The organism is Pseudomonas promysalinigenes (assembly GCF_014269025.2).
Classification (GTDB): Bacteria; Pseudomonadota; Gammaproteobacteria; order Pseudomonadales; family Pseudomonadaceae; genus Aquipseudomonas; species Aquipseudomonas promysalinigenes.
The window spans coordinates 2,348,122-2,463,464 of the sequence record NZ_CP077094.1 but is presented as its reverse complement, the minus strand read 5'-3'; the positions used below and the strand labels follow the sequence as shown (position 1 = coordinate 2,463,464).

Sequence of the window (115,343 nt, the reverse complement as noted above, 5' to 3'; positions counted from 1 at the left end):
GCCTGAAGGACTGCAGGGCTTTTTCAAGATCCCGTCCCGGCACCTTTCATTGAGCACAGACCCCGAGAGCCCCTGCCCTGTCACGCAGTTAGCGCAAGAGAGCAACGTGCTGGCCGCGTACAACGATGCCTGTGTCCTCATTCTGGAGGACCAGTTGGTGATTGCCGTGGGCTTGGAGCAGATACTCAACGACGCCCAGGTCACCGATGTCATCACCGCAGGCTCGGAGAGCGAAGCCATGAAGGTGCTGGCCAGCCGAACACCCGATGTAGCGATACTGGACATCAATCTGGGCACGGGGACTTCGGTCAATGTTGCAGATGAACTGGCGCGAAGAGGTGTGCCGTTCGTGTTCGCCACCGGCTATGGCGACGGCGCCAGCATTGCCCAGCACCTGCAACACGTGAAAGTGATCCGCAAGCCCTACGATGCCAATACCATTCTGGCCAGCCTGCAAGAACTGCTTGCTCCATGACCGGCAGCAGGCAAGCGCCCCAGACCGTCAGCGTATCGCAGCCAGTGTACTGGCCGCGTCGCTGACCTCGAACTTGCCAGGCGCCTCCACTGCAATATGTTTGACCACACCGTCGACCACCCACAGCGCATAGCGCAGTGAACGGCGCCCCATCCCCCGCGCCGAGAGATCCTGGCTCAGCCCTAGCGCAGCGCTGAATTCGCCGTTGCCGTCGCCGATCATCTGCACCGCATCGCCCACCTGCAGGCTGTTGCCCCAGGCATTCATGACGAATGCATCGTTGACCGACACACACAGAATCTCGTCGACGCCAGCTGCGAACAGTGCCTGTGCCTGCGCTACGTAACCTGGCACATGTCGCTCGGAGCACGTGGGGGTGAAGGCGCCGGGTAAACCAAAAATCACCACACTTTTGTTCTTGCAGCGTTCGCGTACCGAAAAGGCATCTGGGCCGATCGGGCAGGCGCCATCACCATTGCTGTATGCGTACAGCGTGGAATCGGGCAGGTGTTCGCCGAGCTGAATCATTGCGGTCTCCTGGTTGAATGAGGGGCGGGCCACATGATGCAGCATGCGTCCCCGCCGGTATATGGTAATGCTGTTCACTCAAGCCTAGGGGCTCGGCTTGAACTCTTGGGTGGGGCGTAGATCGAGCGCCGCCCGCGCGGCGCATCGCGAGCTGCGCTCGCTCCTACGTTTGTTTCGGGCCAATTGATCCTGTGTGATTTGCGCGCGTACGCCTTGGTGCACGACGCGGTATTGCGTCGTATGAACCAGGCGGTCGCGCGCGTCTGCCACAGGCGTTACTGGCCCGAAACAAACGTAGGAGCGAGCGCAGCTCGCGATGCGCCGCGCGGGCGGCGCTCGATCTCACAGGCGCTAAAAGGCTCAGCCACGCAGTTGGTACCAGGTAGTCTTCAACTGCGAATACTTGTCGAACGAGTGCAACGAAAGGTCGCGGCCGAACCCGGACTGTTTGCCACCGCCGAAGGGCACCGTCACATCCAGGGCATCCACTGTGTTGACCGATACCGTGCCAGCCTTCAGCGCCCGCGCAACCCGGTGCGCGCGGTTCAGGTCATCGCTCCATACCGAGGCCGCCAGGCCGTAGATGCTGTCATTGGCAAGGCCAATGGCCTGCTCTTCGCTATCAAACGTGCTCACCGCAAGCACAGGGCCGAAGACCTCTTCCCTGGCCAAACTCATGCGTTGGTCCACATCGGCGAAGATGGTCGGCTCGATGAAGTTGTTGGAAGCGCCGATGGTCAGGCGCTGCCCACCACACACCAGGCGCGCCCCCTGCTCGCTGGCCAAGCCGATGGCGCGGGCGATACGGCTGGCCTGCTCGGCATCGACAATAGCGCCTGCGCGGCTGGCCGGATCCAGCGGATTGCCTGGTTGCCACTGGCGGGCCTTGGCCTGGAGCAACTCGATGAACTCGTCATGGATCGCCCGCTGTACATACAACCGCGAATTGGCCGAGCACACTTCGCCTTGGTTGAAGAAAATACCAAAAGCTGCCTTTTCGGCGGCCAGGTCCAGATCTTGGCAGTCGGCGAATACCAGATTCGGGCTCTTGCCGCCGCATTCCAGCCACACTTGCTTGAGGTTGGACTGCGCCGAGTACTGCATGAAGTATTTGCCCACCTGAGTGGAGCCGGTGAATACCAGGCAATCCACGTCAGCGTGCAACCCCAGCGCGCGGCCTGCCGTTTCGCCAAGCCCCGGGACCACGTTGAGCACACCCTCCGGCAAGCCTGCCTCAAGTGCCAGCTCGCCCAGGCGCAACGCAGAAAACGGCGACTGCTCTGCCGGCTTGAGTACGACGCTATTGCCTGCAGCCAACGCTGGGGCCAGCTTCCACGCGGCCATATCGAGCGGGAAGTTCCACGGTACTACGGCAGCGACCACACCCAAGGCTTCACGGGTAATGGTGGCCAAGGCATTGGCAGCGGTGGGCGCAACCTGATCGTAGAGTTTGTCGAGCGCCTCGCCATACCAGGCAAAGACGTGGGCCGAGCCCGGCACATCGATGTTGTAGGCATCCATGACCGGCTTGCCCATGTTCAGCGAGTCCAACAGCGCCAGCTCTTCACGATGAGCCATGATCAGCTCGGCCAGGCGCAGCAGCACTTTCTTGCGCTCGGCGGGCGCCATGCGTGGCCACGGCCCCTGCTCGAACGCCTTGCGCGCCGCTTTGACGGCCATGTCGACTTCGGCCTGTTCACACCCAGCCACACGAGCCAGTACCTGCTCAGTGGCAGGGTTGATCGCATCGAAGGTGGCACCGCTGGCCGCACCGACCTGGCGCCCATCGATCAGAGCCTTGTCCCGCAGGCTCAGGCCCGCAGCGCGCTGTTGCCAGTATCCCAGATCGAACATACACACTCCTGACGACCGTCCCTGCGGTCTGATTGTTATGGGTCTGGCGAACATTCTTGGCCTGGCCGCAGGTCTGGCGAAACCAGCTTTTTGCTGCCACTTGCCCAGGAAAATACTCATCAACCCCAGGCGCCACGTAGCGCGCCGGGGGCGCAGGCTGCTCCCCCGAAAGGGTGATTTCGAGGCCTTGGCGAGTGTGGGAGCATTCCAGCCGACCCACCCCATGCACCCCCTCTGAGCCAACGTGTTCCGCCGTAGCGAGCGCGCTCGCTTACTGCAGCTTCCTGCATCCCTTTCAGGAGTCAGCCATGCATACAACAACAACTACAGCCCAGCACCAGCACCCTTGCTCCAACCCAGTTGCAAGCCGCTTCAGAAAATCCATGGGCATGACCGCGCTGGTGCTGTTCGGTCTGGCCTACATGGTCCCCCTTGCGGTCTTCACGACCTATGGGTTGGTCACCCAGATGACCAAAGGGCACCTGCCCATCGCCTACGTTCTGACCCTCGCCGCCATGCTCTTGACCGCCTACAGCTATGGCCGCATGGTCCAGGCGCACCCTTACTCCGGGTCTGTTTACACCTACACCCGCAAGGCATTCGGTAGCCACTTCGGCTTCATCGCTGGCTGGACTTTGCTGCTGGACTACATCTTCCTACCCTTGCTCAGTTACCTGTTGATCGGCATTTACATGTCTGAGTATTTCCCTGCAATTCATGCCTGGGTTTGGGTGGCAGGTTCCATAGCGCTGGTGACCTTTCTCAACCTGATCGGCATCGAGTCCATCACTCGGGTCAACTGGATCCTGGTCGTGGCGCAATTGGTGTTCATCGTGGTGTTCGTCGCGCTGTCGATCCGTCAGCTCGACGACCAGGCGGCGCCAGTTTCACTGCTGGCGCCGTTTCACCACGACGGTTTCAGCGTGCCGTTGATCATGACCGGGGCGGCGGTGCTGTGCCTGTCGTTCCTGGGCTTCGATGCCGTGTCGACCATGGCCGAGGAAACCACTGACCCGACAAGGCGTATCCCCCAGGCGATCATGGCTGTGTCGCTGATTGGCGGTTTGCTGTTTCTCGTGGTGTCGTACTTCGCCCAGATGGTGTTCCCCGACTGGGCAAGCTTCGCCGACCCGGACTCGGCCTCGGTGGACGTGATGCGCCGTGTGGGTGGGGAAATGCTGGTTACCGCGTTCACCGCAACCTACGTGGCGGGCTGTTTCGCATCGGCCATGGTGTCACAGGCCAGCGTGTCCCGAGTGTTGTTCGCCATGGGCCGCGATGGCGCGCTGCCACGGGTGTTTGGCCGATTGGTCAGCAAAAAGCGCGTGCCGGCAACGGCGATCATGCTGGTCAGTGTGCTCTCGCTGATAGCGCTGTTCATCACCCTGGATACTGTGGCCAACATGATCAGTTTTGGCGCCCTGTTCGCGTTTTCGGCAGTGAACCTTGCTGTGCTCAAGCACTACCTGATCGACCAGAAATTGCGCGGCATGCGTAATTACCTGTGGTACGGCGCCATCCCGGCACTTGGGTTTCTCAGCACGATCTGGTTGTGGACCAGCTTGTCGAGCATGTCCTTCACCATCGGGCTGTGCTGGATGGGTGTGGGCTTGCTTTGCCTGCTGGGCCTGACCAAGGCTTTCACGGTCAAGCTGCCAGACTTGCAGATGGCGGAATAACCGCTCGCGCCATCGCCAGCGACCTGAATTTCCTTGAATGTTACAATCCCTGATTAAACGTTTCAGTATGTTTCATTAAGGGACCGCAATGTCTGTTCAGGAACTACCGCCGCTGGCCGCTTCCAAGGGCGCCGTCGCCAAGATGGAGGCTGCGATGGCGCTGGGCAGCTTCGCCATCGGCACGGGCGAATTTGCCATTATGGGGCTGATGCCTGACATCGCCAGCAACCTGCATCTGACCGAGCCACAAGTCGGCCATGCCATCAGTGCTTATGCCTTGGGTGTGGTGGTCGGCGCCCCGACCTTGGCGATTCTCGGCGCCAAGCTGCTGCGCAAGCACATGCTGTTGTTGCTGATGGCGCTGTATGCCATCGGCAACCTGGCCACGGCCTTTGCTCCATCGTTCACAAGCATGGTTGCCTTTCGCTTCATCAGCGGCCTGCCCCATGGCGCTTATTTCGGCATCGCTGCGGTGGTCGCGGCAAGCATGGTGGCGAGCGACCAACGCGCTGGGGCAGTCGCCCGGGTGATGATGGGCCTGACCTTGGCAATGCTGCTGGGCAACCCGGTCGCGACCTTCCTCGGCCAGTTTTTCGGATGGCGCTCGGCGTTCGTGCTGGTTGGCGCCATCGCCTTGTGCACCATCGGCTTGGTTTGGCGCTATGTGCCGCAACCTCACGATGAGCCGCGCAGCGACCCGCGCAAAGAGCTCAAAGCGTTCACCCTGCCCCAGGTTTGGATGGCACTGGGCATCGCAGCGATCGGCTTTGCCGGCATGTTCTGTGTGTTCAGCTATCTGGCACCGACCATGCTTCAGGTCACCCAAGTGGGGCCAGAGTGGATACCCTTCGGCCTGGCAGCGTTCGGTGCAGGGGGCATCATCGGCAACATTGCCGGCGGCAAGCTGTTCGACCGCCTGCAATTCCGCGCCGTAGGCATTGTGCTGGTGTGGTCGGCTGCTGTGCTGCTGGTGTTCAGCTTCGCAGCCCAAGCCTTGTGGTCGGTGCTACTGGGCATCGGCCTGGTGGGCACCATGATCGCCCTGGCCGCACCGCTGCAGATCCGCCTGATGGATATTGCCCATGAAGCGCCAAGCCTGGCTGCCGCCTCCAACCATGCCGCCTTCAACCTGGCCAATGCCCTGGGCCCTTGGTTTGGTGGTATGGCCATCAGTGCTGGCCTAGGCTGGACCAGCACAGGCTACATCGGAGCCGCTACCGCGGTGGCCGGGCTGCTGATCTACTGTGTAGCGCGGCGCATGAAAGGCGGGCATTGAACACCACCCGGCCCCTGCCTGACCGCGGCGGGGCTTGAGCTAGCGCTGGGCCATGCTGATCAAGCGCTCCAGTGCGCTTCGGGTCGACGGTGCCAGCTCAAGCTTCTCCCCGGTAGGGTCATGCAAGGCCTTACCCATCATGTACAGCGCGGTGATGTCCTGCGCTGGCAAGTAGCCCTCCTTGCTCCAGGCCTGCAGTTGATAGGCAAAAAAGGCCATGGCCTGGGGTTTGTTGTCTACCATGTCCTCGATTCGCGCCAATAGCGTCTCCGACAGTTCCCAGCCCGAGCAGTGCGGCATTGGCTGCACCAGCGCTTGGTTCATCAGCGCGAACAATTCGCCCACGCGCGGGCACATCACGAGCAGGGCGCAGGTCCTGAGTTGCTGTTCTGGCGTGAACATCAGCGGCATTTTTTTGGCACCCCCATCCTTCTAAAGTGATAGCTCGTAGGTGTGTGAGTGTAATGATGTCGAAAAAGTGGCACTTCGCCTGGGAGAAAGCGCTTTTTCCCGATCAACGGCTCATTTTCGTGGTCCGTCATTGCCACAAAAAAGTCGAGTCGAACCCGGTCAGCATTTTTTTCACAACTTCATCACTGAATTAGAACCTATAAGCTGGCAAACTTAACTGCCCCCTTTTAGTTGTTTAGCGGTGCTACTTTGCATAACTTTTGTTTCATTCAAAGCGTGCACTTCGTTAATTGCAATGCCCCACCCAACGCCCTGACAATCGCCCACGCTCCGAGCTGAACGCCAGCCCCTGCGGGCCCTTTGCACGAGCTTGACCCTCAATATCCGCCAATAAACTTTTTCAGAGGAAGTTTATGAACGCGCCTGCCGCTATTATCGACTTCGAACAACACGAGCAACTGTTGCTGACTGGCGCCACCGGCTTTCTCGGTGGCTCCGTCACTGCCCAATTGATCGCCAATGGGCGCAGCGCAAACTTGTGTTTCCTGGTCCGCGCCGACAACCCTGGGCAAGGGCTCGAACGCCTGCGGGCCAACCTGCGACAGCATGGCGTGACAGAGCGCAACTGCCTGGCACTGCGCGACGAGCAGATAATCTGTGGCGATTTCCTCGACACCGCCTGGCTGGCCGAGGCGACACCACGGCTGATGCAGATCGACCGGGTGATCAACTGCGCAGCCGTGGCGTCGTTCTCAAAGAACCCGAACATCTGGCCGGTGAATGTCGAAGGCACCTACGCCTTCGCCGAGGTGATGAGCCGCTCATCGCGCCTCAAGCGTTTTCTGCACGTGGGCACAGCCATGAGCTGCGGTCCTGCGCGCCAATCGCCGATCAGCGAATCCTGGGAATTTCCCGCAGCCGAGCAGCAACTGGTCGATTACACCGCCTCCAAGGCTGAGATCGAACGGCGCATGCGCGTGCAGCTGCCGCAACTGCCGCTGGTGGTGGCGCGCCCATCGATCGTGGTTGGCCACCGCACCCTCGGCTGCCAGGCTTCGGCCAGCATCTTCTGGGTATTCCGCATGGGGTTCGCGTTGGAAAGCTTCACCTGCGAGCTGGACGAGCAGATCGATGTGATCCCGGTCGACTATTGCGCCGAAGCGTTGATTGGTCTCACCCTCAAGCCGCGCCTGGAGCACAACCTGTACCACATATCCGCAGGCCATCAGGCGGCCTGCACCTTTGGCGAGATCGACCGCGCGTTCGCCTTCGCCAATGGCGCGCAACCGGTGGGCGAGCGCTACCGCAAGGTCGATGTCGATGATCTGAAAACCCTCGCCCAGGACTTCGAAGCGCGCATCGGCCCGGCCAACCCGCGCCTGGTACTGCGCGCCTTGCGCCTGTACAGCGGCTTTGCCGATCTGAACTACCTGTTCGACAACAGCCGCCTGCTGGAAGAAGGCATTGCCATGCCTCCACGCTTCACCGACTACCTGGATGTCTGCGTGAAATCCTCCCGAGGGGTCAGCATTGCCACGCAGATGCAGTGGGACTTCAAATAACGCCCTGATCAGTTGCCGTTGACCCAGTTAGGCGGACGCTCGCCCGCCAGGGCACTCAGCAGGTTGTCCACCGCACATCGCGCCATGGCCTCCCGGGTTTCATGGGTTGCTGAGCCGATGTGCGGCGTGGCCACCACATTATCGAGTTGCAACAGTGGCGAATCGGCAGGCAACGGCTCCTGAACGTACACATCCAGCCCAGCACCGCGAATCCGCTTGTTCTGCAAAGCATCGATCAAGGCCGCTTCATCCACCACCCGGCCGCGAGCGATGTTCACCAGGATTGCCTCGGGCTTCATCAGCGCCAGCTGCTGCGCGCCGATCAGCCCTGCGGTGCTGGCACTGAGCGGCACCGTCAGGCACAGGTAATCGGCCTCGGCCAGCAGCGTCTCCAGGCTGCAGTAGCGCGCCCCATAGCGCGCATCCACCTCGGGCTTGGGCCGCGAACTGTGGTACAGCACGCGCATGCCGAACCCCGCCGCGCCGCGCCGCGCCAGCGCCTCACCAATTCGGCCCATGCCGACGATGCCCAAGGTCTTGCCATGCACATCGGTGCCGAAGTGCGCCGGCCCAAGGCTCGCCTGCCAACGCCCCTCCCGCACCCAGCCCGCGAGTTCCACAACACGTCGCGCAGTGGCCAGGATCAGCGCAAAACCGGTATCGGCGGTGGTTTCGGTCAGCACGTCCGGCGTGTTGGTCAGTTTCACTCCACGCCGGGTCAGGTCGGCGATGTCGTAGTTATCCACGCCAACTGACACACTGGCTATCACCTCCAGCTGGGGCGCAAGGTCCAGCAGGTCGCTGCCCAGCCGCACACTGGCGCCCAACAGCCCGTGCGCGCCTGGCAAGGCATCGCGCAACCGGGCCATGCCGTCCGGTGCATGGGCATCCACCCAAGTCACCTGCACCTGCTCTTCAAGCTTGGCCAGCAAGGCATCGGACAGGCGTTTGTATAGAACGATACGTTTTTTCATGACGGTTCCCTATTGGCTCACGGCCAGGCGCGGGCCACCGCGTTTGGCCCGGCCTGAGTTGGGTGAGGTTTTCAGCAAGACGGTCAGGGCGACAGCCGTGAGCAACGCCCCTGACATGAACAGGTAGGAGGCGCCCGGGCCGCCAGTGGCGCCATTGAGGTAGCCCACCAGCCAGGAACCCCCGAACGAACCCAATGCGCCCATGCTATTGATCAGCGCCATGGCACCACCGGCTACGTTGCTCGGCAATATCTCAGGGACTATGGCGAAAAACGGCCCGTAAGGCGCATACATGCAAGCCCCTGCAACCACCAACAGCGCATAGGACAACCAGAAGTGCTCACTTCCCAGCGCATACGAGCCATAGAACGCCACGGCAGCGATCAACAGCGGGGGCCAGACGAAACGCTTGCGCTTTTGCAGTTTGTCCGAGGCCCAGGAAACAGCCAGCATACCCAGCACCGCAGCCACATAAGGCACCGAGGCCAGCCAGCCGGCCTGGACGATATCGACATTGGCTGCCTGCTTGAGAATCGACGGCAGCCACAGCACAAAGCCATACACACCGATACTCCAGCAGAAGTATTGCAGCGACAGCACGATCACCTGTGGCGAACGGAACGCCTCGCGGTAGTTCTTCACCGGTTTGATGCCTTGCTGCTCAGCCGCCAGGGCCTGCTGCAGGCTGGCCTTTTCGGCATCGCTCAGCCAGGTCACCTGGGCAGGCCGGTCATCGACCAGGCGCCACCAGATGAAGGCCCACAGTACTGCCGGCAACCCCTCGATGATGAACATCCAGCGCCAGTCGAACTGCTTGATCAGGTAGCCAGACACCACCGACATCCACAGGATGGTCACCGGGTTGCCTAGCATCAGGAAGGTGTTGGCCCGCGAGCGTTCGGCCCGGGTGAACCAGTGGCACAGGTACACCAGCATGGCCGGCATCACCGCAGCTTCCACTACCCCAAGCAAAAAGCGGATGGCAATCAACAGGTAGACGTTGCTGATCATGCCAGTCAGTGTCGCCAGGCTACCCCAGAGGATGAGGCTGACGAAAATCAGCTTCTTGACGCTGCGCTTTTGTGCGTAGATAGCCCCCGGCACCTGAAAGAAGAAGTACCCGAGGAAGAACAGTGCCCCTAGCAGCGAGGACAGCACAGGGGTGATCTTCAGGTCGTCGGCCATGCCCGACGCTGCGGCAAAGCCGTAGTTGGCGCGGTCCAGATAGGCCAGGCTGTAGGTAACGAAAACGATCGGGATGATGTACCACCACCGGCGTGGTGCAAGGCGAGTCGATTGCATGAAACATACTCCTGAGCTTGTTGTTTTTGTCGCAACAGGGCCGGCAAGCCGGCGATCAGCGGTTCAGGCACTTCTGCGCAGTTCGTGCGCTTGCAATTGATGACGGTGTGGCAGGCCTTCCATGTCGCCGCGCGACTGTACCGCGCGGCTGCCGCACCAGTTGCCGCGCGCGACCGCCTCGGCCAGCGGCAGGCCCTCGAGCAGCCCGCTGACCACACCCACGGCGAAAGCATCCCCGGCACCGACCGTGTCCACCACTTTGGCAACCGGCACTGGGGCGACCTGCCCTGCGTCACGGGCATTGCGGTAGTAAGCACCGGCATCTCCCAACTTGATCACCACGTGTTCCACACCCTGATCGAGGTAGAAGGCAGCGATGTCGGCCGGGGTATGCTGGCCAGTGAGCAAACGCCCTTCTTCCAGCCCGGGCAGCACCCAATGGGCTTTAGCCGCCAGTGCGTTGATCTCCCGGACCATGGTGGTGCGGTCTGGCCACAGCGATGGCCGCAGGTTGGGGTCGAAGGAAATGCTGCGCCCCGCAGCGCGCATGGCATCGACCAGGGCGTGGGACAGTGCTCGGCAGCTGGCCGACAGCGCCGGTGGAATACCGGTGGCGTGCAGGTGACGGGCCTTTGTCAACTCATGGTCGAGCAGCGAAGTGGACAAGCGGCTCGCGGCAGAGTCGGCGCGGAAGTATTCCACCACCGGGTCGCTGCCGTCGTCGCAGCGGCTTTTCAGTTGGAAGCCCGTCGGGCGGCTGGGGTCTACCTCGACACGGCTACAATCCAAGCCCTCCTCGCGCAGGCTGGCCAGCACGAAACGCCCCAGCGAGTCATCGCCTACCCGGCTCAGCCAACGTACGCGAAAGCCCAGCCGGGCCAGGCCGATGGCGACGTTGCTGTCGGCGCCGGCAATGCGCTTGCCGAACGCACCGACGCTGGCGAGCTCGCCCGCCTGCTCGGCCACGAACATGGCCATGGTTTCGCCAAAGCACAACACGTCATGGTCAAGCATGGCTCACCTCCTTGCTGGCACCCAGCCCAAGCCTTGCCAGGCTGTTGACTTGGTTACGGGTCAAGGTCAACAGGTCATCGCTGACCAGTGGGTACTCGACGGCCCGCACAAGGCCAGGGCTGAACTCATCGAACAACGCCTCCCAGGCCAGCAGGTCGGCCTCAGCAGGCGGCACGGCGTGCAAGCGGCCATCAGGGCTTTGCTGCACGGCCTTGCAATGCACATAGCGCACCCACTTACCCAGTTGCCGGGCGGCCTGCAACGCGGACTCCCCCTGCCACTGCCAGTTGCCGATGTCGAAGGTCATACCAAGCGGTATTTCCCAGCTGTGGGCACGTTGGAAGAAACGCACCAGCGGCTCGATGCGCCCGCCCTGGAGCGTTTGGTCGTTTTCCACCAGCAACACCGGGTCACCCTCTGCAAACAAGGCCTGCAAGGCGCCGAGATCGCAGCGCTCACGGTAATGACCCAGTGACACCTTCAGCGCCACCGCGCCAAACGCCCTTGCCAGTGCGAGCTTGGCGGGCAGGCGTGGGTCTGGCTGGCCCTGCACCGTCCACAGTTCGAGCGGCGACGAGTAGAGGGCTTCCAGCCCAGCTCTGGTGATTGCCGCGCTGAACGAGGCAGGGTCCGGCGGGGCGTCGAACAATTCCTCGCGCAGTTCGATACGCCTGACGCCGGCGGCTGCCAACAGATCGATAAAGCTCATCTGCCCGCGTTGGCGCACCAGGTCGGCGCCGTAGCTGGAGAGGCTGATGGAAACGGGGTTCGCGTGCATTGTTTTTGTCCTTATGAAACCGGTTTCATTTTTAGCGTGCACTAAGCTGGGCAGCCAAGCTGCACCGGCTTATTGGTCTACTTGGGTGGAACCTCGGGTAATCAGTTGTGCCTTGAAATCGATGCGCCGCGGCATGTCGCTATTGCCACGCAGGCGTTCGAGCAGGCACTCGAAAGCCGCTACGCCGATGCGTTCGGTAGGCTGAGACAGAGCGGTGATGCCGCTGCCAACAAGGGGGTACCAGTCCAGGTCATCCAGAGCGATCAGGCCGACATCGCTGAACAGCTTGCAACCGGATTCATGCAGCGCGCGGGTCACTGCAAGTGTGGCCACGCCATTGAAGGTGAAAATCGCTTGCCGCCCATGGCCATTGCTGGCCAGAAATGCGCCCAGGTTGGCCGGTAAGCCGGCGTCGACCTCCAACAACTGCTGGCGCATGCCGGCGCGGTTGCTGATCGATGCCGTAAACGCTTGCACCCGCTCCAGGCGCGAACTGGTGCCATCGAGCGGTTCGGTGACGGCGAGGATGTCGCGGTAGCCGCGCGCTTGAAGGTGGTCCAGTGCCTGCTCGATGGCATCGGCATTGTCCAGCCCCACCAGGTCAGCCTTGAGCTCTGGCAGTTGGCGGTCGACCAGCACCAAGGGCATGTCACGCTGTAGATTGAGCAGTTCACCGGGGTGGCGGCCGAGGGTGTTCACGATCAGGCCTTCGACGTTGTACGACTGCAGCGCCGTCAGGTGATGGCGCTCCTGCTCGTCGTCACGGTTGGTGTTGCACACCACCAGGCTGTAGCCATGCTGACGGCAGGCGGTTTCCACACCATGCATCACGGCCACTGAGTAAGGGTTGAGAATATCGGCAACCAGCATGCCGATCAGGCGCGTCTGACCGCGCTTGAGGCCCCGCGCCATTTGGTTGGGGCGGTAACCAAGGCGCTCGATCACCTCTTCCAGGCGCTTTGCGGTCGCCTCGGCCAGCAACTGGCGGTCACCACCGATGTAGCGTGAGACCGTGGCCTTGGAAACGCCAGCCACACGTGCCACTTCACTGATGGTCACGCGCTCGCGCGGGTATGAAGGTGAATCGGTCATTGCAAGGCCCTTGTGGTTATTGTCGGCGAAGGTCAATGAAACCGGTTTCAATACAGCATAACTCTGGGCGTTCGGCAACTACCATTTGCGCTGCTGCGCCGAAAAAATGTGTAGCAACCCTGATCGCTAGCATTCGCAAAGCTTTTCCGATCGCTATGGGGAAGCTGCTTTGTGGGAACGGGTACACCCGCGAACCGCGCCTGCCACCGCGCAATGCAGTGGCGAGGTGACCCGGCTCCCACAAAGCCCAGCCCGTGCTAGCGCAGGTCTTTCACATCCTTGGCGCTGACCTGGCTGCCTTGGTTGCCCCAGCTGGTGCGAATGAAGTTCACCACCTCAGCCACTTCCTGGTCGCTCAAGCGCCAGCCGAATGCCGGCATGGTGAAGTTCGACGGCGCGGTATGGGTTGCCGGCACCGTGCCGCCCGCCAGCACCACATGAATCAACGAAGTGGCATCGGCCGTCTGCACCACCGGATTGCCTGCCAGGGCTGGGAACACCCGGGTATACCCCTGGCCGTCGGTGCGGTGGCAGGCCGCGCAGTTGTCGATGTACACCGACGCTCCCGGCTTGCTGTCATCACCGTGCCACAGCGCATCGGCCACCTGCTTGTCATAGACGTGAGGCTTGTCGTTAGGGTCGCTCGGCGGCAAGGTCTTGAGATAGCGCGCGATGGCGGTCAGGTCGGCGTCGCTCATGTACTGCATGCTGTGCTCGACCACATCGCTCATACCGCCGAACACTGCACTGCGGTCACTGCGCCCCGTTTTGAGAAACTGCACCAGCTGCGCCTCGCTCCAACTGCCCAGGCCATCCTTGTAATCGCCACGTAGGTTTTTGGCGATCCAACCCTCCAGCGGTGCACTGCCGGCCAGGAACTGCTCACCGTCCGCCGGGCTCAGGGCCTTTTCCTGCATGGTCAAAGCCCGCGGCGTGTGGCAAGCGCCACAATGGCCCAGGCCCTCAACCAGGTAGGCGCCACGGCTGACAACAGGGTCTGCAGCCGCTGGTGCCTGCCCCGCTTGCACCTCTGGGGCGAACAGCCCACGCCAGATCGCCAGCGGCCAGCGCATGCTCAATGGCCACGGGATATCGGTGGGCTTATTGGCCTGTGCCACTGGCTCCACGCCTTGCATGAAATAGGCATACAGCGCTTGCATGTCTTGGTCACTGACCCGCGCATAGGACGGGTACGGCATGGCCGGGTACAAGGTGCTGCCGTCCTTGGCGATGCCTTTACGCACGGCCTGGTCGAATTCGGCGAAGCTGTAATGGCCGATGCCGCTAGGGTCCGGCGTGATGTTGGTGGAATACACGGTGCCAATCGGCGTTTGCATCGCCAGCCCGCCAGCGAAGGGCTTGCCGCCCTTGGCGGTGTGGCAGGCCACACAGTCACCGGCACGGGCCAGGTATTGGCCTTTTTTCACCAAGGCATCGTCAGCGTGCACGGCGGCGCTGGTGCCCAGCAGCAGGGTTGCGATCAACAGGTTTTTCATGTGCATCGCTCCTCAAGCCGCTACCAGCGGGCCGGGGTTTTTCAGGTACTGCTCGCGGATCGCCTTGGCCGACCAGTAGGTCAGCGCCGCCACTAGCCCGGTGGGGTTGTAGCCCAAGCCCTGGGGGAATGCCGATGCACCGGGAACGAATACGTTGTGCACGTCCCAGCTTTGCAGATAGCGGTTCAATGCGCTGGTCTTGGGGTCGGTGCCCATGATGGCGCCGCCGTTGAGGTGGGTGGTCTGGTAGCTGGCCGTGTTGAAATGCTCCTTGACCTTCTTGCCCAGAATGGCAATGGACTTTGGGTTCATCGCCTGGGCCACCTTGCTGAGCTTATCGACCATGAACTGGTTCATCTTGATGTCGTTCTCTTGCCAGTCGAAGGTCATGCGCAGCAGCGGCTGGCCGTAGGCATCGCGATAAGTTGGGTCCAGGTCCAGGTAGTTGCCACGGTAGGACTGGTGCGCACCATGGGCATCCATCGATACCTGGTGGGTGTAGTACTGCGCCGTGGCCTTCTTCCAGGCACTGCCCCAGGCTGGCGTGCCGGGGGGGTTGGCAGTACCTGAGATCGGCCGGCTACCCGCCTGGTTGACCCACATCGGCGAGCCGCCGACGAAGCCGTGCGGGCCGTGGTCGAAGTTGTCGGCATTGAAGTCGTCGATGGCCACACCGTTGCCGCCAGCACCGATGAAGTTGTTGGTATAGGTGTTCTCGTCGAAGAACGCCTTGACCGTACCCATGTTCTGGTAGGCGAAGTTGCGCCCGACCACACCTTCGTTCTTGACTGGGTCGTAAGGCTTGCCGATGCCCGAGAGCAACATCAGCCGCACGTTGTTGAACTGGAAGGCGGCCAGGATCACGATGTCCGCCGGCTGCTCGACCTCGCGGCCCTGGGCGTCAATATAAGTCACGCCTGTGGCCTTGCGCTTGCTGTCGTCCAGGTTCACCCGCAGCACATGGGCGTTGGTCCGCAGCTCAAAATTCGGCACCTGGCGCAAGGCCGGCAGAATGTTCACGTTAGGCGAGGCTTTGGAGTACATGTAGCACACGTAACCGCTGCAGAAGCCGCAGAAATTACAGGGGCCCATCTGCGCGCCATACGGGTTGGTGTAAGGGCCGGACGTGTTGGCCGACGGCAGGTTGTAAGGCTTGTACCCCAGGCTTGCGGCGGCGCGCTCGAACAGCTTGGCCGACACCACATTCTTTTGCGCCGGCAGTGGGAATGGGTTGGAGCGGTCTGGCGCATAGGGGTTGCCGCCTTTGCCCTCGCCCACCAGCTTGCCGTTGACCGTCCACGCCTGGCCCGAGGTGCCGAACACCTTCTCGGCAAAGTCGAAATGCGGCTCGAGCTCTTCGTAGCTGACACCAAAGTCCTGGATGGTCATGTCTTCGGGGATGAAGCGCTTGCCGTAGCGTTCCTCGTAGTGGCTGCGCATGCGCAGCTCCATCGGGTCTACGCGAAAATGCACGCCCGACCAGTGCAGGCCCGCGCCGCCGACGCCCTTGCCCGGCAAGAAGGCGCCAAGCTGACGGTTGGGCAGTGCGACATCGTTGACGCTGTGGCGGATGGTCACGGTTTCTTTGGAAACATCGACGAACAGCTTCTTGCGCACGCTGTAGGTCAGCTCATCGATCACCTGCGGGTAGCTGCCATCAGGGTAGGTATCCTGCATCGGCCCACGTTCCAGGGCGACTACCTGCAACCCTGCTTCGGTGAGTTCCTTGGCCATGATCGCGCCCGTCCAGCCAAAGCCCACGATCACCACGTCGGCCTTTTTCATTGCGTTGGCCATGCCTTATGCCCTCTCACCACGGATGGAAACTGCCGGGAATGGGTACGGCTCGTTGCGCTCCACCCAATCCATGAAATCGGCGCGCGCGCCTGGGAAGCCGATCTGCGTCCAGCCAACCATGCCTTTGTTGCCACCATGAATCGGGTCGCAGAAAAAGCCCTCGCGGGTGTTCTGCACCAACAGGCTGAAGAACACCTTGGCTGGCAGCTGTTCGAAAACGATCTCACCGGCTTCTAGCTTGGTCAGCACCTTGTCGCGGGTAGCGCTGTCATGCTCGGCAAAGGTTTTGCCGCTGGCGTTCTTGCACCATGCATCGGTGGCGGCGATACCCAGGCGCCAGATTTGCTGAGGGCTCAGTTGCAGCTGATAGCCAAGCTCTGGGGCGGCATCGGCATTGAACGGGCCTTGCATGTACCACTGAGCCCCGGTGGCGTAAGGCGTGTTCATCTGCCGGTCGATGAACTCGGCGGCGCCAGCCTCGAGCGCACCAGGGCCAAGCTCATCGGCGGGAATGATGCGCGATACCGCTGCCTGCACGAACGCCCACTCCTCTGCGGTGAAGAAGCTGGGCTGGTAAGCCCCGGCCGCTGGTGTGGCCGGCACCTTGGGTTCGTGCGCAGGCTCAGCCAGCAACTGGCTGGCACCCAAGCCGGTGCTGGCCACGGTGACCACCGGGATCAGGGTCAAGGTCTTGCGCAGGAAATCCCGGCGCGGGTTGTCAGGGGCTTGCTCAGCCATTTGTAATCCTCATCAGCAATGGGTGGCCTTGGGTTGCGCCATCTGGAGTGCGGCCGAGGGCGCCCGCCCTCGAGAAAGCCGAGTAATCTAGCCGCTTTGGAAATGTTTTGAAACCGGTTTCATCGGGGTGTACCGTACCCTTCCAGTACCGTGCAGCCGAACTATGGACCGCGTGCGCTGCAGCATTACTCACACGCCGGCATCGCTAAGCGTGTATGCGGCGCCCCACCCACCACTGAGGATCAGCAGATGCAATACGTCAAACTGGGCAACACTGGCCTGGATATCTCCAAACTGTGCCTGGGCTGCATGACCTTCGGCGAACCCGATGCCGGGACCCACCCGTGGACCTTGGGCGAAGCCGACAGCCGCCCGATCATCCGCCACGCCGTCGAGCAAGGCATCAACTTCTTCGACACGGCCAACAGTTATTCGGCCGGCACCTCGGAACTGATCCTTGGCAAGCTGCTGAAGGAATTCACCCGCCGCGACGAAACGGTGATCGCCACCAAGGTGTTCTACCCCGCCAACATGTGGCAGGGCAGCGACCGCCCCAACGAGCAGGGCCTGTCGCGCAAGGCCATCATGGCTAACATCGATGCCAGCCTCACCCGCCTGGGCACTGACTACGTCGACCTGTACCAGATCCACCGCTGGGACTACCACACGCCCATCGAAGAAACCATGGAGGCCCTGCACGATGTGGTGAAAGCCGGCAAGGCCCGTTACATCGGCGCCTCCTCGATGTACGCCTGGCAGTTCGCCAAAGCGCAGCAGGTGGCAGCCTGCAATGGCTGGAGCCGCTTCGTGTCGATGCAGAACTACCTCAACCTGATCTACCGTGAAGAAGAGCGTGAAATGATCCCGATGTGCCGGGACATGGGTGTTGGCCTGATGCCCTGGAGCCCCATGGCTCGCGGCCGGCTGACCCGCCCGCATGGCCAGCAGACCGCGCGCACCCGCAGCGATATTTCCGGGCAGTCGTTCTACGAAAAAACCGAAGTGGAAGATGGCCGGGTCATCGATGTGGTCGAGCAAGTCGCAGCCGAGCGCGGTGTGCCGATGGCACAGGTGGCGCTGGCCTGGGTGCTGGGCAAAAGCGGTGTCTCGGCGCCGATCGTTGGCGCCTCGAAAGTTGCACAACTCGACGATGCGATTGCAGCGCTGGCGTTCCAACTCAGTGCTGAGGAAATCGCCAGGCTCGAAGCGCCCTATGTGCCCCACCAGGTGACGGGCTTCAAGTGAGCGGCCCACTGTCTAATAGCCGGTCATTTCCAGGTAGCCTCGGCCTGTTGAGCTGCCAGTGACGCGCACCGGCCCTTCCCAATAGGGGAAACGGGTGCCCATCCAGGCTTTGGGCTGCACCGCCTCGACCGTTACATCCAGGCCTGTGGAGGGCACCTGTATTCGCCAGCGGGTCGGCACGCGCTTACCGTTGCCCTGCTCGCTCCAGGCCAGCGGCGTGAGCGCAACCTGCGCCCCCTGCAATGCACGCACCTGCCCATCTGAGCCCACCCAGGTACCCGCGCGGTAGGGCTGGGCTTGGTCCTCACGCACCTGAAACAGCATCAGCTTGGCGCCACGTTCCAGGTGCAGCGAGAACCAATCCCAACCACTTTGCCCGGCGGCCAACGGCTGGCTGCTCCATTCCCGGTCCAGCCACGCCTGCCCCGTGACCGCTATGCGCTGCCCGCCCCGTTCGACCTCACCGCGAACACGGTAGAACGGCTGGCTGTAATAGTAGGAGGCCTGCCCTTTGCCGGATTTTTCGCTATAACCCTGGTCACCCTGAAGCACCAGCGGATGGTCGCTGGCCAGGGTCAGGTCATAGCCAAAGCCTGGGCCGCTGGCGCGCATCTGCAAGCGTTGGAGGCCGTCATCGCCCTGCAGCGACCAATCATCGATCCATGCCCGAAACGGCCCAGTTTCAGCGCCGGCCTGGCCGACCCCACCTCGGGCTAGCGTTTCGCTGAACTGGTGGCCCTGGGGGCTGGTCAAGGCTGCATGGCCCATCCACAGGTTGGGGCTGCTCCAGTCAAGGATTTCGGCGCCGGGGCGCAGGGCTGAGCGAAACAGCGTCCATTGCACGCCCCAATCCTGGCCTTGGGCATCCTGCAGGTTGGCGGTGACGTACCACCACTCTATGCGGTAGCCATTGTGGGCGGCGTGATCTTGCGGGAATACCAACGGCGTACCACGGCTCACCTGCTTGAAGGCCGCCGCCTCGTCACCCAGGCCGGCGTAGCTGTTGGCCGGCGGCGCAGGCGCATCGCACCCCGCCAGCCAAAGGCAGGCCAGCAACACCCCGGTTTCAACTCGCATCGCCGAACCTTCGCAACAAGTTGCCTGGCTGGCGCCGGGCCAGTTGCCACAATGGCCAGGCGCTGGCCAGCAGGCTGGTGAACAGCCCCAGCGCGGCCAACTGCGCCAACTGGCTGACAAACACATGCCAAGGCAGCCGCCAGCCAAACGCCTGCACGTTGACCACCGCCACCAAGCACCAGGCCAGCAGCAAACCGAGGGGAATGGCCAATAGCACGGTGAAGCCGCTGAGCATCAGCGTCTGCCCAAGGCTTAGCCAGGCCAGCCAGCGGCGCGGCACGCCTAGCGCCCACAGCGGCGCCAGCTGCCCGAGCCGTTGCTGGCCCAACGTGAGCTGCCCGATGAACAGCGCCAACCCGGCAACGCCAAGGGTAAGGCTATTAAGGGCTGCAGTCACCGCAAAGGTGCGGCTGAAGACCTGTGTCGACCAGGCTTTCAGGCGGGCTTGCTCGACGTATTGCGTGTCATCCAGGGCGTAGCGCTGGCGTAACTTACCCTCGACACTGGCAACCTGGCCTGGCTGGATCAACAGGCTAAGGCCGCTCAAGGTGGCCGTTGCAACCCGCTGGCCAAGCCAGTGGGCATTGACCAGTACATGGCCCTTCGGGTTACCGTAGTCGGCATAGATCCCGACCACGTTCACCAGCTGGGGAGGTTCGACCGGCAATTGCATCGTATCCCCAAGCTTCACATTCAGGCGCCGCGCCAATTGCTCGCTGAGCATGATTGCCTGCCCCTTGGCCAGTTGCCCCCAGGCATCGGTTGCCTGCTCCAGAAGCGGCCAATGGTCACGGTAGAAAGGATGGTCGATCACCCCCTGCACCTGCACTGGCCAGCCCTGCATACGCCATTGCGCGCGCCAGCCCGGGAGCACTGCAGCCACATCGGGGTCGTGCTGCAACTGCTGATAGAGCTGCAGCGCCTGGGTATCGTCCCGTGGGGTGACGTACAGGTCTGCAGCCAGGCGCTGGTCGAGCCAGCCCACGAACGTGCGGCGAAACCCTTCGGTCATGCCACCCACACCGACACTGGCAGCCAAGGCCAGCAACAGTGCCATCAGCGCTAGGCTCAGTGCCGGTAGCTGCTGGCGGCTATCAGCGATGAACCATTGCACCAAAGGCCGGCGCCCTACCCGCGCCAAACCGGCCAGCAACAGCGCAAGTAGCCCCGGCAGTGCCAATGCCGCAGCCAGTAGTAGGGCTGCGAGCAGGGCAAAGGCACTGGGCAGGTTATTGCCAAAGACCCCACAGGCCAAAGCCAACACGGCCAAGGCCAAGGCCGCCAGCGCCTGGCGCTTGAGCCAAGGCAATTGCGCCAATCGCCAAGCCTGGGGCTGGGCAATGGCCAGTAAGGGCAGGCGCGCGGCCCGCAGCAGGCTGTCCAGGCCCGCCAGCAGCGCGCCAAGCAGGCTGACCGCAATACCCAGCAGCCAGCCAGACAACGGTAGATGCAGCTGCCCAGAGACTTGCGCGCCATACAAGCCACGCAAGCTGGAGGCGAAGTCCGGCAGCAACAGCGCTGCCAGCCAATAACCGGCTAGCACCCCTGCCAGGCCGCCAGCCACGGCGAACAGGCCCAGTTCCAGCGCCAATGCGGCCAAGAGCACCTTCAGGCTGACCCCACAAGCGCGCAGGGTGCGGATCAGCCCCCGGCGCTGCTCCAGCGCCAGTCCAATAGCAGCATGGGCGATGAACAGGCCAACCACGAATGCCAGCAGGCCCAACGCAGTCAGGTTCAGATGGAAGCTTGCGGTGAGCCGTTGCAGGTCAGTGTCATCACCCGCAGCCTGGACTTTCAGCCGCTCAGCGACAGCCAGCGGCAATGGCCGGTCCCAGCCACTGACCAACCGCGAAAGCTGGCCTGGCGCACCCAGCAAGGCCTGGGCGACGCCGATATCGACCAGCATCACGCCGGGAGCCAACTGTGGGTCGAGCAGCAATGGCGGTAGCGCCTTCCCGTCGGCTGTGCGTTGGATACCGGCCAATTGGCCCAGGGTGTCCGGCCCTACCCGCGCTTGCCCGCCTGGGCCGATGAACGCCTGCAGGTCAAAGTTGGCAAGCTCGCCGCCGGCAACCCCCATACCCGGCAGCATGCTCAGCGGCTCTATGCCAATCAGGCGGATGGCCACCGCCGCCTCGCCCGGCAAGCTCAGGCGCCCTTCCAGCACAGGCGTCACAGGCCAGCCTTGGCGGCGCAGTTGCACATAGAGGCTCTGGTCGAAGCGCTGCCCGTCGCGCGCAACGATCTGCGGATGTGCCGGCCCTCCTAACAAAGCGCTGGCCCGGGCATAGTCACTGCGCGCTTGCGTGTTGAGGGCCTGCACCCCAGTCCACAGAGCGGTTGCCAGCCATAGCCCGGTGAACAGGCTGACGCCTTGCAAGCGGTGCCGCCACCAGTGGCTGGCCAGGGCCTGCAGGGCAACCCGTAGCGTGTTCATGCCCCTTGCACCCGGCCTTGGTGCAGCACGCAGCGCTGCTGTAGGCAGGCGGCAAGGCGTGGGCTGTGGGTCACCATCAGCAGGCTGCTGCCGGCATCGCTGACCAGTTGCAGCAGCAATGCCAGCACTTCGTCGCTGCTGGCTTCATCAAGGCTGCCGGTGGGTTCGTCGGCAAGTAACAGCGCCGGGCGGCTGGCCAGTGCTCGGCCGATCGCCACACGTTGCTGCTGGCCTCCGGAAAGCTGCTCCGGGTAACGCCCGAGCAAGCTGGTCAACCCCAACTGCTCGGCCAGATAGGCTACCCACTGCCGGTCTAGGCGTTTGGCCAGGCGCGCTTGAAAAGCCAGGTTGCTCGCCACATCCAGGCTGCTGATCAGGTTGTATTGCTGGAACACCAAACCTATTCCTTCGCGCCGCCAACGGGCCAAGGTGCTCTCGCCGTGGGCTGCCAAGGGCTCGCCGTCGATGAGGATGCGCCCGCTGTCGGCGCGGTCCAGGCCGGCGACCAGGTGCAGCAAGGTACTTTTGCCGCTGCCGGACTCACCCATCAGGGCCAGGCTTGCCCCCTTTGCCAGGGCCAGGTCAACGCCACGCAGCACCGGGAGTGGGCCCTGGGCGGTGTGGAAAGCCTTGTGCAGGTGCTCGATGACCAGCATTGGAAAGATCCCTTGGCTGTTGTGCTAGTGCTTGCCGACGGTAGAACCGGCCGGCACGCGCTAGTTCAACAAGGCATGCTGCACGTCCACGACAGTCGCCGCCAGGCTGCTCAGATGCAGGTCCAACACTTGCTCCACTGGCGCTTGGTCCAACGGCCAGTGCAGAGCAATGCTGCCTGCCAATTGCCCATGTATCCGCACCGGCAAGGCAATTGCCCGGATCAGAAACGGCAGCCGCACTGGATACTCCCAATAGCCCTCGGTACGTTGGCCAAAGCCCTTTTTGACATCCCGTTCCAGGTCATCCATCACGGCCTCGGCAGCCATTGGCTCATGGGCTGCCAGGCGCTGAACCTCTTCTTGCGCCAGCTCTGTCAGGCACGCCCTGCCCATGGCCGAGTGAAACAGGCTGGCATGCTGGCCAACGATATGGCAGTTGTTCGGATAACGCTTGCGCAAAACTTGCGGTATGGCACTTTCCATCACCTCCAGGCGCTCACCATCGAAGCACGACAAGTCGGCCACCAGCCCAGTGCGCTCGCTCAGCTCCAGCAACAAAGGCGCTGCGCTTTCCACCAACTGGCGCTTGAAACGTTGCTGGCGGTCACCGAACAAGCGGCGGGCGCACAGGCGGTAGCGCCGGTCATTCAAACCACGGTAGACCCAGCCTTGCTCCTGCAAGGTAGCGAGCATGCGTGACGCTGTAGCCTTCGGGAGGCCGGTGAGGTAATGCACCTCTTCCAACCCCAATGCCTGATGCTCACCCAGCAATTCGACGATCGCCAGCGCGCGCTCGACCGAACGCACGCCACCGGTGTCTGTCGCTATGCCCATGTCTGTGACCTCCCTGGCGCTGCGTGGATGATCATCATGCCCAGCAAGATACGGGCCGCGTCAGCCCTTCAGCCGCTCACAAGGCTTGGCGGTGGGCGCCGCTGCACCCAGCGGGTCAGTTGCTCATGGGCGTAAGCCAGTTGCAGCACAGCATGGTCTGCCTGGGCCGGGCCTATGATCTGCAGGCCCGTCGGCAGGCCTGCGGCATTGAAACCGACCGGCACGCTCATGCTTGGCAGGCCCGCCAGGGTCGGCCCGATCACCACCTCCATCCAACGGTGATAGGTGTCCATGGGCCGCCCGCCAACCACTTCAGGCCAGGCCAGGGCTGCGTCGAAAGGGAACACCTGGGCAGATGGCAGCAGCAGATAATCGTAACGCTCGAACAAGCTGAGCAAGGCCTGGTACCACGCACTGCGATCCAGCGACGCTTGATAGACCGCCGCAGCGCTAAGCTGCAGGCCACCCTGCACCTCCCATTGCGCCTCGGGCTTGAGCAGCGCCCGTTTGCCAGGGTCGGCATAGGCCGCCGCCAGACTGCCGTGCACCAGGAAGTGGCGGTGGGTGAGCCAACATTGCCACAAACGCGCCAGGTCGAATGCCGGCTGACAAGCCTCGATGTTGCAGCCCAAGGTGGCAAAATCGGCCAGGGCTGCTTCGCACAGGGCCATCACCCCGTCTTCCATGGGTAGATAGCCGTCGTAATCGCCCAGCCAGCCAATTCGCACACCGGTGAAATCCCGCTGCAGCCCTGCCGCAAAATCCCGCTCGCCATCATTGAGTGACAGCGGCGCCCGCCGATCATACCCAGCCTGTACTGTCAGCAAGCGGGCGACATCGGTCACGCTGCGCCCCATTGGCCCCTCGGTGGCCAGCTGCTGCACGAACAGCTCCGGGGCCGGGCCATACGGCACCCGGCCTAGGGACGGGCGCAAGCCGAACACGTTGTTGAACGCAGCCGGGTTGCGCAGCGAGCCCATCATGTCGCTGCCATCGGCTACTGGCAGCAAGCGCATGGCCAACGCTGCCGCAGCGCCGCCGCTGCTGCCTCCGGCCACACGGCTGGCATCGTAGGCATTGGTGGTGGTGCCAAACAGCGGGTTGTAGCTCTGCGAGCCCAGCCCGAACTCCGGCACGTTGGTTTTACCGATGATGATCGCGCCACTGGCCCGCACCCGCGCCACGCTGATGGCGTCGTGGGCCGGCAGGTGTTCGGCGAACAGCGGCGAGCCCAGGGTAGTGCGTAGCCCGGCCGTGGCGGCCAGGTCCTTGATTGCCTGGGGCATGCCATGCATCCAACCGCGGGACTGCCCGCACGCCAGCTCCAGGTCGCACGCTTCGGCTTCGGCCAGCAGGGCCTGGGGCGAGCGCAGCGAGACCAAGGCATTGACCTGGGGGTTGCAGTGCTCGATGTGGCCCAGGTAAGCCTGCATCACCTCACGGCAACTGACCTGCCGAGCATGAATGGCTTGAGACAAGGCCTCGGCATCAAGGGCAACGATTGGGTCGAGGGCAAGCGCGTTCACGGTTTCACTCCAAGGTTGTAGTTCCCCGCCTTGCCGGTGCGCGGTGCTTCTTTCAGGCAATAGGTGCCAAGCAGGGTCAGCAGGCAGGCGAACAGCACATAGAACGAGGGGGCCACGGGTGTGCCTAGAACCTGGCTAAGCCAGGTCACGATCAACGGCGCGAAGCCACCGAACACCATCACCGCCACGTTGTACGCCACCGACACACCGGTAGAGCGCACCTCTACCGGGAACTGCTCGGCCAGTGCGGTGGGTGCTGGGCCAAAAAAGCCTCCAATGACCGAACACAGCAGCAGTTGCATCACCAGCAAGCGCTGTACCGAAGGTGCGGCGGCCACCCATACATAAAGTGGGTACACCATGACGAAGAATGCCAGGGTGAAGGCCATCAGTACGGGCCGACGCCCCAGCCGATCCGAGAGCGCACCGGCCAGGGGGATGACCACGGTCATCACCCCGACGGCGAGCATCTGTACCAGCAACACCTGATCCAGCGGCAGGCCAAGGGTCTTGTGGGCAAAGGTGGGCATGTTCACCAGCACCACATAGAACGACACCGTCGCGCCACAGGCCAGGCCCATCGACACCAGGAGGCTGCGCCGGTGCTCGCTCAACACCCGCCACAGGCCCGGCGCCTGGCCCTTGGCCTGCTTGCGAGCCTGCAGAAACTCCTCCGGCTCCTGCATGTGCCGGCGAATCCACAGACCCACCGGGCCGATCAGCAAGCCGAACACGAACGGAATTCGCCAGCCCCAGCTATCCAGCGCCTGGGGCGTACACAGGTGAGTGACCAGTGCGACCATCGCCGCCCCACTGAACACCGCAAGGCACTGCCCCACCAATTGCCACGAGCCATACAGCCCCTTGCGATGGGCCGGCGCACTCTCCACCAGAAACGCCGTGGCGCTGGCATACTCGCCTCCGGTAGCAAAGCCCTGCAGCATCCGCGCGACCACGATCAACAGCGGCGCGCCCATACCAATGGCCAGGTAATTTGGGGCGAACGCGATCATGGCGATCGACACCGTCATCAAGCGAATGATCAACTGCATCGCCGCTTTGCGCCCCTGGCGGTCGGCGTAAACCCCCAGCAGCACGCCACCCACCGGACGCATGAAAAAGCCCACGCCAAAGGTGGCCAGTGCCATCAGCAGCGAAGCGTATTCGTCGTCAGAAGGGAAAAACTGGCGGGCGATGATGCTCGCCAGAAAGCCGTACACGATAAAGTCATACCACTCCAGCGCATTACCGATGACCGCCGCGACCACTTGCCGGGTACGCGAGGCGCCTGTGTTGGAAATCTGCATGGGGAACGCTCCCTTTTTTGTTCAAGTGATCGCCCAGGCGCAGCCGCGCCCAGGGCCGAGCGGCAGTCGTCAACACAGGGGCAATCAGGCCGGCTTGAGCCAGCTCTCGGTCAGCGCGGCCCAGTAGGCGGCGCCGGTCAGCAGAATGTCGTCGTTGAAGTCGTAGCCGGGGTTGTGCACCATCGGCCCTTGCATGCCGTTACCAATAAACAGGTAGGCACCGGGGCAGCGCTGCAGCATCCAGGCAAAGTCCTCGCTGCCCATCAGCTTGCGGGTGCTGCCATCGACCTTGTCAGCGCCGAGCAGCGCTACCCCCACCTGCTCGGCGAAGGCATTTTCGGCTGCATGGTTGACCAGCACCGGGTAGGCCGGGCGGTGCTCGATGCTGGCCGTGCAGCCAAAGCTTTGCGCCTGGCTGACGATGATCGCCCGCACCCGCTCAAGGGTCTGCGCCCGCACCTGCGCATCCAGCGCACGCAGGCTCAGGCGCAGCAACGCCTGCTGCGGGATCACATTGGCAGCCTCGCCTGCCTGGAACGCGCCAACGGTTACCACCGCCGCTTCCTGGGCATCGATATTGCGCGCCACCACGGTCTGCAACGCCATCACCACACTGGCTGCGGCCACCAGGGGGTCGACAGTCAGATGCGGCATGGAACCATGCCCGCCAACACCCGCGATGGTCACGCTGAGCAAGTCTTGCGAGGCCATCATCGGCCCTTCCCGCAAGCCCAAATGCCCGGCCGGCAGCCCCGGCATGTTGTGCATGCCAAACAGCGCGTCACAGGGGAAGCGCTGCAGCAAGCCATCGGCCAGCATCGCCTCGGCCCCGCCCTGGCCCTCCTCCGCAGGTTGGAAAATCAGCGTCAACGTGCCATCGAAATGCCGCGTCGCAGCCAGGTAACGCGCTGCACCGAGCAGCATGGTGGTATGCCCATCATGCCCACAAGCATGCATACAGCCTTGGTGACGGCTGCTGTAGGCCGCACCGGTAGCTTCGTGAATGGGCAGCGCATCCATATCGGCACGCAACCCCAGCTTGCGCGTACTGCTGCCATTGCGCAGCACCCCTACCACACCGGTTTTGCCGATACCGGTATGCACCTCATAACCCCACTGCTGCAGCAGCGAGGCAACCAGCGCCGACGTGCGGCTTTCTTCGAAACCCAGTTCAGGGTGGGCGTGGATGTCGTGGCGGATGGCGAGCAGGTCGCAGGCCACGTCGTTAAGCCAAGCCAGGATGTGCTGATGTCGCTGCATGGGAATCTCCTCGCGCGGGTGGGCCCCGGTTCTTGTTGTTCGCTTGAGATCACGACGGAGCTGGCAGGTCGTGTTAGGCGACAGATAAGCGCGAGTGGTGAGGGAGTACAAACTAATGTGGTTCCACGGGGTGGAACTAGTGGTACGCACATAGGGTAGTAGGCGAGGATTTGCGCTGCACTGCAGGTGTAAGGGAATGCTGGCGGTCGCGGGCATGTCGGTAGCGTTCGCCACCGTAGTCACGGCTGGCGAGCACGCGGTGGTCGGCGTTGTACTGCACTTCCAGCTCGCGGCCGAGCACGTCGGTGGCCCAGCTGGTGCGGGCGTCGAGGTCGTAGCGGAAGTGGTAGTGCTCGCCATCGCTGGTCCAGTGCTCGACCACCCGTGGTTTGCCACCCTGGGTTTCCCAACGGTAGTGGCAGCCCAGGCCCAGCGCGTTGCTGTGGGTCACCATCAGGCCTTCGGCGGAGCTGAAGCTGCGCACGGTGTCGCCGTTGCGGTTGATGACGGTGGTCAGCTGGCCGTGTTCGTCGTAGCGGTACTGGGTGAGGGTTTCGACCGCCTGGTTGTCGATCACGCGCTTGATGTCGGTCAGGCGACCCAGCGGGTTGTCGTAGTGCAGGTGCACGCGGGTGCCGCCGGTGGCGCTGATGTCGGTCAGCGTACCGTCGGGCGTGCGGGTGAAATGCAGGAGGTGGCCGAGGGCGTTTTCGATGCGTTGCAGCGGCACTTCGCTGTTGGTGTCTGGCACTTCGCCGAAATAGAAGAACAGGTTGTCGAGGGTTTGCAGGATGTAGTGGCCGCCCTCGGTGCATACAGGTACACCTGTTCGTGCGGGTTGTAGATGCGCCCGGCGGCACATGCAGTGAAAGAATATCGGCTCTACCTATACTTTGGCAGAGCCAAATAAACTATTAGTTATTAAAGATCGAATCCTTATTACCCTAGTACTCACAACAAAAACTTTAAATTAAAAACAACACATAACCGCACATCGAAAATCAGATCCAAACACTAAAAATGTTGACGCAGAGCGCCAATTCCAGGTTCTTCTGGACCTTCGTCGAGCTTATTCGCCCTCATATAACCCAACATACTTCAAACCATTATAATTCGACTTTAGAGGTTTGGAAATTTCCGTGCCACCATCAGAGTACCAGAAAATTGCATTAGCCTTAGTAATTCCAAGTCTCAAACACTCCGCCTTTAGATCCTCAATGCAACTGGAATCAACCGCAGATTCAAGCAAGATCTCCTCTAAATTCACCTCCTCCGCTTTTCTTGGTATAATCCCTATCAAATCCTCGTCATACCATCTCAAACCAATATCTTTGCAAAACCCACAAACCTTATATGCTGGATCATCCAAATCCACAGAATAGTCCAATTCAAAATACTTTAGATATTCATCCTCCGAAGAGAAATTTGTACCTACCCAAACATGAACTTTTTCATACCGATCAATATCATAAGAATCCATTTAGCATGCTCCTAGCTTCATGTGTTTGCTGTGATGTGAATCGATCACGCTAAGCGCTTGAGCTTTGCTTTGCGCATCATTCAGGTCTTTAATTAAATTATTATGGAACAGCCTTCCAGCCCTACTACCATGGTGCGGACCGTCCGGCACAGGATTACCATGTTTGTCTGTCACACCCACAAAAGTAATATCTTTGGTTGGCACTGTCATTTCTTTAAGCTCTTGAGCGGTAAAGCCAAGTTCTTTTGCCTTCGACGCTATAGAGACAGGGAACATCTCATGTTTACCTCCCGGATTTCTAAAGGCGGCTTCTACAGCTTTTTTATTATCAACAATATCTTGAACTGAGACGCTATTAAACCAGCTATCAAACCCGTTTTTCTCCCAAGGCACCCAACCCAAAGGGTCAACCCAAGTAGTCGGCGCCGGCACATAAACATATAAATTAGCACCGCCTCTGACACCTATTGGATCTTGAGTGACAAATCGCCCAATTTCTGGATCATAGAACCGAAAAGTATTGTAATTCAGGCTCGATTCGCAATCAAAATACTGACCTTGGAACCGTAGGTTTTGCTCGACTTCCCTGACCGGCAGACTATCTATCGCCCCCCAAGAACGATACGTCGCCTGCCAAACGATCTTGCCATTGCTGTCCGTCAACTCCAACGGCGTGCCAATCTGGTCAGTATGGAAGTAATAAAGCTTCTGCTCCTCCCCTTCCGCCTGATCGACCCGCGCCAACGGCGCATAGCTGCCTGGCTCATACAGGTACAGTATGCTCTGTCCCGGCGTCTCCTCACGCAGCATCCGCAACCCTTGCCAGAAGAAGCGCTTCTGTTCGACTTCGCCGTTGATCTCCGCCTGCTTGGCCACCCGCCGCCCCAGGCTGTCGTAGCGATACTCACCCCGGCCTTCCAGCTTGCCGTTATGCAGTGTCTCCGCCCGCACCAGCCGGTTCTCGCAGTCATAGCTAAAGCTCTGCAGCTTGCTGTGCCCCGAGCGCTTCTCGATCAGGTTGCCCCACGGATCGTAACGGTACTCCTGATCCCGCCACTGTCTGATCCGGTTGTCCTTGACCTTGTCGAACTGCCGCGCATTGAAGTCCAGCCGGTTGGCTGCCGCGTCGTAGCGAAACTCCTCGCTACCGGTCAGCGAGCCGGTATCGCGGCTGCGCAACTGCCCGTTAGCTTCGTATTCGTACTTGATCTCGCCACGCAGCTTGTCCAGCGTGCGCACCAGTTCACCCGCCGGGTCGTACTGATAGCGACGGTGGATCGGGTTGTAGGCATGCTCCACCAGCAGCGAGGTATTGATACCGGTGTTGTGCACCTGCGAGAGCTTGTCGGCCGGCAAGTTCGAGGCAAACTGCCAGGCCTTCCGCCCCATGGCGTCATAGCCAAAGCAGCTGGTGAGCTTGCCCTGGGTCCGGTACACCTCGCGGTGCAGGTCGTCGCGCTCCATATCGCTGATCACCTGACCGTCCAGTTTCAGCTGGTGCAGATGCCCACTGCCGTAGTACAGGTGGTTGACCTTGCGGCCATCCGGCAGGGTCAATGTGGTCAGGTTGCTGAGTGGATCGTACTCGTAGCCGAGCGTGCCGTCGGGGGTAATTTCTTTGGTCAACCGCCCCAGCAGATCGTAGGCGTACTCCAGCTTCTCTTCCGTGATCCCAAGCTGCTTGCCGATCCCGGTCGGCTGCCGCTCGATGCTCAGCAACCGGTCGCCGTCGTCGTACGCATAGTCTTGACGCGCATCGCGATTGATCTTGGCGACCAATCGGCCAATGGTGTCACGCTCAAACAGCGTATGCTGCTCCGGCCGCTCGGCATTTTCGCCATAGCCAATCTCATCCAGTCGGGTCAGATGGCCGCCGAGGTTGTAGCTGAAACGCAGGGTCAGGTTATCCACCCGCACTTCTTCGCTCAGCCGGTCCGAAGCGTCATAGGCAAAGCTGTACGTGGCGTTGTTCTCATTGACCAGCGCGATCAGGCGCACGGCCTTGTCGTACTCGTAGCGTACCCGCTGGCCCTTGGCATCCTGGCGGCTGCTCGGCAAGCCGCGAGAGGTGCGCTGCAGGCAGGTGGTCTGGCCTTTGCCATCGGTGTGCGTCAGCACCTGGCCGAGGGTGTTGTAGGTGAAGCGTTCGGCAGTGCCATCCGGGTGATGGATGCGCAGCACTTCACCGTCAGGTTTGCGTTCCAGCGAAGTGGTCTGGTTCAGCGCATCGGTCACCGCGATCAGGTGCTGGCGCTCGTCGTAGCGGTAGTAGGTGCTCTTGCCCGAGCAGTCCTCGAAGCGTTCGACCTGGGCGTAGGCGTTCCACCACAGGTACTTGGACTTGAAGTTGGCATCGATGATCGTGCGCGGCAGGCCGTCATCGCTGTTGAGATACTCGGTAGGCTAAGGCCGATGCCTCAGACCTCCATGTTAATTTTTAAAGATCAGCTCAAAAAACTAACACAATATGACTGATACCAAATAAAACCACCGCACAACTTTCACAAATCGATTTCCGTCTCATCTTTGAGACCAGACACGAAATCATCAAATGATCCAGCCAACCAGCGATACGCATTTAAATGATTTTCAGCAATTGTCAAATCAGCATCATAAGAGTCTGTCGCAAAATAACATACGCCACCCTCCACCAAGTCAAGGCAGAAGAAATTTCCGCCATCATCAGTAGCGAACGGGAGAATTGTCGCAGGAATGACGTTTCGCGCCGTCATGGCTTGGTAACACGACCAAATATACTTCGTATCTAGTGAATCCGTAGCGGCAGCTCGGGCTATAGCCTTGAATCTTTTTACTCTAATAGGCTCATAATCATCCCCACTATCCCACCAATTTTTGTCTGGCACTCCCCCATTATTTTTTAAGAAAAACTGCTTGAAAAAATCAGGCAGTTGAACGGATAGCTGACCTTCAAGAAGTTCTACATCCATTTTATTTATCTGAGGTTCAGATCTTGATAGCTTTATGAGCACGACAGTCCACTCCTTAAATTAGCATGTTACAGATGAATTTTTTGGTGCCCGACCTTTAAGCCAACCTTTATCATGAGAAATCGCAATTGCCTCTGCCTTACCATGAGTGTAGTCTAACAGCAGTGACGTAATCGTCTAGGTGGCGAGGAAATCCACCTCCGTTAGATCCAAGCGAACAACCAGGCTGCCCTGGTTGTTTGCTACCATTCATCCGAGAAAAACTATTAGAAAGGACAAGCTCACATATCACTCCGACCTTCAACAAAACAAATACCAATCACAGATTTATTCTGAAGCGACTCAGCTGCCCGATCCGACACCACAATGCGCGACATGCTTTCCAGTGCACGGAAAATCGAATGAGTTGGTTCGATATCCTGAAGAACGATTTTACTGAATCTTTTTGGTCCATCGGGCAATGATTTTATTAAGGGCTTATAAACGCACCTTTCCATATCAAAAGCGCTTTCCGACATCAAATAATTTACTGCATAATAATCATTATATAAATCCCCATTAATCGCAACACACGCAGGAATAAACTGGATTTCGCTTTCAAGCCCCATCGCAACAAAAATATCAACAAGCCTTGACGTTACGATGTCAGGTCCATCACTAAAAAGATAATCAAACTTCCTAAACGCACTCAAACCAACTTTTTTATTGAGTGAAAGTCCAACAGACAAATCAGAACCTGAAATCAACTTACATTCTTGAAAGCTCAGGTGATCTATGCTGGACCCATGATCATAGGAAAGCCAATATTTTTCAGGATAACTATCCACAGGCTCGAGCAACTTCATTAACACGCTCCCCCTCTAATTGAATTTTTATTAAGCTTTATTTGACCCTTGCGCAACCCCTGACGATTCTCACTAATAATATCATCAACAGCTGCCTTGTATTGGGCTTGCGTCCATTTTTCCTGGCGCCCGACTTTTTCCACCTCATTTAAACTTGCTTTTACATCGCGACTATACCCTGGATGGGATCCTCTATGAATAGTTCGTGTAGGATGGAACTCCTCATGCGTAGGGAGATATATTATATTATTCAACGCATGTATATTCATACCCGACGCTTTTAAAACAGGATGATTCACTAGCTGCTGTGGGATAATATGGTGTTTTTGAAACCCTTCGATGCCCGGCATCGTGTTGTACGTTGCCAGCCCCATTGGGTCGATCCAGAGAATAGGGCTAGGAGCATATAAATAGAGATTAAACCCTCCTTCCAACCCAATTGGATCTTGCGTAGAGAACCTTCCGCACTCCGGATCATAGTACCGAAACGTGTTGTAATACAGTCCGGTTTCATCATCAAAGTGCTGTCCTTGGAAGCGCAGGTTCTGCTCGATCTCACTTATCGGCATACTCTCTATTACGCCCCATGAGCGATACGTCGCCTGCCAAACGATCTCGCCATCACTGTCCGTCAGCTCCAGCGGCGTGCCAATCTGGTCAGTATGGAAGTAATAAACCTTCTGCTCCTCTCCTTCCGCCTGATCGACCCGCGCCAACGGCGCATAGCTCCCCGGCTCATACAGGTACAAAATGCTCTGACCAGGCGTTTCCTCCCGCAACATCCTCAACCCTTGCCACAGGAAGCGCTTCTGTTCAACCTGGCCGTTGATCTCTGCCTGTTTAGCCACCCGCCGTCCAAGACTGTCGTACCGGTATTGCCCAGAGCTCTCTAACTTGCCGTTGACCACCGTTTCAGCCCGAACCAGACGGTTCTCGCAGTCATAGGCAAAGCTCTGCAGCTTGCTGTGCCCCGAGCGCTTCTCGATCAGGTTGCCCCAAGGATCATAGCGGTACTCCTGGTCCCGCCACTGTCTGATCCGGTTGTCCTTGACCTTGTCGAACTGCCGCGCATTGAAGTCCAGGCGGTTGGCTGCCGGGTCGTAACGGAACTCTTCGCTGCCCACCAGCGAGCCGGTATCGCGGCTGCGCAACTGCCCGTTAGCTTCGTACTCGTACTTGATCTCGCCACGCAGCTTGTCCAGCGTGCGCACCAGTTCACCCGCCGGGTCGTACTGATAGCGACGGTGGATCGGGTTGTAGGCATGCTCCACCAGCAACGAGGTATTGATACCGGAGTTGTGCACCTGCGAGAGCTTGTCGGCCGGCAAGTTCGAGGCAAACTGCCAGGCCTTGCGCCCCATCGCGTCATAACCGAAGCAGCTGGTGAGCTTGCCCTGGGTCCGGTACACCTCGCGGTGCAGGTCGTCGCGCTCCATATCGCTGATCACCTGACCGTCCAGGTTCAGCTGGTGCAGATGCCCACTGCCGTAGTACAGGTGGTTGACCTTGCGGCCATCCGGCAGGGTCAATGTGGTCAGGTTGCTGAGTGGATCGTACTCGTAGCCCAGCGTGCCATCGGGTGTGATTTCTTGCGTCAGCCGCCCCAGCACATCGTAGGTGTACGCCAGCTTTTCCTCGGTCACCCCAAGTTGCTTGCCGAATCCGCTCGGGTACCGCTCGATGCTCAGCAGCCGGTCCCCGTCGTCGTAGGTGAACTGCTGCTGTGAATCGCGGTTCAGCTTGGCGATCAAGCGGCCAATGCTGTCGCGCTCGAACAGCGTGTGCCGCTCGGGGCGCTCGGCATTTTCGCCGTAGCCGATTTCATCCAGTCGCGTCAGGTGGCCACCGACGTTGTAGCTGAAACGCCGGGTAAGGTTATCTACCCGCACTTCTTCGCTCAGCCGGTCCGGAGCGTCGTAGGCAAAGCTGTACGTGGCGTTGTTCTCGTTGACCAGCGCGGTCAGGCGGATGGCCTTGTCGTACTCGTAGCGTACTCGCTGGCCCTTGGCATCCTCGCGGCTGCTGGGCAAACCGCGTGCGGTGCGCATCAGGCGGGTGGTCTGGCCCTTGCCGTCGGTGTGGCTCACTACCTGGCCGTAGACGTTGTAGCCGAAAGTTTCATTGGCACCGTCGGGATGGATGATGCGCACCACCTCGCCGTCCGGCTTGCGCTCCAGCGTGGTGGTCTAGTTCAGCGCATCGGTCACGGAGTATTCAAGAATGCGTTGACTCTACAAATACGCTAGTGAGGTCAAAAAAAACTACTCTATTTCAAAGCCGACGCTGACGATCTATCAACCTTGAGGGTAAACTCAATACTCGTACCGCTTAGTTAACAATATATGATCACCAACTACCTACGCTTGGGGGTGTAATGCCCGCTCTCGTAGCACACTAGATCGATACGTTCACTGGGATTATAATGCTCTCGTCCGGTTCCACGGCCATGAATGGAACCGCCAATCTGGCAGTGTAAAGTCTGCCTCACTGACCCTACTCTTAGCGCTTGGTCCAAGCACTTTTAAAGCATCTCAGCATATGCGTGAAATCAACGATCAATTGAGAAACAAAGAGCGCAATCTTTGACATATATGATTGCACTCCCCATTCTAATATTTTATTAAAGAACCAAGACGACGAGCAAAACTTCAATCTCTCAATATTGCTGCAGAAAATTTTCGACCAAAGCAAAACCGGATACACCCATTAATATATAATCCTGATATTCCTCAATAGCCAAAACCCTGACTGGACTCCCTCGCCGGTAAAGAGTACCCGCCATATTAAATTCAAAATCCTTCAGCGCGGCATCAGAAACTATACCGTGCTGTAGAATATGCCAGTCACCCGTCTTTAGTTTGTCCACAACCGTAAAAATTACCGAAAAGCTTCCCCTGTGATCTTTGAATATCAAATACTCGACATTCTCAGGTACCCCCTCATTAGTGCTGACAGACAACACAGCGAAAGCAAATATCTTTTTAAACTTTTGTTCCTGGCTTTCTGTTCCAAGCCAAATTATTTGGCTAATTGCGAACCTACCATCCCCCATAGGGATAGAAAAATAGTCGCCAACCCGCATAGATTTAACTCCTATCATAAGCCTAGCCCCTTCATCTTGGCCAAAGCGTCGGATAGTACACCATCCCCCCAGCTTGGGCTATGCCCGGCCACATCATAAATTGAAGCATTAGGGTTAGAGGGACTATACGATCTGATTCTATTCAACAAGTTTGTAAACTCATTGGTCGAAAGCGCGCCTCCATTAAGATCCATAATTTTTTGCTCCAGAAATTTGGCCTCAGCTTTGGTCAAATTATTATCAAAAATCACATGTTGCTGCAAGTTAGATTTACCTGGTGTTGCAGCATGCACACCTAAGCGGGCTGTCGCATCACCACGCCCCACATACTTGATCACTCCATTATCTGTTAATACATAAAGGCCTTGCCCATTTACAGGATCATATTTAGCCCCAGTACCCCCTGCACTACGCTGAGACGGTCTCCCCATACAAGGAGTTAGTCCGGCAGGGTCTATCCAGTTATTTGGATTCAGCACATAGCTATAAAGATTAAAACCGCCTCTCAAACCTATAGGGTCTTGAGTAATAAATCTTCCCACTTCGGGGTCGTAATATCTAAAGGTATTGTAGTGTAGCCGGGTCTCTTCATCGAAATATTGACCTTGATATCGCAGATTCTGCTCGACCTTATCGACAGCCACTTGCTCTATCTCACCCCACGAGCGATAGGTCGCCTGCCAAACGATCTCACCCTCGCTGTCCGTCAACTCCAGCGGCGTACCAATCTGATCCGTATGGAAGTAGTAGACCTTCTGCTCTTCCCCTTCAACCTGATCCACGCGCGCCAACGGCGCATAGCTACCCGGCTCATACAGGTACAAAATGCTCTGACCAGGCGTTTCCTCCCGCACCATCCTCAACCCTTGCCACAGGAAGCGTTTCTGTTCGACTTCGCCGTTGATCTCAGCCTGCTTGGCCACCCGCCGCCCCAGGCTGTCATACCGGTATTGCCCGGTACTCTCCAGCTTGCCGTTAACCAGCGTCTGCGCCCGAACCAGCCGGTTCTCGCAGTCGTAAATAAAACTCTGCAGCTTGCTGTGCCCCGAGCGCTTCTCGATCAGGTTGCCCCACGGGTCGTAGCGGTACTCCTGATCGCGCCACTGCTTGATCCGGTTGTCCTTGACCTTGTCGAACTGCCGCGCATTGAAGTCCAGGCGGTTCGCGGCGGGGTCGTAGCGGAACTCTTCGCTGCCCACCAGCGAGCCGGTATCGCGGCTGCGCAACTGCCCGTTGGCTTCGTACTCGTACTTGATCTCGCCTCGCAGCTTGTCGAGCGTGCGCACCAGCTCTCCGGCCGGGTCGTACTGGTAACGGCGATGAATCGGGTTGTAGGCATGCTCCACCAGCAGCGAGGTATTGATGCCGGTGTTGTGCACCTGCGACAGCTTGTCGGCCGGCAAGGTCGAAGCAAACTGCCAGGCCTTGCGCCCCACGGCGTCGTAACCGAAACAACTGGTGAGCTTGCCCTGCGTCCGGTACACCTCACGGTGCAGGTCATCACGCTCCATGTCGCTGATGACCAGGCCATCCAGGTTCAGCTGGTGCAGGTGACCGCTGCCGTAGTACAGGTGGTTGACCTTGCGCCCATCCGGCAGGGTCAGAGTGGTCAGATTGCTGAGCGGATCGTACTCATAACCCAGCGTGCCATCGGGCGTGATTTCTTGCGTCAGCCGCCCCAGCACATCGTAGGTGTACGCCAGCTTTTCCTCGGTCACCCCAAGTTGCTTGCCGAGTCCGCTCGGGTGCCGCTCGATGCTCAGCAGCCGGTCCCCGTCGTCGTAGGTGAACTGCTGCTGTGAATCGCGGTTCAGCTTGGCGATCAAGCGGCCAATGCTGTCGCGCTCGAACAGCGTGTGCCGCTCCGGCCGCTCGGCATTTTCGCCATAGCCAATCTCATCCAGTCGGGTCAGATGGCCGCCGAGGTTGTAGCTGAAACGCCGGGTCAGGTTATCCACCGGCACTTCTTCGCTCAGCCGATCCGAAGCGTCGTAGGCAAAGCTGTACGTGGCGTTGTTCTCATTGACCAGCGCGATCAGGCGCACGGCCTTGTCGTACTCGTAGCGTACCCGCTGGCCCTTGGCATCCTGGCGGCTGCTCGGCAGGCCACGCGCCGTACGCATCAGGCGTGTGGTCTGGCCCTTGCCGTCGGTGTGGCTGATTACCTGGCCGTAGACGTTGTAGGTGAAGGTTTCCGCGGTACCGTCCGGGTGACTGATGCGCAGCACTTCGCCGTCGGGCTTGCGCTCCAGGGTGGTGGTCTGGTTCAGCGCATCGGTCACCGCCACCAGGTGCTGACGATCGTCGTAGCGGTAATAAGTGCTCTTGCCCGAGCAGTCCTGATAACGCTCGACCTGGGCCAGGGTGTTCCACCACAGGTACTTGGACTTGTAGGTCGCGTCGATGATGGTATGCGGCAGGCAGTCATCGCTGTTCAGGTACTCGGTCATCTGGCCGAGGGCATCGAATTCGGCGAGCAGGTTGCCCTTGTCGTCGTAGCGCGCTCGCCAGGTGCTGCCGTCCGGATAGCTGACCTGGGTCACCAGCGTGGTCAGGTGGTGAGATTCGTAGGTGGTCTTGCGGCCCAGCGGGTCGGTTTCTTCCAGCAGGCGGGCGAATTCGTCGTACTGGAAGGCGAGCCGGTTGCCGTCCGGCAGGTCGAGGCCGACCATGTTGCCCTGCTCGTCCAGCTCGATGGCGTAACGCTCGCCACCGTAGTCACGGCTGGCGATGACACGGTGGTCGGCGTTGTACTGCACTTCCAGCTCGCGGCCGAGCACGTCGGTGGCCCAGCTGGTGCGGGCGTCGAGGTCGTAGCGGAAATGGTAGTGCTCGCCATCGCTGGTCCAGTGCTCGACCACCCGTGGTTTGCCACCCTGGGTTTCCCAGCGGTAGTGGCAGCCCAGGCCCAGGGCTTTGCTGTGAGTGACCATCAGGCCTTCGGCGTATTTCGGGGATTTAATCCCGAAATCCAAGCTAGTACATTTTTAGAGAGCCACCAACTCGTACCGAAAAATAACAACTACGAAGCACTCCGAGCAATAAGTGCCAGTTAAATAATCTACATCACACGAGTTTTACCAACTTAAACAGCTGGTCAGCATATTTTTTCGCTCGAGGGATTCTCGAAAGCTTAAGATATTCTAGTAGTTGCTCGCGACTAGACTTCGCCAATACATACTCAATGAGATTTGTCAACAGAAACCCTTGCGAGTACTTTCCAACTGAAAGGGTCTTGCTTTTTTCGTCCTCTGAAGGTTCTGCTCCAGCGGGGTATTCCTCCTCATCCTCTTCTTCAGCGGATAATGCCCGGAATTTAGAAATAGAATATCCCCGTAACAGGTCGAAGTTATCAGTTAACGCTAACATTAACTCATCAATATCGACTTTTGCCCTTGCAACCTTAGCAGAGTCAAGCCTAGCAAATACCTCCGTGTATTCCGACTCAACCTCAATATGTAAAACATCAACAAGCTCCGAGAGCAATTTTTTATAAATGGGCGATCCCACTATACGCTCCGCCAACAAACCACTGTCGACTACCATACATCAACTCCTTTTATTACCCTAATCAGATCCGATCCTACATGCCTAAATTGATCGACAGCCTCGTGCTCCCAAGGAGTAAGCGCAAGCAAATTAGACGAATCATGAACACCCTCCCCACCCACTCGCTGAGGGATATCATTATGATGAAGTTCTAAAGTATATTCTCTTATTGATATCTTATCTGTTTTACGAGAAATCACTTCAACCGTCATCTTGGGCGCCTTCCCCTCAGCCATACGCACCAGATTAGCAGGTGAATAAGTCCGACTAGGTGCTTTGGCTTCAGCTTTCCAATAGTTTTTTCGTGCAGTACTCCAACATTCCCATCCCCATGGGTCAATCCAACCTATCGGATTTTGACCATAGCGGTAAAGATTTAGCCCACCATCTAAACCAATAGGGTCCTGAGAAACATAACGCCCTACCTCAGGATCGTAGTGACGGAAAGTGTTGTAGTGCAGTCCCGTTTCGTTATCAAGATACTGCCCTTGAAAACGCAGATTCTGCTCGATTTCGTTAACGGCCAGCTGCTCTACCGAACCCCACGAGCGGTAGCTCGCCCGCCAAACGATCTCACCCTCGCTGTCCGTCAACTCCAGCGGCGTACCAATCTGGTCCGTATGGAAGTAGTAGACCTTCTGTTCTTCCCCTTCAACCTGATCCACGCGCGCCAACGGCGAATAGCTTCCCGGCTCATACAGGTACAAAATGCTCTGACCAGGCGTTTCCTCCCGCAACATCCTCAACCCTTGCCACAGGAAGCGCTTCTGTTCGACTTCGCCGTTGATCTCAGCCTGCTTGGCCACCCGCCGCCCCAGGCTGTCGTACCGGTATTGCCCGGTACTCTCCAGCTTACCGTTAACCAGCGTCTGCGCCCGCACCAGCCGGTTCTCGCAGTCGTAGCTAAAGCTCTGCAGCTTGCTGTGCCCCGAGCGCTTCTCGATCAGGTTGCCCCAAGGATCGTAGCGATACTCCTGGTCCCGCCACTGCTTGATCCGGTTGTCCTTGACCTTGTCAAACTGACGCGCGTTGAAGTCCAGCCTGTTCGCCGCGGGGTCGTAGCGAAACTCCTCGCTGCCCACCAGTGAACCGGTATCACGGCTGCGCAGTTGCCCGTTGGCTTCGTACTCGTATTTGATCTCGCCCCGCAGCTTGTCGAGGGTACGCACCAGTTCTCCGGCCGGGTCGTATTGGTAACGGCGGTGGATCGGGTTGTACGCATGCTCCACCAGCAGCGAGGTATTGATACCGGTGTTGTGCACCTGTGAAAGCTTGTCTGCAGGCAAGGTTGAGGCAAACTGCCAAGCCTTGCGTCCCATGGCGTCGTAGCCAAAGCAACTGGTGAGTTTGCCCTGGGTGCGGTAGACCTCACGGTGCAGGTCATCGCGCTCCATGTCGCTGATCACTTGGCCGTCCAGGTTCAACTGGTGCAGGTGACCGCTGCCGTAGTACAGGTGGTTGACCTTGCGCCCATCCGGCAGGGTCAGAGTGATCAGATTGCTGAGCGGATCGTACTCATAACCCAGCGTGCCATCGGGCGTGATCTCTTGTGTCAGCCTTCCCAGCACATCGTAGGTGTACGCCAGCTTTTCCTCGGTCACCCCAAGCTGCTTGCCCATGCCACTGGGCTGCCGCTCGATGCTCAGCAAGCGGTCAACCTCGTCATAGGTGAACTGCTGCTGGGAATCGAGATTGATCTTGCCGACCAACCGACCAATGCTGTCGCGCTCGAACAGCGTGTGCCGCTCGGGGCGCTCGGCATTTTCGCCGTAGCCGATTTCGTCCAGTCGCGTCAGGTGGCCACCGACGTTGTAGCTGAAACGCCGGGTAAGGTTATCTACCCGCACCTCTTCGCTCAGCCGATCCGAAGCGTCGTAGGCAAAGCTGTACGTGGCGTTGTTCTCGTTGACCAGCGCGGTCAGGCGAATGGCCTTGTCGTACTCGTAACGTACTCGCTGGCCCTTGGCATCCTCGCGGCTGCTGGGCAGGCCGCGTGCGGTGCGCATCAGGCGGGTGGTCTGGCCCTTGCCGTCGGTGTGGCTGAGCACTTGGCCGTAGACGTTGTAGCTGAAGGTTTCCTTCGTGCCGTCCGGATGGCTGATGCGCACCACCTCACCGTCCGGCTTGCGCTCCAGCGTGGTGGTCTGGTTCAGCGCATCGGTCACGGCCACCAGATGCTGGCGCTCGTCGTAGCGGTAGTAAGTGCTCTTGCCCGAACAGTCCTGATAACGCTCGACCTGGGCCAGGGTGTTCCACCACAGGTACTTGGACTTGTAGGTCGCATCGATGATGGTGTGCGGCAGGCCGTCATCGCTGTTCAGGTACTCGGTCATCTGGCCGAGGGCATCGAATTCGGCGAGCAGGTTGCCCTTGTCGTCGTAGCGCGCTCGCCAGGTGCTGCCGTCTGGGTAGGTGACCTGAGTCACCAGCGTGGTCAGGTGGTGATATTCGTACTGGATCTTACGGCCCAGCGGGTCGGTTTCTTCCAGCAGGCGGGCGAATTCGTCGTACTTGAAGGTCAGGCGATTGCCGTCTGGCAGGTCTAGGCCGACCATGTTGCCCTGCTCGTCCAGCTCGATGGCGTAACGCTCGCCACCGTAATCACGGCTGGCGATCACGCGGTGGTCGGCGTTGTACTGCACTTCCAGCTCGCGGCCGAGCACGTCGGTGGCCCAGCTGGTGCGGGCGTCGAGGTCGTAGCGGAAACGGTAGTGCTCGCCATCGCTGGTCCAGTGCTCGACCACGCGTGGTTTATCGCCGAGGGTTTCCCAACGGTAGTGGCAGCCCAGGCCCAGGGCGTTTCTGTGGGTGACCATCAGGCCTTCGGCGTAGCTGAAGTTGCGCACGGTGTCGCCGTTGCGGTTGATCACCGCGCTCAGCTGGCCGTGTTCGTCGTAGCGGTACTGGGTGAGCGTTTCCACCGCTTCGTTGTTCACCACGCGCTTGATGTCGGTCAGGCGGCCCAGGGGGTTGTCGTAGTGCAGGTGGATGCGGGTGCCGCCGGTGGCGCTGATGTCGGTCAGGGTGCCGTCCGGCGTGCGGGTGAAGTGCAGGAAGTGGCCCAGAGCATTCTCGATGCGTTGTAACGGCACTTCGGTGTTGCTGTCGGGGACTTCGCCGAAATAGAAGAACAGGTTGTCGAGGGTCTGCAGGATGTAATGGCCACCCTCGGTACACACCAGGTACACCTGTTCGTGCGGGTTGTAGATGCGCTCACCCGGCTGCAGGGTCACGAATGGGACCTCGCGGCCCTGGTTGTCGGTGAGGTAGATAAACGAGCCCTGGCGGCGCAGGCTTTGTTCCCAAGGCAGCACCCAGCCGCGCCCCAGCACGCTGTCGACAGTGAGGTCGCTGGCGTAGAAGCGTGACCATTCGATAGGCATCAGGCCTGGCAGGCTGAAGTCGATCTCATCGGGGATCAGCTTGCGCCCAGTGGTGAGGTCAACAGGGTTGCCGACCAGGCCACCGATGGCCCTGCGGACCACAGGCTCGACCACGAAGCGGCTGGCCACCTCCCCCGCGATGAAGCCTGCCGTGAATTTCAGGGCGCAAGGCATGACGGCCTTCATGCCGGCCTGGGTGCCAGCCTTAATCAATTGGGCGATACCGCCAGCGGCGCCGGCAATGGCCATAAGCACATCGACGGTGGTACGCAGCCACTGAGGAATTTCGTCATCCACAGGCAAGTAGCGGTAGGTACCGCCGCCAACGATGACGTTATCCGAGCCGCCGGAAATGGTCGCGCCGCAGGTCAGCTTGTCACCCTTGCGTGCAGCGGCAACGCTATTGATGAAGACGTTGGTCGAGCCTTCGGCGATTTGCACAGGCCCGGGATGCTTGTCGCAGGCACCGATGCTTTTCTCGACGCGGGCGGCCTTCAGGCTGTTGATGAATACGTTGTGTGAGGCAGTGGTTATCGTCCCTGAGGGGGACGAGAACATACTGCCTATCGCCTCTCCGGCGGCGGTCAGCAGGCTGCCTCCGATACCGGCTGCAAGGCCGGCCAACAAGGCCACGCCAAACCCGCAGGTGAATGTGGCAATGGCTACCGTGGCCACCAGCGCGATGCCCAAGGCGGCTCCAATTAGAAAGCCCCCCAGTGCGCTGGTGTGCGATATCTCGTCGCCGAACCTGGCCGCTTCGAACATGAGGGTTTACTCCTGTTCGCCGGACTCGGCGCTGGCTTGTGCCGGGGTGCGCGCAGTGAAGCTGGCAAGCAGATTGTCCCAATCCTGGTTCTGCTGCGCGCTGAAGTCCGCTTGTGCAGTGGTCGAGAAGATCAGCGCACGCCCGGGGCTGATGATGAAGGCGGCTTGGCGCTGGTACAGCGGGCGGCCCTGGTTCATGTAGTAGGCGTCGATCTGGATGCCGGCGATCGGCGCGGCTGCCGACAGTGAAACGGCCTTGTTGCCCATGCGGGTGTAACCGCGCAGCTTCGAGGTGAGCATTTTGATCTGACGTTCTACATAGGCCTGCAGCGCCTCATCGGGCAGCAAGGTGTCCCTGGAGATGGTGATGCTCAACGGTGCCGGGACGCTGGCGCCAAGGACAAACATATTGACCGTGCGGTCCTCGAAACCTGTTGGCAGCGCGATGCTGCCTTCCTGCAACTCGTAATCCATGCGATGAAAATTCCTGATAACAATAAAGTGAGGTCAGCGTAGTGCGAGGCCATCGAGCATGCGGTCGAACTCGGCCAACCACTGGCTCAAGCCTGAACTGGTGGGATCGATTACGCAGGCGATATCCAGCCACTGCGGCATTACACTGCCTTCGACAGGGACCAGTGCGCCAACAAGGCGGCCGTGACGGGGCTGCTGCCCGGCCTTGAAATGGAAATCGAGCACCTTTGCCGGGCTACCTGCCACATGACAATCGCGCTGGCGGATCACGCGCATTTGCGGGTTCGACTCGCGCAAGGACCGAACTGCCGATTCGAACAAGTGCTCCAAATCCTGGCCAGCGCGCACGTCACGGCGGCGGATGTTCAGAGTGACGAGCTCGCCTTCGTGTTCGATCGTTGTCTGGATGTCGCGAAAACGAAAACCACCCGGAAACTGCAAGTGGAAACCGCAGAAGGTGAACCCGCTGGCAACATCCCGCAGCGCTACCGGCACTGGCACGGCTTCTGGCTCTTGTTCTGGTTTCGCACTGGCCGCCTGGTCTGCCTCTGCCAACTTGGCTAGACGCTCTTGCTCCTCCAGCGCTTCGCGCCGGGCGGAAATGCGGTCATAGATCGAGGGTTTGTACATGCGCCTGGCCTCAGTCGTTGATTCGCACCGGCGCGCCCGTGATCTTGGTGATGTCGGAGCTGGTGGTGGTGATGACCTTGCCTTTGATCTCGATGCCTTCCGGCGTCAGCGTGATGCTGCTGTCGCCCACCTGGAGGATGATGTGCTGCTTGGCTGCCACCTGAATGAACTGGTTGTCCACCTGGAGCGTATAAGAGCCTTCGGTTACTTGCACCACGGTGTCTTTCTTGACCTGCTCGGTGTGCGTGCCACCCACCGTGATCGTCCGGTTGTTCCCCACATCATGGGTTTCATCCAGCTCGATCTCGGTGTCCATGTTGCGCTCGGCGTGCATGATGATCTGCTCGGCGCCGGCCTTGTCCTCGAAGCGGAAGAAGTTGGCGGTACCACCGTCACCCTTCATCGACCGGGTCAGGAAGCCGCTCTGGGTTTTGTTCGCCGGCAGCGACCACGGCGGGGTGTTGTTGCTGTTGTACAAGCTGCCCATGATCAGCGGGCGGTCGGGGTTGCCGTCGAGGAACACCACCACCACTTCATCGCCAACCCGCGGAATCTGGATGCTGCCGAAGCCGCCACTGGCACCGGATTGGGCAACGCGCACCCAGCAAGAGCTTTGGTCGTTGAACTCACCATTACGGTCCCAGTGGAACTGCAATTTCACCCGGCCCAACTCATCGGTGTAGATCTCTTCACCGGGGGGGCCGACCACAATCGCCGTCTGCGGCCCGCTGATGCCCGCCCTGGGGGTGCTCAATGAAGGGCGGAAAGGAATTTTACGGCGAATGCAGGTGAAGCCATTGCGGTAGCCGGCTTCGCCATCGTTGGCATAGTTGTTCTGCCCCCAATGGGTAACCGAAAGCAGCAAGAACTGCCGGTCATCCGGGGCGTCATTGTCATGGTCGTAATGCTGGCTCAGTTCAAAATACTGGCCAGGCTCCATGGCGCGACAGTTGCTCTGACCATGGAACGTCTTGCCGTCCACTTCCATTGCCTCCAGCCGCCGCCGTGCCTTGCGCATGCCTTCGTCTGCGTCGGCGTAACCATAGAGGCCTTCGTACTCGAATACTTCATACTGGCCGACCTCGCCCTGCTGGTTGACCGAATTCAACTGCACCAGGTGCGGGTTGCCCGGCTGCTTGTAGTCGAAAGATTTCAAGGCAAGACGGGTTGGCTGCATCCGACGCGCCGAAGACCATGTGGTGATCGAGTCGGCAGTTTCGGTGACAGACGCACTGTGATAGCGGATCAGCGGTTGGCGCTCCAGCTGCGGAAGCATGCTGCTGTCATCGCTGATGATCATGCGATGGCCTTCCTGCGAGTGCTCGAAGGTGAAAAATAGCCCTTCATGCTCGAGCAGGCGCAACACAAAGTTGAGATCCGACTCTTGATATTGCGTGCAGTAACTGATCGGTTTGAGCGGTTGGCTCAGGCGGAACTCGTATTCAGCCAGTGTCAGGTAGTAGGCAAAGACGTCCTTGACGATCTGCTCTGTGGTCTTGTCCTGGAAGATACGCGAATCGCGTCGCCGGCTGAGGATCCAGATCCACGGCACAAGCTCGGCAGTGTAATTGGCAATGCCGCCGTCGGCCCCCGTATGGACGAAGTCCGACACATGCGCGCTTATGTAGCGTTTGCTGCCATCAGCCAGCGCAATCCCTACAGTCACTTTTTTGCCGATGAGCTTTTTGAGCTCGATGCGCGCGTCCTGGGAGATGAGTTGAACCTGGAAACTGAATAGCTCCGACAGCGCCTCGCGGCCACTGAAGCTGAGCAGTTGCAGTTCTTGCTCGGGGGGCAAGGGCGAATCGAAAGTAAACAGACGTTGATGCTGTGTAAGGATTGATTCGAGGGCGTCCGTAATCATGTCAATGCATCCTGCACCAAGCTGGAAATCTTTCAATGAAAACGCGCTGAACAGAGGCTGTCAAATGATGGCGATAAGCCAGGGGCCAGATGAGTGATGTCAACATGCCCCTAAGCCAAAGTACATCATAGCTGTGAAGCACTGCAGGCTTCGGGAATTAATCACATCGTAGCGTGGCTGTTGGTTTGATCTGTCGGACCTCAGCGGTGTAGGCTCCTTTGCGCCTAGCCGCGAGGCAACACACTGCGAATTTCAGGGAGAATCGCCATGAGCGTGAGTGAACACCAACTCAGCCAACTGGACCGGGAGATGGACCAGAATCACCGTGAGATGGTGATCATGTCGATCGAGGACTTCCATGCCCAAGCCCAGTTCGCTCAGCGATCGCAAGGGGCTACGCAGGCTCCGCAAGTATGCACACGCACCCAAGGCGACATGCTCGCCGGCACTTGGCAGGGCGTGAAAACTACCTACAACGGCCTGCCCCATACCTTCGTCAACACGACCTGGGGCGTACCCACGGCCATGGCCGCGTGGGATGCAAAAAACATTGCCGGTTTCATTCGTGACATGAACGGGCTGGGCACGAAAGTGCGCTACACCGTGCGCAACGGCAAGCAATACGTGATTCTCACCGGCTACCCAGGCCTGCGCAAAACACTCAATGCGCCCCGTTATGGCATCCAGAACGCCAAGCTGGTCAGCATGGGGATCGGCAAGTACGGTGTGCGTGGCTCGTCGATCAAGGGCTTCAAGCTGTCCTGCTATGTCGCAGTAGCTATTGAAGTAGCAGAATGGGTATTTGCCGACGAGCATGTGATGAGCGACCTGTTTGGCGGTGTTGGCGTTGAACTGATCAAGGCTGGTATCGCCTCGGCACTGGGCTATGCCGCTGCTCTGGCAGCCGGAGCCCTGTTCACAGCGGCGGCTGCGCCGGTCATTGCCGGCGCGCTGGTAGTCTTCGCCGTGGGCCTTGGGCTGAACGCGTTGGACAACCATTACGGCATCAAGAATGCGGTGAAGGCCGGGCTGCGTTACGCCGTTGACCACATCGAGGCCATTCACAAGACGATCACCGAGATCAAAGCGGCCGACCTGCGGCGCTACGCCGAGCAAACCGCTGCCAACATCGCTGGCAGAATTGCCGACGAACTTTACGACGAAGCCAAGTCATGGGTGATCCGCAAGCTACGCCCCGACGGGATCGATCTGCCAAGCTGGCCGAGCGCCCCCAAGCTGCCGTCGATGCCCTCCCTGCCATCGCTGCCCACGTTCAACCTGCCTAAATTCTGACGATGAATACACACTCTTCACCAATGTCCGCTGGGCTTTCGCCCCTCAAGATCAGGCTACTGGCTGCTGGCATGAGCATCGCCATGCTGTTGGTCGCGGCCCTCTCGATCTACGCCTACATCAACTACCTGTTCCCGCTATACGGCAGGTTACTGCGTGGCGCGCCTGTGGTGGAAACGCCTTACCTCGCGTTCGGCCTGCTGATGGCACCGCCGGCGCTGGCAATTCTGCTGGTTGGCTGTGCGGTATGTATCTGGACCGGGAAAAAATTCGACCCATCTGAAGGCTCACGCCTGCACCGCTTCCAGACACTGATGTTCGGGCTTTCGCTGAAGACGCTGCTCTACGTGGTCCCCGCCGTGATGATTCTGACGACCCTTGCACTGCTTGGCAGAGGCTACTCCCCCTGCCCGAAGCTGCTGATATCGGGCTCTGCCTGGCAGCTGTTCTGGGTCAACGATGAGCGCGTGTGCTTCAAGCCTGATCACTACATCAACGACAACTGGCCATGCAAAGTCATCGACGGTAAGGACGTTTGCGTACAGGTCGATGGCCGCTGAATTGCGAACGTGAAGCCCAACTGAACGCCAGAGATGAGCCCTTGAGCGTGTCATTGGACCGCTAAGCTTCTTTGCTGCCGACCGATGAGCGCTGTTCATCACTCGCATCCCCGAGTTCGCGTTTCATCCCGTAAGGCTGTTGATCAATGCGCGAAACCTTCAAGCAATGAGCGCTCAAGCTGCGCCTGATATCGACAGCCTAAAAGCTCAAGACTCTGCCGCTATGAAGCTCAGCTGCCTCGGTCCCTCTTTCAGCACGCGCCCTGCGGCCTCCGGTTAGCGGCGAAAATCCGCCGATAGAATCCAGGCTTAGCGTGCTGGAGGGTGGCCCATCGCTTATCACCTCAACGGGCTTGGCCAACGTGTTTTGCAAGTTGCAAATAGCACGCTCTCACCGCCATGCAAGCGCTGGAGGTGCGCCACATTCCGTCGCATGGCCATCATTTCGGCAGCCCTCTTAGCTGCTCCATCAAAGTGATCTTGGCGCGCAAAAATGAGATGCAGTTCACTTCTTGCAAAAAATTTTTCCTGGGTACGTTATGCGTGATCATCCTGCTTTTGGCCCCTTTCTTTAAAGGGCTAAGTCCCGGTATCTGTGGCGAAAAGCTTCCATAGCCAGCATCCGGCCATCATTGCGCAAGTTCACAGAACAGGGAAAGAATCGCACCTGGCACCGGAACTTCTTCCCCAGTGAGGTGCCCTACTCGGCATTACTGGCAACACGATATTCATGTGCCAGCATTCGATTTTGCCGCAGTCTAAAGGCGCGACTTCAGGTCCACGCCATTGGTTTTTTCAGGACGATCAAGCAGGTTCATGGACGATGCACCGATGACACAGACTCTCGATGTCGAAGCACTGATCAAGCTGCGTAGCCAAACGCGAGCGATCTCCGATGCGTTGAAAGCGCAGGCGGCGGATTACCTCGCAACCGTGGCGCCGCTGATCCGTCCGCAGACCCTGTTCGGCGAATACCTGCAAGGCGCCCAGCGCAGCAGCGGGCGCGAAACCCAGGGCCACTTCCAGTCGTTGATCGAGCTCTACGAGCGCATCGGCTCGGCCGCCCCGTTCCAGCTGGTCAGTGAGCTGGAAGTGCCACTGAACCTGATCAGCACCACCCCCGAACTGTTCCCGCTCGAATACGACAAGGTGCTCGAGCGAAGCGGCCAGGTCATTCGCATCACCAGCCCCACCCGTTGGGTGGTGGGTTTTCACGCCTTCGACCTGGCGCAGTTTCGCAACGTCATCAAAGACCCCAACCGCAGCAGCGCCGAGCTGTACCGCTTCGTGGTGCACTACTTGGTTTTGTTCTACTGCCTGAGCAAGTCGCCAGGCCTCGGCCGGCTATTCGAAGGGCTGCGCTACGGCCTTAGTTTCGAGCGCCTCAAGGGCTTTGGCGACTTGCCGTTCTGCGTCATCAGCTCACCGGTACGTTCGGAACTTCCCGACGATTCGGTCATCCGTAGCAGCACGCAGATAGCCGGCAACACCAGCTTCGAAGAACTGGTGGGCCGCGACAATATCCTGGAAATGAACGATGAAATCCGTCAGCGCCTGCTGCTGACGATCGAAGGACTGTAACGCGCCGCGCCCGGTCACGGGCCGCGCAATGATTCGCAGCGAATTGCTCGCACTGGAGAACACGATGGCGAAGAAGGAAAGCACTCAGCACAAACTCGACCGCGTTCGCGCGCCTCGGGTCCATATCACTTACGACGTGGACATCGGTGATGCCATCGAGAAAAAGGAGCTGCCCTTCGTCGTTGGCGTGCTGGGCGACTTCTCGGGCAACCCGCTGGAGCCGCTGCCCAAGCTCAAGGACCGCAAGTTCGTCTTCATCGACCGCGACAACTTCAATGGCGTGCTCAAGGGCATCAAGCCACGCCTGACGTATCGCGTCGACAACACCTTGGCCAAGAACGGCACGCAGTTGGGCGTGGAGCTGAACTTCAACAGCCTGGAAGATTTCGAGCCACAGAACGTGGTCAAGCAGGTCGAGCCGCTGCGCAAGCTGCTGGAAGTGCGCAACAAGCTGGCTGACCTGCGCAACAAGATGGGCGGTAACGACAAGCTCGAAGAGCTGCTGATGGACGTGCTGCAGAACACCGAGAAGCTCAAGACGTTGGGCAAGGAATTCGGCCGTGAGGCCGAAGTGAAAGACCCGTCCAGCGACGATCGCGCCTGAGCAGGAGCCCGAACATGACCGACAAGCAAACCGCACCGCAACAGGCCGGCGACCTGGTCGAAGTGGAAAACTTCGCACCACAGCCTTCGCTGCTCGACAGCATCATTTCGCAAAGCCGCGTGGCCCGCTCCGACACCGAGCGTAATCGCACCCGCGACCTGATCGGCGAGTTGGTGAACCAAGTGCTCGAGGGCGAAATGACCCCGAGCAAGGACCTGATCGCGGTACTCGATGCGCGCATCGCTGAAATCGATTCGATGCTCTCCGAGCAGATGAACGAAATCATGCACGCCCGTGAATTCCAGCAACTGGAAGCCTCTTGGCGTGGCCTGAAGTACCAGGTCGATCAGACCGAAACCAGCACCACGCTGAAAATTCACCTGCTCAACGCGTCGAAGAAAGACTTGGTGCGCGACCTCAAAGCGGCCAGCGAATTCGACCAAAGCGCGTTGTTCAAGAAGGTCTACGAAGAAGAGTACGGCACCTTCGGTGGCGCCCCGTTCGGCATGTTGATCGGCGACTACGAGTTCAAGCGCAGCCCAGAAGACATGTACCTGCTCGAAGAGATCTCGCACGTGGCAGCTGCAGCCCACGCGCCGTTCATTTCGGCAGCTTCCCCCGAGTTGTTCGGCTGGGACTCGTTCACCGAGATGTCCGGCCCGCGTGACCTGGCAAAAATCTTCGATACCGTCGAATACGCCAAGTGGAAGTCGTTCCGCGCCTCGGAAGACTCGCGCTACGTCGGCCTCACCCTGCCCCACGTGCTCGGCCGCCTGCCATACGGCCCGGATACCTCGCCGGTCGAAGAATTCAATTTCGTCGAAAGCGTCGATGGCCGCGACCACAACAAGTACCTGTGGATGAACGCTGCTTACGCGCTCGGCACCCGCGTTACCGATGCCTTCTCCCGCTACGGCTGGTGCGTGGCGATTCGCGGCGTGGAAGGTGGCGGCCTGGTCGAAGGCCTGCCCACCCACACCTTCAAGACCGACGATGGCGAAATCGCCCTCAAGTGCCCCACCGAAATCGCGATTACCGATCGCCGCGAAAAAGAGCTGTCCGACCTTGGCTTCATCCCGCTGGTGCACTGCAAGGGCACCGACTATGCCGCCTTCTTCGGCACCCAGTCGGCGCAGAAGCAAAAGCAGTACAACACCGACATCGCCAACGCCAACGCACGCTTGTCGGCACAGCTGCAGTACATCTTCGCCACCTCGCGCATCGCTCATTACATGAAGGCCATCATGCGCGACAAGATTGGTAGCTTCGCCTCGCGCATGGATGTCGAGCGTTTCCTCAACCAGTGGTTGGCCAGCTATGTGCTGCTCGACGACACCGCAAGCCAAGAAGCCAAGGCCAAGTTCCCGCTGCGCGAAGCCCGCGCCGAGGTGTTCGAGGTGCCCGGTAAGCCTGGGGTCTACAAAGCCGTGACCTACCTGCGCCCGCACTATCAGCTTGACGAACTGACCGCCTCGCTGCGCCTGGTGGCAGAGCTGCCGCAAGGCGCTCGCGGCTGATCAGCCACTGTGTACAGGGATGACACATGAGTAATCAGGCCCGCCTGCTGCCCTCGCTGCTCGACCGGCTGCTGGACGATCGTCCGCATCAGTCGGCCGAAGCCGCCACCCAGCGCACCTGTTCGCTGGCCGAGTACAAGGCCAGCATCGTGCGCGACCTTGAAGTGCTGGTGAATACCCGCCAGTCCCTGGTCGCGCAGGAGCTCGACCGCTTCAAGCAGCTCGGTGGTTCCATCCTTGAATACGGCATGCCCGACTTCATCAGCCGCAGTGTGCTCGACCCTCACGATCGCCGGCTCATCCAGCAACAGCTGGAGCGGGCGATCAGCACCGGCGACCGGCGCTTTCGCCGAGTGCGGGTGCAATTGCTGGCCCAGGAAAATGGCCACCGTATGTTGACCTTCCGTGTCGACGCCGTGCTGCGTCTGCAGGACATCAGCCGCCAGGTGTCGTTTGACGCCGTGCTGCAGGTCAACACCCAGGAATACAAAGTGCAGAACCTTAACTGATGCTCGACGAACTGCTGCCCTACTACGAAAAGGAACTGTCGCACCTGCGCTTCCTCGGCCAGGAGTTTGCCGCGCAGTACCCGAAAATTGCTTCGCGGTTGCTGATCGAAGGCGACAACTGCGAAGACCCGCACACCGAGCGCCTGATCGAGGCGTTCTCGTTTCTCTCTGCGCGCGTGCACAAGAAGCTCGATGACGAGTTTCCGGAAATCGTCGAATCCTTCCTTGAGGTGCTGTACCCGCATTACCTACGCCCAACACCCTCGATGTCGATTGCCGAGTTGAGCCTGGGTAAGCACGAGAAAGTGACCGAGGCCTACTTGGTGCCTCGCCATACTGAAATGCAGGCCAATGCCGTGGAAGGTGTGGTGTGTAAGTTCCGCACCTGTTACCCGGTGGAGCTGTGGCCGATCAGCGTCCATCAGGCGTCCTTCGTGGAAATGGAACGTTCAGCGTTCAACGGCCACAGCGCCGACCTGGTGGCGCGCCTGCGCATCGGCCTGCAAGCAACGGGCGAGGCGTTGTTTGGCCAGATGGAAGTCGACCGCTTGCGGTTCTTCCTGGACGGTGAGGCGACCCTGATGCTGCAGCTGTATGAGCTGCTGTTCAACAACCTGGCCAAAGCCACCCTGAGCTTCCAGGACGAGGGGCGCACCCGCGAGGTTGCCCTGCCGGCCGCAGCACTCAAGGCAGTGGGCTATGCGCGCGATGAAGGGCTGGTGGATTACTCCGAGCGCTCGTTCCTGGGTTACCGCCTGCTGCACGAGTATTTCACTTTCCCCGACAAATTCATGTTCTTCGACCTCAGTGGTTTGGCCCGCATCCTTGCAGGCAAAGCGATCGAGCAGGTCGAGGTCAATTTCTACTTCAGCGATTACGACCTCAGCGACCGCCTGGTGCGGCTGAGCCAAAACGTTGGGCGCAACAACTTCAAGCTCAACTGCACCCCCATCATCAATCTGTTCCGCCAACAGGCGGAGCCGATCAAGCTGACCCACACCCAGCATGAGTATCCGGTCATCCCGGATACGCGGTTGCACAATGCCGCCGAAGTGGTATCGATCGACCGGGTGCGCCGTGTTCGCAAGCTCGGCGGCATCGACCAGGTGGCGACTTGCCAACCGTTCTTCGAGCCGCGCGGCGAGCAAAGCCCGCACACCAGCTTCTGGATTGCGCGCCGGCGCAACCAGGGCGATGCCACCGCCATGAGCATCCGTGTGGTTGACCGCGACCTGGAACTGATCGACGCCAGCAGCGATACCCTGAGCATCGGCCTGACCTGCAGCAACCGTGATGTGCCCTTGATGCTGCCCTTCGGTGGCGAGCGCGGCGAATTCAACATTCCGGCCAACTCGGTGATCAAGGACATCCGCTGCCTGCGCAAACCTACTGCCACAGTGCGTGTGCCCCTGGGCAAGGGGCTGATCTGGCGGCTGATCGCGCACCTGTCGCTGAACCACCTGTCGTTGGTCAGCCAGGGCCGCGAAGTACTGCTCGAGCTGCTGTCGCTGTACAACTACCGCAATGTCTCGGCCATTCGCAAACAGATCAACGGCATCAAAGCCATCAGCAGCGAACCGGCCGTAGCGCGTATTGGCCACCCGCGGCCGAACTTCGTGAGGGGCGTTGGCATCACCCTCACCCTTGACGAAAGCCAGTTCATCGGCAGTGGCGTGTTTCTGTTCGGCATGGTGCTGGACCACTTCTTCGGCCAGTACTGCTCGATGAACAGCTTCACCCAACTGAGCCTGCGCTCCCAACAACGAGAGAAGAGAATCGTCCAATGGCCAGCACGCACTGGCGATCAGCCCCTGGTCTGATCGATCAGGCACGAGCCGAACCGCATCGATTCGAATTTTTCCAATTGGTGCGCTTGCTCCGCCTGCACTACAGCCGTACCGGGCGCATGGACTTGGCGACCCGACCGCACGAAGACCCGCTGCGTTTTCGCACCCAGCTGTCCCTGGCCTTCCCCGCCAGCGAGGTCAGCGACCTGCACTTCGAGCGCGAGGGCAAGGTGTCCACGGCGGGCCTGCCGCTGTCCGAAGTGCAAGTCACGTTCATGGGCCTGGTGGGGCCATCGGGGGTACTGCCGCGCCCGTATACCGAGCTTTTGCTCGAGCGCCACGTGCAGTATCGCGACGACGCTGCCCATGCGTTTCTGGATATTTTTTCGCACCGCATGACCACGCTGTTCTACGAGGCCTGGCAAAAGTACAAATTTCACATCGAGCACGAGCGCAACGGCGCCTCCGGGTTCGATGGCTATCTGCTCAACCTGGTAGGGCTCGGCCCGCGGGCGCAGAAGCTCAAATTCGAAGAGCAACCCTCGGCGCTGCCACGCGAGCTGTTCAACTACTTTGCCGGCCTGCTCAGCCAGAAGCCGCGTAACGCCCTCAACCTTGAGGTAATGCTCGGCTTTTATTTCGCGCTGCCAATCAAGGTAAAGCAGTTCGCTGGCCGCTGGCTGAGGCTAGAGCCAGAGCAACGCACCCAGTTGGGGCGCAAGAACGCGCAACTGGGGCAAAGCGCGGTCGCGGGTAACCGCGTTTGGGACTACCAGTCTTGCATCCGCATCGAGCTAGGCCCGTTGAACCTTGCCGACTACCAGCGGTTCCAGCCGGGCACCGAGTGCTACCGCAAACTGCTCGAGCTGGTGCGCTTCTATATAGGTGCCGAGCTGGACTTCGAAATCGCCCCGCGCCTCAAGCGCGAGGCTGTGCCCCGCGCCCAGCTGGGGCGCAGCGGCAATGTTGCATTGGGCTGGCTGGGCTGGCTCAAACGCCCTGAGCGTGATGCGCAACCTTCGCGGTGCGCCGTTTTCCACATTCCTTACGATGGGGTCGCCTTGTGAACCTGAAGTCTCTGTTCGCCAAGCTTAACGAAACCAGCCGCACGGCCACCGAAAGCGCGGCGGCCCTGTGCCTGTCCGAGCACCACTATGATGTGGAGGTCGAGCACCTGCTGCTGCAACTGCTCGACAACAGCGACAGCGACCTGGCGCCGATCCTGCGTCACTACGACGTCGTCGCAGAGCGCCTGCAGGCGCAGCTGGTAACCGCCTTGGGCACCTTCAAGAAGGGCAATACCCGCACCCCGGCGCTGTCGCCGCACATCACCCGCATGATCGAACAAGCCTGGCTGCTGGCATCGATCGAATACGGCGTAGCGCAGGTCCGCAGCGGCCACCTGCTCCAGGCCCTGCTCGACGATGCCGAACTGCGCCGGGTGGTGATTGCCTCGGCCCCAGAGCTTGAAAAAATCAACGCCGATGACCTGCGTGTGAACCTGGCCGCATTGGTCGAAGGCAGTGCCGAGTCGAAGCAGGCCAGCGCCCTGGCGAGCCCTGCAGCAACACCCGCCAGCAGTGCCAAGCCTGGCGGTAAAACCCCAGCGCTTGACCAGTACACTGTCAACCTGACCCAAAGTGCCCGAGAAGGCCGTATCGACCCGGTGCTGGGCCGTGAATTCGAAGTCCGGCAGATGGTCGACATCCTCACCCGTCGCCGGCAGAACAACCCTATCCTGACCGGCGAAGCCGGGGTGGGTAAGACCGCAGTGGTCGAAGGCCTGGCGCTGCGCATCGCTCAAGGCGATGTGCCAGGCGTACTCAAGGATGTGGCCCTGCACACGCTCGACCTTGGCCTGCTACAGGCCGGTGCCGGGGTCAAGGGCGAGTTCGAGAACCGCTTGAAGGCCGTGATCGAAGAGGTCAAGCGCAGCCTGCACCCTATAATCCTGTTCATCGATGAGGCGCACACCCTGATCGGGTCCGGCGGCCAGGCCGGGCAGAACGATGCAGCCAACTTGCTCAAGCCGGCCTTGGCCCGCGGCGAGCTGCGCACCATTGCCGCCACCACCTGGGCTGAATACAAGAAGTACTTCGAGAAGGACGCCGCCCTCGCCCGCCGCTTCCAGGTGGTCAAGGTCGAAGAGCCTGACGAGGACAAAGCCATCCACATGCTGCGTGGCCTGCTCGGCAAAATGCGCGAGCACCACAAGGTGGCGGTGATGGACGAGGCGCTGGTTCAGGCCGTGCGCTTGTCCAACCGTTACATCACCGGCCGCCAGCTGCCCGACAAAGCCGTCAGCGTGCTCGACACGGCCTGTGCACGCATCGCCCTGGCGCAGTCTTCGCAGCCCGGAGCACTGGAGGACTGCCGCCGGCAGATCGACAACCTTCAGGCCGAAATCGCCGTGCTCGGCCATGAGGCCGACAAAGGTCACGACCACGCCCGCCGCCTTGGCGAACTCCAAGCGGCCCTGCAGGCTGAACAGCTGCAGGAACAGCAGCTGAACGAGCAGTGGCAGCAGGAACTGGCGTTGGTCGAGCAGCTCAAGGCGCTGGATGCCGCCAATGACGCAGATGCCACGCAGCTCAACACCCTGCGCGCGGAACTTGCGCGCGTGCAAGCAGACCAGCCGCTGGTCCACGCGCTGGTCGACAGCGGCGCCATTGCCCAAGTAATCAGCGGCTGGACCGGCATTCCGCTGGGCAAAATGCTGCGTGACGAGATCGACACCGTGCAACGCCTGCCAGCCCTGCTTGGCGAGCGGGTGCTGGGCCAGGACCACGCCCTGCAGGAAATCGGCAAACGCATCAAGATTTCCCGAGCGCGCATGGAAGACCCGAACAAGCCAATCGGGGTTTTTCTGTTGCTGGGCCCCAGCGGCGTCGGCAAAACCGAAACTGCCCTGGCCTTGGCCGACACCTTGTATGGCGGTGAGCGCAACCTGATCACCATCAATATGTCCGAGTACCAGGAGGCGCACACCGTATCGAGCCTCAAAGGCTCGCCGCCCGGCTACGTCGGTTACGGGGAAGGCGGTGTGCTGACCGAAGCGGTGCGCCGCAAACCCTACAGTGTGGTGCTGCTGGACGAAGTGGAAAAAGCCCACCCGGATGTGCTCGAACTGTTCTTCCAGGTATTTGACAAAGGTGTGCTGGACGATGGTGAAGGCCGCGAGATCAACTTCCGCAACACGGTGATCATCCTGACGTCCAACACCGGTACCGAGCACATCATGCAGACGTGGCTGAACGCCACCGAGCTGCCAACGCCGGCCGCCATCGTCGAGGGCTTGCGTGACGAGCTCAACCAGGTGTTCAAGCCAGCCTTCCTCGGCCGCCTTAGCATCGTGCCGTTCTACCCAGTGCAGGACCAGATACTGGAACGCATCGTGGCTCTGAAGCTTGAGCGTATCGCCAAGCGCCTGGCCCGCAACCATAACGCCCAATTGAGCTATGACCAGGCGCTGATCAAGGCCATCGCCGCCCGCTGCACAGAGGTGGACAGCGGTGCTCGCAACATCGACAACATTCTGTCCCAGACCCTGATGCCTGAACTCGCGCAGCGTGTACTCGAGCGCATGGCCCAGGACGCGCCGATCGAGCGTTTGACGATCGAGCTGGGCAGCGATGGCGATTTCGCCTATCGCCTGGCCTGAGCCGTACAAGGAGGTTTAGCCGTCATGCAACACAAGCACACCGCCCTCAAGCACCTGACCACCGCTGCTCTGTTATTGGCGCTGGTTGGCTGTGGGGTTACCGACCGTATCGGCAAGCGCATGGATGACAGCTGGGCGGCCGACATGCTGGCCGACAGCGAGAAAGTCATCCTCACCTCCGATGGCGGCAACCAACTCAACCCTGATAGCGATGGCAAACCGCTGTCGGTGGTGATGCGCGTGTATCAGCTGACCGACTTGGAGCGCTTCGCTGCAAGCGATGCCGACACCCTGTGGGACGCCCCGGATAAGGCCTTGGGCAATACCCTGGTAGAGGCGCGGGAAATCATTCTGCTGCCCGGCATCGGCCAGATCGACCAGTGGCCGCTGGCCAAGAATGCGCGCTATGTGGGCGTGGCGGCGTTTTTCCGCGATGACCAGAACGCCCGCTGGAAGGTTGCCTTCGACGCCGACTCGCTGCGCAAGGACGGTATCTGGTTCTCGTCCGATGGCTTGCGGGTGCTAGTGGACAAAACCGAAATTCACGCCACCCGCGGCGTTGACGTGCTCAATAAGCCACCGACCGCTGACCAATTGGCTGCGCAGAAGGCAGGCCAAGCCGAACCCTCCTTTGCCGACCAGGTGCAGGACGCAGCGCTCGACAAGGCTCGTGACATGGCCGGCCAATCGGCCCAGAACACAGCGGACAAAACCCTCAACTCTTTAGTGGATAGCGTTAAATGAGCAAGCAGAGCCGGGTGATGTGGTCGGAAGGCATGTTCCTGCTGCCCCAGCACTTCCAGTACCAGGATGAGTTTCACCAGCACCAGCTCGCGGAGGCGACCCTGCGCAGCACCCCATTCCACTTTGGTGTGCAGGTATTGCAGGTAGACGAAGATGCCCTGGCCAACGGTTCGCTGCAACTCAAGCGGCTGAAGCTGGTATTCCCCGACGGCAGCCTGTACGACGCGCCGCAGCACGACCCCCTGCCGGCCGCGCGGGACCTTAAAGACCTGCTCAAAGCCAACGAGTTGAAGGTTTACGCTGCCTTGAAGCTGCCCGAGCCGTTCGGTTTGAATTATGTCGAGGACGGCCAGGCGGACAAGGTCGCCAGGCGCTTTCGCAAACAGTTCGACACCCTGCCCGACCTCAACGAGGGCGATCTTGAGAACGAAATCACCAGCTTGCGCCTGAATGTCGTGCTGCTGGTCGACGGTGACAGCCTTGACGGCTACAGCCATTGCCCGCTGGCGAAACTCACGCGCAACAGCATGGGCGGCTTCAACCTCGACCCCCATTTCGTTCACCCCACCTTGCACTTGGGCAGCCATGAGACATTGGCGGGTATCGGCAAACGCCTACTGGGTGCGCTGCAGGCCAAGAGCAAGGCTCTGTCGGGGCGCCGGCGTGAGCGGGCCGACCAAATTGCCGAGTTCGGCTCCAGCGATGTCACCTTGTTCTGGCTATTGAACACGGTCAACCGCGCGCATCCGCAACTTGCACACCTGCTGACCCACCCGCGTCTGCATCCGGAGCGCCTGTATCTGTTCCTCGCCGACCTCGCCGGCGGGCTGTTGACGTTCACCCTCGATACCCAGCTCAGCGACCTGCCCGAGTACGACCACCACGACCCAGCTGCCTCGCTGGTCAAGCTGGACGAGATGATCCGGGTGATGCTCGACAATGTGGTGCCCAACCAGTGCATCGTCATCGACCTCACTCAAACCAAACCGTCCCACTGGCAGGGCCAGCTGCGCGACCCACGGCTGGTCGAAGCCGACTTCTACATCGCCGTGCACGCCGATATGCCAGGTGCCAGCCTGCTGGAGTTGGTACCGCGTGCGTTTAAAGTCGGCTCACCGGAAGACATCGAAGTAGTGGTCAATAGCGCGATGCCCGGCGTTACCCTCAACCACGCTGCGCGCCTGCCCAATGCGATCCCGGTGCGCCTGGACAACCAGTATTTCGCCATCGAGCCACATGGCCCGGTGTATGAGCGAATGATGAATGCCCAGAGCATCTGCTTCTACGCGCCCAGCGCGTTTACCAACCTCAAGCTTGAATTGATGGCGGTGCTCAAATGACCGAAGCCGTACTGCAACAGGGCGCCGTCGCGGCCGCCAACGACAAACCTACGCTCAAGGACCTGGTCCAGGACTTCATCAGCATGGCGCTGATCGTGCGCCGTGGCCGCCAGGTGACTTCGGTGCAAGCCTTTGAAGGCAGCGTCGAGCGTTTCTTTGCCAACCTTGAGCGTGATGCTCGCGCCGCCAACTACAGCGTCGAGCAAGTGAAGGATACCCAATACGCACTGTGCGCCTTCCTGGACGAAAGTGTTTTGCGCTCCGGTGACAACGAACTGCGCCGGCACTTCGAACTGCAACCTCTGCAGTTCCGCTACTTCGGTGTGCACCTGGCCGGTGAAGGCTTTTTCGAGAAGATCGAGGCACTGCGCGGCGACGTCAAGCAGAACATCGATGTGCTGGAGGTATACCACCTGTGCCTGGCGTTGGGCTTCGAGGGCAAGTTCAGCATTGGCCAGAAAGATCAACTGCGCTATCTGGCCAACACCCTCGGCCAGGACATCGCACGCTATCGCAAGGCGCCCAAAGCCCTGTCACCAGATTGGGCTTTGCCTGACCAGGTGTCGCAGATGCTGCGCCATGAAGTGCCGTTGTGGGTGTACATCGCGCTGATTGCGCTGGTATGCGTTGCGCTGTACCTGACCCTCGACTGGTTACTGGACAAGGACGTTGCCGCCCTTTCCGAACAAATCCGCCAGCTGTTCAGTGCCTGAGCCCCTTTCAGGTAGCCGAGTCAGGAAGACATGAAAACATTACTGCGTCTATTGAAGAGTTTCTGGATTCTCCTGCCACTGCTGTGGTTGGCGAGCCTGTTGATCTGCTGGCTGATAGCGCCGCTGGTACCGGTCTTGCGTCACCACGTGCCTGAGGCACTGGCGATCATCAGTGCCTGCTTCCTGCTGGTGGTGGTGTTGCGCCAGTACCAGCGGATTCGTGCCGAGCACAACCTGGAGAACCTGCTGCAGATCGAGGTCGACCGCTCGTGGAATGCCACCGGCGAATTCCGAGATCAGCAGGTGCTACGCGAGCGCCTCAAGCATGCCATCGCCATGCTGCGTACCGACCGCTCAGCCGGTGGCGGCGGCAAAGCGGCGTTGTCCGACCTGCCGTGGTACCTGGTGATCGGCATGTCGGCGGCCGGCAAGACCTCGCTGCTGACCCATTCCGGGCTGTCGGCCAGTATCGCTACCGCTAACGACAGTGAAAGCGGCACTCAACACTGCGATTGGTACTTCAGCCCTGATGCGGTGATGATCGATACCGCCGGGCGTTACCTGCGTGACGACCAATCGGCCAGCGAGTTCTCCGCGTTCCTGCGCATGCTGCGCAAGCAACGTGGCAAATCGGCGATCAATGGCCTGGTGTTGGTGGTCAGCCTGCCTGAGCTGCTGGCTGCCAACAGCGAAGAGCGCCACGCCCTGGCCGAACAACTGGTGGCGCGGGTGCAAGAATACGCGCAGTGCCTTGACGCCAACCCACCGGTCTACCTGATGCTGAGCAAGACCGACCAGCTGCCTGGCTTCAATCAGGCTTTCGACGGCCTGGACCTACAGCAACGCCAGCAGCCACTGGGCATGACCTTCGGCCTGTCAGAGATACGCAACAACGGCCTGCATGCCGTGTTGCAAGCCCGGCTGAAAAACCTTCAAGGCCACGTACGCCAGCACGTCGACGCGCAGATGATCGCGCTGGGTGCCGAGGCCGACAGCACGCTGCTGAACTTCCCGCAGTACTTCGCTGCCCTGAGCGGGGTGCTCGAACAGTTCCTCGAACATTTCACACGTACCCACCAAGGCGCTGCGCTGCTGCTGCGCGGTCTTTACTTCACCAGCGCGCTGCAGACCGATCAGCAACTGGGGCAGGTGTACGAAGACGCCATCGCCGATGAATTCGCCCTCAAGGCCGCCTACGATGAAGGCACCGCCAGTACGGGCAAGGTGGCCGGCAACCGCAGCTACTTCATCACCGATACGTTCCGCAAGGTGATCTTCCCTGACCGCGACCTGACCCTGTTCCAATCGCGCCAGGGTGGCCAGGGTGCTTTTAGCCCATTGATATTGGGCCTTGCGGCAGCGGCCGGTGTGCTGTTCGTTGGCTGGCAAGCTCTGTCATTCGCCAACAATCGCCAATGGCTGGACAGCTTGCGCGGGCAGCTGGCGCAAATCGAGCAGGCAGAGGATCGCGAGCAGGTACTGGCCGCCGGCAAGGGCCTGCAACTGCTGCGCGAACAGATGGCTATCGTTGAGGCCCATCGCCTGCAAGGTGTGCCGCTGCAACTGAGCGCAGGCTTGTACCATGGCGAGGCGATCCACCAGGTGGCTCGCTCCGCTTACCTGACGCAACTGCGCAGCCAGGCCTTGGAGCCAATTGCTCGCAATCTGCAGATGCAGATGCGCGCATTCAACACCTTTGCCAGCAGCATCAACCAAGACCTGGACTTCACTCCCGCTGCGCCCCCGACCAAGCGCGGCGGCAAACCCCTGGCACCGGCCGTGGCGGCCAAGGCCCAGGCGGCATTGAGCAAGACCCGCGTCGGCGCCTACGCCGCCAAGGTCCACCTGGCCACCGCAAGCGATGCGGCCGATTTGTCGGCCACGACCGGCGGGCTGTCGCTCTCCGAAGAAATGCTCGGACGCCTGGACGAGCAGCAGGTGGCGTCGATTATCGACGCCTACAACACGCTCAAGCTCTACCTGCTGCTGACCGAGCCCCAAGCCCATCCGGAGCCGGCCTTCATCGCCGCCAGCCTTCCGCAAGCCTGGGCCAGTGCCGCGGCCCAGGGCTCGCCAGCAGAGGCCAGCCTGATCGATGAAAACGTACCGCTTTATGTGCAACTGCTGGAACAGGGCGAGGCACCGTCGCTACCGCGCAACGAGCAACTGATCGCCGAAACCCGGGAAAACCTCAAATCGTTCATGATCTCCAGCACCCTGGTGGATCGGGAGTACCTACGCCTGCAGCTTGAATCCAGCCGCCAGTTCCCCGTACTCAGCCTCAATGACTTGGTGCCGCAACCAGGCCGGGAGCTGCTGTATGGCTCGGCAGGCGTACCTGCGATCTACACCCGCCAAGGCTGGGACAGCTTCGTCAAGCCCGAGCTGATCAAGCTGGTATCTGGCAACCTGCGCAACGAATCGGACTGGGTGCTCGACGGTGAGGGGGGTGATGCCATCGTGCAGAAGGCCAACTTCGTTCGCGAGTTCATGGCCCGCTACAAGCGCGACTACACCCAGGCCTGGTACAAGATGGTCAGCAGCGTTGGCGTACGGCATTTCGCCGACCTGGCATCGGCCACCGAGCATCTGGGCCTGCTCAGCGATGTACAGCATTCGCCGGTCAAGAACCTGCTGGCAGCGGTCAACGAGAACACCCAATGGGACCTGCCTGTGAAGCACGCGGTCCCCACCCCAGGTGCGAGCCGCGACGATGGTTTCTGGAGCAAGGTTACCGGGCTGCTCGATACCAAAGAGGCGTCGCCCACCCATGTCGCCCCTGCCCTGCCGGCAGTCGACGACGGCAGCCTGGCCAAGCGTTTCGAGCCGGTGGCACGGGTGTTTGCCGAGAACAACGCCGAAGGCGCTGACAGCACCATCATGGACCGTTACCTGGCTGCACTGCGCAAGCTCAAAGTGCGCATGAACAACATCCAGCGCTCGCAGGATGTGGGTAAGAGCAGCAAACAACTGATCAGCGAAACCCTCGAAGGCCAGCCCAGCGAAGTCACCACCGTGCGCAACTACGTGGAAAGCAGTGTAGACACCAGCCAGGACGGCCTGTCGCGCTCGCTGCAGGCGCTGTTCAGCCTGCCGATCCAGTACGCCTGGGCGACCTTGCGTGACCCAGCCGGCCAGCAGATCGCCAAAGCCTGGGCGCAACAGATTGCCAAGCCCTGGGAACAGGTCATGGCGCACCGCTATCCGATTGCCGGTGGCAGCCGCAACGAGGCCTCGGTCAAAGACCTGCAACGCTTCGTCGACCCTGAGAGCGGCCTGTTACCAGCCTTCAAACGCAATGAAATCGGTAACCTGGCAGGTGGCGAAGGCCTGGGCGCCGGCAACGGCAAGGGGCGTGCGCTGGTCAATCCGCGCATGCTCAACAGTATCGACAAGGCAAGTTCGGTGGGCCAGGTGATCGCCAGCCTGTCTGATCGCGATAACGGGTTCGAGATCATGCTCGAGCCGTCGGCGAATTTCACCGATATCGTGTTCACCCTTGACGGCCAGGAACAGCACTACCGCAACGGCCGCAGCAGCTGGGGCCGCTTCGCTTGGCCCGGCACCAGCAATGCCCCTGGCGCCCGCCTGGATGTCGTGACCTTGAGCGGCACCCGCGTCACAGTGTTCGATTTTCCTGGGCGTTGGGGCCTGCTGCGCATGAACGAGAGCGCTCGCGTCGATGACCTGGACGGCATCCAGCAGCGTTTCAGCTGGAACACTGCCAACGGCCGGGTGAGCCTGGTCGTGCGTAACTTCGGTGGGGTCAAGCTGACCGACCTGGGTGAGGTCAAGGCCCTCAGCGCCCTCAATGACAGGGGCGCACAATGATTGGTTGCTTCGGCAAACTGCCGTCGAGCGCGGACTTCGTCAGCCTGCATGGCGCGGCGGAAGAAGTCTGCGAATTCGACGCCTGGCTGCAGTCCTCACTGGCGGCAATGCGCCACCGTGAGGACTGGCAGGCGTTGTTCGACGCACTGCCGATGTGCTTTTTCAACTACCGAGCACGCAATGGCAACTGGTTGCTGGGTGGCCTGCTGAGTTCGCGTGATGCCAGCCAGCGGCGTTACCCGTTTTTCATCTTCCAACTGCTCAAAGGCGAGCCAGGGGCGGCACTGGTCAACCCGTTCACCCTCGGTGAACTGTTCAGTGCACAGATCAAGCCGTTGCTGCATCAGGCAGTACTGGGCGCCGATCGCACCTTGCTGTTCGAACAGGTCAAAGCGCTGCGACCGCTTCAGGCACAGGACCTGGACCTGTTCCGCCGGGTGCATGGCAAGTTTCTTCGCGACTTCAGTTTTGCCGATGTGGCCCGCGCCCTGCACGGCTCCTGGCCCAACTTCGACAGCGCCAATGCGTTGGCGCAGCTCAAGGCCTGCTGGGCCTCGCTGCACGGCGACTTCGAAGGCGGCATCGAGCTGCCATTGCCAGCCGAACGCGGCCTGAAAAACCCCACGGCGGATCTCTGGCTGGACTGGCTGATGCGCATGAGCGGGCACCCAGGCGTGCCGGCAGTCAACCTGCTGGCCGACGACTTCATGCACCCGCGGCTGTTCTGCTTTTCATCACGCCATGCCAACAGCGCCTATCGCCTGCTGACGGGCTGCGCCGATGCGCAGCAGCACCGCAAGCTGCTGAACCCGCTGGCAGCAACACCGTGCACCTACGATTACGACCGACCTCTTGAACACATCATCGACCAATTCGTCGAAGCGCTGGATACGACGCCTGTATGAACAAGATCAAGTACTACTGCCTGCGTTATCAACCCTACCTGCTGGGGGTGGCGTTCTTCCTGGCGATCTTCCTGGTCTGGGCGATTGGCCGTGCCTTGGGCTTCGCCTCGCTGCACAGCTTGCTGGCGGGCATCGGGGTATTTCTGTTGCTTTCGGCAGGCTATGTACTGCTGCTTTACCGCGGCGCCGGCCAGCACCATAACCTTGAGGGCCTGCTGCGCGATGACGCTGACCAGGCAGTGCTCAATGCCACCCCGGCCGACCGCGAAGAGGTGAGCCTGCTACGCGAACGCCTGTTGCAGAGCCTTGAGCGCCTGCACAGCAACAAGCCGCGCGGCACCCCTGCCAAAGATGCGCTATACGCCCTGCCCTGGTACTTGGTGATCGGCCAGCCGGCGGCGGGCAAAAGCACGATGATCCTGCAATCGGGCCTGAATTTTCCCTATGCCGAGCGTGAAGGCGCCCGGGTGTCGGGCCTGGGCGGTACGCGCAACTGCGACTGGTTCTTCAGTGCTGAGGCAGTGTTGCTGGACACCGCCGGGCGCTACATGAACAGCCCGGAAGAAGCCGGCAAATGGCGCGGCTTCCTGCAACTGCTGCGCCAGCATCGGCAACGTCGTCCGCTCAATGGTCTGATCGTCAGCGTCAGCATTGCCGACATCCTGCAGGGTTCGCCTGAAGACCTGGAGCGCGTAGCCAAACGCCTGCGTGAGCGCATTCAGGAGAGCTGCGCGCTGTTGGAAGTGCGCTTGCCGATCTACCTGGTGTTCACCAAGAGCGACCTCATTGCCGGTTTCACCCCGTTCTACCGCCAGCTGGATGACGCTGCACGGGGTGAGGTGATGGGTAAAACCTTCTCGCACAAAGGCTACGAACAGGCCAATTGGGGCCAACGCTTTGCCAAGGCGATGGATGAATTGACCGGCTACTGGCAGCAGGTGGCGAACCAGCAGTTGGTGCAGCAGGACATTCAGGTCACTCGGCAAAACGACGCTGCCTACCGTTTCCCGTTGGAATTGGCAGCCCTTAAACCGCGCCTTGAACAGTTCGTCGATAGCCTGCTGCGCACCAACCCGTACCAACCCGCAGAAATGCTGCGTGGTTTCTACTTCACTGCTGCCCTGGAGGCGGACCAGGCCCGGTGGGGTAGCCACGGCCAACATGTGGCAGAGCGCTTCGCCCTGGAACAGAGCGCAGACGCGACCGGCACCGCCGGCCAGGCAGCGCCTCTGTTCATCAATAGCCTGTTCCGCAAGGTCATCATCCCCGACCAGCATCTGGTCGCTTTGTACACCAGCAACCATCGCGAACGCCGGCGCAAGGCCGCCTGGATAGGCGCCGCGAGCCTCGCAGGCCTGGTGCTGTGCAGCCTGTGGGGATGGTCGTACCTGAACAACCGCGCCACCCTAGCCAGCATCGCTGACGAATTGGCCCAGGCCAAGTCCGCTGATGAGGCTGCGAACGGTCAATACACGGCTTGGCATAGCCTCGACCGCCTGCGCTTCTGGACTGCGCACTATTATCGGCAGCACCACGATCAGGGAGTCCCGCTCGGCATGCGCCTTGGCTTGTACAAAGGCCATGATGTGGAACCGACCCTGCGCAGCCGTTATTTCACAACTTTGCAGAGCGTGATGCTCAAGCCCACCGCGGATAATCTGACCCGCACCCTATACCTGCTGACCACCCTCAAGGTCTACCAGCGCAACAGCCGCGAGCTGCTGCCTGTCACCGGTGTCGATAGCGTTCAGGCCCAGGCCCTGCCACAGGACAACCGCGCACAGTCGATTGCAGACTTCGGCAAGGCTACATTGGACACCTACGTGATGCTTTCACCAGCCCAGCGCGAAAAAGCCGACCCGGCTTTCCTCAAAGCGCACATGCCGGACTACTGGTACCCAGACATCGCCCGCCAGACCGGCAAGACGCTGGCAGAAGCTGGCGCACAAAGCGCTAACCAGGACTACCTGTATGCCAGCCGCCAGATCACGTTCTACAGCGACCAGATTCACGAGCCGGATGTACCGCGCATTCTTGACAACGCCTTCCTGATGTCCAGCTCGCGCAACTACATCGACAGCCTGCGGGCTCAGTCGCTGCGGGCGATCGAGACCATCACGCTTGAATCCGACACCCTGTTTGCCTTCGGTCGCGCGGACTTCCTGAGCCTGAAGAACGAGGGCCAGAGCCAGCTGAGCGCAATCGCCAGCAAACTGTTGAACACCCCCAATATTGGCAAGATCGTGATCTCGGGCCACGCCGATCAACTCGGTGATAGCCAGGGCAACCTGCAGGTGTCCAAGCAGCGCGCGCAGACCATCCGCACCTACCTGGTCGGCAAGGGCGTGCCCGCCGAACTGGTGGTAGCACAGGGCGAAGGCAGCCGCAAGCCGCTGGTCAACTGCGACATGCAGCAACCCCGGGCGCAGTTGATCAAGTGCCTGGAGCCCAACCGCCGGGTAGAAATCGAAGTTCGCGGCCTCAACTGAGGCCGCACTGCAAGAACCGGCCACCCGGGCCTCACTGGAGGAAGCCCGGAGGGCGGCAAGCTACCTCTGCCGACTGGGTCGGCGAGGTCAAAACCAAGGGGTGCATGAGCAACCCTTCAATGATGTTAATGGAGAGTTTCACAATGGCTTTTGACGCGTATATCCAAATCGACGGCATCCCAGGCGAAGTACTGGATGAAAAACACAAGGACTGGATCGAAGTGCTGGGCTACGAGTACGGCGCCACCCAGGCCACCTCGGCTACCGCAAGCTCCTCGGGCGGTGCTTCCTCCGAGCGTGTTGCCCTGAGCGACTTCAAGATCCGCAAGGCAGTCGACAAGGCCTCGGCCAAGCTGTTCGAGCACTGCTGCACCGGCAAGCACATCGCCAAACTCAAGCTGAACGTCAACCGTGCCGGTGGCGACAAGGTCACCTACCTGACCATCGACATGGAAGAAGTGGTCGTGTCGTCCGTGCGCTTCGTCGCCGGTGGCAACCAGGGCGGCGAAGACAAAGCCGTGAGCGACCTGCCGATCGAAGAGATCAGCTTCAACTTCGCCCGCATCAAGACCACCTACACCCAACAGAACCGCACCGACGGCCAGGCCGGCGGCAACATCGTCGGTGGCTGGGACCGCACCGCTAACAAGGTGTTCGCCTAAGCACCTATGTGCCCATGGGCCGCGCGCGCGGCCCATGTTCCGCGTTGTGCCGGCTGGCCCGGCACGCCGCTTCCTTTGCCTGAACAGAGTGTTTTATGCCTGAAATCCTCAAAGACCTTTCGCTGGCCGAGCTGGCCGCACCGATAGACGGTGGCAGTGGCGAAGACTTGAGCTTCTCCGCCTTGTTCGATCAGATCAAGGAGGCCCGCCGGGCAGACCCTGACTACCTGACCCAAGGCGACTGGCAGACCGACCTGAAAACCGCCGATTGGGAACAGGTCATCCAGCTATCGGCTCAGGGTTTGATCGAGCAGAGCAAAGACTTGATGCTGGTGGCCTGGCTCAGCGAAGGCCTGGCCCATCGCGAGCACTTCGACGGCATCACCTTTGGCCTGGAACTGACCGAGCGCATTCTCGACACATTCTGGGAAAGCGCCTACCCATCGCTTGACGACGGCCTGGAGGAGCGCGCTGCACGGCTTTCCTGGCTCAAAACCACGCTCACCGACATTGCCGGTGGCTTGCCCATTACCCAAGGGCAGAATTTCGGCGTGCTGCGCTACGACGAATCACGCCATGTAGAAAACCTTGCATTGCAAAACCCCAAGGCGATGCAAACTGCCTTGAACGAAGGCAAGATCAATGCCGAAATCTTCCAGCGCTCGGTGGCACTGAGCGACACTGAGCACCTGCGCGACAAGGCCTTGCAGCTGGCCGCCAGCCTGCAGGCCTGCAATCGGCTGCAAACCAGCATCGACCGCTTGTTCGGGCATGAAGCTCCAAGCTTTGCGAGCCTTGCAGACATGCTCACGCGCGCAAGCCAGCTGGCCGAAAAATTGCTCAAGGACCGCGGGGTGGAACTGCATCCTGCGGCATTGACCGAAGCAACCCCTGACAGCACTGCTGCCCACCACAGCGAGGCAGATGAACCGATGAGCACCCCCGCCCTAAGCGCCACACCGGCGCCCATGCGCACCACGCCACTGACCCGCGACGAAGCCTTCACCATGCTCGCCGGCATCGCTCAATTCTTCAAGCAGAGTGAGCCGCAAAGCCCGGTCCCTTATCTGATCGAGCGCGCCATCAAATGGGGCAACATGCCGCTGGAAGGCTGGCTGAGCGACGTGATCAAGGACAGCAATGTGGTGGACAACATTCGCGATGTGCTGGGCACGCGCGAACGGTCCTGATTTTCTAGCGACCGCGTTGGCTCGTTCGCGGACAAACCCGCGAACTAGCCGGTCACAGCCTAGGCAAATACTGCTACCTTGAGCGTTCCGACCCGCCAAGGACCGCTTTATGTCGCCTCGCCAGCCCACCCCCAACGGGTTCATCCGCGTGCGCGGTGCCCGTGAACACAACCTCAAGAACGTCGACGTCGACATCCCCCGTGACGCGCTGGTGGTGTTTACCGGGGTGTCGGGCTCGGGCAAATCCTCCCTGGCCTTCTCCACGCTCTATGCCGAAGCCCAGCGCCGCTACTTCGAATCAGTGGCCCCCTACGCCCGGCGGCTGATCGACCAGGTGGGCGTGCCGGACGTCGACGCGATCGAAGGCCTGCCCCCGGCCGTGGCCCTGCAACAGCAGCGCGGTACCCCCAGCGCCCGATCGTCGGTGGGCAGCGTCACTACACTGTCCAGCTCGATCCGTATGCTGTATTCGCGCGCCGGTCACTATCCGGCCGGGCAGCCGATGCTGTACGCCGAGGACTTCTCGCCCAATACCCCCCAGGGCGCCTGCCCGCAGTGCCATGGCCTGGGGCGGGTTTATGAAGTGACCGAAGCGACCATGGTTCCCGACCCGTCACTGACCATCCGCGAGCGTGCCGTGGCGGCATGGCCGATGGCCTGGCAGGGGCAGAACCTGCGTGACATCCTGGTGACCCTGGGCTACGACGTCGACATCCCGTGGCGCGAACTGCCCCAGGAACAGCGCGACTGGATTCTCTACACCGAAGAAACGCCCACCGTGCCGGTATACGCGGGCCTGACACCTGCGCAGACCCGTGCAGCGCTCAAGCGTAAGCTGGAGCCGAGTTATCAGGGCACCTTCAGCGGCGCACGGCGCTATGTACTGCACACCTTCATGCATTCGCAAAGCGCACAGATGCGCAAACGCGTGGGGCAATTCATGCGGCCCAGCGCGTGCCCTGCATGCCAGGGCAAGCGGCTCAAGCGTGCGGCTCTTGAGGTGACGTTCGCCGGGCGTGACATCGGTGAGCTGTCGCGGCTGTCGTTACAGGCATTGGCCCAGGTGCTGCGCCAAGTGTCAGCTCCCGACTACCTGGACGCGCACGATGATGGGCTGACACTGGAAAAGCGCCTGGCTGCACAACGCATTGCCAACGAACTGTTGGAGCGGATCGATACCCTGATCGACCTGGGCCTGGGTTATCTGGCCCTTGAACGCAGCACACCCACCCTGTCGTTTGGCGAACTGCAACGCTTGCGCCTGGCCACACAGCTCAACTCGCAGCTGTTCGGGGTGATCTATGTGCTCGACGAGCCTTCGGCCGGCTTGCATCCCGCGGACAGCCAAGCGCTGTTCGATGCCTTGCAGCGGCTCAAGCAGGCGGGCAACTCGGTGTATGTCGTGGAGCACGATTTGGATACCATGCGCCGCGCCGACTGGTTGGTGGACGTCGGCCCTGCGGCCGGTGAACATGGCGGGCAGGTCCTGTACAGCGGCCCGCCTAGTGGCCTGGCGCAGATCAAGGGCTCACCCACCGCTGCCTACTTGTTCGCCAAGCAGCGCCCTACTGAGCGCACGCCCCGCCAGCCCCACGATTGGCTGGTGCTTGATGGCATCACGCGCAACAACCTCGACAATGTCAGTGCGCGCTTTGCTTTGGGCTGCTTCACATCGGTCACCGGCATTTCAGGCTCAGGCAAGTCGAGCTTGGTGAGCCAGGCCCTGCTGGAGCTGGTGGGTGCACATTTGGGCCAGGCCAAACAGCAAGATCAGACGCCAGAGTACAGCCTTGAAGATGAACCCGAGGCGCCCAGCAGCGGCCGCGTCAGCGCGGGGCTTGGCAGCATCAAGCGGCTGGTGCAGGTCGACCAGAAGCCCATCGGCCGCACGCCACGCTCGAACCTTGCGACCTATACCGGGCTGTTCGATGGCGTGCGCAAACTGTTTGCCGCCACTGAGCAGGCCAAGGCCTGCGGCTTCGATGCCGGGCGCTTTTCGTTCAATGTGGCCAAGGGGCGTTGCGAAAACTGCGAAGGCGAAGGCTTCGTCAGTATCGAGCTGCTGTTCATGCCGAGTGTCTATGCCCCCTGCCCGACCTGCCATGGCGCCCGTTACAACCCCGAGACGCTGGCAGTCACCTGGCAGGGGATGAACATCGCCCAGGTGCTGCAACTGACCGTCGAGCAAGCGCTGCAGGTGTTTGCCGATCAACCATCGGCGCGGCGTTGCCTGGAAGTTCTGCAGGATATCGGCCTGGGCTATTTGCGCCTGGGCCAGCCGGCCACCGAGCTTTCCGGCGGCGAGGCGCAGCGGATCAAGCTGGCCACCGAACTGCAGCGGGTGACCCGCGCAGCGACCTTGTATGTGCTGGACGAACCCACCAATGGCCTGCATCCACAGGATGTCGATCGCTTACTGGCACAGCTCAACCGCCTGGTCGAGGCCGGGCACAGCGTCGTGGTGGTCGAGCACGACATGCGCGTGGTGGCGCAGAGTGACTGGGTGATCGACATCGGTCCAGGGGCCGGGGACGCAGGTGGCAAGGTGGTGGCAAGTGGTACGCCACAGCAGGTGGCTGAGTGTGAACACAGCCGCACAGCCGGGTTTCTGGCGCGCGCCTTGGGCGGCACACCATGAGCACCGTTCGGCCAGCGCAACAAAGCGCCGAGGGGTTGCGCTCATGGTCAAACGCACCAAACCCTTGACTCAAACATCTGTTCACACAGCCACAAGCCCTGAAGTACAGTCAGCGCCATGAACAAATACGCCCCGCGCCAGTGGCTGCCCCACGAAAAGCCCAGCCTCCCCGGCTCCCCTTCCACGCCTCTGCATTCCCCGGCCAAGCGCCTGGCATTCGGGTTGGTCGGGCTGCTGGTGGCGATCACCGGTGGCCTGGGTAATGCTTTGGTCACTGCCAACCTGGTGTTTCTGCAAGGCGCGCTAGGCGCGACCAGTGCCGAGATGGCCTGGCTGCCAGCGGCCTATGTGATGACCAACGTGTCGATGAACCTGTTGTTGGTCAAGTTCCGCCAGCAGTTCGGCCTGCGCGCTTTTACCGAAGTGTTTCTGGTGCTGTATGTCCTGGTGACCTTCGCCCACTTGCTGGTCAACGACTTGAACTCGGCCATCGCCGTGCGCGCCGCCCACGGCATGGTGGGCGCCGCGCTGAGTTCGCTTGGGCTTTATTACATGATCCAAGCGTTCCCCGAGCGTTGGCGGCTCAAGGCCATGGTGCTGGGCCTGGGCGCGTCGCAGCTGGCGCTGCCGCTTGCGCGGATTTTCTCCGAAGACCTGCTGCAAATGGCGCAATGGCGTGGCCTGTACCTGTTCGAACTGGGGCTGGCACTATCGGCACTGGGCTGCGTGCTGTTACTCAAGCTGCCACCGGGGGACCGCTTCAAAACCTTCGAACCGCTGGACTTCCTCACTTTCACCTTGATGGCCAGCGGGGTGGCCCTGCTTTGCGCCGCCCTGTCCCTGGGGCGTATCGACTGGTGGCTGGAAGCACAATGGATTGGCGTGGCCTTGGCCTGGTCCATCGCCCTGATCTTCACCGGCCTTGCCATCGAGCACAACCGCCAGAACCCACTGTTGATGACCCGCTGGTTGGGCAGCGGCGCGATCATTCGCCTGGGCCTTTGCGTCATTCTGATTCGCATGGTCACCTCTGAGCAGTCCACCGGCGCAGTGGGCTTTTTGCAAATGCTCAACATGGGCAGCGAACAGATGCGCCCCCTGTACTGGGTCATGCTGCTGGGGGCCGTTGCGGGCCTGGCCAGCAGTGCGCTGACCATCAGCCCAAAGCACCTGATCATTCCGCTGTTCGTTTCGCTGTTGGCGATGGCCACGGGGGCGTTCATGGACAGCCACTCCAGTAACCTCACGCGCCCCGCGCAAATGTACCTGAGCCAATTCCTGCTGGCGTTTGGCAGCACCTTTTTCCTCGGCCCGTCGATGGCCCTGGGCATCAGCCATGTGCGCGCCAACCCGCGCAACCTGGTGAGCTTCTCGGTGCTGTTCGGCATTTGCAACAACCTCGGTGGGTTGATCGGCGCAGCGTTGCTGGGCACCTTCCAGACCTGGCGCGAGAAGTATCATTCCAACCACCTGGTGGACCGCCTCAGCTTCCTGGAACCGCTGGTCAGCGCCCGTGTTCAAAGTGGCGGCGCGGGCTATGCAAGGGTGCTCGCCGACCCGGCGCTGCGCAGCGAAGCAGGCCTGCGCGCGTTGGCCAACGCCGCCACGCGCGAGGCCAATGTGATGGCCTATAACGATGTATTCATGCTGATCGGCAGCATCGCCGTGCTGACCATGGTCTGGATTACCCTTCGCGGTTCCTGGCTGTGGTATGTCTCGCGCCAGGCTGCATCCCCCGACGCCACCAGCGGTACCGCCAGCCAATGACCGAAGATACTCGCAGCACCACCACCACTGCCCTTGCCGAAACCCCAGAGGGCAGCGCGCCACCCAGTGAACCCACAAGCCCTGTGCGCACGCGGCGGGTACGTATTCTGTCGTCGATCAGTTTTGCCTGCGTGGCATTGGCAGGCGTACTGGTCGTGCTGTACGCCTGGAACCTGCCGCCCTTCAGCAGGGCCATCGAAAGCACCGAAAATGCCATGGTGCGCGGCCAGGTGACGATCATTGGGCCGCAGTTGAGCGGCTATGTGGTCCAGGTGCCGGTGCATGATTTTCAGTTCGTCAAAGCCGGCGACTTGTTGGTGAAGCTGGACGACCGCATCTACACCCAGCGCCTGGCCCAGGCCATCGCACAGCTGCAACAGCAACAGGCGGCGCTGGCCAATAACCAACAGCAGCGCATCAGTGCCCAAGCCACCATCGCCCAGCGCCAGGCGGCGATCAACGATGCAGCGGCGCAGGCCAACAAGGCCAAGGCTGACCTTGCCCGCAACCAGGCGCTGGTCAGCGACGGGTCGGTGTCTCGCAGCGCCCTGGACCTTGCGAGGGCCAGTGAAGCGGCCGCCGTTGCCAGCCTGGCCCAGGCCAAGGCCGCGCTGGAAATCGCCCGCCAGGACCGCGAAACGGTCATCGTCAACCGCGCTTCGCTGGAGGCCTCGGTGGAAAACGCCAAAGCGGCCGTCGAGCTGGCTCGCATCGACCTGGACAACACCCGTATCACTGCACCGCGCGATGGCCAGCTGGGTCAGATTGGCACGCGTTTGGGTGCCTACGTCAACTCCGGCGCGCAATTGATGGCGCTGGTGCCCGATACCTTGTGGGTGGTCGCCAACATGAAGGAAACCCAGATGGCCGATGTGCGGATCGGTCAACCCGTGAGTTTTACCGTCGACGCCTTGAACCACTACAAGCTGTATGGCCACGTGCAGCAGATTTCACCGGCAACCGGCTCCGAGTTCGCCCTGCTGCAGGCCGACAACGCCACCGGTAACTTCGTGAAGATTGCTCAGCGTATTCCAGTGCGCATTACCGTCGACCCCGACCAGCCTGAGGCGGCACGTTTGCGCCCGGGGATGTCGGTGGTAGTGAGCATCGACACCCGCGAACCTGCAGGGCACCATTGACTGCTACCCTGCGGCGTCCTGTCGCAGGCATTGACCTCTTGGGCAAATCGTACATAAGCCGTAGAATCGCGCATCCTTTTCGCCCGTCGCCTTGAACGGTGGCAACCGGCAGCAACGACACAGTCCAGGCCTGACACATGCCCCCATGTGAAATAGGCTCAACCGAACCCGCCCAGCCCACTTCCTTCAGGGGCTAGCGGTTGAGTCTTGCCCAGGTCGCATCCAGCCCAGGCACATCCGTGCAGTTTTTTCGGCCCTCGATGGGGCCGTTTTGCGTGTGCGTTCGAAAAGGCGTTTTCTGACCGCCACTCCAACTTGAGGTTTGTATGTCTGCGCGTTTGCTGGCCATGGCGCTGGCGCCCTTGCTCGGGCTGTTCATCATTGCCCTGGGCAACGGCTTTATGTCTTCCCTTACCACCCTGCGCCTGGACGCTGCCGGCGAATCGGCAACGACCATCGGTATCGTCTCGTCGACCTACTTCATCGGCCTGACCCTGGGCGCCATCTTCAACGATCGGTTGATCCTGCGTATTGGCCATATCCGTGCCTACACCAGCTTTGCCTCGCTGATCGCTGCAACCATTTTGCTGCAAGGTCTGTTCTACGACACCACCTGGTGGTCGGTACTGCGCCTGATCAACGGCTGGGCGGCAGTGGGCGTTTTCCTGGTGATCGAAAGCTGGTTGCTGCTGGCCGGTGACGCGAAGATCCGTGGGCGCCTACTGGCGCTGTACATGATCGCGTTTTACGGCGCAGGTGTGATCGCCCAGGCAGGCCTTGGCGAAATCACCCAGTTGGGCGAAAGTGCCCCGTTCATGCTCGCCGGCATGCTGGCGGCGCTGTCGGTGCTGCCGATCGTGATTCTGCCGCGGGTATCGCCGCTGCTGGACCAGGTCGAGCCGCTCAAGCCTCGGCAACTGCTGGGCGTGGCACCCTCGGGGCTGGTAGGCTGCTTCGGCTCGGGTGTGGTGATTGCCGGCATCTACGCGCTGTTGCCGCTGTACTTACAGCGCATCGGCCTGGATGTTGGCGAGGTCGGCAACATGATGGCCTGGGTGATCCTTGGCGCCATGCTGCTGCAATATCCGGTGGGGCGCTGGTCCGACCGTAAGGACCGCCAGGATGTTCTGATCGCCTTGGCCGCGCTTTGCATGGTGCTGTCGTTGGTGACGGTGTTCCTGCCTTCGCATTCTGCGCTGCTGCCGGCGATGCTGTTCCTGCTCGGGGGCGGTGTGTTCGCCCTGTACCCTGTGGCGGTCAGCCATGCAGCCGACCGAGCGCCGTCCGATGCGCTGGTGCCGATGATCCAAGGGTTGCTGCTGATCAACTCACTGGGCTCGGCAATGGCGCCGTTGGCCATTTCGCCGGCCATGACTGAGTATGGCGAGGTAGGGCTGTTCTGGGCCTTTGCCGTGGTCAACCTGGGCATGGTGTGTTTCTTCCTCTGGCGGCGTGGTAAGCGGCCGGCCGCTGAGCACCCTGCGCCGTTCACAGCTTCGACCACCTTCTCACCGACCGGTGCCGAATTGCGGGTGACCGAAGACCTGATGCATGCGGCGCAGGAGCACCCACCGCTTCAGCCTGCACAGGCCAGTGAAACGGCAGCGCAGCCAGACGCCAGGTAGCCGAAGGGTCGCTGAAGCGTAACGCTGCCCGCTCAAGGTCGACCTTGCCTGAATTGGGGGCAGCCGCGAACACCGGGGCAGGCTTTGCAATCAGCCCCAGTATGAGGCGTTGTCACGAACTGGGCAGTGATTGCTACCGCCCGTCGCCTGTCGGGCACCCCTGGCACGCACGTGGGCCAAAGCAATGACAGATCATCCTTACAGGAGACGTGCCATGACCCGCGTTCACTCGATGTTGCTCGCCCTAGCCGTAGGCCTCGCCACCACGACCAGCTACGCCGCTACGGACATGACCAATACCGACAGCCACCCGAAAGTCGACGAGCGCGGCGGCAAGACCGCTGGCGAAGGTAGCAGCGTCAACAGCCCGGGTGGTACCAAAGACAACGACAGCAGCGACACCGGGAGCAACACCGATGCCGCCGATGGTGCAGCCGGCGGCTCGAACAGTACCGGTGAAGCCACAGGCTCCGGCGCAGGCCACAGCGGTGGTACCGCCGAAGACCAGGACAGCCGCTGACCGACTGCCCCTTGCCCGGCTCTGGGCGACTCTAATCACGAACACGGCCACTTCAGCGGGGTTCACCGCTGGGTGGCCGTTTCAGCTCCAGTATCGCGGTTCGTCGACAATCCTTGCGTGGGCTTCGAACAGCTCCGGCAGGCGTTCCTTGAGGTAGTCGATCCAGGTCCTGACCTTGGCGTCAAGGTAGTGCCGGGAAGGGTAAATGGCATAAAGCGCGTTTTCGCGCAGGCGGTACGGCGCCAGTAAGCGGCGCAGGCGCCCTTGCTCGATGGACTGGCTGGCGGTGTAGAACGGCAGCAGACCTATGCCCATACCCAGTTCGGTGGCAACCAGCATCGCATCCGCCACATTGGTCAGGAAGCTGTCGCGCGGAGCGATCACGCAATGATCCACGCCTTGGGGAAACACCCAATCACCTTCATGCATGGGATACGCCATGCGTAGGCAGCGGTGCTCGTGCAGGTCTGCCGGCCGCTCGGGCACGCCATGGTTTGCGAGGTAGCTGGGCGCGGCACAGGGAATACTGAAGATGGTGCCCAACGGTACTGCGATCAGTTGCGAGTCGGGCAAGGCCTGGTCAACGGTGATGACCACATCGTGCCCTTCTGCAAGGGGGTCGGGGTTGCGCTGGGACAGCGTCAGCTCTATCGCCACGTCTGGGTAGAGTGTGTTGTAGTCGGCCACCAGCGGCATCAGCAGCATGCCCAAACCATGTGGGCAGTGCAGCCGCAAGCGCCCCCGTGGGGTGAGGTGTGCCCCGCGCGCTTCTTCCATGGCTTCGTCGGTCAGCGCCATGATTTGCCGCGCCCGCTCCAGGAAGCGCTCGCCCGCCTCGCTCATGCGCAGGCGCCGCGTGGTGCGGTGCAGCAGGCGGGTCTGTAATTGGTTTTCAAGTTCAGCGACGATGCGCGACACCTGTGCCGCAGAGATGTCGAGGGCGTTGGCGGCTGCAGCGAAGCTGCCGCATTCCACTACACGGGCAAACGTACGCATGGCGTGCAGCATATCCATCGGGCCTAATTCCTCGATCAGTCGGATTCATACGCTCAAGGCAAGAATCTATCACGAGTTAGGGCATTTATTGAAAATCACCAATGAATGCATGAGGGCGCAACAGTGCAAAAGGAGTACGCCATGAAAGTTTCCATCGCTGTAGCCGCGCTGTCGTCGGCGCTTGCCTCATTCGGCGCGTTGGCCGGCTCATCCACGGGCGATACAGACGCCAAGCCGTATTCCTATGGCATGCCGCTGGATGTCGCCAAGGTGATATCGATCACCCCGGCCAGCAACGCGGCGCGCTGCCAGGTCGGTACGGCGCATATGGTACATGTCGATCACCAAGGCCAGGAACATGCCGTGGACTACCGGGAACTGGGCAACTGCTCGCAGCAGTGAATCAGGCCAGTACCGCGTTGATCCAGCCAATCTCCTGGGCGAAATCTTCCCGTTTTTCCGCCGGCACCGCTTCGCGTGCCCGCTCGAAGTTGGCCAGGCTTTGTTGTTTCTGGCGCAGCATGCGTTGCCATTTGTGCAAAAACGCCGGGTTTTTTTCGCGCATCAGCAGCGGCCCGAAGTACAACTCTTCAGCGCTGTAGGTCACCCCTTCGCCGGGCTCGGCGACGATGATTTCATAGTCGAAACGGTTTTCCCGCAGCAACTCCTCGCTAACGATCTGGTAGCCGTTGCGCATCAGCCACTCGCGCAGTTCGCGTTCATCGCCATTGGGCTGCAGGATCAGGCGCTCGGTGCCGTTGAGCCGGGCTTTACCACGCTCAAGAATGTCGCACATGGTTTTGCCGCCCATACCGCACAGGGTAATGGCGCTGATGCAGTCGGTAGGCTGCAGGGCCTCCAGGCCGTCGGCCAGGCGCACGGTCACAACCTGGGTCAAGCCGTTGCGGGCCACGTTGCGCAGGGCCGATGCATAAGGCACTTGCGCCACCTCCCCGGCTACCGCGGCGGTGATACCACCGCGCAGGGCCAGGGCCACCGGCAGGTAGCCATGGTCCGAGCCGATGTCAGCCAGACGCGCGCCTTGCGGTACATGGGCCGCCACACGCTCCAGGCGCATCGATAATGTCTTTTCGTTCAACACCAGCCCCTTGCTCAAAGTCGCCGGCGATTCTGACGGCCCAGGCGTGGTATTTCAATGCATACAGGCCCAACGGCTCGACCCTCGCGGCCTGCTCGCGTAGGCTTGCAGCTTTCCTTCCGTAGCAAGGCATGTACCCATGGCAGAGCTCATCTATACGCCCGATTCCGACGCCGACTCCATTTCCTCCGATGTAGCCCAGTACAATGGCATTCTGGTGACCACCCAGATCCCGACCAACCTGGAGGGTGACATCACTGAGCAGAGCGAAAGCATGCTGCATGCGCTCAAAGAGGCGCTGGAAGGGGCCGGCAGCGGTATGGACCGGGTCATGCACCTGACCATCTACCTGACCGACATGGCCGACCGCCCGGCCTTCAACGAGGTGTACCAACGTTTCTTCAGCAAACCATGGCCAGTGCGTGCGGCAGTTGGCGTGGCGGCCCTCGCCTATCCTGAGATGCGTGTGGAAGTCACGGCCATGGCGGCCAAACGTTAACCCGATTCGAACTGTGGCTGGGGCTTGGCGGTTTTGCCTCCCAAGCCCTTGAAGCCACCCACGCAGGACGCTGCATGCATTCCCCCTTTTTTCGCCGCAAGGCCCTGATTGCCCTGCTACCTGGGCTGTGCCCGCTCGCCCAGGCCGAAACCGCCAGCACCTTCAACGTGCTCGAGCCGGTGGTGGTCACCGGCACCTATGCGCCCAACCCCAGCTTCAACCTGCCCTACTCCATCGATACCGTGGACCGCCAGCAGATCGCCGATGGCCAACTGGGCGTCAACCTGTCCGAGGCGCTCAACCGCGTACCTGGGCTGGTGGTGCAGAACCGCCAGAACTACGCCCAGGACCTGCAGATTTCTTCACGTGGCTATGGTGCCCGCGCTGCCTTTGGCATCCGTGGCATCAAACTGCTCAGCGACGGCATCCCGGCCAGCACACCGGACGGGCAAGGCCAGGCCGCGTCGTTGAACCTGGATGTGGCTGACCGTATCGAGGTGCTGCGCGGCCCTGCCTCGGCCATTTATGGCAGCAATGCCGGCGGCGTGATCCAGATGTTCACCCGCGACGGCTCAGGCCCGCCCAAGGTTGGCGCCGAAACCACCGTCGGCAGCGATGGCTACAACAAGAACCACCTCTATAGTGAAGGCGGCACCGAGCAGGCAGGCTTCGTGCTCGATGCCTCGCGCATGGACACCGATGGCTACCGCGACCACAGTGCAGCGCGCCGCGACCAGACCTTCGCCAAGGTGCATGTCAAACCCGACGAGGACAGCCGTCTGGCGTTGGTTGTCAGCACCTTGGAGCAAAATGGCACTCAGGACCCTTTGGGGCAGACCTGGGAGGCCTATCAGCACGCGCCGCGCTCGGTCGCTGCGCGCGCCGAGCAGTACAACACCCGCAAGAGCATCCACCAGCAGCAGGTGGGCATGAACTATGAGCGCTACATTGGCGATGCCACTTTGCAGTTCAACCTGTATGGCGGCAAACGTAGCGTTATTCAGTACCTGTCGATCCCAAAGGGCACGGCTGCCAACAACCGTGGCGGCGGCGTGGTGGATTTCGACCGTGAGTTCCATGGTGGCACCCTGCGCTGGATCCAGCCGATCAGCGTGGCGCCCGGCAACCTGAGGCTGACGGTGGGTGCCGACTACGACCGCAGCCGGGACGACCGCCGCGGCTTTCAGAACTTCAGCGGCGACACTTTGGGCGTGAAGGGCGAGCTGCGCCGTAATGAACAGGACACCGCCACTAGCCTGGACCCTTACGTACAAGCGCATTGGGAACTCGAGCGCTGGACCGTCGATGCCGGCCTGCGCCACAGCAGCATGCGCCTGCAGGTAGACGACCGCTTCCTGGCCAACGGCGACGCCAGCGGTTCGAAGAAGTACCAGCGCACCACGCCGACGCTGTCGGTGATGTATGCCTTCACCCCGGACCTGCACGGCTATATCAGCGCTGGCAAGGCCTTTGAAACCCCCACCCAGGCCGAGATGGCCTATGCCCCTGGTGCACTGGAGGGCTTCAACTTCGGCCTTGAGCCGGCCACCAGTGTTCAGTACGAGCTGGGCTTGAAGATGCGGCCGGATCAACGCACGCGGGTCAACGCCGCCATATTCGAGATCCGCACCAAGGACGAGATCGTGGTAGCCGCCTCCACCGATGGCCGCACCAGCTACCGCAACGCCGGCAAAACCCTGCGCCGGGGCCTGGAGCTTGGCGTTGAACGCGAACTGAATGAGCAGTGGCAGGCCAACCTGGCCTTCACCTTGCTCGATGCCACTTATGATCAGGCCTTTACCCAAGGCAGCACGACCATCGACAAAGGCAATCAGCTGCCTGGCGTGCCGCGCAGCAGCCTGTTCGGGGAGCTGGTGTGGAAGCCTCGCGAGGGCGTCAGCATGGGCCTTGAAGGGCAATACCGGAGCAAGGTGTATGTCGAAGACACCAATGACCAGCATGCGGCGCCGGGATACGCGGTGTTCAACTGGCGCACGCGCTTGCAGCAGCAAGTCGGGCCTTGGACCTTCCACCAAGTGGTGCGCCTGGATAACCTGCTGGACCGTCAGTACGTCGGGTCGGTAATCGTCGGCGATGGCAATGGCCGCTACTACGAGGCAGCGCCGGGCCGGTCGTGGTACGCGGGGGCTGGGATGGAATATCAGTTCTAGGTGAAGAGCCCTTTGCGGGTGAACCCGCTTGTATGTTTCGACTTGAAGGGGTGGTGGGACTACCACCCGAGTCTGGCTGTTCAGAGCAGTAAAGACCGTGGGAGACATCGCCCCACCCCCTTCTATCATCACGATGACCGCGTTGAAGTTGTCAGCCTAAAAAATTCCAAGCTCGTAAAAAAAAATGGCTGAAGCCGCAATCGCCGAACACCGCCAGTGCTGTTGAGGCGACTAACAGCTATCTCATGGACTTAGCTGAGCTGGCCTATAGCTTGGGTTCCAGGTTTATGTCATCGATGACTTGCAACTGAGCAACCACCGGAAAAGCCATAGAGGCTGCTGCTAAGGGCCGCACTTGCACTCCCAATTGCGTCCAGTGCCCTGACACTCCAAAGACGCCACCCGTTCATCGTCACGCCGCCTCATCGCTGCCAAGCGAACGCCCTGCAGCCTCTAGCTCACCGCAACCACTACCTTCAGGGACCAAGCGAATATCCACACGACGATTCTGCGCTCGGCCCTTCAGGGTGTCGTTACTTGTCACCGGCTGACTGGCCGCGACACCCTGAACTGCAAAGCAACTGTCCGGGATATCGCCCATGCGCTGCATCCAGTCGCGCACTGCAGAAGCACGGGCACGAGAAAGATCAAGGTTCTTGGCCGCATCACCCCGCGCATCCGCGTGTCCCGTAATCACGATGAGCCAACCAGGCTGAGCCTTGATGCCCACCAGGGCATTGACCAGCAACCTGGTAGAGCCGGGTTTCAGTTCGGCGCTGCCGGGGTCGAACAGGTTTAGGCTGTCGAGCTGGATTGGCTCAGGGGCAGGAGGCTCGTTGACTTGTGTGGATGCCCATTGTTGCCACCCTAACCAACCCACAAATGCAATGGTGACCATCAGGGTCAGCAGCCACGGCAGCACAGCGCGCTTTCGCGCAGGATGCTCAACAACAAACGTATAGGACGACGGTGCAGGCAAAACAGAGGCGATATGAGGACTGACCGATGGTTCAGCAAACAATATCGATGGCTGAGACAAAAGCGGCATCGGCGCCGCCATGCTTCCAGATACGCGCTGCAGGAGGCTGACTATCTGGTTTCGAAACACCTGTAGCGAAACCAATGGCCCATGACCAAGGCGCTCCAAACGGTGCTCCAGCCGGTTCAACTCAACCATCAGCTCGCCCAACACCGCCGAACTTGACCTGCCCCATTCCACCCTACGAACCAAGGGATGCAACTGAGCAAACAGCCATGCCATGAGATCGAGGCGAGCTGATGCCTGTACTGGCCACAAGCGTGGCCACTGATCGGTCAGCGTAGAGAGCAGTGCCAGCCCTTCCGTCAAGCCCGCCGGCCCCGTGCGGTGGCTGCGCGCAAGCACGAACGCCACTGCTGTCTGCAGCTCAACCCCGTTCAGCTCGAAGAGCCGCAAGGACAACCCCTCGACCTTTGCCCAATCCACGTCTGGGCAGGCAGGATGATTGAGCTTCGCCAACTCACCGTGCAGCAGCTTGAACTCATCAAGGCTGCCCGGATCTGCGCCCAGGCGAACACGCATTTCAAAAAGCGCCGTCATCCGACCCCCTCGGTTGTCTGTCTAGTACTTGGGCAGGTAGCCTTCCTGCTTGAGGTGACGCACCACAGCCCGGCCCTCAGCCCCGAGTGTGGTGCCAAAGGTCACCCGGCCGCCGCCCTTGATGAGTACCTCAAGGGCGTATTCAAGGTGGCCAGGGCGAGACTGAGGTAGCAGCGCGATGCTCACCTCGGCCAGGCGTGGCTCATAACGACGCAAAGTTCGTGCGATGTCATGCATCAAACCATGGGCCGAGGCAGGTAACCCTTGCAGTATCGTGCCCATGTCCGGCAAGCCATAATCCGGCAGATGCGAGAGCGAACCGGCACGGCTGTTGAGAATGCGCTGGACATTTTCCAGCACCGAGAGGGTCAACTGGTCTTCTTCACTGGCCTGGTCCAGCTCCAACTCACCGCTGAAGTTCTGCAACAGGATCTCGTAGAGAGAGGGACTGGTCGGGAACATGCTCTCAGTCCTCTGCACGCGGTCGAAGCGTCAATCGGTTATCACCCAACTCAATCACGCGGGCCTGATCCGGGTCGAGGTCGTCACGGTCCAGCACAAGCCGCCACGTATCTTGCAGAACATCCGGACTTCTGAACAAAGCGACTACACCGACATACTTGGCTTCAGCTTGCAGTGGTGTATTGAGCTGCGCTGCCTCACCGGGCTTGATCACCACGACGCGCTGATCGAGCAGATCATCACGAAGCACTCGCTCGCCTTGCTTCACCAGTTCGTCATAAGTGGCGTTCTGCAACGCCTGGCTGCCCCTCAATTGGTAAACCCGCACCAGAACCGGGACCGACAGTCCGCTCATCTCTTGGGCATTGGTATTGATCGCTGACCGGCCATTGAAGTCCAGATGCAGCGTTCTGACTTGCTTGTAAAAAATTGCATGCGTGGTAGATGCCGTGCCATCCACCACCTTCTGTGCAAGACCACACCCACTCAATACACCAATCAGAGTGGACGCTGTGAAGGCCTTAAAACGCGTACGCCACATGCTGTACCTCTCTGCGGCAAGGGTTCAATTGCAGGCCTCGGTATCGGCCCAGATTGATCGTGATCGTGTCTTCTTGAGCCATTGGGTGAACGCCCTTTGCTCGTTTCAATACAGCAGTCATTCCCAGCATCGACTGGGTACGTCCCAATACCGGAACCGGGACCATTTCTCGCGCAATAATGAGCTGCAGCAGCGCTGTACAGCGCCAACCCAAATACACCTCCAGTAACACGCGCAGATCGGCGATCAGCCGACCATCGGGAAGCCACTCGCGCGCCTCATCCTGGTCCTCGGTACACAGCCGCAGGCGCAGTTGGCTGTTCGCATCGTGACCGACAGCACCTAACGGCATGCCTTGCCCCAGCATCACCGGACGCTCGGGCGAAAGACTGGCAGGCTGCGCAAGCGGTACTCTCTGCGGCCAATGCCCAGTCACCTGCACCTCTGTCTGCGGCGCCAGCAGTTTCACCAGTGCACTAATGCCCTCGGCGTTACGCGTGGGTAGACGCATCACACTGAGCAAGGCCAGGAAACGTGACATGGGGGTGGCAATGCGCGCGGCCGTACCGGGGACACCCAGTCCGATCAAACCCAACAAGCACTGTGATGTGACATCGCGCCCGCCCGGCTCGAACGTAGCCGGGTAGGAATACTTGCGCCAGATTCGGTAGAACTGCGTGAATATCCGGTGGTTGAAGATGTCGAGGAAATGTTCTAACGCCTCATGGCCTTCGCGCCGTTGGGCGATATCGTCCAGATAGGCCGTTGGCAAAGGAGAGTCGACCCCATACAAACCCAGCACTCGAGTACGCACCGTCAAGGGTTGGTCAGGAAACGCCTCATCGATTTCGAGGCCCTTCAACTCACCTGCCGGAAATCCCATTCCAGGGTCCGGGCGGAACCGAACCCGGTCGTCGCCCGGGTGCGCTGTACTCCCCAACGGTGGCTGTTCGTCCAGCACCTGCTCCAGTACTTGGCAAAAGCGGTAGACATTCGCCGTTGACGCCTGCTCCGCCAGTACTTGGAGAATGCCCTCTGCCTTCAACCGGGAATACGCTGACTGTGATGTTCGCTCCATCGCAGGCTCCTCCCCGTTGGTTGCAGCATCATGGTCAGCTGCGTGCACAAGTGAATATCCGCATACAGGGCGAAGAACCGGCTGAGCATTTCACCGAACAGGTAGATGTCCCCCTCCCCCGAAAAACCATTGCTATCGACAGTCACCTCGATATCCACGCCTCGTAACAGAAAGCCCTTTTCGAATCGCTGAATTAGGTGATGCTTGACGTCGATAATCGCCTCCAAGCGCCGTCGATTCGTTTCGCTACCTGTCCATTCATACAAAGCCAGCGTGCCGCGCAGTACTTCAGCACTGTTGAGCATCGGCAGAAAATTCGATCCAAGGTGACTGAGCACACGCCAGTGGAAACGATCACGGTTTGGCGGGTAACACGGCAGGGTCGGCGCAGTCAGATTGCGTACGCGCAAGCCTGCCTGTGTGGACTGCGCCGCTGAATCGAGCAATGTACTGCGCAGTGCTTTGCGCGGAAGTTGACCATTGGTACCGGTCAGGCGCAGCGACAGGCTTTTGCGCCTGAGCAGAACATCCTTGTCAAAGCCCTCCCCACCGAGAATCAGCCACGTGTCATGAAGGCCATTGGCTCCACGCCTCAGGCGCGTATGAAAGTAGCGTTCGGGGGCTTCGTCGCGCAGCATCCCCCCTTTGTGGCGGAAGCTACTGAAAGGCACATAGTCCTGACGCACGCTATCTTTTGCCCCTGAAACCCTGTCGACCGAATAGATCTCGGTATGACCGTCCTGCAAGCGCATTGGCCTGAGCAGATACTCATTCTGCAGGGGGTCCAAGGTGAGGGGATCCGCTTCCAGTGCAAACAGGTTAATCACTGGGACAGCGTGCAAACGAATGTGCTCTGCTGTGGGCGTGGCAGCATGTGACCAGGACTCGCCGAGCACGACTTCAAGCTCGAACCACGGCGAGCCCGCAGGCAGCGTTATCGACTCCAGGCCGCAGAGCGTCACGAACATGAACTTCTCTCGGAACGTGAAGTACTCAAGCAGCAATTGATAACCGCTGAACGCACTCTCGCCCTTAGGCCAAAGCCGATCGTCTTCAGCAAAGCCCTTGGGCTTGAAATACCCTGCGAATCCTTGCCGATCCGCTCTGCCCGGCACGCGCACATAGAGCGACTGCACGTTCAAGGTCAGCGCTTGATGCAACACACTGGCAAGCGCGGCATCGGCATTCAGATACAACGGTATCTGCGCGAGGTCCAGCTGATGCCCATCGACCAATGTTCCACATGCAAATCGTAGGCGCAGAACAGCACATCCGTGTGGCTCATGATCAAGGCGCACGTTATCAAGCTGAAGTGGCCGCAGCGTCAAATCCTGCGTGGTCGAGTAGCGACATCGAGTGCGATGCTGCCCCACCGGCTGTGACAGCACCTGAAAGCCACTTGCGACCACCTCACTGCCTTTCATCTGACTGACATCAGGCATCAGTTCAACGATGGCCAGCGAGGGTATGGTGCGTAAGTAATGCGGCCATAACAGGCTGACCAACCCCTCTGTCAGCTCAGGCAAGTCGTCGTCCAGTTTTTCGCGTAGACGCCCCATCAAGAATGCGAAGCCCTCGAACAAGCGCTCCACATAGGGGTCTTCAGCGCCGGGTTTATCCAGATTGAGTTGCGCCGCGCGGTCTGGAAATGCCTGGGCAAACTCTTTGCCCGCTTCGCGCAAGTAGCGCATTTCAGCGTCGAAGTAACGCAGGGTTGGATTGTCCGTAGTCAAAACAGATTCCTGATCGATGTGGGTCAGCTGCACAACACCGCAGCACGTACTGGGTCGATTGATACGAGCGCGGCGAGCTGGTTTTCCATTTGTCGCGCCAAGGCAGGCTTGTCGGCGTCGTTGCGCTGGGCCTTCAAACGCAGGAGTTTGAGTAGACGCGCCTTGACCTCGAAAAGCAGATCCGGCTCCCAGTCGGCAAGCGTGTGACGTTGCGCGGCAGTGTCCAGCTCCGTGAACAAATGAATGGCCAGCTCAGCCTTGCCAAACTGCTCGGCCACACGCGCCATTAGCAAACGCAGGAGCCACTGCTGCCGCCCGGTCTGTACATCCGGCCGGCTCGCCAACCAGGCCAGCGCCTGCTCCACACCGTCGGCATCCGCTTGTGCCAGTGCTTCGGGCTCCAAGGCGAGTATTTCGCATGCCCCCGTCGATGTGGCAGGCGTAGCTGCGGGCAGCCACTGTTCCGGGCGGTTACCACTGACTTGCTGGTTGATCCACTGACGCGTGGCTTCATCGGCGAATGCCGAGCCGTCATTCCAATGGAGCATTTCCAGCCCTGGCAGACGCAGCAGAAGCATGCCCAGATCATGTTTGAGGACATTCGCCCAGCTGTTCTGGAGCTCTGCTGATTTGCTCAGGGCCTGGTGCAGATACCATTGCAGATCCAGCCAGAAGTGATTCACGCCTTCGGCGTACATCCCCTCCACCTGGTCAATCAGCTCGCTCCAGTTTTGCTGCAGGTGCAGGCGCTTGAGCTGCGCGCGATACTCGCCGCGAGGCGGTGCCAGCCGGGTAATCCCTTGTGCATCGTGCGGCGGCACCTGATGCACGGTGTCCCAACGCAAGCTTTTCATCAGCCGATGTGCTGCCAGCCACCCCTCTGGTTGCTTACGCAGGTAGCTCGCCAGCCCCCGGCCACTGTCCAGCAAATCTCGTCCGGACTTGATGGGCGATGGGCTCGGGCCTGTGGCGTTACCGCCCACGGGTGCATCAGTACTGACCTGCGGGACGACTGCATCAACGCCACCCGACACAGCGAGGCGAGCAATGAGAGCACTGTACAAGGCGTCCAGTCGCGGGCGCTGGTGTTCCGGCCAATTGCTGAAACCGTGTTCTAACCACATCAGGGCAGCTACCGTCCGCTCAGCTTCAGCCTTGACCACCTGAGGGTACAGCGACAAGCTTGCCAACACTCGGTTGCCAGCAAGCCACTCCAAAGCCATCTTGCGACTATTGGCGCGCACCGGCAGGATGTCACAGGCGTAACGCTCCATCAGCGCAGCCAGCAAGTTCAACCCATCAGCCAGGCCTGCCTCACCGTCCCTGTGCAAACGTGCCCAGAGGTAGTAAGTGGCAACACGAAGGTCTTTGCAGCACTGCTGGAGCAGCTTCTGCGCCAGTTGCGCAACCAGGTCCACATCCGCCCCGGAGAGTTTGTTGACCTCTTCGCGCATGCGCTGGAAGTCGTCGTCGTAACCTGGATCCTCGCCCACTGGTGCATCATCGCTGATGGGTGTTAGCCAAGGGTCCCAGCACTCGCTGTGTTTGCGGGCAATGACCAGCGGCTCGCTTGTGGGCAAGCAGCTCTCTACCAGTCTTTTCAGGCTCATTCATAACCCCCATTTTGCGAGTACTGCGGGGTATCGCGGCCATCTACCAGAAAGATCTCTCGCGGCAGGCTGAACCCGCGCAACTTGAGCAGTGCCAATGGACCTTCGCCCAACTCCGTGCGCAAGTGCCAAGTGAGGCCCAGGCCATCCGGCGCCTCCAGCACGACCCGAAAACGACTGTCGCCGTCGTCCAGCGCCGTGACATTGGCCTGCTCCAGCAGGCGAATCAGCCCCCAAGTGCCCTGGTAGTCGGCAAACAGGCGTTCGCCGGTATGGACACTGCTCCACGTCAGGCTGATGCCCGGATGGTCACCCTGCCCGGGCCACTGAAAGCGTTGCCAACTTTCTCGCTGGTTGAAGTAGTGATGCTTTTCACCGTTGAGTACGAAGGTGGTCTGCACCACATCACGTACAGGCTTGCCTTGCAGCTCGAAGCTCAAGCCCATGCCGCCATCGGTGTACAGCACATCGGCCAGCTGGCTCAGTTGGTTGATCGCTGTGAGAAAGTCCGGGTTGAAACGCAGGCCCTGGCTCTGTCGCGCGTCAGCCACCCAGCGGCTGCCTTCCTTGCGCAGAAGCCCCGTGAGCTGCTGAGCCAGGAACTGCTCGATCCGCCCGGAATCGGCACGGATCATCTGCCCCAGCATGGGCAAGGAAGCATCACTGCTGGTGGCGGCGATGGGATAACGGCCGCTGAAAGCGCCTTGCCATTCATCGACGATCGCGCGCTGCCAGGCCCGGTTGAGGCCGGCCGACGACGGCTGCAGAATCTGTTGCCAGGCCTGATCCAGTGGCTGCACGAACAACGTATTAGCCGCTGGCCTCCAGTCGGCGCCGAGGCTGGCGGCGATCAGGTTGCCATAGGCCTGGGTGTCGGTCAGGTCCGCGCCTTTGCCTTGGAATACCGTTTGCGCCAAGGTTTGAATCATCGCCTCGGGGTCGGGCGCATTGACGACCTGTTGCAACCTCAAGCGCACGCCGGTGACCCGGATAAGGAAGGCTTGCAGGCTCAGGCGGCCATCGACTGATCGCCCTTCAGACTCCTTGCCCAGCAACGCCATCAAGGGGCCAAAGGTGCTGTCGAGCGGGCCGCTGGGTGTTTGGGGAAGTTGATCGACGATCGGCGCTGCTTTTTGTCCTACCAGCTTCTGTGCTGATTCGATCAGGGAATCGGCCAGGGCCTGGCCACGGACGCCGGCCTGGCCTTGATAGCTCACCGTGTTCATCAAGGCGATCAGCGGTGACTGACGCACGTCACTCATCAGCGTCAACTGTGCAATCACATCGCTCAGGCCATGGCCTTGCTGCCAGCGCAGGCTGTTGAGGAAGCCCAGCCAGGCACTGCTGTAGTCCTGGAAGTAGCGAGTGGTCAGCCGCTCCCTGAGTTGGTCGGGGCTCAACTCTTTGGCAATGTCGTTGGGGGTGTCACTGAGTACCCAGTCGATCTCTTCGCGGCGCGCCTGCGCTGCGTCCTCGATGGCTGCACGAACCTGCCCTTCCCACGCTTGGCGGGTAAATACACCAGGGACATGTTCAGCAGTCGAGAACAGCGCGCCCGCATCCGTGCCACCGACCATCTCTTGCAGACCCAATGCTGGGTAGTGGTTCGCCGCGTTGTCGAGCACCTGCTGGTACAAGCTGCTTTCAGCGTTTCGTTGCCCCAGTTCACGCAGCAGCACCTGGCGTGTTTGGGCGATCAACCTGAGGTCGGGCTTGATCGCCCAGTCAGGGTGCTCGGGTAGATGCTGGCCGAAGAACGACCACAGCGCCGGTTCCACAGCGCCTAGTGTCTTAACCAAGAAAGCAGCATCAGCTTTTTCCGGGCGCGCCAACATCAGATAGGCTTTGAGGTAGTTGTACGTCTGCTGTGCCCGCTTGGCGCGTTGGGGGCTCGCTGGTGATAAGTTGACCAATGCTTTGAGCCGTTTTTCCAGTTCGGAGACGGCGGGGTCACGGAGCAGCTGGTTATTGGCCTGCGTATAGAGCGGCCACACTGCTTGACGTAGCTCGTGCGACCGGTTCAGGCCAAAGCGCTGATACCACGGTGCGCCGTGTTCTGATCGATAGTCCAGGCGGGAGAGTTCTCGTACCAACTCGCCCAGTGCCTGTTTAGTGTCAGCGCCTGCTACAGGCTGCTGCAAAGGGCTGTACGCCGCCGCGATCTGACCGACTTCGGCACGGTTGCTCGCAAACGACAACAGCAAGCCGATGCCCCAAATGAAAGCGAGGCCGAGCGCAGAAACGTAGGCGACTCTGGCGGGGTGCCAGCCCAGTCGCCGGGCTTGGGTGGAGCGATCGTCGAGTATTCCTGACCAGGCAGGGTCTTCAGGCCAGTGATGATCCACGCGACGGTTGTTCTGGAGTGGCAGCGGTAAGCTGAACCACACTCCACGCAACCAGACGTCGCGTCGCCGGAACAGCGCGGACAATGCAGCGCACCATCCGGAGACACCCTCGGTCGCCACATCGCGTGACAATCGAAGCAAGAAATCATGATCAGAGTCTTTTTGAAGCTGCGATAGACCCTGCTCACGTAAGGGTTGTGCGAGCATGCCTAAGTGGTCGGCGAGCCGCACTGGCGATAATGGTACCGGGAGCATGCAGCCTACCGCTCCGATTTCGCGCGTGTGCTGCGGCCACATACTGTCGCAGACCTGCCACACATGCAGCAGCAATTGGCAGCGAAGGGTTTTGGCCAGACTCTGCAAACGACGAACGCTGTCGTTCATCGCCCTCACGTTATTGCTTTGGTCTTTGTTCAACGCCCAGACCACCCCATCGAGCGCACGGTTGCGGCATAGGCCGCGCCACTGCAAAAGCAACGCGTCTTGCGGTTCACCTTGGATGCTGCCGGCCCACAGCAGCACGGTGTTTTGCCCTTCCAGCCAACGCTGCTCGCTTAACCCAGGGGCAATCGCCTCGATCTGCTCAAACTCACCGACCACCAACAACAGTCGAATTTTGCGCCGCCAGAAGAAGCCGTAGCGTCCCTTCAAATGCGCCCTCAACTCGGGTACGCCGAATGGAGCCTCAGCCTTAGAAACCACGTTACTCCCAGTCGAAAGAGTCCAGTTGGCTCCGAGCTTTTGTCCCGTCAGAGCAATAAAATCTCTCGCGCCCAACATTCGGATAGCCAATTCGCCGACGCCATCGAGAAAGAAAAATATCAAACAGCCGGTCAACAACACTGCTGACCATTGCAAGCGTGCAGTCTCACTCCTCACCTGCACTACGGGATTATCGACCCAGATCAATACCCCACCCGCAACGAGCAAACACAGGATCACTATCCAGACGCTGATTCTCTTCTTATTCACGATCAATCCTTATTTCAAGATCTCATGCAGGCCGGACAACAAAAATTTGAGAAGAGCCATCATGTAGCAGGACCACCTGCGGAACGTCCTCCGCCTTAGCACACTCACTAGCAACGATTAATGCGACATTACCTACTGCACATCCAGGCAAACCAAACGAATCATCCAATCGATGACACCTGGCCACGTTAAAAGGGAAACGTGCCGCATTCACAGCGATACTTGTCTCACGTAAAACGTCACCAGGCACCTGAGCCTGCCAACTGAAGTACGTTTCTTCTCCGGCACGCAGTTGCCCCCAACGAAATGCATCCGTAACTGCATCCTTGATAGAGCGACCAGCGCACTCAAGTTGGACAGGGCGATGGACCAGGGCGATCGAATCATTTTTTTGCGTATTAGACCACTGCGAAGAGCCCAACAACACAGCAGTCACGGTCTCGGCCTGTTCAGCAACGGGGTTTAGAAAAAGGTTAATTTCTACGGACACTAACAGTTGATGTCGTTCCGGCGCATCCAACCAAGTGTCCAGCCACATTACGCCATCATCGTCCATTGCAAAGACCACGCTATCAGTTAAGCGGGGGTTGGTGATAACTGCAGACCAAATAGACAGAATCTCCTCATTGCTGAGCACTTGGTTATGCCTGATACGAACATCCACAGCAAGACCGCGCGCCCCGATCTCTAAATCAGACTCCAACCCACGTACGACTTTTTGTAAAAATCCACGTAAACGCTTAGCGTATTCGGACTTTGAGTGATTTTGTACCGACGGTTTTAATTGGCTCAACCGCATTGTCAAAGCTGGTCCTTCCAGATAAATAGGCTGGAGAGGCTTACTACCCAAACGCAAGGCCTGAGCCAGCTTATTACTACCCGCCCCGGAACAATAGGATACGGCCAGTACTGCAACCGTACGCTGGCCGCGCCGAATGAGTGACCGCTCCAACTCATCGCGACTCTCATTCCAGCTCTCTATATAATCTCGATGCTTCTCGTACGCCAACAAACGCAGTGCGTAGAACAATAACCCGGCAATCAAAACTCCTAATAACGCGCAGATCCAAAACCACAATGATGTATGCCAACTGTCCACCCGCCAAAGCAGGACCACCAACCCGCCAACGACGAGCGAACAAAGCAAGATGACCACACCCCATCGCCAGTGTCGAGGTTGCCGGGGTAGCAATCGCCTCTCGGGTAATGAGTTCAGGTCAACTGCCATCTCACAGCCTACCTGCTTGAGGGAGCGACGTGATTAATTCACAACCACAGGAACAGCAATGACCGTCCAAAGCAATGGGCCGACCTTTAACTTTCGAACCTGTATCCCCCTCTGCTATTTCATTCACGCCGTGCCCAGGTAGTGGACAAAAAACAGCATCACCTACGCAAGCGACATCGAGCTGCATGAATTTCAATCCACTGGTGCCGGCAAGTACCTTGCCTCCCGAAGACAGGTTGTCGCCAACACGAATAACTCCACGCATATCATTAAGCACCAAATAATAAAATCATTACCCGCTCTTCAGGCAGCCTGTATTTAAATACCCCTGAAATACAGAGCTCACCGCTACTCAATCCGATTGTAACTATTAACAACACACCTAGCCGTTTTATCGCCCAACACAATCATTCTATCTTCGGATGCATAACCATGCGGATTCTCAGCGGTTCTGTGCACATTCACTCCTCCTCCCCAGCTTGGATTGGCATATGCCTGACCACGTACAACTTTTGTATCCCGGCCATAGTAGTCCTTGGTAACGGGTGTCTCCGGCCCCTGGGGGTCAATTTCTGGGGAGTACTGATAATAATTTTCGTCATACCAATCCTTAACCCACTCCAGCCCATTATCCGACATGGCATAAAGGCCCAACGGATTGGGAGGAAACCTGTCTACCGGCAAGGGGGTAAGACCGGCCGTGCTCCACCCCATTTGTCTAGCAAACTCCTCACGATCTCGATAAGTAGAAATGTTAATTCCTTTAGGCCCTCCCCCATATTCAGTAAAATCATCATTTGTCTGCTTATAAGTACCGTCATCAGTGGCCACCATCAAAAACTGCCCGCGACTGCGTGCCGCGTACTCCCACTGGGCCTCAGTGGGTAATGAGAAAGGAAGACTGGACACTTTAGCCAGCCAATTGCAATAGTGGTCGGCCTCATACCAGTCCATATGCGCTGGCAAATTAGGTAAAGAATGAATGTTCTTCCAATCATCCTGCCTTAGCCCCTCCTCAAAAGAGCGCAAATTAAGACCATTGCTTTTGAGATACATCTGAAACTCTTTATTTGAGATCTTAAACCTTGCAATAGAAAAGGTGCTCAACTTGACCTTATGTACTGGCCGACTGTCTCCATCACCATCATAGGGCATTTGCTCCGGCCCATACTCTAAGCCATAATCCCCCATCAAGTATTCACCACCTTCAACAAACACCAAGTTCCTTTTTACTTCTTCGACAAAATGCTTTATCTCTACCGGAGTTATCCCGAGCTCCTTATGATCAACTCCACTCCCCAATTGGTCACAGCCTGACAAACTCAAAAAGACCACAAAAAATATAGACACCTTGAAAATCTTCACGTCCACTCCAATTAGATTCACTCAAACGATATCCGCACCACAAGGACCAAACTTGCAGCGTCGCGGGTAATTCGGATTACGACCAACGCTTAGCTTATAATAGACCGTATTATTCATAGCGAGCGCATAACCAGAGGAACTGAACTCCTTCAAGCGATCATAAATTATGGCCAATTCGCTTCGCTTATGTTTTATTTCATAGATTTCTCCATCTCGATCCTTCCCTAACTTAAGAAAGTCTATCAAGCTTCGCTCATGCCGATCGACGGCGTCCAACTCAGCGTATCCCTCTGATGGACCAACTCCTTGCGCATTGACACGAGACAGTACTTTATGCCACTCCGATTTAGTCTGAATACTTCTAAGTACACAAAGCACCGCCTCTTTTCGTTCGCCGTAGCGATCGAGAAACGCTATGTTTCCTGGATCTATGTTATCCCACTTACCATGCCGCGTTAGAAGGTAAAGCAATATCCCCTTGGCTTCAGGTGTGTAGCGCAACAGATCTAACTGTCGGGTGATAACATTTTTGGCTAACTGATTCCGCCGCCTCGAAGCATCAACACTCCTCTTCGTCTGATCAGCCAACTCACCAACCTGTTTTTTGAAATCATCTGCAATTTTTTTAATAGACTTTTGCGCCAATGAGTAGTGCTCATATACATTAGCCTCAACGAACTCCATTTGCATAACACAAAACTTCGTATACACATCAAATGCGTCGGTACTCATGACTCTAAAAAAACCATAACTCCTTTCATTCAGTTGATAAATCAACCAAGCACCAAATTCCAGAAAAGTATTACCATTCACCTCACAAATAAAGCCACCTTTGGCACCCACCCCTTTGCATAGAGAGGCTGCAAAATGAAAACAAAACTTCCCATTAATAAAAGTGCAATGAAAACTTAAGCCGGCACCCACCCCCGCCAACCCTGCAATACTGGGTCCTATTTTACAAAAATCTACGTACTCTCCAGTAGTCTCCAATATACCGCCATTTGTTTCCCCTGCCGCTGTCGGCTTTAACCATTGCAGTGATCCCGTCAGTGTTCCTTCCGCCCTCGCACCCGCAAAAGCTTCTGCCGAAAGTTTTATCCCTTCATCTTCACTGCTCATCTGCTTATGAAAATCGTAAGCTTTGCTTTTTCTTTCACTGAAACGTCTCAACCGACCAGGTTGGCCCATGACGGTTTGCTGGTGACCACTCCTGACCACCTGGAATTGAGCCTCCACCTGAAGCGTCGCTCCAATAAATGCTGCCAAGCGAACGTTCAAACTTAGGCGAATCATCCCTAAATCAAACGGGACCTCGTTCTCATCAGAGGGATTAACTGCAAGCCTCCATCCGATGCGATCCGGGGCGTAAATTGAAAAGGACGCTATGCCGGCAGCCGCAGTTAAGCTGCCGCCACCCTCTCCTTTGATGGAGAATTGTTGCGTACGTGGGTCAATATCAACATTTGCGCCGAAATTGGAAACAAAGCGCATAAACTGTGCTCCGCCCTCAAAATCAATATGATCCCCCCACGTTGCCTCACCTTGTGCGGCAGCATTCCAACTATCCGCCCAGTCAAAAAGTGAACAATCCATACTCAGCGCCTCAGGATCAAAACCAAGGCCTGCCCATTTAACAACATCCTTCAGATCAAATTTTATTTTTGGCCAATTCAATCCGGCAAGTTGCCTCTTAAGCTTCTTGTCGTCTATGCGTCGAATTTTTCCATCACTGCGTCGCTCATAGATACTTTCAGCGCCGCCTTTTTTGTCACCACTTTTCAACGACACCGTATGGAGTTTTCTCCCATTCTTGCCTTTACTGTAGTAACCTTTTTTTACATAAACTACAGGCGCTCGTTTTTCACCAGCTTTTCTTTTAGCAGACTGACCACTAACCGGAATAAGCTCCACAACATCATTATATTTCATGTCCTGAGTAGAAAACTCACCAATTTTTTCTTTTAATTTTTCTCGCTTCAATTCCAAATTTTCCTCAGCTCGCACTACAGCGTCATGAAATGACGCATCAGGCGCTGCTGTGGTTTCTGCAACAATTCCATATTTTTCAATTGCAACGGAGTAATTAATTTTTCCCTGATGAAAATCAGTTACGCACTGCTGCATTTCCTTCCAATGCGTTTCAAACTCTGCAGCCTCACTGTCAGCAATAAAAACCAACTCTTCGGTTTCCGGACAAAAATAACACTGTACCGATTGATGATGAGTCACTACAACGGATTTACTTTTGCAAACCCTGCCCTCTGCTACTGGGATATCCGCTCCGCCCATTTCCTATCACTCCGAAGTTACTCAAAGAATAACTTTATGCTTTGAAGATCAATTCCATAGTGAGATTGTGTATAACCATCCCCATCTGTCATGCCTCTCAGCACGCTGCCATCGGCAGCTTCAATTCGATACCGTACGTAAGGTTTTGGCTTGTCACTGACTTTATCTCTAACTTGAAAGCCACCTTGCATGGGATTGCTGTAAACAGGATCTTCCAGAATCATCGGTACCAGGGCCTTCTCCAATGAGGCAGTGCCTCCCCAAGCGATATTGTCATTCTTGATATGCAGTTCACCCGGGGCACCGATCTCAACAGATCCGTCTTTTATCTTGATATAGGCACCTCTGCTAACCAGAGTGATGCCGTGTTGGGCATTGAGCACGATCTCGCCATTGCTGCTATTTAAAGCAAGTTCCTTGTCTGCTTGTAGCGTCATCGCATCGCTTTGTGCCTGAATGTCCACAGGGCCACGAGCCGCAATTAATTTGAGCCCTAACTTTTGGGCGAACAGACTGATTGCCTCACCTGCGGCCACGCTAAAACGTTTGAATAAGCTGAAGTCAGCACTATCACCAGCCGTAGCTGTAATAGAGTTTTCTGCCGATAGTTGGATGTTTGCAGGTGTAACCATAGCTATCCCGGCAGGTGCCGAGGCAAGGAGTCCCGCATCTTTGAGCCGCGCCAAAGCCTCACGTAGGCTCTGTTGGGCCTGATTATCAGCTGGTAATGCTCCCGACACAGCTGCGCTTTGCGCCAGTGCGTTCACCAATGCCAGAGCGTTATTGAGCTGAGCCAACGCTGCTCCCATCTCCAGCATTGTCCCTTGGGCTTGAGGCTGAGCATCAGCACTAATGAAAATGCCACTGCCACCACGGATCGCGGCATGCCCATCGGTGCGCAGTTCCGCGCCCTCCCCGCGAGGCCGGCGCTCGGCATCGACCAGATGCCCGAGATTTAGTTGAGTCTTGCCACTGTGCTCGGTGCTGAGCTTGACGTGCTCCTGCCCGCGGGTGTCATCCATGCGCAACTTGTTGTTGGCCGGCGTTCGCAGCACATTGCGTTTGTAGTTACGCAGCGTCACGTGGTCGGGATGTTCACTGTCGTGCAAGGCATGGGCGATGTAGGGCCGGTCTGGATCACCTTGCTCGAACGCCACCGCCACTTCAGTACCGCAGATCAGCGGCAGGTGCAGGCCATGGGTGTCACCTGCGTAAGGACGTGCCAGGCGTAGCCAGACACTCTCCTCGCCTGCTCGCCAGGTATCCCGGTCGAACAGAAAGTTGACCCGGTAGCGCCCCTCCATATCGATATGGCCGTAAGGGTCATTCTGCTGAGTACTGGTGACCCGCGCCGGCACCGTGCCAGCGATCTGCGGCTTGTCCAACAATGTCGGTCGAAAGCATATCGCCTCCGAGTATGGAATCGCGTCAAACACAACTTCCAAACTACGGTCGCGTGCCGCCTCAACGGTCAGATGCGTGATGACGACCCCAGGCTCGAAAACCAGAGGCGCCCCATCGAAGACCGTCAACACTTGGCCCGGAGCCAGGGTCACGCTGCTGCTGATGCCGTTGCAACGTGTCTGATCATTGAGAAAGCGTTCATGATTCAGGCGGGCATAAAAGTAGCCACTTTCGCTGAGCAGCTCCTCGTCCTGGTCAATGGCGTCACCCAGCGCGGTATAGGGTTCGCCGTAGTGATAGCCTTCGCCGTAAGTGGGGGTTGCCCCCCGGCTGTGATCCACCTCGCCGTCCAGAAAGGCAGCCGCATCCCGGTGGTGGTAGGAACGCACATTGATATGTTGCTCCACCACTTGATGCTGAACCTGCAATGCCCATACGCCTTCCTGCCCGTTACTGCTCAATCCCGACAGGGGGCGATGCGGCAGTTTTACGCCGAACTGGTAATGACGTTGATGGTCATGAAACTCGACCACATCAATGGACAGGCGATCATCGTGGGTGAAGCGATACCAGATGCCGACCTCCGCCAGCAGACGGCTGATGAAGGCGAGATCGCTCTCCCCGTACTGCATGACCTGCTCGCGCTTGGGGTATTCGCGTAGCAGGTCAAACGAAAAGTGCTGCCCTTCGAACCGGTGGCGACTACGCAAGATGCTTTCGACGATTTCCGGTACCGACTGATGTTGGTAGATCCGGTACTGCTTGCCACGCCCGAGCAATGCCAGCCGCGCTTCGAGCGTTACCTCGTAGCGGGCTTCATCCCTGGAGCCGGACACGCGCTTGAACCCCGTAATGACGCCATGCAGTGTGCGTGCTCCCCCCTGCGGGATCGGAAGCTGCGCGGTCAGTCGTGAAGCGCCCAGATGGAAGCTGGCATCCTTCCCAAGGATCTGCGCAGCGTCGATATCCTGCTCCATGGAGGTAAACGCAACGGTGTACTTGAACGGTTGGCTCAGCCACTCCTCGCCTTGGAACGAAAGCACGTCGAGTTCAACGGCAAGCCCCTCGACTTCAAGCTGGTAATGATTATGGAGGGAGCCAACTATCGGAGTTGCCATGCTCAGGCCCTCTCGACAGCCAGCAGCGCTGGATCGTGTTCATCCGAAAAGCTCAAGCTGATCCCAGCATCTTCGCAATACCCAAGCGTCACGGATTGAATCGGCTGGCCAAGGGCCTGACGCTGCAGCATCTGCTGGCTGAGCACCGGCAGAATCTGCTGGTTCAGCAAGCTATCGATGTTGCGGGCACCGGTATCCGGCAGAAGGCAGGCGGCGACCAGCGCTTCATAAAGCGAGTCCTCGATTTCACATTGCAGGCCGTAATGCCGTAACAGGCGCCTGGCGACTTGATCGAGCTTGATCGCAACAATGCGCTTGAGCGCATCAGCTCCCAGTGGCCGGAAGATCAACGTCTGGAAACGCGCCAGCAACGCAGGCTGGAAATGCTCGCGTAACACTGGGCGCAACAGTTCATGCAGTGTCGCTTGCGAAGCGTCTGGCTGCTGCTCGATACAGCCTTGCAGCAGGTCACTGCCCAGGTTGGAAGTCATGAGGATGACGGTGTTGCGAAAATCGATCTCCCTGCCTTCGCCATCGCGCATAAAACCGCGGTCGAACACCTGATAGAACAGGTTGACCACATCGCGGTGGGCCTTCTCGACTTCATCCAGCAACACGACGCTATAAGGGCGTTGACGCACGGCCTCGGTGAGTACACCCCCCTGGCCGTAACCCACATAACCAGGCGGCGAGCCCTTGAGTTGGCTGACGGTGTGCGCCTCCTGGTACTCAGACATGTTGAGCGTGATCAACGACTTTTCGCCACCGAACAGAGTATGGGCCAATGCATGCGCGGTCTCCGTCTTGCCGATGCCACTGGTGCCCACCAACAGGAAGACGCCCATCGGAGCCTTGTCGTCGGTGAGGCCCGTTCGAGCGGCACGTAGCCGTTGGGCAAGTGCAAGCAGGGCTGGCTCTTGACCCACTACACGCTCGGCCAGCTGATATTCCAGGCTCAACAAGCTTGCCTGTTCGTCCTTCAGCAAGTTGCCAAGAGGTACGCCCGTCCAGTCCGCGATCACCTCAGCCACACTGCGGGCACCTACGTCGAGCGACAAAAGTGGTCGGCTCCCCTGCACGTGGCTGAGGTCTTTTTGAAGCTGAGTACAGGCGGCTGTATCGACCTGCTCGGCCTGACGAGCATTGAGCAGCTGGAGGGTGACGTCGAGCTCTTGCTGGTACTGCAGCTTCAACGCGGACTGCTGACTATCGAGTTGAGCCAGTTGCGCCTTGATCTTCGCAAGTCGCGGCTCACATGCATCGCCGGTGAGCTGGGCGTCCTCTTCGAGCGCCAGTCGCTCTGCGGTCAGCGCCGCCTGCTGAGACTTCAGAAGGACAAGAGCATGAGGCTCGCAATCCAAACTCATGCGAACACGCGCGCATGCAGTGTCAATCAGGTCTACGGCTTTATCGGGCAAACGACGCCCAGTCAGAAAGCGCCTGGACAAACTGACGGCTGCCTGCACTGCGGCGTCCTGAACGTGGACGCCGTGGTAGCTGGCATAGCGGGCCTTGAGCCCTCGGAGCATCAAGCAAGCAGTGGCATCATCCGGCTCATCGACCTTGATCATCTGGAAGCGCCGTTCGAGCGCCGCATCGCGCTCGAAGTACTGTTTGTATTCACTCCAGGTCGTGGCAGCGATGGTGCGCAGCTCCCCACGCGCCAAGGCGGGCTTCAACAGATTCGCGGCATCTGCTGCCCCTGCCTGGTTGCCAGCGCCGATCAAGGTATGTGCTTCGTCAATGAACAACAGCACCGGTGTCTCTGATCGCTGCACGGCATCGATGACGTTTTTCAGCCGTTGCTCGAACTCGCCTTTGACCCCAGCACCTGCCTGCAGCAACCCCAAATCCAGCGTTCGGATGCTCACCGGTTTCAAACTATCAGGGACGTCTGCGTTGGCGATGCGTAGAGCAAGCCCTTCGACCAAGGCTGTTTTTCCAACGCCTGGGTCGCCCACCAGAATAGGGTTGTTCTTGCGCCGACGGCTCAGTACATCGACCACTTGGCGAATTTCATCGTCACGGCCGAACACCGGATCAATCTGCCCCGCTGCTGCCTTGGCGGTGACGTCATGGCTAAACTGGTCCAAGACAGCTACCAACGCTTCGTCATCCCTCAAGGCGACTGCTGCCTTGGCCTCTCCGGACACCTGGGGCTTGAACAGTGATGAATGCTCCGGTTGACCTTCTTCCGAATCGAATTCAAGCAGCGCTTCCATTTGCTTCAATTGCGTTGGACCGATGCTCGATAGAGGCCAAGCGGCTGAACACTTGAGCAAGCTTGGTGTTTCAAATAATGCACCCAGCAAGTGAACAGATCGCAATTGCTCACAGTCGCGATCCAGCGATGCCAGAAGCCAGGCATTTGTGATCAGTTGCTGCAGCTCGCGGCTCAGTTGAGGTTTGCTGAATAGGTTGCGCGGCAAAGTATCGAAGTGTTCAAGCACCCCCTGCCACAGGGCGTCGACGTCCCAGTCGTATCGGCGGGCGATTATCACCAGATCACCTTCACCCTGTTCAAAGAGCTTTAACAGCCAATGTTCAATAGTGATATGACTGTGCCCTCGAACCTGGCAAAGAGATGCCGCCGCCGTGAGTGCTTGAGTGCAATATGAATTGAGGCGGCGAAGCAAGCGAGTAGGATCGTGTGCCATACAGGGCATCCTTGTCGTCAATGGTCAACGTGGCGCCACGCATTCGACCGTGTCTGTATATCGGAGGTGTATTTGGCTGAACGCCCGCGCACGGACGCTCAACCCAAGACACTGGAAGACCGTCAGCCGGCCAAGACTGACGACCACGTATCATCCAGCGGCGGCAGCACTAGGTCGTTCATTCCACGAATCCGAATGAATGATGTTTCCGTCCTTATATGCCCACGTAATCCTTTCGTATCGCAGCTCGACCAATTCCAGATGGTTGTGTTTTTCTTTCGCTGGGTCTTTGACGTCATGCATTTTTAGTTCGACTGTCACGACCTTGACGTTTTCTAACGTTAGGTTGAAATACTCAACCTCCTGCCCGGCATCGTTAATTTTGTACCATTTGAACTCGGCCTCTTTCAGTGTCTGCCCAGTCGCCACAGCCTTGTAGAGGTAAGTACTGGACGCGTCTAACTCCTTAGTGAAAATAAAAGGTGTATGAATACGTGTGCCGGTTAACTTGCCAGTATTGTTATCTGTAGGAATGTAGAGTTTGTGATCCTGGGCGACCACCTCAATGCTGCCTTCGCGATCTTGTACGTTGACAGAGCCTTTGATATCAGCACCGCCATCGTCTTTCAGCCACAGATAAATAGGAATAGCCATTTACAAGTTCCTCATTTCAACTATTGGGCGTCGCAGAGTGCGACAGGGGTTGCAGCCCTGAGGCCGTAGCCGAGGGCTGACAAGCCCCCACCTCCGGTACCAGGCGAATTTCAACTCGGCGATTGGCCGACCGTCCTTGTTGCGTGTCATTGCTTGCAATGGGCTCAGCCGCCCCCAAGCCCTGTACTGCGAAGCAGTTGCCGGGGATGTCACCCATGCGTTGGATCCAGTCATGCACCGCCGCCGCACGTGCTCGCGACAAGCGCAGATTCTGTTCGTCGCTACCTGTGGCATCGGTATGGCCCGTGATCACAATCAACCAGCCTGGCTTGGCCTTGATGCCCGCCAACGCATTCACCAGGAACTTGGTCGACGCTGGCTTGAGTTGTGCGCTGCCACTGTTGAATAGCGACAGGCTGTCCAGGCGAATGGTTCGAGGCTTGTCGGGTATACCCTGAGGCAATGTCGGGATACGGTGGCCGTCGATCGCAGCCAACAATGGCAGTCGCAGTCTTTCGCCCTGATACAGCCCGATACCCAGTGACCACGGCTCGCCTTGGCGATAGTAGTGATCCAGGCGCTGCGCATCCTGGCGAAGCGCAAGCAGTGCCTCCTGGCGTAGCGAGATTCTGTCCGTTTCAGTACTCAGCGAAGCAGTGCTATAGCGTCGCAAGTCATCGGTAACCTGCCGTATCAGCAGTGTGTTCTGCCGGGCAGAGCTGATCAGTGCGATGGAGGCTGTCAATGCAAACAACCAAATTCCAATCAGCACTGCCCGGCTTCGCCGATTGTTCAGAGCCCTACCGGGCAACAAGTGGAGCAAAGGGTCCGGAAACGGTAACGGCCCAGTTCTACGATCAGCTCCACTGCAAATGAGAGCGAGCCCGGTACGCTCCTGCAACCAACGGTGCCACAGGTTGCCTTCTCGAGATCGGCCTGCCTCAGGTATGAGTGCAACCGCAACGGCGACAGCCGTTACCATCCTCTGACGGGGACCGCGTACGCTTATTCCCGGCGAGCACACCTCATTCAGCCAACCCACTGCAGCATTCAACTGCACCGTCGCTCGCATCCGCGCGGCTTCTTCCCCCTGATCCGTGTTCCTCCGCTGCCATTCGGAGAGAACCAGGCACTCCCCCGAATCTCGCACTCGCACACCCGACTCATCAAGCTCCCAACTGAACCAGGGAGTAGCTCCGGTTGCGCTGTGGAAATAGCCCACAATCAGCAGCGACAGCGGTGTGCCTCGCCTTCCCAACATCGCAATCTGGTTGCATACGCTGCGCAGCTGGTTCGTTAGCACTGCGCGATCAGTGTGGGCTTTCGGATTTACAACCCACATCACACTAAGCTGCCCGTCCCACTCTGGACGCTCCAACAACAGATCAGCGACCGTTATGGGCAACTGCAGAAGGTCGGGTACTGGTACATAGCACCCCTGCGCTGTTGCCCGCAGCATCAATGGCTCAGTAGGCGAGGTTTCAAACAGCTCAGCCAGGCAATCGCCGACCACCAGAACAACGGGATGACGGTAGGACGCGACAGGGAGGGTGATACCACTAACCCGCTGCATCTGTGTACTTTTATCGCCAGCATGCTGGCTGCGGCGCCAGTGCATCATCATCACGGCAACAACCACCAGAACAGCTACTGCCTGCCCCTCGATAGCCAACGGCAACGTGGCAATCAGCAGCAAGGACAAAGCGCCGGCCCATAGCCAAAGCCCTTGCTTGTGTATCTGCGGCAAGACGCTCATTCGTGCACCGGCAAAAGTGAGGCCACTGCCTGACCTAGCGCATGATCTAGCCACCACCAGGCGCCCACCAGCAGGACTGCCGCCAGCACGACGTGGAGCAAAGGCGACTGTAACCACCCCCACATCGGTATCCGTGGGCCATTGCCTACCTGGATGACCAGCGACTGGCTTGTATCCAGAGGCGCCACCTGTGCGGATATTGCAGCCAACAACTGCTGCCGCTCCGGGTGATTGACCTCTCGGTAGCGCCCCAGGAAGCCAAGCATCAGCACCCGCTGGAAGACAGTGAGCACGTAAGGGTGCACGGAGGCTTCACGCAGCACAGTGCGCATATCTTCGTAGAGCGACTCACCTGCTTGATGGCTACTGAAAAACTTTGCCTGCAGTGTTTCCATCGCCCAGTCCTCATGAGCCCGACCTTCGGCGCAAGCGAGAACCGTTTCATCCAGCAATGCACATTGCGCATGACTGATCAGGTCGATGCTACGACCATCCAGCCCATCCTCATGAAGCGTGTCGCGCACATGCTCTACATCAGCAACGCAGCGTGACCAAAGCTGCGGACTACTGTGCGCGTCGGTACCGTGTCGCAGTTCGACGACCAGCAGATAGGTGTCCTGCAGCAACGCGTCGATATCCACTTTGGCTGGAATGCTCTTCTGTGCCGTACGGTTCATGAGCGAAGCACCGCGAACAGTTCGAGCTTGACCTCCTGAAACACACTCGGGACATAGAGCGCACAGACCCCGTCGGCCAACATGGCGCGGCCTTTTTCATGACTGAGGTCGAGGGCAAAGTACTGATTCTCCAGGCGTAGCGGTATCGCTGCCGGGACGTGACTCAAAGGCTTCAGAGGAACGCCATCGAGGGCCGCATTGATAAGATGGTCCACATCGTCAGGGGAGCCAATCTTGCACAGTCGAGGAAACTGGCTCTGTACTTGAACTGCTGGAAGCCGGCAGCGAACAGATAGGTAGAAATCAGCCCCTTCAGGTTCGAGCAGGCGTGGGTCGCTGAGGGGAACCTGCCAACGGTTGGCACTACGCGCCTCCAGCACCAGCGCCAGAACGCGCGACGGCAGGCTTGCCTCCAGCAACGTAGAAAGGGTGCGCATCAACGGAGGGAAAACGGTCTCAAGATCTTCATGCTGGTAGGCAGGGATATCCTCAATGCCCTGGTCCAACGAGAAGGTGAGCAGGCCACCTGCGAGCTTTACCAACTGCTGATATACCTGCTCCGGGTGCCGCGCAGGATAAGCTTTAAGGTCAGCCAACACAGGCTGATAGGTATTCAACGAATGGAGTAACCAGAACAACGTGACATCCGCTACAGCAAAATCCGCCATGCGCTGATTGCTCTCCCGGCGCATCCCCATCAGCCGCTCACGTTTGGCGGACAGCTGCGTCAGCAAGTTTTCGAGTTGCAGTAGCAACCCAGCATGCGCATCAAACCTCAGCAGGGGCGGAATGTAGCTTTCATCGAGATCCCAGCTTTCTGCGCCGACGCGCACCAAGCGAGCCACCGGGCACGTGAGGTAATCTGAGTTATCGTCAGCATCCAGACGCAGGCTCAACGCATGTTCGAGCACGCTGATTGACTGCATTTCGTCTGAGTAGAGATCTTGAGTATCTCGCCAGACTTGGCGGTACCTGACGGGGCGCTCAGCTCTGCCGTCTTCGAACAGGCAGTTGTTGCCATTGGCCTGTTCAAGCGGCAAAGCGAGCACCACCGTGGCGGTTTGGATATCACCGGGCAATACCCGAGACAGCTCAAGAGCACCAGGAAGTCGATCCAACCGATCCGTGTCAATCAAAGTCCCATCGGGGAAGCACAACTTAAGCCGGGTGGCCATAAATTTGCCCAACTGCAGTGCATCCGCATCAAACGCTACACACTGGACACCCCAAGGATGGACCAAGACCCGCGAGGCAATACTTTGATTAGTCCAGGACTCGAAGCGGGCCTGCTGCTGAAACTGCTGGGCAGATAACACCACGCCCGACGCCCACAAAGGCCGGTCGATTTTCACGTCATGTACTCCTGAGGCCGCACTTAAGATTTGGCTTTTGGCATCTGCGAAACCAATGACAAGTTGATGTCCATGCCCTCAACCTGGAAATGCGGCACAGCAAACAACTTGACCCTGAAGAAGCCTGGATTGTCGTCAATGTCTTCGACAACCACTTTTGCTTCCCTCAATGGGTGAGAGGCCTGCAGGTCATCTCCTGGATCGGTCATCTCGGTGACCAGGCCGCTTATCCACCTATTGAGCTCCAACTCCAACAGGCGACGGTCTTTGGTTGTACCGATGTTCTCGCGCTGAATCAGCTTCAAGTAGTGCGCAATCCGAGAAAGCAGAAACACATAGGGCAACCGCGCGTTGATGCGACTATTCGCCGTGGCCTCTGCAGTATCATAAATAGCGGGCTTGTGGGCCGAATTGGCCGAGAAGAAGCAGGCGTAATCACGATTCTTATAATAGGAGAGCGGAATCAAGCCCAAATTGGCGAACTCGAATTCGCGCGTTTCTGGAATCATCACTTCCGAGGGAATCTTGACTTGACTGCCTGTCCCCATGTCGTACAAATGGATCGGCAGGTTTGTGACCGCTCCTCCTGACTGCGGACCTCGAATTTGTACACACCAACCATTGGCGATAAAGCTTTTAACCATGTTCGCCGCGAACGCGAATGTCGAGCTTACCCACAAATATTTGCTATGGTCCGGCCCCTTGACGCGCTCTACATAATTGAACAGCCGAACCGGGTTGGTGTCAGGCCCGTAAGGTAGACGACCCAGGGTGCTTGGCATTGTTGCGCCCACATAACGAGCGTCATCGCTCTGAGCGAACGCGTGCCATTTGATGTACTCCGCACGATCCATGTAGTTGCCGATATCCTTGATAGCAGCCACTTCCTCCATGGTGTTCTTCCCGAAGAACGCAGCACCCACTGAGCACAAGAAAGGCATATGGGCTGCGGCAGCCACCTTCGAAATATTCCGCAACAGCGCTATGTCTTGCGGCCCGCGCCCAAACTCGTAGTTCGAAACCGCCGCCGCGATGGGCTCACCGCCGGGCGTGTCGTACTCCTGGGTATAGGTATGCAGATACATACCGCTTTGAGCGATCTCCGGTGCGTCCTCAAAGTCCTGCGCTAAATCCTGCTTACTGATATCCAGCAGCTCGACCCGGACGTTTTGACGAAAATCCGTCTGATCGATCAACGACTTCGCTCCACGCCAGATGGATTCGACCCGCTGGAAATCCGGGTGATGCATGACTGCGTCCAACTGACTGCTGATCTGGGCATCAATCAAGGCAATGTGTTCATCCAGCAGCGCTCTATCCAGCCGCTCCACCTTCGGAGAGACACGCTTGAGCCGATCGAGGAAAACGCTGACAGATGCAGTAACGCGCTCATTAGGCGTCGCATCCGATAGCGCCTCGACACTTTGGAACGCTTCAATGCCTCCCATTTGATCAAGTGGCTCAAGATTTATTCTTTCGAACAGCGCATGATAAACGCTCTGGCTTTCTTCCACCTGCACGATGGCGCCACGCGATTGCGCAGAAGATTGTTCTTCGGACATTATTAGCTTCCCGTCAATCGATTGGATGGATTTCTAGCGATCGTTTTGAGGTGGCAGGGCCGCCAGTTCCTGACGCAGCTCGTCACTCAGCACTTCGTCTTTGAGTATCCGCTCCAGCTCTATACGGAACGTTGCGTTATCCAACAAGTTGGCCTTCAACTCGCGCAGTAAATTCCGCATAGCCAACAGTGCACGCAGTTGCGGCATCTGCCGCGCAACCTGCTCTGGCTCGAAGTCCTTCATGCGCTTGAAGTTCAGCTCGACCGGCGCCTCACTTCTGCCCCCCGATAGCGTATCTTCAACGATTAGCTTGAGACTCGGAGAAAGCTCTGACAGCACACTGTCAAAATTATTCTTGTTGATATTTACCTTCGGACGCTCTGACAGCGGGCGTTGCTCTTTGCCGTTGCTATAGTCCCCCATCAGCAGTAGCTTGAGCGGAAGCTCCACCTTACGCTGAGCGCCACCCGTATGCAGGTCCAGTTTGATATTGACGCGTGCCTTGGGCACTTCATTCTGAAAGCTATTTGAAGCCATGATTCCCCCCAAACCAGTACCCGACATAGATGCCCCGAGTCAAGTTCATGCACCTGATAAAACAGGACTCAACTCAGCAATGACGCCTCGACTTCCGGCATCCCGAAATATTTCCTTAGTAAATTTGAACGACTTTTATGTGTTCCGCCACCCCTCAAGGAAAACTAGGAAACGTCCTACAAAAGCTGGCTTTGGAGTGAAGGAACCGGACTTTTTTGCTGTCAGACCAACCGCGCTTTTTCACAAAATACCAATGACCGCAACCGACAGCGCATTGATCTAGATCAATACACGCCCAAGTCGATAAAAAATGCCACAGATGCACAAACTCTACGTGAAATCCATACAACCTAAAAATTTCGGAAGCATCCTACAATAAAAACCAGAAACATTTAGTTTGATTACAGCCCAATGGTACGCATTCACTATCTCAATCTTGATTTCCCTCTGCGCTATTCACGCTGGCAACTCCAAGAATTTTAGAAAAGTTCTGTAGGGATAATTACCCGTGTTCTATTCAGCCGCCCAGCAAAAAGGGGACGGCAGCCAGCAAGTCACGCGCGGGAAAGAGGGACAACGAGCGGTAGCGAAACAGTGAAAAGGCAACGATCCAAGCGCTGGTAATCCTCGCCAGAAACTCGCCCACGCGGCGTTCGCCCTGATGAAAAACCAGAGCGAACGCATCAGCAAAGGTGCCAAACCGTCTTGCTGAAAATCTGGAATCTCCCAGCGGGCCTGCGCCGACTTTGAGCTGAGCGCCGGCGCCCTTCCCCGCTAAATGCGTCACAACGGCCGATGCACCTCCTGGCACCCGAAGGTGTCAGGCAGGCATTTCACCGCTACAATGCCGCCCTAAACCGTGACAGCCCGAACCTATAACGCCATGTCCCTGCCAAAGAATCACCTGGAACTGCTCAGCCCCGCCCGTGACGTCGCCATCGCCCGCGAGGCGATCCTGCACGGTGCTGATGCCATCTACATCGGTGGCCCGAGCTTCGGTGCTCGCCACAATGCCTGCAATGAAGTCGGTGATATCGCCGAACTGGTCGAGTTCGCTCATCGCTATCACGCCCGGGTGTTCACCACCATCAACACCATCCTGCACGACAACGAACTGGAGCCGGCGCGCAAGCTGATCCACCAGCTCTACGACGCTGGCGTCGACGCCCTGATCGTGCAGGACCTGGGGGTGATGGAGCTGGATATCCCGCCGATCGAACTGCATGCCAGCACCCAGACCGACATTCGCACCCTGGAGCGGGCCAAGTTCCTCGACCAGGCCGGGTTCTCCCAACTGGTGCTGGCCCGCGAGCTGAACCTGCAACAGATTCGCGCCATCGCCAGCGAAACCGACGCGGCCATCGAATTCTTCATCCACGGTGCGTTGTGCGTGGCGTTCTCGGGCCAGTGCAACATCTCCCATGCCCAGACCGGGCGCAGCGCCAACCGCGGTGACTGCTCCCAGGCTTGCCGCCTGCCGTATACCCTCAAGGACGACCAAGGCCGCGTCGTGGCGTTCGAGAAGCACCTGCTGTCGATGAAAGACAACAACCAGACCGCCAACCTGGCGGACCTGGTGGATGCAGGCGTGCGCTCGTTCAAGATCGAGGGTCGGTACAAGGACATGGGGTATGTGAAAAACATCACTGCCCATTACCGTAAAGAGCTCGATGCCATTCTCGAAGGGCGACCAGAACTGGCCCGCGCTTCCAGCGGCCGCACCGAGCATTTTTTCCTGCCCGACCCGGACAAGACCTTCCACCGTGGCAGCACCGATTATTTCGTTACTGACCGCAAAGTCGACATCGGCGCCTTCGACTCGCCGACCTTCACCGGCCTTGAAGTTGGCGTGGTGGAAAAAGTCGGCAAGCGTGACTTGCACGTGGTCACCCAAGTGCCGTTGACCAACGGTGACGGCCTCAATGTGTTGGTCAAGCGTGAAGTGGTGGGGTTTCGCGCCAACATCGCCGAGCCCCGTGGCGAGTTCGAGGAAGACGGCCAGAAGCGCTATCGCTACCGCGTCGAACCTAATGAGATGCCCGAAGGCCTGCACAAGCTGCGGCCGAACCACCCGCTTTCACGCAACCTCGACCACAACTGGCAGCAGGCGCTGCAACGCACCTCGTCCGAGCGCCGGGTTGGCGTGCAATGGCATGCAGTACTGCGCGAGCAGCGGCTGATGCTGAGGGTCAGCAGCGAAGAAGGCGTCAGCGTGCAGGTGGCCCTGGATGGCCCGTTCGGCGTTGCCAACAAGCCACAGCAGGCACTGGAGCAGTTGCACGACCTGCTGGGCCAGCTGGGCACCACGATGTACCACGCTACCGCTATCGAGCTGGACGCGCCGCAGGCATTCTTCATCCCTAACTCGCAGCTCAAGGCCCTGCGCCGTGAGGCCATCGAAGCGCTGACCGCCGCCCGCGTGCAGGCCCACCCTCGTGGCAGGCGCAAGGCCGAAACCTCGCCGCCTCCGGTGTACCCGGAGTCGCACCTGTCGTTCCTGGCCAACGTCTACAACCAGAAGGCCCGCGACTTCTACCACCGCCATGGTGTGCAGTTGATCGACGCCGCCTATGAAGCCCACGAAGAACACGGCGAAGTGCCGGTGATGATCACCAAGCACTGCCTGCGCTTCTCGTTCAACCTGTGCCCCAAACAGGCCAAGGGTGTGACCGGTGTACGAACCAAGGTGGCGCCTATGCAGCTGATCCAGGGCGACGAAGTGCTGACGTTGAAGTTCGACTGCAAGCCGTGCGAAATGCATGTCATCGGCAAGATGAAGAGCCATATCATCGACCTGCCGACCCCAGGCAGCGCGGTGGCGCAGGTTGTCGGGCACATCAGCCCCGAAGACCTGCTCAAGACCATACCGCGCGCACCGCATTGATCGCCGCCCTTCAGGCCCATTCGCATCTTGAAACGCTCCTTTTAGGAGCGGCTTGAGCCGCGAATGGGCCGCGCGGCGGCACGCTTCGACCTCAGAGAACCCCCAACCCTCGGGCGGTGCGATCCACTGCAAGGCGGGTTTTTTCCACCAGTTCATCCAGCTCACTGTGGTTGGCCACCAAGGCCGGCGCCATGATCATCCGCCCTAGGGTGGAACGGATGATCACCCCCTCCTCGAAGCCATAGGTGCGGCACTGCCAGGCCAAATCGTTTTCATTGGCGTAACGTTTCCGGCTGCCCTTGTCCTCGGTAAACTGCAGCGCCGCCACCAGGCCTGCGCCCTGTACCTGACCGATCAGCGGATGGTTGGCGAACACTTCGCGCAGAATGCGCTGCAGGTACGGGCCTGTGTCTTCCTTGACCTGGCGCACGATGCCCTCATCGCGCAGGGCCTTGAGGTTGGCGATGGCCACCGCAGCCGCCACCGGGTGCCCGGAATAGGTCAGGCCATGGGCGAACACGCCGCCGCGCTCCACCAGGGCCTGGGCAATACGCTTGCTCAGCACCAGGCCGCCCATTGGCACGTAACCTGAGGTCAGGCCTTTGGCGATCGACAAGGTGTCCGGCTCGAAGCCAAAGTATTCGTGGGCGAACCACTCGCCGGTGCGGCCAAAACCGCCGATGACCTCATCGGCACACAGCAGCACATCGTATTGGCGGCAGATCCGTTGGATTTCGGGCCAGTAGCTTTCTGGCGGGAAAATCATGCCGCCCGCGCCCTGGAACGGCTCGGCGATGAAGCCGGCAACGTTCTCGGCACCCAGCTCAAGGATTTTCTCCTCCAGTTGCAGGGCGCAGCGGCGGCCGAACTCGGCCGGGGTCAAATCCCCCCCTGCGGCATACCAGTAAGGCTCATCGATGTGCGCCACATCCGGGATCAAGCCGCCCATCTCGTGCATGAACTTCATGCCGCCCAGCGCAGTGGCGGCCAAGGTGGAGCCGTGGTAGCCGTTCCAGCGGCCGATCATGATCTTCTTGCTAGGCTGCCCGACCACCTGCCAATAACGCCGCACGGTGCGGATCAGCACTTCGTTGGCTTCGGAGCCTGAGTTGGTATAGATGGCGTGGCTGTAGTGGCCTGGCAGCAGGCTGAACAATAGCTCGGACAGTTCGATCACCGCCGGGTGGGTGGTGTGGAAGAACATGTTGTAGTAGGCCAGTTGGTCCATCTGCGCAGCGGCCGCTGCCGTCAGGTCCTTGCGGCCATAGCCGAGCTGGGTGCACCACAGGCCAGACATACCATCCAGGTAACGCTTGCCGTCGCTGTCCCACAAATGCAGACGTTCGCCACCAACCATCACTCGCGGGCCCTCGGCGTTCAGCGCTTTTTGATCGAGGAAAGCGTGGATGTGGTGCGCAGCGTCGCCCGCTTGGTAATCACGGGTTTCACGCAGGGTATGCAGCTTGGCTTGAAACGGTGCGTTCATTGTTGTTCTCCGGGGTAAAACGCGGCGTGCAGTTGGCCCTGCCAGGCCGCTGACAGTAAAAACGAGTTGGCTGAAATGGCGCCCTCAGCGCCTGCGCAGGTAGCTTTCCAGTGGGTCTTTGCTCAGCCCTTCCTGCGCTTGGGCAAGTGAGTCGATGAACAGTGAAAACAGTTCGGATTGCTTGGCGATATCGAGCTTGGTGTAAAGGTTCTTGCGGTGAGTTTTCACCGTGTCTTCACTGATGCCCAGGCGTTCGGCCAACGAGCGGGTCGAGTGGCCGCGCAGCAGATACTGGGCGATGTGGCACTCGCGCTCGGTGAGCACCGAGGAGCCAAAATTGTTCAGGGCGGCGCTGATTTGGCGGCCCAGCGCGCTTTCGAAACGCCCGCCCAGGGCGTCGACGTCCAGGTGGCTCCACTGCCGGCGCACCGTCGCGACCACCCACGGTGCCACGCACTTCAAGTCATTGACCTGCTGGCGATCCAACCGGCCGGTGCTGCCCAGGGCGACGGCGATGGTCAGGTGCTCGTCGAGTGGCACGATGAAATTGAGCTCGTCTTCCAGGTGCGCGTGCTGATAGAACGCCAGGTAGTACTCGCTGCGCTTGAAGTGGTCGGGGGCTACATCGCTCAGGCGGTAGCAGCCAGGGGCAATGCCCTCCATGCACGCGCGGTAGAACGGGCACAGCAGGTAGTAACCTTCGAGGTACTTGTGGATGTTGCCTTCCGGCAGCCAAGGGCCCTCCTCGTCCTTTTCGAACAATGCCGAGGGCAAGCCTTTGCGGGGGTAGAGAAATACGGTGATGGCCTGGCACGGCGCGATGAGCTTGAGGGCGGCGAACAACGCTTCGACGAACCCCGCAGAGCCCTGAGCGTCGACGACACGGGCCATTTGCGCGTACCAGTCGGGCGATTTCAGCCGGTCTTTGCTCATTGTCGTGGTCCCATGCCGGGGTTGTTATGGTTGGCATTCTTGCATGGGGCCGCAGATGCCGACCATCACCCTTCGGGGTGAGCTACAGCCAGCAGCTTCAGGGGGCAGTCGAGTGCGCACTGAAAGCATGCAGTGCGCACCCGCAACCGCCGTTTACCCGACCCAGCCGACCGCTGTTTTGGGGATCACGTCTGACTCATCGAGCTTGGAGGCGAACATACTTACCGCTTCTACGGCATCGCTGGTGCCACTACGAATCTGCACGATCACAGCGCCTGCCTGATCGGCCAGCATCACGCCGCGTTGGGCGCCTTCCTGGGTGGCGTTCATGCTAGCGACGGCATCACGGGTTTCAGCAAGGATCTTGCCGATCATTTCGGCAATTTCTGCCGTGGAGCGGCTGGTACGTCCGGCCAGTTGCCGGACCTCATCGGCTACGACCGCAAAGCCTCGGCCTTGGTCGCCTGCCCGCGCCGCTTCGATCGCCGCATTGAGTGCGAGCAGGTTTGTCTGGTCGGCAATGCCACGAATGGTATTGACGATGGCCGTGATCTGTTCGGAGCGGTCCCCCAGTTGCCCAACCAGCCTGGCGGAAGCGCCGATTTTTTCAGCGATCTGACGCATCTCCTTGGCTGTATCGCCAATGACTTGAGCACCGTGTTCGGCCACCCTCTCGGTTTCAGCGGAAATATGGTACGCCCGGGAAGCACTGCGAGAATCTTCTTCGAAGCGCTCGACGCGCTCGGTGATATCACTGGCGAACTTGACGATTTTCGACAACTTGCCAGCGGCGTCGTACACCGGGTTGTAGGTCGCTTCCAGCCAAACCACTCGACCGTGCTTACCAAGGCGTTTGAACTGACCACTGAAGAACTCACCCGTGTTCAACCGACGCCAGAAGTCGCTGTATTCGCTGCTACCGACCAGGCTGGCTTCACAGAAC

84 protein-coding genes and 4 pseudogenes (2 of these 88 only partly in view) are annotated in these 115,343 nt (G+C 59.5%); 32 read left to right on the top strand and 56 right to left on the bottom strand.

Annotated elements, in window-relative coordinates:
- A protein-coding gene (locus tag HU725_RS11115; protein WP_186477245.1) for an HWE histidine kinase domain-containing protein crosses the window boundary here: on the top strand, positions 1-475 show its 3' portion. Its footprint begins 2,066 nt before the window's first position; the window shows 475 of its 2,541 coding nt (coding positions 2,067-2,541); the start codon falls outside the window, past its left edge; its stop codon occupies positions 473-475.
- A gap of 27 nt (positions 476-502) precedes the next feature.
- On the opposite strand, the gene HU725_RS11110 is transcribed toward HU725_RS11115, so the two are convergent.
- Positions 503-1,003 carry a peroxiredoxin gene (locus HU725_RS11110; protein WP_186477244.1) on the bottom strand — a complete coding sequence of 167 codons (501 nt, stop codon included), beginning with the start codon at positions 1,001-1,003 and terminating at the stop codon, positions 503-505.
- A 360-nt stretch (positions 1,004-1,363) separates the two neighbouring features.
- Positions 1,364-2,857: an aldehyde dehydrogenase gene (locus HU725_RS11105; RefSeq protein ID WP_186477243.1), complete on the bottom strand. Its 1,494-nt coding sequence runs from the start codon at positions 2,855-2,857 to the stop codon at positions 1,364-1,366.
- Positions 2,858-3,165: 308 nt separating this feature from the next.
- On the opposite strand from HU725_RS11105, the gene HU725_RS11100 reads away from it, so the two are divergent.
- Positions 3,166-4,536 (top strand): APC family permease, encoded by a 1,371-nt coding sequence (locus tag HU725_RS11100; protein WP_186477242.1) that lies wholly within the window; start codon positions 3,166-3,168, stop codon positions 4,534-4,536.
- Between the two features lie 88 nt (positions 4,537-4,624).
- Positions 4,625-5,812, top strand: coding sequence for an MFS transporter (locus tag HU725_RS11095; protein ID WP_060479527.1), 1,188 nt, complete (start codon positions 4,625-4,627; stop codon positions 5,810-5,812).
- Between the two features lie 39 nt (positions 5,813-5,851).
- Here HU725_RS11095 and HU725_RS11090 read toward each other — a convergent pair whose 3' ends face one another.
- The gene (locus HU725_RS11090) at positions 5,852-6,223 is read right to left on the bottom strand and encodes a hypothetical protein (protein ID WP_060479526.1); all 372 of its coding nucleotides are present in this window, start codon (positions 6,221-6,223) and stop codon (positions 5,852-5,854) included.
- A gap of 413 nt (positions 6,224-6,636) precedes the next feature.
- On the opposite strand from HU725_RS11090, the gene cprA reads away from it, so the two are divergent.
- Positions 6,637-7,785: a cationic peptide resistance protein CprA gene (gene cprA / locus HU725_RS11085; RefSeq protein WP_186477241.1), complete on the top strand. Its 1,149-nt coding sequence runs from the start codon at positions 6,637-6,639 to the stop codon at positions 7,783-7,785.
- 8 nt (positions 7,786-7,793) lie between these two features.
- Here cprA and HU725_RS11080 read toward each other — a convergent pair whose 3' ends face one another.
- The 8 genes from HU725_RS11080 to HU725_RS11045 form a co-directional block, all read right to left on the bottom strand.
- The gene (locus HU725_RS11080; RefSeq protein ID WP_186477240.1) at positions 7,794-8,759 is read right to left on the bottom strand and encodes a 2-hydroxyacid dehydrogenase; all 966 of its coding nucleotides are present in this window, start codon (positions 8,757-8,759) and stop codon (positions 7,794-7,796) included.
- Between the two features lie 9 nt (positions 8,760-8,768).
- A complete protein-coding gene (locus tag HU725_RS11075) occupies positions 8,769-10,061 on the bottom strand; it encodes an MFS transporter (RefSeq protein ID WP_186477239.1) in 1,293 nt (430 codons plus the stop codon).
- A gap of 63 nt (positions 10,062-10,124) precedes the next feature.
- Complete coding sequence (locus HU725_RS11070; protein ID WP_186477238.1) at positions 10,125-11,075, bottom strand: sugar kinase; 951 nt, start codon at positions 11,073-11,075, stop codon at positions 10,125-10,127.
- The gene (locus HU725_RS11065; RefSeq protein WP_186477237.1) at positions 11,068-11,853 is read right to left on the bottom strand and encodes a sugar phosphate isomerase/epimerase family protein; all 786 of its coding nucleotides are present in this window, start codon (positions 11,851-11,853) and stop codon (positions 11,068-11,070) included. The genes HU725_RS11070 and HU725_RS11065 overlap by 8 nt, the downstream gene beginning before the upstream one ends.
- Positions 11,854-11,922: 69 nt before the next feature.
- Positions 11,923-12,945: a LacI family DNA-binding transcriptional regulator gene (locus HU725_RS11060; RefSeq protein ID WP_186477236.1), complete on the bottom strand. Its 1,023-nt coding sequence runs from the start codon at positions 12,943-12,945 to the stop codon at positions 11,923-11,925.
- Between the two features lie 257 nt (positions 12,946-13,202).
- A complete protein-coding gene (locus HU725_RS11055) occupies positions 13,203-14,441 on the bottom strand; it encodes a cytochrome c (RefSeq protein ID WP_060479520.1) in 1,239 nt (412 codons plus the stop codon).
- A gap of 12 nt (positions 14,442-14,453) precedes the next feature.
- Positions 14,454-16,238 carry a GMC family oxidoreductase gene (locus HU725_RS11050; protein ID WP_186477235.1) on the bottom strand — a complete coding sequence of 595 codons (1,785 nt, stop codon included), beginning with the start codon at positions 16,236-16,238 and terminating at the stop codon, positions 14,454-14,456.
- Between the two features lie 3 nt (positions 16,239-16,241).
- Positions 16,242-16,976, bottom strand: a complete 735-nt coding sequence (locus HU725_RS11045; RefSeq protein WP_186477234.1) for a gluconate 2-dehydrogenase subunit 3 family protein — start codon at positions 16,974-16,976, stop codon at positions 16,242-16,244.
- Positions 16,977-17,225: 249 nt separating this feature from the next.
- On the opposite strand from HU725_RS11045, the gene HU725_RS11040 reads away from it, so the two are divergent.
- On the top strand, positions 17,226-18,221 hold the full coding sequence (locus tag HU725_RS11040; RefSeq protein ID WP_186477233.1) for an aldo/keto reductase: 996 nt from the start codon (positions 17,226-17,228) through the stop codon (positions 18,219-18,221).
- A 12-nt stretch (positions 18,222-18,233) separates the two neighbouring features.
- On the opposite strand, the gene HU725_RS11035 is transcribed toward HU725_RS11040, so the two are convergent.
- The 20 genes and pseudogenes from HU725_RS11035 to HU725_RS10940 all read right to left on the bottom strand — a co-directional run bounded on the left by HU725_RS11035 (position 18,234) and on the right by HU725_RS10940 (position 46,338).
- The gene (locus HU725_RS11035) at positions 18,234-19,298 is read right to left on the bottom strand and encodes a lipocalin-like domain-containing protein (protein ID WP_186477232.1); all 1,065 of its coding nucleotides are present in this window, start codon (positions 19,296-19,298) and stop codon (positions 18,234-18,236) included.
- The gene (locus tag HU725_RS11030) at positions 19,288-21,735 is read right to left on the bottom strand and encodes an ABC transporter permease (protein WP_186477231.1); all 2,448 of its coding nucleotides are present in this window, start codon (positions 21,733-21,735) and stop codon (positions 19,288-19,290) included. Before HU725_RS11030 ends, HU725_RS11035 begins: the two co-directional genes overlap by 11 nt.
- Complete coding sequence (locus tag HU725_RS11025) at positions 21,732-22,391, bottom strand: ABC transporter ATP-binding protein (RefSeq protein ID WP_186477230.1); 660 nt, start codon at positions 22,389-22,391, stop codon at positions 21,732-21,734. Before HU725_RS11025 ends, HU725_RS11030 begins: the two co-directional genes overlap by 4 nt.
- Positions 22,392-22,451: 60 nt before the next feature.
- Entirely contained in the window at positions 22,452-23,225 is a 774-nt protein-coding gene (locus HU725_RS11020; protein WP_060479513.1) for an IclR family transcriptional regulator, read from the bottom strand.
- A gap of 68 nt (positions 23,226-23,293) precedes the next feature.
- Positions 23,294-24,751 (bottom strand): amidase, encoded by a 1,458-nt coding sequence (locus tag HU725_RS11015; protein WP_186477229.1) that lies wholly within the window; start codon positions 24,749-24,751, stop codon positions 23,294-23,296.
- Positions 24,748-26,058, bottom strand: a complete 1,311-nt coding sequence (locus HU725_RS11010) for a citrate-proton symporter (RefSeq protein ID WP_186477228.1) — start codon at positions 26,056-26,058, stop codon at positions 24,748-24,750. Before HU725_RS11010 ends, HU725_RS11015 begins: the two co-directional genes overlap by 4 nt.
- An 84-nt stretch (positions 26,059-26,142) precedes the next feature.
- Entirely contained in the window at positions 26,143-27,318 is a 1,176-nt protein-coding gene (locus HU725_RS11005; RefSeq protein WP_186477227.1) for a M20 aminoacylase family protein, read from the bottom strand.
- 220 nt (positions 27,319-27,538) lie between these two features.
- Positions 27,539-28,167, bottom strand: a pseudogene (locus HU725_RS11000) (type IV secretion protein Rhs); the annotation flags it as partial.
- 220 nt (positions 28,168-28,387) lie between these two features.
- Positions 28,388-28,798, bottom strand: coding sequence for an immunity 22 family protein (locus HU725_RS10995; protein ID WP_186477226.1), 411 nt, complete (start codon positions 28,796-28,798; stop codon positions 28,388-28,390).
- Between the two features lie 393 nt (positions 28,799-29,191).
- A pseudogene (locus HU725_RS10990) lies at positions 29,192-31,198 on the bottom strand (RHS repeat-associated core domain-containing protein); the annotation flags it as partial.
- 101 nt (positions 31,199-31,299) lie between these two features.
- Positions 31,300-31,788, bottom strand: coding sequence for an SMI1/KNR4 family protein (locus HU725_RS10985; RefSeq protein WP_225915532.1), 489 nt, complete (start codon positions 31,786-31,788; stop codon positions 31,300-31,302).
- A 239-nt stretch (positions 31,789-32,027) separates the two neighbouring features.
- Positions 32,028-32,591, bottom strand: coding sequence for a hypothetical protein (locus HU725_RS10980; RefSeq protein WP_186477224.1), 564 nt, complete (start codon positions 32,589-32,591; stop codon positions 32,028-32,030).
- Positions 32,591-34,639: an RHS repeat-associated core domain-containing protein gene (locus HU725_RS10975; RefSeq protein WP_437180333.1), complete on the bottom strand. Its 2,049-nt coding sequence runs from the start codon at positions 34,637-34,639 to the stop codon at positions 32,591-32,593. The genes HU725_RS10980 and HU725_RS10975 overlap by 1 nt, the downstream gene beginning before the upstream one ends.
- 608 nt (positions 34,640-35,247) lie before the next feature.
- Entirely contained in the window at positions 35,248-35,673 is a 426-nt protein-coding gene (locus HU725_RS10970) for an Imm26 family immunity protein (RefSeq protein ID WP_186477223.1), read from the bottom strand.
- A 437-nt stretch (positions 35,674-36,110) separates the two neighbouring features.
- A pseudogene (locus tag HU725_RS10965) lies at positions 36,111-38,636 on the bottom strand (RHS repeat-associated core domain-containing protein); the annotation flags it as partial.
- 103 nt (positions 38,637-38,739) lie between these two features.
- Entirely contained in the window at positions 38,740-39,219 is a 480-nt protein-coding gene (locus tag HU725_RS10960; RefSeq protein WP_186477222.1) for a hypothetical protein, read from the bottom strand.
- The gene (locus HU725_RS10955) at positions 39,213-43,370 is read right to left on the bottom strand and encodes an RHS repeat-associated core domain-containing protein (RefSeq protein ID WP_186477221.1); all 4,158 of its coding nucleotides are present in this window, start codon (positions 43,368-43,370) and stop codon (positions 39,213-39,215) included. The genes HU725_RS10960 and HU725_RS10955 overlap by 7 nt, the downstream gene beginning before the upstream one ends.
- 6 nt (positions 43,371-43,376) lie before the next feature.
- Positions 43,377-43,844: a DcrB-related protein gene (locus HU725_RS10950; RefSeq protein WP_060476422.1), complete on the bottom strand. Its 468-nt coding sequence runs from the start codon at positions 43,842-43,844 to the stop codon at positions 43,377-43,379.
- A 33-nt stretch (positions 43,845-43,877) separates the two neighbouring features.
- Positions 43,878-44,474 (bottom strand): DcrB-related protein, encoded by a 597-nt coding sequence (locus tag HU725_RS10945; RefSeq protein ID WP_186477220.1) that lies wholly within the window; start codon positions 44,472-44,474, stop codon positions 43,878-43,880.
- A gap of 10 nt (positions 44,475-44,484) precedes the next feature.
- Positions 44,485-46,338 (bottom strand): type VI secretion system tip protein TssI/VgrG, encoded by a 1,854-nt coding sequence (locus HU725_RS10940; protein WP_186477219.1) that lies wholly within the window; start codon positions 46,336-46,338, stop codon positions 44,485-44,487.
- A 267-nt stretch (positions 46,339-46,605) separates the two neighbouring features.
- Here HU725_RS10940 and HU725_RS10935 point away from each other — a divergent pair, with 267 nt between their 5' ends.
- From HU725_RS10935 to HU725_RS10830, 22 genes are all read left to right on the top strand, one after another.
- Positions 46,606-47,631 (top strand): hypothetical protein, encoded by a 1,026-nt coding sequence (locus HU725_RS10935; protein WP_186477218.1) that lies wholly within the window; start codon positions 46,606-46,608, stop codon positions 47,629-47,631.
- Positions 47,632-47,702: 71 nt separating this feature from the next.
- Positions 47,703-48,191, top strand: coding sequence for a hypothetical protein (locus HU725_RS10930; RefSeq protein ID WP_225915531.1), 489 nt, complete (start codon positions 47,703-47,705; stop codon positions 48,189-48,191).
- Positions 48,192-49,022: 831 nt separating this feature from the next.
- A complete protein-coding gene (locus tag HU725_RS10925) occupies positions 49,023-49,772 on the top strand; it encodes a hypothetical protein (protein ID WP_186477217.1) in 750 nt (249 codons plus the stop codon).
- 64 nt (positions 49,773-49,836) lie between these two features.
- Complete coding sequence (gene tssB, locus HU725_RS10920) at positions 49,837-50,376, top strand: type VI secretion system contractile sheath small subunit (RefSeq protein WP_028697264.1); 540 nt, start codon at positions 49,837-49,839, stop codon at positions 50,374-50,376.
- 14 nt (positions 50,377-50,390) lie between these two features.
- The gene (tssC, locus tag HU725_RS10915) at positions 50,391-51,893 is read left to right on the top strand and encodes a type VI secretion system contractile sheath large subunit (RefSeq protein ID WP_060476435.1); all 1,503 of its coding nucleotides are present in this window, start codon (positions 50,391-50,393) and stop codon (positions 51,891-51,893) included.
- A 26-nt stretch (positions 51,894-51,919) separates the two neighbouring features.
- Complete coding sequence (tssE, locus tag HU725_RS10910; protein WP_060476436.1) at positions 51,920-52,402, top strand: type VI secretion system baseplate subunit TssE; 483 nt, start codon at positions 51,920-51,922, stop codon at positions 52,400-52,402.
- Positions 52,402-54,222 carry a type VI secretion system baseplate subunit TssF gene (tssF, locus tag HU725_RS10905; RefSeq protein WP_186477216.1) on the top strand — a complete coding sequence of 607 codons (1,821 nt, stop codon included), beginning with the start codon at positions 52,402-52,404 and terminating at the stop codon, positions 54,220-54,222. Before tssE (HU725_RS10910) ends, tssF (HU725_RS10905) begins: the two co-directional genes overlap by 1 nt.
- Positions 54,186-55,256, top strand: coding sequence for a type VI secretion system baseplate subunit TssG (gene tssG / locus HU725_RS10900; RefSeq protein ID WP_186477215.1), 1,071 nt, complete (start codon positions 54,186-54,188; stop codon positions 55,254-55,256). The genes tssF (HU725_RS10905) and tssG (HU725_RS10900) overlap by 37 nt, the downstream gene beginning before the upstream one ends.
- Positions 55,253-57,850: a type VI secretion system ATPase TssH gene (tssH, locus tag HU725_RS10895; RefSeq protein ID WP_186477214.1), complete on the top strand. Its 2,598-nt coding sequence runs from the start codon at positions 55,253-55,255 to the stop codon at positions 57,848-57,850. Before tssG (HU725_RS10900) ends, tssH (HU725_RS10895) begins: the two co-directional genes overlap by 4 nt.
- Before the next feature lie 24 nt (positions 57,851-57,874).
- Positions 57,875-58,594, top strand: a complete 720-nt coding sequence (gene tssJ / locus HU725_RS10890; RefSeq protein WP_060476440.1) for a type VI secretion system lipoprotein TssJ — start codon at positions 57,875-57,877, stop codon at positions 58,592-58,594.
- Positions 58,591-59,934 carry a type VI secretion system baseplate subunit TssK gene (gene tssK, locus HU725_RS10885; RefSeq protein ID WP_060476441.1) on the top strand — a complete coding sequence of 448 codons (1,344 nt, stop codon included), beginning with the start codon at positions 58,591-58,593 and terminating at the stop codon, positions 59,932-59,934. Before tssJ (HU725_RS10890) ends, tssK (HU725_RS10885) begins: the two co-directional genes overlap by 4 nt.
- A complete protein-coding gene (gene icmH, locus HU725_RS10880; protein WP_186477213.1) occupies positions 59,931-60,647 on the top strand; it encodes a type IVB secretion system protein IcmH/DotU in 717 nt (238 codons plus the stop codon). The genes tssK (HU725_RS10885) and icmH overlap by 4 nt, the downstream gene beginning before the upstream one ends.
- 30 nt (positions 60,648-60,677) lie before the next feature.
- Positions 60,678-64,478, top strand: coding sequence for a type VI secretion protein IcmF/TssM N-terminal domain-containing protein (locus HU725_RS10875; RefSeq protein ID WP_186477212.1), 3,801 nt, complete (start codon positions 60,678-60,680; stop codon positions 64,476-64,478).
- Positions 64,475-65,383, top strand: coding sequence for a type VI secretion system-associated protein TagF (gene tagF, locus HU725_RS10870; protein ID WP_060476444.1), 909 nt, complete (start codon positions 64,475-64,477; stop codon positions 65,381-65,383). The genes HU725_RS10875 and tagF overlap by 4 nt, the downstream gene beginning before the upstream one ends.
- Complete coding sequence (tssM, locus tag HU725_RS10865) at positions 65,380-67,872, top strand: type VI secretion system membrane subunit TssM (RefSeq protein WP_186477211.1); 2,493 nt, start codon at positions 65,380-65,382, stop codon at positions 67,870-67,872. The genes tagF and tssM overlap by 4 nt, the downstream gene beginning before the upstream one ends.
- A gap of 143 nt (positions 67,873-68,015) precedes the next feature.
- Positions 68,016-68,534: an Hcp family type VI secretion system effector gene (locus HU725_RS10860; RefSeq protein ID WP_060476446.1), complete on the top strand. Its 519-nt coding sequence runs from the start codon at positions 68,016-68,018 to the stop codon at positions 68,532-68,534.
- 95 nt (positions 68,535-68,629) lie between these two features.
- Positions 68,630-69,724, top strand: coding sequence for a type VI secretion system protein TssA (tssA, locus tag HU725_RS10855; protein WP_060476447.1), 1,095 nt, complete (start codon positions 68,630-68,632; stop codon positions 69,722-69,724).
- 109 nt (positions 69,725-69,833) lie between these two features.
- Positions 69,834-72,362, top strand: a complete 2,529-nt coding sequence (locus HU725_RS10850; RefSeq protein ID WP_186477210.1) for an excinuclease ABC subunit UvrA — start codon at positions 69,834-69,836, stop codon at positions 72,360-72,362.
- Between the two features lie 117 nt (positions 72,363-72,479).
- Entirely contained in the window at positions 72,480-74,129 is a 1,650-nt protein-coding gene (locus HU725_RS10845; RefSeq protein WP_186477209.1) for an MFS transporter, read from the top strand.
- Positions 74,126-75,268, top strand: a complete 1,143-nt coding sequence (locus HU725_RS10840; RefSeq protein WP_186477208.1) for an HlyD family secretion protein — start codon at positions 74,126-74,128, stop codon at positions 75,266-75,268. Before HU725_RS10845 ends, HU725_RS10840 begins: the two co-directional genes overlap by 4 nt.
- Positions 75,269-75,594: 326 nt before the next feature.
- The gene (locus tag HU725_RS10835; protein ID WP_060476451.1) at positions 75,595-76,893 is read left to right on the top strand and encodes an MFS transporter; all 1,299 of its coding nucleotides are present in this window, start codon (positions 75,595-75,597) and stop codon (positions 76,891-76,893) included.
- Positions 76,894-77,107: 214 nt separating this feature from the next.
- The gene (locus tag HU725_RS10830) at positions 77,108-77,413 is read left to right on the top strand and encodes a hypothetical protein (RefSeq protein WP_060476452.1); all 306 of its coding nucleotides are present in this window, start codon (positions 77,108-77,110) and stop codon (positions 77,411-77,413) included.
- A gap of 81 nt (positions 77,414-77,494) precedes the next feature.
- Here HU725_RS10830 and HU725_RS10825 read toward each other — a convergent pair whose 3' ends face one another.
- Positions 77,495-78,427 carry a LysR family transcriptional regulator gene (locus HU725_RS10825; protein WP_186477207.1) on the bottom strand — a complete coding sequence of 311 codons (933 nt, stop codon included), beginning with the start codon at positions 78,425-78,427 and terminating at the stop codon, positions 77,495-77,497.
- 123 nt (positions 78,428-78,550) lie between these two features.
- Between HU725_RS10825 and HU725_RS10820 the strand changes: the two genes are divergently transcribed.
- The gene (locus HU725_RS10820) at positions 78,551-78,811 is read left to right on the top strand and encodes a DUF2790 domain-containing protein (RefSeq protein ID WP_186477206.1); all 261 of its coding nucleotides are present in this window, start codon (positions 78,551-78,553) and stop codon (positions 78,809-78,811) included.
- 1 nt (position 78,812) lies between these two features.
- Here HU725_RS10820 and HU725_RS10815 read toward each other — a convergent pair whose 3' ends face one another.
- Entirely contained in the window at positions 78,813-79,508 is a 696-nt protein-coding gene (locus tag HU725_RS10815; protein WP_186477205.1) for a tRNA (adenine(22)-N(1))-methyltransferase, read from the bottom strand.
- Between the two features lie 139 nt (positions 79,509-79,647).
- On the opposite strand from HU725_RS10815, the gene HU725_RS10810 reads away from it, so the two are divergent.
- The 3 genes and pseudogenes from HU725_RS10810 to HU725_RS23035 all read left to right on the top strand — a co-directional run.
- Complete coding sequence (locus tag HU725_RS10810; protein WP_186477204.1) at positions 79,648-80,007, top strand: RidA family protein; 360 nt, start codon at positions 79,648-79,650, stop codon at positions 80,005-80,007.
- A gap of 74 nt (positions 80,008-80,081) precedes the next feature.
- On the top strand, positions 80,082-82,178 hold the full coding sequence (locus tag HU725_RS10805) for a TonB-dependent receptor family protein (RefSeq protein WP_186477203.1): 2,097 nt from the start codon (positions 80,082-80,084) through the stop codon (positions 82,176-82,178).
- 126 nt (positions 82,179-82,304) lie between these two features.
- Positions 82,305-82,506, top strand: a pseudogene (locus tag HU725_RS23035) (IS110 family transposase); the annotation flags it as partial.
- Between the two features lie 84 nt (positions 82,507-82,590).
- Here HU725_RS23035 and HU725_RS10800 read toward each other — a convergent pair.
- The 20 genes from HU725_RS10800 to HU725_RS10705 form a co-directional block, all read right to left on the bottom strand.
- Positions 82,591-83,757, bottom strand: a complete 1,167-nt coding sequence (locus HU725_RS10800) for an OmpA family protein (RefSeq protein WP_186477202.1) — start codon at positions 83,755-83,757, stop codon at positions 82,591-82,593.
- Positions 83,758-83,778: 21 nt separating this feature from the next.
- A complete protein-coding gene (gene tssE, locus HU725_RS10795; RefSeq protein ID WP_186477201.1) occupies positions 83,779-84,219 on the bottom strand; it encodes a type VI secretion system baseplate subunit TssE in 441 nt (146 codons plus the stop codon).
- 4 nt (positions 84,220-84,223) lie between these two features.
- Positions 84,224-84,760, bottom strand: a complete 537-nt coding sequence (tssJ, locus tag HU725_RS10790) for a type VI secretion system lipoprotein TssJ (protein ID WP_186477200.1) — start codon at positions 84,758-84,760, stop codon at positions 84,224-84,226.
- On the bottom strand, positions 84,741-85,838 hold the full coding sequence (gene tssG / locus HU725_RS10785; RefSeq protein WP_186477199.1) for a type VI secretion system baseplate subunit TssG: 1,098 nt from the start codon (positions 85,836-85,838) through the stop codon (positions 84,741-84,743). The genes tssJ (HU725_RS10790) and tssG (HU725_RS10785) overlap by 20 nt, the downstream gene beginning before the upstream one ends.
- Complete coding sequence (gene tssF / locus HU725_RS10780) at positions 85,802-87,571, bottom strand: type VI secretion system baseplate subunit TssF (RefSeq protein WP_186477380.1); 1,770 nt, start codon at positions 87,569-87,571, stop codon at positions 85,802-85,804. Before tssF (HU725_RS10780) ends, tssG (HU725_RS10785) begins: the two co-directional genes overlap by 37 nt.
- A 23-nt stretch (positions 87,572-87,594) precedes the next feature.
- Positions 87,595-89,181, bottom strand: a complete 1,587-nt coding sequence (gene tssA, locus HU725_RS10775) for a type VI secretion system protein TssA (protein WP_186477198.1) — start codon at positions 89,179-89,181, stop codon at positions 87,595-87,597.
- Complete coding sequence (locus HU725_RS10770) at positions 89,178-92,177, bottom strand: ImcF-related family protein (RefSeq protein ID WP_225915530.1); 3,000 nt, start codon at positions 92,175-92,177, stop codon at positions 89,178-89,180. The genes tssA (HU725_RS10775) and HU725_RS10770 overlap by 4 nt, the downstream gene beginning before the upstream one ends.
- A 343-nt stretch (positions 92,178-92,520) precedes the next feature.
- On the bottom strand, positions 92,521-93,726 hold the full coding sequence (locus HU725_RS10765) for a KPHS_23130 family T6SS system protein (RefSeq protein ID WP_186477197.1): 1,206 nt from the start codon (positions 93,724-93,726) through the stop codon (positions 92,521-92,523).
- A 1-nt stretch (position 93,727) separates the two neighbouring features.
- Positions 93,728-93,991 (bottom strand): PAAR domain-containing protein, encoded by a 264-nt coding sequence (locus HU725_RS10760; RefSeq protein ID WP_186477196.1) that lies wholly within the window; start codon positions 93,989-93,991, stop codon positions 93,728-93,730.
- 83 nt (positions 93,992-94,074) lie between these two features.
- Complete coding sequence (locus tag HU725_RS10755; protein ID WP_186477195.1) at positions 94,075-95,091, bottom strand: formylglycine-generating enzyme family protein; 1,017 nt, start codon at positions 95,089-95,091, stop codon at positions 94,075-94,077.
- Positions 95,092-95,112: 21 nt separating this feature from the next.
- On the bottom strand, positions 95,113-97,380 hold the full coding sequence (locus HU725_RS10750) for an ATPase (protein ID WP_186477194.1): 2,268 nt from the start codon (positions 97,378-97,380) through the stop codon (positions 95,113-95,115).
- 17 nt (positions 97,381-97,397) lie between these two features.
- A complete protein-coding gene (locus HU725_RS10745) occupies positions 97,398-99,902 on the bottom strand; it encodes a type VI secretion system Vgr family protein (protein ID WP_186477193.1) in 2,505 nt (834 codons plus the stop codon).
- Between the two features lie 2 nt (positions 99,903-99,904).
- Positions 99,905-102,559: a type VI secretion system ATPase TssH gene (gene tssH, locus HU725_RS10740; protein WP_186477192.1), complete on the bottom strand. Its 2,655-nt coding sequence runs from the start codon at positions 102,557-102,559 to the stop codon at positions 99,905-99,907.
- 150 nt (positions 102,560-102,709) lie between these two features.
- Positions 102,710-103,213: an Hcp family type VI secretion system effector gene (locus tag HU725_RS10735; protein ID WP_186477191.1), complete on the bottom strand. Its 504-nt coding sequence runs from the start codon at positions 103,211-103,213 to the stop codon at positions 102,710-102,712.
- A gap of 16 nt (positions 103,214-103,229) precedes the next feature.
- The gene (locus HU725_RS10730) at positions 103,230-104,969 is read right to left on the bottom strand and encodes an OmpA family protein (protein WP_186477190.1); all 1,740 of its coding nucleotides are present in this window, start codon (positions 104,967-104,969) and stop codon (positions 103,230-103,232) included.
- Positions 104,966-105,646 carry a type VI secretion system protein TssL, short form gene (gene tssL, locus HU725_RS10725; RefSeq protein WP_186477189.1) on the bottom strand — a complete coding sequence of 227 codons (681 nt, stop codon included), beginning with the start codon at positions 105,644-105,646 and terminating at the stop codon, positions 104,966-104,968. The genes HU725_RS10730 and tssL overlap by 4 nt, the downstream gene beginning before the upstream one ends.
- Positions 105,643-106,998: a type VI secretion system baseplate subunit TssK gene (gene tssK / locus HU725_RS10720; RefSeq protein ID WP_186477188.1), complete on the bottom strand. Its 1,356-nt coding sequence runs from the start codon at positions 106,996-106,998 to the stop codon at positions 105,643-105,645. Before tssK (HU725_RS10720) ends, tssL begins: the two co-directional genes overlap by 4 nt.
- A 23-nt stretch (positions 106,999-107,021) precedes the next feature.
- On the bottom strand, positions 107,022-108,560 hold the full coding sequence (tssC, locus tag HU725_RS10715; protein ID WP_186477187.1) for a type VI secretion system contractile sheath large subunit: 1,539 nt from the start codon (positions 108,558-108,560) through the stop codon (positions 107,022-107,024).
- 33 nt (positions 108,561-108,593) lie between these two features.
- Positions 108,594-109,097 carry a type VI secretion system contractile sheath small subunit gene (tssB, locus tag HU725_RS10710; protein ID WP_186477186.1) on the bottom strand — a complete coding sequence of 168 codons (504 nt, stop codon included), beginning with the start codon at positions 109,095-109,097 and terminating at the stop codon, positions 108,594-108,596.
- 517 nt (positions 109,098-109,614) lie between these two features.
- Positions 109,615-109,884 carry a hypothetical protein gene (locus HU725_RS10705; protein WP_186477185.1) on the bottom strand — a complete coding sequence of 90 codons (270 nt, stop codon included), beginning with the start codon at positions 109,882-109,884 and terminating at the stop codon, positions 109,615-109,617.
- Positions 109,885-109,980: 96 nt separating this feature from the next.
- On the opposite strand from HU725_RS10705, the gene HU725_RS10700 reads away from it, so the two are divergent.
- Positions 109,981-111,981, top strand: a complete 2,001-nt coding sequence (locus tag HU725_RS10700) for a peptidase U32 family protein (protein WP_186477184.1) — start codon at positions 109,981-109,983, stop codon at positions 111,979-111,981.
- A 91-nt stretch (positions 111,982-112,072) separates the two neighbouring features.
- Here the strand turns inward: HU725_RS10700 and HU725_RS10695 are convergent, their stop codons facing one another.
- From HU725_RS10695 to HU725_RS10685, 3 genes are all read right to left on the bottom strand, one after another.
- Complete coding sequence (locus HU725_RS10695; protein WP_186477183.1) at positions 112,073-113,467, bottom strand: aspartate aminotransferase family protein; 1,395 nt, start codon at positions 113,465-113,467, stop codon at positions 112,073-112,075.
- Positions 113,468-113,551: 84 nt separating this feature from the next.
- Positions 113,552-114,400 carry a helix-turn-helix transcriptional regulator gene (locus HU725_RS10690; protein WP_060476458.1) on the bottom strand — a complete coding sequence of 283 codons (849 nt, stop codon included), beginning with the start codon at positions 114,398-114,400 and terminating at the stop codon, positions 113,552-113,554.
- A 153-nt stretch (positions 114,401-114,553) separates the two neighbouring features.
- On the bottom strand, positions 114,554-115,343 hold the 3' portion of the coding sequence (locus HU725_RS10685; protein ID WP_186477182.1) for a methyl-accepting chemotaxis protein. The gene runs 566 nt beyond the window's last position; only the last 790 of its 1,356 coding nucleotides appear in the window; its start codon lies off the right edge, out of view — the gene reads right to left on this strand; the stop codon is at positions 114,554-114,556.

Excerpts from the sequence above, each read along its gene's own strand:
- HU725_RS11110 (WP_186477244.1), bottom strand. The coding sequence starts at position 1,003 with ATGATTCAGCTCGGCGAACACCTGCCCGATTCCACGCTGTACGCATAC.
- HU725_RS11105 (WP_186477243.1), bottom strand. The coding sequence starts at position 2,857 with ATGTTCGATCTGGGATACTGGCAACAGCGCGCTGCGGGCCTGAGCCTG.
- HU725_RS11100 (WP_186477242.1), top strand. The coding sequence starts at position 3,166 with ATGCATACAACAACAACTACAGCCCAGCACCAGCACCCTTGCTCCAAC.
- HU725_RS11095 (WP_060479527.1), top strand. The coding sequence starts at position 4,625 with ATGTCTGTTCAGGAACTACCGCCGCTGGCCGCTTCCAAGGGCGCCGTC.
- HU725_RS11090 (WP_060479526.1), bottom strand. The coding sequence starts at position 6,223 with ATGCCGCTGATGTTCACGCCAGAACAGCAACTCAGGACCTGCGCCCTG.
- cprA (WP_186477241.1), top strand. The coding sequence starts at position 6,637 with ATGAACGCGCCTGCCGCTATTATCGACTTCGAACAACACGAGCAACTG.
- HU725_RS11080 (WP_186477240.1), bottom strand. The coding sequence starts at position 8,759 with ATGAAAAAACGTATCGTTCTATACAAACGCCTGTCCGATGCCTTGCTG.
- HU725_RS11075 (WP_186477239.1), bottom strand. The coding sequence starts at position 10,061 with ATGCAATCGACTCGCCTTGCACCACGCCGGTGGTGGTACATCATCCCG.
- HU725_RS11070 (WP_186477238.1), bottom strand. The coding sequence starts at position 11,075 with ATGCTTGACCATGACGTGTTGTGCTTTGGCGAAACCATGGCCATGTTC.
- HU725_RS11065 (WP_186477237.1), bottom strand. The coding sequence starts at position 11,853 with ATGCACGCGAACCCCGTTTCCATCAGCCTCTCCAGCTACGGCGCCGAC.
- HU725_RS11060 (WP_186477236.1), bottom strand. The coding sequence starts at position 12,945 with ATGACCGATTCACCTTCATACCCGCGCGAGCGCGTGACCATCAGTGAA.
- HU725_RS11055 (WP_060479520.1), bottom strand. The coding sequence starts at position 14,441 with ATGAAAAACCTGTTGATCGCAACCCTGCTGCTGGGCACCAGCGCCGCC.
- HU725_RS11050 (WP_186477235.1), bottom strand. The coding sequence starts at position 16,238 with ATGGCCAACGCAATGAAAAAGGCCGACGTGGTGATCGTGGGCTTTGGC.
- HU725_RS11045 (WP_186477234.1), bottom strand. The coding sequence starts at position 16,976 with ATGGCTGAGCAAGCCCCTGACAACCCGCGCCGGGATTTCCTGCGCAAG.
- HU725_RS11040 (WP_186477233.1), top strand. The coding sequence starts at position 17,226 with ATGCAATACGTCAAACTGGGCAACACTGGCCTGGATATCTCCAAACTG.
- HU725_RS11035 (WP_186477232.1), bottom strand. The coding sequence starts at position 19,298 with ATGCGAGTTGAAACCGGGGTGTTGCTGGCCTGCCTTTGGCTGGCGGGG.
- HU725_RS11030 (WP_186477231.1), bottom strand. The coding sequence starts at position 21,735 with ATGAACACGCTACGGGTTGCCCTGCAGGCCCTGGCCAGCCACTGGTGG.
- HU725_RS11025 (WP_186477230.1), bottom strand. The coding sequence starts at position 22,391 with ATGCTGGTCATCGAGCACCTGCACAAGGCTTTCCACACCGCCCAGGGC.
- HU725_RS11020 (WP_060479513.1), bottom strand. The coding sequence starts at position 23,225 with ATGGGCATAGCGACAGACACCGGTGGCGTGCGTTCGGTCGAGCGCGCG.
- HU725_RS11010 (WP_186477228.1), bottom strand. The coding sequence starts at position 26,058 with ATGCAGATTTCCAACACAGGCGCCTCGCGTACCCGGCAAGTGGTCGCG.
- HU725_RS11005 (WP_186477227.1), bottom strand. The coding sequence starts at position 27,318 with ATGCAGCGACATCAGCACATCCTGGCTTGGCTTAACGACGTGGCCTGC.
- HU725_RS10995 (WP_186477226.1), bottom strand. The coding sequence starts at position 28,798 with ATGGATTCTTATGATATTGATCGGTATGAAAAAGTTCATGTTTGGGTA.
- HU725_RS10980 (WP_186477224.1), bottom strand. The coding sequence starts at position 32,591 with ATGAAGTTGCTCGAGCCTGTGGATAGTTATCCTGAAAAATATTGGCTT.
- HU725_RS10975 (WP_437180333.1), bottom strand. The coding sequence starts at position 34,639 with ATGCGCACCGCACGCGGTTTGCCCAGCAGCCGCGAGGATGCCAAGGGC.
- HU725_RS10970 (WP_186477223.1), bottom strand. The coding sequence starts at position 35,673 with ATGCGGGTTGGCGACTATTTTTCTATCCCTATGGGGGATGGTAGGTTC.
- HU725_RS10960 (WP_186477222.1), bottom strand. The coding sequence starts at position 39,219 with ATGGTAGTCGACAGTGGTTTGTTGGCGGAGCGTATAGTGGGATCGCCC.
- HU725_RS10955 (WP_186477221.1), bottom strand. The coding sequence starts at position 43,370 with ATGTTCGAAGCGGCCAGGTTCGGCGACGAGATATCGCACACCAGCGCA.
- HU725_RS10950 (WP_060476422.1), bottom strand. The coding sequence starts at position 43,844 with ATGGATTACGAGTTGCAGGAAGGCAGCATCGCGCTGCCAACAGGTTTC.
- HU725_RS10945 (WP_186477220.1), bottom strand. The coding sequence starts at position 44,474 with ATGTACAAACCCTCGATCTATGACCGCATTTCCGCCCGGCGCGAAGCG.
- HU725_RS10940 (WP_186477219.1), bottom strand. The coding sequence starts at position 46,338 with ATGATTACGGACGCCCTCGAATCAATCCTTACACAGCATCAACGTCTG.
- HU725_RS10935 (WP_186477218.1), top strand. The coding sequence starts at position 46,606 with ATGAGCGTGAGTGAACACCAACTCAGCCAACTGGACCGGGAGATGGAC.
- HU725_RS10930 (WP_225915531.1), top strand. The coding sequence starts at position 47,703 with ATGAGCATCGCCATGCTGTTGGTCGCGGCCCTCTCGATCTACGCCTAC.
- HU725_RS10925 (WP_186477217.1), top strand. The coding sequence starts at position 49,023 with ATGACACAGACTCTCGATGTCGAAGCACTGATCAAGCTGCGTAGCCAA.
- tssB (WP_028697264.1), top strand. The coding sequence starts at position 49,837 with ATGGCGAAGAAGGAAAGCACTCAGCACAAACTCGACCGCGTTCGCGCG.
- tssC (WP_060476435.1), top strand. The coding sequence starts at position 50,391 with ATGACCGACAAGCAAACCGCACCGCAACAGGCCGGCGACCTGGTCGAA.
- tssE (WP_060476436.1), top strand. The coding sequence starts at position 51,920 with ATGAGTAATCAGGCCCGCCTGCTGCCCTCGCTGCTCGACCGGCTGCTG.
- tssF (WP_186477216.1), top strand. The coding sequence starts at position 52,402 with ATGCTCGACGAACTGCTGCCCTACTACGAAAAGGAACTGTCGCACCTG.
- tssG (WP_186477215.1), top strand. The coding sequence starts at position 54,186 with ATGGCCAGCACGCACTGGCGATCAGCCCCTGGTCTGATCGATCAGGCA.
- tssJ (WP_060476440.1), top strand. The coding sequence starts at position 57,875 with ATGCAACACAAGCACACCGCCCTCAAGCACCTGACCACCGCTGCTCTG.
- tssK (WP_060476441.1), top strand. The coding sequence starts at position 58,591 with ATGAGCAAGCAGAGCCGGGTGATGTGGTCGGAAGGCATGTTCCTGCTG.
- icmH (WP_186477213.1), top strand. The coding sequence starts at position 59,931 with ATGACCGAAGCCGTACTGCAACAGGGCGCCGTCGCGGCCGCCAACGAC.
- HU725_RS10875 (WP_186477212.1), top strand. The coding sequence starts at position 60,678 with ATGAAAACATTACTGCGTCTATTGAAGAGTTTCTGGATTCTCCTGCCA.
- tagF (WP_060476444.1), top strand. The coding sequence starts at position 64,475 with ATGATTGGTTGCTTCGGCAAACTGCCGTCGAGCGCGGACTTCGTCAGC.
- tssM (WP_186477211.1), top strand. The coding sequence starts at position 65,380 with ATGAACAAGATCAAGTACTACTGCCTGCGTTATCAACCCTACCTGCTG.
- HU725_RS10860 (WP_060476446.1), top strand. The coding sequence starts at position 68,016 with ATGGCTTTTGACGCGTATATCCAAATCGACGGCATCCCAGGCGAAGTA.
- tssA (WP_060476447.1), top strand. The coding sequence starts at position 68,630 with ATGCCTGAAATCCTCAAAGACCTTTCGCTGGCCGAGCTGGCCGCACCG.
- HU725_RS10850 (WP_186477210.1), top strand. The coding sequence starts at position 69,834 with ATGTCGCCTCGCCAGCCCACCCCCAACGGGTTCATCCGCGTGCGCGGT.
- HU725_RS10845 (WP_186477209.1), top strand. The coding sequence starts at position 72,480 with ATGAACAAATACGCCCCGCGCCAGTGGCTGCCCCACGAAAAGCCCAGC.
- HU725_RS10840 (WP_186477208.1), top strand. The coding sequence starts at position 74,126 with ATGACCGAAGATACTCGCAGCACCACCACCACTGCCCTTGCCGAAACC.
- HU725_RS10835 (WP_060476451.1), top strand. The coding sequence starts at position 75,595 with ATGTCTGCGCGTTTGCTGGCCATGGCGCTGGCGCCCTTGCTCGGGCTG.
- HU725_RS10830 (WP_060476452.1), top strand. The coding sequence starts at position 77,108 with ATGACCCGCGTTCACTCGATGTTGCTCGCCCTAGCCGTAGGCCTCGCC.
- HU725_RS10825 (WP_186477207.1), bottom strand. The coding sequence starts at position 78,427 with ATGGATATGCTGCACGCCATGCGTACGTTTGCCCGTGTAGTGGAATGC.
- HU725_RS10820 (WP_186477206.1), top strand. The coding sequence starts at position 78,551 with ATGAAAGTTTCCATCGCTGTAGCCGCGCTGTCGTCGGCGCTTGCCTCA.
- HU725_RS10810 (WP_186477204.1), top strand. The coding sequence starts at position 79,648 with ATGGCAGAGCTCATCTATACGCCCGATTCCGACGCCGACTCCATTTCC.
- HU725_RS10805 (WP_186477203.1), top strand. The coding sequence starts at position 80,082 with ATGCATTCCCCCTTTTTTCGCCGCAAGGCCCTGATTGCCCTGCTACCT.
- HU725_RS10800 (WP_186477202.1), bottom strand. The coding sequence starts at position 83,757 with ATGACGGCGCTTTTTGAAATGCGTGTTCGCCTGGGCGCAGATCCGGGC.
- tssE (WP_186477201.1), bottom strand. The coding sequence starts at position 84,219 with ATGTTCCCGACCAGTCCCTCTCTCTACGAGATCCTGTTGCAGAACTTC.
- tssJ (WP_186477200.1), bottom strand. The coding sequence starts at position 84,760 with ATGTGGCGTACGCGTTTTAAGGCCTTCACAGCGTCCACTCTGATTGGT.
- tssG (WP_186477199.1), bottom strand. The coding sequence starts at position 85,838 with ATGGAGCGAACATCACAGTCAGCGTATTCCCGGTTGAAGGCAGAGGGC.
- tssA (WP_186477198.1), bottom strand. The coding sequence starts at position 89,181 with ATGAGCCTGAAAAGACTGGTAGAGAGCTGCTTGCCCACAAGCGAGCCG.
- HU725_RS10765 (WP_186477197.1), bottom strand. The coding sequence starts at position 93,726 with ATGGCAGTTGACCTGAACTCATTACCCGAGAGGCGATTGCTACCCCGG.
- HU725_RS10760 (WP_186477196.1), bottom strand. The coding sequence starts at position 93,991 with ATGCGTGGAGTTATTCGTGTTGGCGACAACCTGTCTTCGGGAGGCAAG.
- HU725_RS10750 (WP_186477194.1), bottom strand. The coding sequence starts at position 97,380 with ATGGGCGGAGCGGATATCCCAGTAGCAGAGGGCAGGGTTTGCAAAAGT.
- HU725_RS10745 (WP_186477193.1), bottom strand. The coding sequence starts at position 99,902 with ATGGCAACTCCGATAGTTGGCTCCCTCCATAATCATTACCAGCTTGAA.
- tssH (WP_186477192.1), bottom strand. The coding sequence starts at position 102,559 with ATGGCACACGATCCTACTCGCTTGCTTCGCCGCCTCAATTCATATTGC.
- HU725_RS10735 (WP_186477191.1), bottom strand. The coding sequence starts at position 103,213 with ATGGCTATTCCTATTTATCTGTGGCTGAAAGACGATGGCGGTGCTGAT.
- HU725_RS10730 (WP_186477190.1), bottom strand. The coding sequence starts at position 104,969 with ATGAGCGTCTTGCCGCAGATACACAAGCAAGGGCTTTGGCTATGGGCC.
- tssL (WP_186477189.1), bottom strand. The coding sequence starts at position 105,646 with ATGAACCGTACGGCACAGAAGAGCATTCCAGCCAAAGTGGATATCGAC.
- tssC (WP_186477187.1), bottom strand. The coding sequence starts at position 108,560 with ATGTCCGAAGAACAATCTTCTGCGCAATCGCGTGGCGCCATCGTGCAG.
- tssB (WP_186477186.1), bottom strand. The coding sequence starts at position 109,097 with ATGGCTTCAAATAGCTTTCAGAATGAAGTGCCCAAGGCACGCGTCAAT.
- HU725_RS10700 (WP_186477184.1), top strand. The coding sequence starts at position 109,981 with ATGTCCCTGCCAAAGAATCACCTGGAACTGCTCAGCCCCGCCCGTGAC.
- HU725_RS10695 (WP_186477183.1), bottom strand. The coding sequence starts at position 113,467 with ATGAACGCACCGTTTCAAGCCAAGCTGCATACCCTGCGTGAAACCCGT.
- HU725_RS10690 (WP_060476458.1), bottom strand. The coding sequence starts at position 114,400 with ATGAGCAAAGACCGGCTGAAATCGCCCGACTGGTACGCGCAAATGGCC.